Annotated in this window: 97 protein-coding genes (2 of these 97 running past the window's edge); 53 read left to right on the top strand and 44 right to left on the bottom strand. The window is 73.6% G+C overall.

The features are described from left to right. Nucleotides 1-704, bottom strand: partial view of a helix-turn-helix domain-containing protein gene (locus AB0J86_RS04365; protein ID WP_363852356.1) — the 5' portion only. The gene continues 547 nt to the left of window position 1, outside the view; 704 of the gene's 1251 nt are visible here — the first part of the coding sequence; it begins with the start codon at nucleotides 702-704; its stop codon lies off the left edge, out of view. A gap of 198 nt (nucleotides 705-902) precedes the next feature. Between AB0J86_RS04365 and AB0J86_RS04360 the strand changes: the two genes are divergently transcribed. From AB0J86_RS04360 to AB0J86_RS04325, 8 genes are all read left to right on the top strand, one after another. After that, on the top strand, nucleotides 903-2960 hold the full coding sequence (locus tag AB0J86_RS04360; protein WP_363852353.1) for a peptidase M6: 2058 nt from the start codon (nucleotides 903-905) through the stop codon (nucleotides 2958-2960). A gap of 74 nt (nucleotides 2961-3034) precedes the next feature. Beyond that, nucleotides 3035-4216, top strand: a complete 1182-nt coding sequence (locus AB0J86_RS04355; protein ID WP_363852350.1) for an FAD-dependent oxidoreductase — start codon at nucleotides 3035-3037, stop codon at nucleotides 4214-4216. Continuing rightward, the gene (locus AB0J86_RS04350) at nucleotides 4203-4499 is read left to right on the top strand and encodes a (2Fe-2S)-binding protein (RefSeq protein ID WP_363852347.1); all 297 of its coding nucleotides are present in this window, start codon (nucleotides 4203-4205) and stop codon (nucleotides 4497-4499) included. The genes AB0J86_RS04355 and AB0J86_RS04350 overlap by 14 nt, the downstream gene beginning before the upstream one ends. After that, entirely contained in the window at nucleotides 4496-6004 is a 1509-nt protein-coding gene (locus AB0J86_RS04345; protein ID WP_363852344.1) for an NAD(P)/FAD-dependent oxidoreductase, read from the top strand. Before AB0J86_RS04350 ends, AB0J86_RS04345 begins: the two co-directional genes overlap by 4 nt. After that, nucleotides 6001-6897: a dihydrodipicolinate synthase family protein gene (locus AB0J86_RS04340; RefSeq protein WP_363852341.1), complete on the top strand. Its 897-nt coding sequence runs from the start codon at nucleotides 6001-6003 to the stop codon at nucleotides 6895-6897. Before AB0J86_RS04345 ends, AB0J86_RS04340 begins: the two co-directional genes overlap by 4 nt. After that, the gene (locus AB0J86_RS04335; protein ID WP_363852338.1) at nucleotides 6890-7894 is read left to right on the top strand and encodes a proline racemase family protein; all 1005 of its coding nucleotides are present in this window, start codon (nucleotides 6890-6892) and stop codon (nucleotides 7892-7894) included. The genes AB0J86_RS04340 and AB0J86_RS04335 overlap by 8 nt, the downstream gene beginning before the upstream one ends. A 282-nt stretch (nucleotides 7895-8176) precedes the next feature. Then, nucleotides 8177-10120, top strand: coding sequence for a S8 family serine peptidase (locus AB0J86_RS04330; protein WP_363852335.1), 1944 nt, complete (start codon nucleotides 8177-8179; stop codon nucleotides 10118-10120). Between the two features lie 175 nt (nucleotides 10121-10295). After that, nucleotides 10296-11828 carry an aldehyde dehydrogenase (NADP(+)) gene (locus AB0J86_RS04325; RefSeq protein WP_363852332.1) on the top strand — a complete coding sequence of 511 codons (1533 nt, stop codon included), beginning with the start codon at nucleotides 10296-10298 and terminating at the stop codon, nucleotides 11826-11828. 73 nt (nucleotides 11829-11901) lie between these two features. On the opposite strand, the gene AB0J86_RS04320 is transcribed toward AB0J86_RS04325, so the two are convergent. Next, the gene (locus tag AB0J86_RS04320; protein WP_363852329.1) at nucleotides 11902-14172 is read right to left on the bottom strand and encodes a beta-L-arabinofuranosidase domain-containing protein; all 2271 of its coding nucleotides are present in this window, start codon (nucleotides 14170-14172) and stop codon (nucleotides 11902-11904) included. A 254-nt stretch (nucleotides 14173-14426) separates the two neighbouring features. After that, entirely contained in the window at nucleotides 14427-15431 is a 1005-nt protein-coding gene (locus AB0J86_RS04315; protein WP_363853028.1) for a LacI family DNA-binding transcriptional regulator, read from the bottom strand. A gap of 539 nt (nucleotides 15432-15970) precedes the next feature. Between AB0J86_RS04315 and AB0J86_RS04310 the strand changes: the two genes are divergently transcribed. The 4 genes from AB0J86_RS04310 to yjfF all read left to right on the top strand — a co-directional run bounded on the left by AB0J86_RS04310 (nucleotide 15971) and on the right by yjfF (nucleotide 20754). Beyond that, nucleotides 15971-16948 carry an ABC transporter substrate-binding protein gene (locus AB0J86_RS04310; protein ID WP_363852327.1) on the top strand — a complete coding sequence of 326 codons (978 nt, stop codon included), beginning with the start codon at nucleotides 15971-15973 and terminating at the stop codon, nucleotides 16946-16948. Between the two features lie 136 nt (nucleotides 16949-17084). Beyond that, nucleotides 17085-18611 (top strand): sugar ABC transporter ATP-binding protein, encoded by a 1527-nt coding sequence (locus tag AB0J86_RS04305; RefSeq protein WP_363852325.1) that lies wholly within the window; start codon nucleotides 17085-17087, stop codon nucleotides 18609-18611. Then, entirely contained in the window at nucleotides 18608-19741 is a 1134-nt protein-coding gene (locus AB0J86_RS04300; protein WP_363852322.1) for an ABC transporter permease, read from the top strand. The genes AB0J86_RS04305 and AB0J86_RS04300 overlap by 4 nt, the downstream gene beginning before the upstream one ends. Next, the gene (gene yjfF / locus AB0J86_RS04295) at nucleotides 19738-20754 is read left to right on the top strand and encodes a galactofuranose ABC transporter, permease protein YjfF (protein ID WP_363852319.1); all 1017 of its coding nucleotides are present in this window, start codon (nucleotides 19738-19740) and stop codon (nucleotides 20752-20754) included. Before AB0J86_RS04300 ends, yjfF begins: the two co-directional genes overlap by 4 nt. 91 nt (nucleotides 20755-20845) lie before the next feature. On the opposite strand, the gene AB0J86_RS04290 is transcribed toward yjfF, so the two are convergent. Further along, a complete protein-coding gene (locus AB0J86_RS04290) occupies nucleotides 20846-21919 on the bottom strand; it encodes a LacI family DNA-binding transcriptional regulator (protein ID WP_363852316.1) in 1074 nt (357 codons plus the stop codon). Between the two features lie 226 nt (nucleotides 21920-22145). Between AB0J86_RS04290 and AB0J86_RS04285 the strand changes: the two genes are divergently transcribed. The 7 genes from AB0J86_RS04285 (at nucleotide 22146) to AB0J86_RS04255 (ending at nucleotide 29701) form a co-directional block, all read left to right on the top strand. Further along, on the top strand, nucleotides 22146-23426 hold the full coding sequence (locus tag AB0J86_RS04285) for a sugar ABC transporter substrate-binding protein (RefSeq protein ID WP_363852313.1): 1281 nt from the start codon (nucleotides 22146-22148) through the stop codon (nucleotides 23424-23426). Between the two features lie 7 nt (nucleotides 23427-23433). Further along, nucleotides 23434-24378, top strand: a complete 945-nt coding sequence (locus tag AB0J86_RS04280) for a sugar ABC transporter permease (RefSeq protein WP_363852311.1) — start codon at nucleotides 23434-23436, stop codon at nucleotides 24376-24378. 8 nt (nucleotides 24379-24386) lie between these two features. Next, nucleotides 24387-25184, top strand: coding sequence for a carbohydrate ABC transporter permease (locus AB0J86_RS04275; RefSeq protein ID WP_363852308.1), 798 nt, complete (start codon nucleotides 24387-24389; stop codon nucleotides 25182-25184). Between the two features lie 14 nt (nucleotides 25185-25198). Beyond that, the gene (locus AB0J86_RS04270; RefSeq protein WP_363852306.1) at nucleotides 25199-27064 is read left to right on the top strand and encodes a beta-L-arabinofuranosidase domain-containing protein; all 1866 of its coding nucleotides are present in this window, start codon (nucleotides 25199-25201) and stop codon (nucleotides 27062-27064) included. Between the two features lie 17 nt (nucleotides 27065-27081). Beyond that, entirely contained in the window at nucleotides 27082-27243 is a 162-nt protein-coding gene (locus tag AB0J86_RS04265) for a hypothetical protein (protein ID WP_363852303.1), read from the top strand. A 98-nt stretch (nucleotides 27244-27341) separates the two neighbouring features. Further along, entirely contained in the window at nucleotides 27342-28832 is a 1491-nt protein-coding gene (locus AB0J86_RS04260) for a hypothetical protein (protein ID WP_363852301.1), read from the top strand. A 257-nt stretch (nucleotides 28833-29089) separates the two neighbouring features. Then, nucleotides 29090-29701 carry a hypothetical protein gene (locus AB0J86_RS04255; protein ID WP_363852300.1) on the top strand — a complete coding sequence of 204 codons (612 nt, stop codon included), beginning with the start codon at nucleotides 29090-29092 and terminating at the stop codon, nucleotides 29699-29701. Between the two features lie 60 nt (nucleotides 29702-29761). Here the strand turns inward: AB0J86_RS04255 and AB0J86_RS04250 are convergent, their stop codons facing one another. Continuing rightward, on the bottom strand, nucleotides 29762-33157 hold the full coding sequence (locus AB0J86_RS04250) for a glycoside hydrolase N-terminal domain-containing protein (RefSeq protein WP_363852297.1): 3396 nt from the start codon (nucleotides 33155-33157) through the stop codon (nucleotides 29762-29764). Between the two features lie 206 nt (nucleotides 33158-33363). Here AB0J86_RS04250 and AB0J86_RS04245 point away from each other — a divergent pair, with 206 nt between their 5' ends. The 7 genes from AB0J86_RS04245 (at nucleotide 33364) to AB0J86_RS04215 (ending at nucleotide 44978) form a co-directional block, all read left to right on the top strand. Next, nucleotides 33364-36528 (top strand): DPP IV N-terminal domain-containing protein, encoded by a 3165-nt coding sequence (locus tag AB0J86_RS04245; protein ID WP_363852294.1) that lies wholly within the window; start codon nucleotides 33364-33366, stop codon nucleotides 36526-36528. A gap of 203 nt (nucleotides 36529-36731) precedes the next feature. Next, entirely contained in the window at nucleotides 36732-37778 is a 1047-nt protein-coding gene (locus tag AB0J86_RS04240; protein WP_363852291.1) for a LacI family DNA-binding transcriptional regulator, read from the top strand. 62 nt (nucleotides 37779-37840) lie between these two features. Next, entirely contained in the window at nucleotides 37841-39082 is a 1242-nt protein-coding gene (locus tag AB0J86_RS04235; RefSeq protein ID WP_363852288.1) for an ABC transporter substrate-binding protein, read from the top strand. Nucleotides 39083-39092: 10 nt separating this feature from the next. Further along, complete coding sequence (locus AB0J86_RS04230) at nucleotides 39093-40124, top strand: sugar ABC transporter permease (protein ID WP_363852285.1); 1032 nt, start codon at nucleotides 39093-39095, stop codon at nucleotides 40122-40124. Beyond that, entirely contained in the window at nucleotides 40121-40948 is an 828-nt protein-coding gene (locus AB0J86_RS04225; protein WP_363852282.1) for a carbohydrate ABC transporter permease, read from the top strand. The genes AB0J86_RS04230 and AB0J86_RS04225 overlap by 4 nt, the downstream gene beginning before the upstream one ends. A 26-nt stretch (nucleotides 40949-40974) precedes the next feature. Beyond that, a complete protein-coding gene (locus AB0J86_RS04220) occupies nucleotides 40975-43119 on the top strand; it encodes a TIM-barrel domain-containing protein (protein ID WP_363852279.1) in 2145 nt (714 codons plus the stop codon). A gap of 35 nt (nucleotides 43120-43154) precedes the next feature. Next, nucleotides 43155-44978: a hypothetical protein gene (locus tag AB0J86_RS04215; RefSeq protein ID WP_363852277.1), complete on the top strand. Its 1824-nt coding sequence runs from the start codon at nucleotides 43155-43157 to the stop codon at nucleotides 44976-44978. A gap of 102 nt (nucleotides 44979-45080) precedes the next feature. On the opposite strand, the gene AB0J86_RS04210 is transcribed toward AB0J86_RS04215, so the two are convergent. Both AB0J86_RS04210 and AB0J86_RS04205 read right to left on the bottom strand, forming a co-directional pair. Beyond that, nucleotides 45081-46499 (bottom strand): hypothetical protein, encoded by a 1419-nt coding sequence (locus tag AB0J86_RS04210; RefSeq protein WP_363852274.1) that lies wholly within the window; start codon nucleotides 46497-46499, stop codon nucleotides 45081-45083. After that, nucleotides 46496-46966, bottom strand: coding sequence for a hypothetical protein (locus AB0J86_RS04205; RefSeq protein WP_363852271.1), 471 nt, complete (start codon nucleotides 46964-46966; stop codon nucleotides 46496-46498). Before AB0J86_RS04205 ends, AB0J86_RS04210 begins: the two co-directional genes overlap by 4 nt. A gap of 82 nt (nucleotides 46967-47048) precedes the next feature. On the opposite strand from AB0J86_RS04205, the gene AB0J86_RS04200 reads away from it, so the two are divergent. Then, a complete protein-coding gene (locus AB0J86_RS04200; RefSeq protein ID WP_363852268.1) occupies nucleotides 47049-47963 on the top strand; it encodes a copper resistance protein CopC in 915 nt (304 codons plus the stop codon). 62 nt (nucleotides 47964-48025) lie between these two features. Here the strand turns inward: AB0J86_RS04200 and AB0J86_RS04195 are convergent, their stop codons facing one another. Then, nucleotides 48026-49513, bottom strand: a complete 1488-nt coding sequence (locus tag AB0J86_RS04195; protein ID WP_363852265.1) for a PepSY domain-containing protein — start codon at nucleotides 49511-49513, stop codon at nucleotides 48026-48028. A 182-nt stretch (nucleotides 49514-49695) separates the two neighbouring features. Between AB0J86_RS04195 and AB0J86_RS04190 the strand changes: the two genes are divergently transcribed. The 3 genes from AB0J86_RS04190 to AB0J86_RS04180 all read left to right on the top strand — a co-directional run bounded on the left by AB0J86_RS04190 (nucleotide 49696) and on the right by AB0J86_RS04180 (nucleotide 52876). Next, entirely contained in the window at nucleotides 49696-50661 is a 966-nt protein-coding gene (locus AB0J86_RS04190; protein ID WP_363852262.1) for a GNAT family N-acetyltransferase, read from the top strand. Then, nucleotides 50658-51764: an o-succinylbenzoate synthase gene (gene menC, locus AB0J86_RS04185; protein WP_363852260.1), complete on the top strand. Its 1107-nt coding sequence runs from the start codon at nucleotides 50658-50660 to the stop codon at nucleotides 51762-51764. The genes AB0J86_RS04190 and menC overlap by 4 nt, the downstream gene beginning before the upstream one ends. Before the next feature lie 119 nt (nucleotides 51765-51883). Next, nucleotides 51884-52876: a winged helix-turn-helix domain-containing protein gene (locus tag AB0J86_RS04180; RefSeq protein WP_363852258.1), complete on the top strand. Its 993-nt coding sequence runs from the start codon at nucleotides 51884-51886 to the stop codon at nucleotides 52874-52876. Between the two features lie 43 nt (nucleotides 52877-52919). Here AB0J86_RS04180 and AB0J86_RS04175 read toward each other — a convergent pair whose 3' ends face one another. The 12 genes from AB0J86_RS04175 to AB0J86_RS04120 form a co-directional block, all read right to left on the bottom strand. Next, a complete protein-coding gene (locus AB0J86_RS04175) occupies nucleotides 52920-54146 on the bottom strand; it encodes a DUF455 family protein (protein WP_363852255.1) in 1227 nt (408 codons plus the stop codon). Beyond that, nucleotides 54139-55458, bottom strand: a complete 1320-nt coding sequence (locus AB0J86_RS04170) for an MFS transporter (protein ID WP_363852253.1) — start codon at nucleotides 55456-55458, stop codon at nucleotides 54139-54141. The genes AB0J86_RS04175 and AB0J86_RS04170 overlap by 8 nt, the downstream gene beginning before the upstream one ends. After that, nucleotides 55455-55883, bottom strand: coding sequence for an iron-sulfur cluster assembly scaffold protein (locus AB0J86_RS04165; RefSeq protein WP_363852250.1), 429 nt, complete (start codon nucleotides 55881-55883; stop codon nucleotides 55455-55457). The genes AB0J86_RS04170 and AB0J86_RS04165 overlap by 4 nt, the downstream gene beginning before the upstream one ends. Before the next feature lie 2 nt (nucleotides 55884-55885). After that, a complete protein-coding gene (locus AB0J86_RS04160; RefSeq protein ID WP_363852248.1) occupies nucleotides 55886-56713 on the bottom strand; it encodes a methyltransferase domain-containing protein in 828 nt (275 codons plus the stop codon). Continuing rightward, nucleotides 56710-57948, bottom strand: a complete 1239-nt coding sequence (locus tag AB0J86_RS04155; protein ID WP_363852245.1) for a hypothetical protein — start codon at nucleotides 57946-57948, stop codon at nucleotides 56710-56712. Before AB0J86_RS04155 ends, AB0J86_RS04160 begins: the two co-directional genes overlap by 4 nt. 116 nt (nucleotides 57949-58064) lie before the next feature. Beyond that, nucleotides 58065-58253, bottom strand: a complete 189-nt coding sequence (locus AB0J86_RS04150; protein ID WP_363852243.1) for a hypothetical protein — start codon at nucleotides 58251-58253, stop codon at nucleotides 58065-58067. 173 nt (nucleotides 58254-58426) lie between these two features. Further along, entirely contained in the window at nucleotides 58427-59632 is a 1206-nt protein-coding gene (locus AB0J86_RS04145) for a carbohydrate-binding protein (protein WP_363852240.1), read from the bottom strand. 94 nt (nucleotides 59633-59726) lie between these two features. Beyond that, the gene (locus tag AB0J86_RS04140; protein WP_363852237.1) at nucleotides 59727-60620 is read right to left on the bottom strand and encodes a carbohydrate ABC transporter permease; all 894 of its coding nucleotides are present in this window, start codon (nucleotides 60618-60620) and stop codon (nucleotides 59727-59729) included. Continuing rightward, entirely contained in the window at nucleotides 60617-61543 is a 927-nt protein-coding gene (locus tag AB0J86_RS04135) for a sugar ABC transporter permease (protein ID WP_363852235.1), read from the bottom strand. The genes AB0J86_RS04140 and AB0J86_RS04135 overlap by 4 nt, the downstream gene beginning before the upstream one ends. 6 nt (nucleotides 61544-61549) lie before the next feature. Further along, entirely contained in the window at nucleotides 61550-62968 is a 1419-nt protein-coding gene (gene ngcE, locus AB0J86_RS04130; protein WP_363852232.1) for an N-acetylglucosamine/diacetylchitobiose ABC transporter substrate-binding protein, read from the bottom strand. Nucleotides 62969-62988: 20 nt separating this feature from the next. Then, the gene (locus tag AB0J86_RS04125; protein ID WP_363852229.1) at nucleotides 62989-63747 is read right to left on the bottom strand and encodes an SIS domain-containing protein; all 759 of its coding nucleotides are present in this window, start codon (nucleotides 63745-63747) and stop codon (nucleotides 62989-62991) included. Continuing rightward, a complete protein-coding gene (locus AB0J86_RS04120; protein ID WP_363852226.1) occupies nucleotides 63744-64697 on the bottom strand; it encodes a MurR/RpiR family transcriptional regulator in 954 nt (317 codons plus the stop codon). The genes AB0J86_RS04125 and AB0J86_RS04120 overlap by 4 nt, the downstream gene beginning before the upstream one ends. A gap of 128 nt (nucleotides 64698-64825) precedes the next feature. Here AB0J86_RS04120 and AB0J86_RS04115 point away from each other — a divergent pair, with 128 nt between their 5' ends. Further along, complete coding sequence (locus AB0J86_RS04115) at nucleotides 64826-65827, top strand: BadF/BadG/BcrA/BcrD ATPase family protein (protein ID WP_363852223.1); 1002 nt, start codon at nucleotides 64826-64828, stop codon at nucleotides 65825-65827. A 95-nt stretch (nucleotides 65828-65922) separates the two neighbouring features. On the opposite strand, the gene AB0J86_RS04110 is transcribed toward AB0J86_RS04115, so the two are convergent. The 3 genes from AB0J86_RS04110 to AB0J86_RS04100 all read right to left on the bottom strand — a co-directional run bounded on the left by AB0J86_RS04110 (nucleotide 65923) and on the right by AB0J86_RS04100 (nucleotide 68869). Next, nucleotides 65923-66951, bottom strand: coding sequence for an aldo/keto reductase (locus AB0J86_RS04110; protein WP_363852220.1), 1029 nt, complete (start codon nucleotides 66949-66951; stop codon nucleotides 65923-65925). Between the two features lie 240 nt (nucleotides 66952-67191). Next, the gene (locus tag AB0J86_RS04105) at nucleotides 67192-68094 is read right to left on the bottom strand and encodes an AraC family transcriptional regulator (protein WP_363852217.1); all 903 of its coding nucleotides are present in this window, start codon (nucleotides 68092-68094) and stop codon (nucleotides 67192-67194) included. Between the two features lie 100 nt (nucleotides 68095-68194). Further along, entirely contained in the window at nucleotides 68195-68869 is a 675-nt protein-coding gene (locus tag AB0J86_RS04100) for an AAA family ATPase (RefSeq protein ID WP_363852214.1), read from the bottom strand. An 83-nt stretch (nucleotides 68870-68952) separates the two neighbouring features. On the opposite strand from AB0J86_RS04100, the gene AB0J86_RS04095 reads away from it, so the two are divergent. Further along, the gene (locus tag AB0J86_RS04095; protein WP_363852211.1) at nucleotides 68953-69447 is read left to right on the top strand and encodes a TspO/MBR family protein; all 495 of its coding nucleotides are present in this window, start codon (nucleotides 68953-68955) and stop codon (nucleotides 69445-69447) included. A 55-nt stretch (nucleotides 69448-69502) separates the two neighbouring features. On the opposite strand, the gene AB0J86_RS04090 is transcribed toward AB0J86_RS04095, so the two are convergent. Then, complete coding sequence (locus AB0J86_RS04090; RefSeq protein ID WP_363852208.1) at nucleotides 69503-70261, bottom strand: hypothetical protein; 759 nt, start codon at nucleotides 70259-70261, stop codon at nucleotides 69503-69505. A gap of 115 nt (nucleotides 70262-70376) precedes the next feature. On the opposite strand from AB0J86_RS04090, the gene AB0J86_RS04085 reads away from it, so the two are divergent. Continuing rightward, nucleotides 70377-71786 carry a glycoside hydrolase gene (locus AB0J86_RS04085; protein WP_363852205.1) on the top strand — a complete coding sequence of 470 codons (1410 nt, stop codon included), beginning with the start codon at nucleotides 70377-70379 and terminating at the stop codon, nucleotides 71784-71786. A 996-nt stretch (nucleotides 71787-72782) separates the two neighbouring features. On the opposite strand, the gene AB0J86_RS04080 is transcribed toward AB0J86_RS04085, so the two are convergent. Together AB0J86_RS04080 and AB0J86_RS04075 are read right to left on the bottom strand one after the other, a co-directional pair. Then, entirely contained in the window at nucleotides 72783-72983 is a 201-nt protein-coding gene (locus AB0J86_RS04080; RefSeq protein ID WP_363853025.1) for a DUF397 domain-containing protein, read from the bottom strand. A gap of 15 nt (nucleotides 72984-72998) precedes the next feature. Then, a complete protein-coding gene (locus tag AB0J86_RS04075; protein WP_363852202.1) occupies nucleotides 72999-73898 on the bottom strand; it encodes a helix-turn-helix transcriptional regulator in 900 nt (299 codons plus the stop codon). 177 nt (nucleotides 73899-74075) lie between these two features. Between AB0J86_RS04075 and AB0J86_RS04070 the strand changes: the two genes are divergently transcribed. The 3 genes from AB0J86_RS04070 to AB0J86_RS04060 all read left to right on the top strand — a co-directional run bounded on the left by AB0J86_RS04070 (nucleotide 74076) and on the right by AB0J86_RS04060 (nucleotide 75979). After that, entirely contained in the window at nucleotides 74076-74249 is a 174-nt protein-coding gene (locus AB0J86_RS04070; protein ID WP_363852199.1) for a hypothetical protein, read from the top strand. 459 nt (nucleotides 74250-74708) lie between these two features. Further along, nucleotides 74709-74990, top strand: coding sequence for a DivIVA domain-containing protein (locus tag AB0J86_RS04065; RefSeq protein WP_363852196.1), 282 nt, complete (start codon nucleotides 74709-74711; stop codon nucleotides 74988-74990). A 263-nt stretch (nucleotides 74991-75253) separates the two neighbouring features. Then, a complete protein-coding gene (locus AB0J86_RS04060) occupies nucleotides 75254-75979 on the top strand; it encodes a CPBP family intramembrane glutamic endopeptidase (protein WP_363852193.1) in 726 nt (241 codons plus the stop codon). Here the strand turns inward: AB0J86_RS04060 and AB0J86_RS04055 are convergent. Further along, nucleotides 75976-76392: a MarR family winged helix-turn-helix transcriptional regulator gene (locus tag AB0J86_RS04055; RefSeq protein WP_363852190.1), complete on the bottom strand. Its 417-nt coding sequence runs from the start codon at nucleotides 76390-76392 to the stop codon at nucleotides 75976-75978. The two genes, AB0J86_RS04060 and AB0J86_RS04055, sit on opposite strands and share 4 nt — an antisense overlap. Before the next feature lie 12 nt (nucleotides 76393-76404). Continuing rightward, on the bottom strand, nucleotides 76405-77292 hold the full coding sequence (locus AB0J86_RS04050) for an NmrA/HSCARG family protein (protein WP_363852187.1): 888 nt from the start codon (nucleotides 77290-77292) through the stop codon (nucleotides 76405-76407). A gap of 105 nt (nucleotides 77293-77397) precedes the next feature. On the opposite strand from AB0J86_RS04050, the gene AB0J86_RS04045 reads away from it, so the two are divergent. Continuing rightward, the gene (locus AB0J86_RS04045; RefSeq protein WP_363852184.1) at nucleotides 77398-77877 is read left to right on the top strand and encodes a MarR family transcriptional regulator; all 480 of its coding nucleotides are present in this window, start codon (nucleotides 77398-77400) and stop codon (nucleotides 77875-77877) included. 148 nt (nucleotides 77878-78025) lie between these two features. After that, nucleotides 78026-78646: an RraA family protein gene (locus AB0J86_RS04040; protein WP_363852181.1), complete on the top strand. Its 621-nt coding sequence runs from the start codon at nucleotides 78026-78028 to the stop codon at nucleotides 78644-78646. Between the two features lies 1 nt (nucleotide 78647). Here the strand turns inward: AB0J86_RS04040 and AB0J86_RS04035 are convergent, their stop codons facing one another. The 3 genes from AB0J86_RS04035 to AB0J86_RS04025 form a co-directional block, all read right to left on the bottom strand. Further along, nucleotides 78648-78947, bottom strand: a complete 300-nt coding sequence (locus AB0J86_RS04035) for a YciI family protein (protein WP_363852178.1) — start codon at nucleotides 78945-78947, stop codon at nucleotides 78648-78650. A gap of 149 nt (nucleotides 78948-79096) precedes the next feature. Further along, nucleotides 79097-80272, bottom strand: coding sequence for a macrolide family glycosyltransferase (locus AB0J86_RS04030; protein ID WP_363852175.1), 1176 nt, complete (start codon nucleotides 80270-80272; stop codon nucleotides 79097-79099). A gap of 207 nt (nucleotides 80273-80479) precedes the next feature. Continuing rightward, nucleotides 80480-80632 carry a hypothetical protein gene (locus tag AB0J86_RS04025; protein ID WP_363852172.1) on the bottom strand — a complete coding sequence of 51 codons (153 nt, stop codon included), beginning with the start codon at nucleotides 80630-80632 and terminating at the stop codon, nucleotides 80480-80482. Nucleotides 80633-81334: 702 nt separating this feature from the next. Here AB0J86_RS04025 and AB0J86_RS04020 point away from each other — a divergent pair. Together AB0J86_RS04020 and AB0J86_RS04015 are read left to right on the top strand one after the other, a co-directional pair. Then, nucleotides 81335-84499, top strand: a complete 3165-nt coding sequence (locus AB0J86_RS04020) for an FAD-binding and (Fe-S)-binding domain-containing protein (RefSeq protein WP_363852169.1) — start codon at nucleotides 81335-81337, stop codon at nucleotides 84497-84499. A gap of 6 nt (nucleotides 84500-84505) precedes the next feature. Then, entirely contained in the window at nucleotides 84506-85630 is a 1125-nt protein-coding gene (locus AB0J86_RS04015; RefSeq protein ID WP_363852166.1) for an enolase C-terminal domain-like protein, read from the top strand. Nucleotides 85631-85762: 132 nt separating this feature from the next. Here the strand turns inward: AB0J86_RS04015 and AB0J86_RS04010 are convergent, their stop codons facing one another. Beyond that, nucleotides 85763-87823: a glycogen debranching N-terminal domain-containing protein gene (locus AB0J86_RS04010; protein ID WP_363852163.1), complete on the bottom strand. Its 2061-nt coding sequence runs from the start codon at nucleotides 87821-87823 to the stop codon at nucleotides 85763-85765. A gap of 161 nt (nucleotides 87824-87984) precedes the next feature. Between AB0J86_RS04010 and AB0J86_RS04005 the strand changes: the two genes are divergently transcribed. The 7 genes from AB0J86_RS04005 to AB0J86_RS03975 all read left to right on the top strand — a co-directional run bounded on the left by AB0J86_RS04005 (nucleotide 87985) and on the right by AB0J86_RS03975 (nucleotide 95861). Next, a complete protein-coding gene (locus AB0J86_RS04005) occupies nucleotides 87985-89040 on the top strand; it encodes a LacI family DNA-binding transcriptional regulator (RefSeq protein WP_363852160.1) in 1056 nt (351 codons plus the stop codon). 64 nt (nucleotides 89041-89104) lie between these two features. Continuing rightward, a complete protein-coding gene (locus AB0J86_RS04000) occupies nucleotides 89105-90352 on the top strand; it encodes an extracellular solute-binding protein (RefSeq protein ID WP_363852157.1) in 1248 nt (415 codons plus the stop codon). A 170-nt stretch (nucleotides 90353-90522) separates the two neighbouring features. Continuing rightward, complete coding sequence (locus AB0J86_RS03995) at nucleotides 90523-91668, top strand: sugar ABC transporter permease (protein ID WP_363852154.1); 1146 nt, start codon at nucleotides 90523-90525, stop codon at nucleotides 91666-91668. Between the two features lies 1 nt (nucleotide 91669). Further along, entirely contained in the window at nucleotides 91670-92569 is a 900-nt protein-coding gene (locus tag AB0J86_RS03990) for a carbohydrate ABC transporter permease (RefSeq protein WP_363852151.1), read from the top strand. 191 nt (nucleotides 92570-92760) lie between these two features. Beyond that, the gene (locus tag AB0J86_RS03985; protein WP_363852148.1) at nucleotides 92761-94098 is read left to right on the top strand and encodes an SGNH/GDSL hydrolase family protein; all 1338 of its coding nucleotides are present in this window, start codon (nucleotides 92761-92763) and stop codon (nucleotides 94096-94098) included. Nucleotides 94099-94335: 237 nt separating this feature from the next. Continuing rightward, nucleotides 94336-94629, top strand: a complete 294-nt coding sequence (locus AB0J86_RS03980; RefSeq protein WP_363852145.1) for a phosphopantetheine-binding protein — start codon at nucleotides 94336-94338, stop codon at nucleotides 94627-94629. Then, nucleotides 94626-95861 (top strand): cytochrome P450, encoded by a 1236-nt coding sequence (locus AB0J86_RS03975; RefSeq protein ID WP_363852142.1) that lies wholly within the window; start codon nucleotides 94626-94628, stop codon nucleotides 95859-95861. The genes AB0J86_RS03980 and AB0J86_RS03975 overlap by 4 nt, the downstream gene beginning before the upstream one ends. Here AB0J86_RS03975 and AB0J86_RS03970 read toward each other — a convergent pair. Then, the gene (locus tag AB0J86_RS03970; RefSeq protein ID WP_363852139.1) at nucleotides 95827-97302 is read right to left on the bottom strand and encodes an amino acid adenylation domain-containing protein; all 1476 of its coding nucleotides are present in this window, start codon (nucleotides 97300-97302) and stop codon (nucleotides 95827-95829) included. The two genes, AB0J86_RS03975 and AB0J86_RS03970, sit on opposite strands and share 35 nt — an antisense overlap. Further along, the gene (locus AB0J86_RS03965; protein WP_363852136.1) at nucleotides 97299-98738 is read right to left on the bottom strand and encodes a condensation domain-containing protein; all 1440 of its coding nucleotides are present in this window, start codon (nucleotides 98736-98738) and stop codon (nucleotides 97299-97301) included. The genes AB0J86_RS03970 and AB0J86_RS03965 overlap by 4 nt, the downstream gene beginning before the upstream one ends. 225 nt (nucleotides 98739-98963) lie before the next feature. Here AB0J86_RS03965 and AB0J86_RS03960 point away from each other — a divergent pair, with 225 nt between their 5' ends. The 3 genes from AB0J86_RS03960 (at nucleotide 98964) to AB0J86_RS03950 (ending at nucleotide 103604) form a co-directional block, all read left to right on the top strand. Next, nucleotides 98964-100262, top strand: a complete 1299-nt coding sequence (locus tag AB0J86_RS03960) for an MFS transporter (RefSeq protein WP_363852133.1) — start codon at nucleotides 98964-98966, stop codon at nucleotides 100260-100262. Between the two features lie 52 nt (nucleotides 100263-100314). Beyond that, nucleotides 100315-102096, top strand: a complete 1782-nt coding sequence (locus AB0J86_RS03955) for a helix-turn-helix domain-containing protein (protein WP_363852130.1) — start codon at nucleotides 100315-100317, stop codon at nucleotides 102094-102096. A 92-nt stretch (nucleotides 102097-102188) separates the two neighbouring features. Beyond that, nucleotides 102189-103604, top strand: coding sequence for an N-acetylmuramoyl-L-alanine amidase (locus AB0J86_RS03950; protein WP_363852127.1), 1416 nt, complete (start codon nucleotides 102189-102191; stop codon nucleotides 103602-103604). Between the two features lie 44 nt (nucleotides 103605-103648). On the opposite strand, the gene AB0J86_RS03945 is transcribed toward AB0J86_RS03950, so the two are convergent. Then, on the bottom strand, nucleotides 103649-103885 hold the full coding sequence (locus tag AB0J86_RS03945) for a hypothetical protein (RefSeq protein WP_363852124.1): 237 nt from the start codon (nucleotides 103883-103885) through the stop codon (nucleotides 103649-103651). A 98-nt stretch (nucleotides 103886-103983) separates the two neighbouring features. On the opposite strand from AB0J86_RS03945, the gene AB0J86_RS03940 reads away from it, so the two are divergent. Next, entirely contained in the window at nucleotides 103984-104538 is a 555-nt protein-coding gene (locus AB0J86_RS03940; RefSeq protein ID WP_363852121.1) for an aminoglycoside adenylyltransferase, read from the top strand. A 67-nt stretch (nucleotides 104539-104605) separates the two neighbouring features. Beyond that, the gene (locus AB0J86_RS03935; protein ID WP_363852118.1) at nucleotides 104606-105244 is read left to right on the top strand and encodes a hypothetical protein; all 639 of its coding nucleotides are present in this window, start codon (nucleotides 104606-104608) and stop codon (nucleotides 105242-105244) included. Between the two features lie 116 nt (nucleotides 105245-105360). On the opposite strand, the gene AB0J86_RS03930 is transcribed toward AB0J86_RS03935, so the two are convergent. From AB0J86_RS03930 to tnpA, 8 genes are all read right to left on the bottom strand, one after another. After that, on the bottom strand, nucleotides 105361-106539 hold the full coding sequence (locus tag AB0J86_RS03930; RefSeq protein WP_363852115.1) for a low temperature requirement protein A: 1179 nt from the start codon (nucleotides 106537-106539) through the stop codon (nucleotides 105361-105363). Further along, entirely contained in the window at nucleotides 106539-107699 is a 1161-nt protein-coding gene (locus tag AB0J86_RS03925; RefSeq protein ID WP_363852112.1) for a low temperature requirement protein A, read from the bottom strand. The genes AB0J86_RS03930 and AB0J86_RS03925 overlap by 1 nt, the downstream gene beginning before the upstream one ends. Before the next feature lie 228 nt (nucleotides 107700-107927). Next, on the bottom strand, nucleotides 107928-108983 hold the full coding sequence (locus AB0J86_RS03920) for a cytochrome c-type biogenesis protein CcmH (protein WP_363852109.1): 1056 nt from the start codon (nucleotides 108981-108983) through the stop codon (nucleotides 107928-107930). A 44-nt stretch (nucleotides 108984-109027) separates the two neighbouring features. Next, complete coding sequence (locus AB0J86_RS03915; protein WP_363852106.1) at nucleotides 109028-109561, bottom strand: TlpA disulfide reductase family protein; 534 nt, start codon at nucleotides 109559-109561, stop codon at nucleotides 109028-109030. A 167-nt stretch (nucleotides 109562-109728) separates the two neighbouring features. Continuing rightward, a complete protein-coding gene (locus AB0J86_RS03910) occupies nucleotides 109729-111810 on the bottom strand; it encodes a cytochrome c-type biogenesis CcmF C-terminal domain-containing protein (RefSeq protein WP_363852103.1) in 2082 nt (693 codons plus the stop codon). Beyond that, complete coding sequence (locus AB0J86_RS03905; protein WP_363852100.1) at nucleotides 111807-112244, bottom strand: cytochrome c maturation protein CcmE; 438 nt, start codon at nucleotides 112242-112244, stop codon at nucleotides 111807-111809. Before AB0J86_RS03905 ends, AB0J86_RS03910 begins: the two co-directional genes overlap by 4 nt. Then, nucleotides 112241-113158, bottom strand: a complete 918-nt coding sequence (ccsA, locus tag AB0J86_RS03900; RefSeq protein WP_363852097.1) for a cytochrome c biogenesis protein CcsA — start codon at nucleotides 113156-113158, stop codon at nucleotides 112241-112243. Before ccsA ends, AB0J86_RS03905 begins: the two co-directional genes overlap by 4 nt. 138 nt (nucleotides 113159-113296) lie before the next feature. Then, on the bottom strand, nucleotides 113297-113743 hold the full coding sequence (gene tnpA, locus AB0J86_RS03895; protein ID WP_363853022.1) for an IS200/IS605 family transposase: 447 nt from the start codon (nucleotides 113741-113743) through the stop codon (nucleotides 113297-113299). On the opposite strand from tnpA, the gene AB0J86_RS03890 reads away from it, so the two are divergent. Next, nucleotides 113743-114987: a transposase gene (locus tag AB0J86_RS03890; protein ID WP_363852094.1), complete on the top strand. Its 1245-nt coding sequence runs from the start codon at nucleotides 113743-113745 to the stop codon at nucleotides 114985-114987. The genes tnpA and AB0J86_RS03890 overlap by 1 nt on opposite strands. A 13-nt stretch (nucleotides 114988-115000) precedes the next feature. Here AB0J86_RS03890 and AB0J86_RS03885 read toward each other — a convergent pair whose 3' ends face one another. Next, a protein-coding gene (locus tag AB0J86_RS03885) for a complex I subunit 5 family protein (protein ID WP_363852091.1) crosses the window boundary here: on the bottom strand, nucleotides 115001-115343 show its final stretch. It continues 1484 nt past the right edge of the window; the window shows 343 of its 1827 coding nt (coding positions 1485-1827); its start codon lies beyond the right edge, outside the window; the stop codon is at nucleotides 115001-115003.

Here is a 115343-nt window from a genome sequence, read left to right as displayed (position 1 = left end):
CCGGCGACCTGGCCACCGCAGACCAGCAGCACGCCCTGGTCGTGCCGGAGCAGGTGCAGCGCCTCGCGCACGCCGAGCCAGCGCCGGGTGGCGACCAGGACCTGCTCCAGCGCGATCCGGGCCACCTCGTCCAGCACCTGGCCGCGGGCCGGGACGAGCCGGGCGACGACCGCGGTGACGGGCCCGTCGGCGGCGACCACCCCGTCGGTGAGCAGCGAGCGGGCCACCTCCTCGCGGGTCTCGGGGCTGTCCACCAGCAGGGTCCGGGCCGACTCGGCCTCGCGCTGCGAGGCCAGCTCGCCGAGCAGGTTCTCCCGGTAGAGGGCGAGCGACAGGTCCCCGGTGGCCCGGGTCACCACATCGATGTCGGCCTCCGTCATCCGCCCGTCGGCGTCGATGAACCAGACGAAACCGAGCAGCAGGTCCTGGTGGACGATCGGGACGCAGAGCCGGGGGAGCAGGTCCAGCTCGGGGCAGGGCGGCGTGCGTACCGGCTCCCGGGCCTTCATGATGCCCACGTCCCGGAACCACGCGATGACCTCGGGGGTGGTGTGCCGGCGCAGGATGGAGGTGCGCCGGACGTCGTCCATCACCCCGGTGTGCTCGCTGTAGACGACCACCCGCTGCCGGCGGTCCTCGATCAGCGCCGGCCGGCCGACCCGGGCCGCCACCGTGTCGACGATGCGCTGCAGCTCCAGGTTCACGCCGCCTCCTCGCCATCGATGCACACCTACCCTCCGACGCGGCCGCCCGCGCGCGCAAGGGTTGCCGGGGCGGGCCGGGCAAGTCGCGACAGGAGTCCTGATCCCGGGCGCCCGCTTCCGGCACTTGTCCGAAGACCGCCGCCCCCGCCCGCCCCTACCGTGCTTGCGGTACCACCGTGGCAGGTAGGAGGAGGTACGGTGCGCCCGCTCATCCATCGAAGTCGACTCCGCCGGCTGTCCGCCGCCGGCGTGGTGGCGGGCGTCGCGGCGGCCCTGCTCACCGGGCCCGGAACCGGGCCGGCGCAGGCCGGACCGGACGCGGCGGGACGGCCCGCCCGAGCCGCCGCCCCGTTGGACCCGCTCGACCCGCAGCGCTGGCAGGACCAGGAGACCATGACCTGGAACGACTACCGGCCGGTGCCGGGGGCGAACTGGGCCGACCCCGGCCGCGCACCCAGCCAGCGGAAGCTGCGCATCGCGCTGGTCGCCGCCGACTACCCGGACCAGCCGTTCGTCATCACCCAGCCGCGCGGCTCGGACGTGTTCGGCAACCCGCAGGCCGCCCCGGTGGCCCGCGCGGAGGTGCCCCGCTTCTACGCGAACTTCTGGGGCACGCCCAGCCAGCTCAACCACGGCCACACCGTGCACGAGTACTGGATGGAGCAGACCAACGGGCGGATCGGGGTGGAGTTCACCCCGTTCGGCCCGTACCGGCTGGCGCGCCCGCAGTACGAGTACGGCCTCAACGACATCGGGCAGAACGGGGCCGGCTGCCCGTCCGGGCACACCTGCGACGGCAACCTCGACGCGGACGTGGACGCGCTGTGGCGGGCCGACCAGGGAACCGACGTGCGCAACCGGTTCGACCTGGTGCTGCGGGTCTACGCCGGCTACGACGAGACGTCGGTCTGGCAGGAGTTCGGCGAGATGATGTTCCAGGACCGCGAGGACGTGCCCGACGCGTGGGGCCCGCCCGACCCGAACCTGCCGAACTGGGTGCGGTCCCGCTACGTCGAGTGGACCTCCTGGAAGGCCGGCGCCCAGCTCTGGGGCTCGTCCAGCATGCGGCAGGGGGAGAGCTCCGGCACCATCACCCACGAGATCGCGCACACCTTCGGCATCGCCGACAACAACAACAATCCGTACGTCTCGCCGTACCGGCGGGTCGGCTCGGGCCCCTGGGACGTGATGGACCGGGGTTCGTTCAACGGACCGGGCGGCCCGCACCAGCGCTGGGTGGTACCGGCCAGTCAGGGCGCCGCCATGCCGGCCGGGCAGACGCTGCGCAGCAAGCTCAAGCTCGGCCACGTCGACGAGGCGCAGGTGGTGCGCCTCTCCCGGGAGGCGCTGCGGACCAGCGGGGTGGCGGTGATCCGGGTCAGGGCGCGCTCGGCCGTGCCCGGCGCCGCCGACGTGCAGGGCGTACGGATCGGGATGGACCGCGACCTCACCCCGAACTGCGACATCGACGCCGACCCGCGCTGCCCCGGCAGCCCGGTCTACGACTTCTACAGCCTCGAAACCGTGCAGCGGATCGGGGCGGACTCGTTCACCCCGGACAACGGGGTGCTGATCGCCAAGAACAAGACCGCCGAGACCAACACCTGCGGCTACACCTGCTTCACCTGGGTGGTCGACGCCAACCCGCAGGACATCGACCTGGTCGACTACTACCGGCCCGACGGCACCCCGGTGAAGCGTACGGTGGCCGACTACCGGCAGCTCAACGACGCGCTGTTCCACGCCGGCACCCGCTCGGGCAGCGAGTACGAGTACGTCGACCAGGCGAACCGGCTGCACTTCTACGTGATCGACCGGCAGGTCGGCGCGGACGGCGTGCTGTCGTACACGGTGGCGGTCCGGCACCTCGACGGGGCGGGCCCGTCGCCGCGCGGCGTCGCCCTCGCGAGCCGGGGCGCCCCCGGCGGCGGCGACCCCACCGGCACCGGCGCGACCTGCCGCTTCGCCCTCACCAACACCGGCCGGTACGCCGGCGGCGGGCAGGGCCACCCGGAGGACGTCTCGGCGTACCTGACCTCGGACGTCTACCGGCTGTCGGCCCGGGTCAGCGGCGCCGGCTGGAGCGTCGTGCTGCCCAACGAGCTGACCACCGCCCAGTTCGGCCGCTCCGTGGACGTCACGGCGGTCGCGACGGCCGGCGCCTCGGCGGCGAGCAGCGGCGTGGTCACCCTGACCGCCCGGTCGGAGAGCGACCCGAGCAGGACGGCGACCGCCACCTGCCGGATCTCGAAGTAGCGAACGGCCGGACCGCCGCCGCGCCGGGTCGGCGGCGCGGGCGGTCCGGCCCCGGTCGACGGGGGGAGGCGGAGATGGCACGGGTTTTCGACGTGGCGATAGTCGGCGCCGGCATCGTCGGGGCGGCCTGCGCATACGCCTGCGCGCGGCGCGGGCTGTCCGTGGTGGTGTTGGAACGGGCCGGCCTGCTGGCCGGCGCCACCGGCTCCGGCGAGGGGAACCTGCTGGTGTCGGACAAGCTGCCCGGCCCGGAGCTGGAGCTGGCGCTGCTGAGCAACGCGCTCTGGCGGCGCTGGGCCGCCGAACTGGCCGGCCGGTACGGCGACCTCGAACTGGAGCCGAAGGGCGGGCTGGTGGTCACCGCCACGGCCGCCGGCCTCGCCCGACTGCGGGCCACGGCCGACGACCAGGCCGCGGCCGGGGTACGCGTCGAGCCGGTCGACGCGGACGGCCTGCGCGAGCACGAGCCGGCCATCGCGCCCGGGCTGGCCGGCGGCGTCCGCTACCCGCAGGACATGCAGCTCATGCCGGCGCGGGCGGCCGTCGCGCTGCTGGCCGCGGCCCGGGACCGGGGCGCCGACGTCCGGCTGCGCACCGAGGTCACCGCGCTGCGCCGGGACGCCACCGGCGCGGTGACCGGGGTGGAGACCGGCGCCGGCCCGGTGACCGCCCGGCGCGTGGTGAACGCGGCCGGAGCCTGGGCGGGTGAGCTGGCCGGCCCGCTCGGCGCCGCCGTGCCGGTCACCCCGCGCCGCGGGTTCATCCTGGTCACCGAGCCGATACCGCCGCTGGTCCGGCACAAGGTCTACTCCGCCGACTACCTGGAGAACGTGGCCAGCGACGACGCCGGGCTGCAGAACTCCACGGTGGTCGAGGGCACCCCGGCCGGAACCATCCTGATCGGCGCCACCCGGGAGCTGGTCGGCTTCGACCGGCGACCCAACCCCGAGGCGGTACGCCGGCTCGCCCGGGGCGCGGTACGGCTCTTCCCGGCCCTGGCCCGGGTCCGCCTGCTCCGCGTCTACCACGGCTTCCGGCCGTTCTCGCCGGACCACCTGCCGGTGCTCGGGCCCGATCCGCGCGCGCCGGGTCTGGTGCACGCGCACGGGCACGAGGGCGCGGGCATCGGGCTGGCGCCGGTCACCGGCCACCTGGTCGCCCAGGTCGTCACCGGCGAGGCGCCCGACGTGGACCTGCGCCCCTTCGACCCGTCCCGGTTCGCCGTCGCGGAGGGGAGTTCCCGTGCCGCCGCCTGACGCCGGTACCGCCCCGGCCGGGTTCACCATCACCGTCGACGGCGAGCCGGTGCCCGTACGCGCCGGCCAGACCGTGGCGGGGGCGCTGCTGGCGGCCGGCCGGCGGACGACCCGGTTCACCCGCTTCGGCGAGCGGCCCCGCGGCGTCTTCTGCGGCATCGGCGTCTGCTTCGACTGCCTCGTCACGCACAACGGGGTACCGGGCGTGCGCGCCTGCCTGGAACCGGCCGCCCCCGGCGACACCGTACGCACCCAGCACGGCGCCGGGGAGGTACGGACATGACGGGCCGCGCGGCGGGGCGGCTGGTCGTCGTCGGCGCCGGGCCGGCCGGGCTCGCCGCGGCGGTCGCGGCGGCGGACGCGGGGGCCACGGTCACCGTGGTGGACCTGGGGCAGCGCCCCGGCGGCCAGTACCTCCGCCAGCCGCTCGTGGCCGGGGTGCCGCCGGCGCGGCACTCCCGCCGGGCCGAGACGCTGCTGGGCCGGGCCCTGGCGCACCGGCGGATCACCTTCCTCGCCCGGCACCAGGTCTGGTGGGCCGGCACCGACGCCACCCCGGCCGACGGCGCCGCGCCACCGGCGCCCGGCGCCGGACCTGCCGGCGGCGCCCCGGCGCCCGGCGCCGGACCGCACGGCGGCACCTCGGCGCCCGGCGGGGTCACGCTGCGGCTGCTCGGACCGGCCGGGCCGGTGACGCTCACGGCACCCGCGGTGGTGCTGGCCCCCGGCGGGTACGACCGGGTGGTGCCCTTCCCCGGCTGGGACCTGCCGGGCGTGGTCACCGCCGGCGCCGCCCAGGCGCTGGCCAAGGGGCAGGGCGTGCTGGTGGGCCGGCGGGTGCTGGTGGCCGGCACCGGTCCGTTCCTGCTCACCGTGGCGGCCGGCCTCGCGCGGGCCGGCGCGCGGGTGGCGGCGGTGGTCGAGGCCGCACCGCTGCGCCGCTGGGCCCGCCAGCCCCGGGCCGTCGTGGGCGCGCCCGGCAAGCTCGTCGAGGCGGCCCGCTACCTGGCGACGCTGCGCCGGTACGGCGTGCCGGTCCGGCGCGGCCGGGCGGTCACCGAGGTTACCCCCGACGGCGACGGGCTGCGCGCCACGATCCGGCGGGTGGACGCCGGCTGGCGGCCGGCCGGCGGCGGGACCCGGACCGCCCGGGTGGACGCCGTCTGCGTGGGACACGGCTTCACTCCCTCGATCGAGCTGGCCGTCGCGCTCGGCTGCGCCACCCGGGTCGACCCGGCCGACGGCAGCCCCGTGGTGGCCGTGGACGGGCTGGGCCGCAGCAGCGTGCCCGGGGTCCTGGTGGCCGGGGAGGCGACCGGGGTGGGCGGCGCCGAGCTGGCCATCAGCACCGGGGAGCTGGCCGGGCTGGCCGCCGCGCACCGGCTCGGGCTGCTGGACGACGCCGCGCTGGCCCGTACCGCCGCCCCGGCGCTGCGCCGGGCCGCCGGGCAGCGGCGCTTCGCCGCCGCGCTGCACCGGGCGTACCCGGTGCCGGACGGCTGGACCGGCTGGCTGCGGCCGGAGACCGTGCTCTGCCGCTGCGAGGAGGTCACCGCCGGCGAACTGCGCGGTGCGGTGCGGCGGTACGGGGTGGACGACGTCCGCGCGCTGAAGCTGGTCACCCGGATCGGCATGGGGCCGTGCCAGGGGCGCGTCTGCGGGCGGGCGGCCACCTGCCTGCTCGCCGCCGCCTCCGGCCGCGACCAGCCGCCCGAAGCCTTCGCCAACCGTCAGATCGTCATGCCGGTACCGCTGGGTGCCGTCGCCGAGGAGGGAACACCCCAGTGACAGTTCACAAGCCCTGGCAGGGTGTCGTCGTCGCGATCCCCACGCCGTTCCGCGACGACCTCTCGGTCGACTTCGACCGGCTCCAGGAACACGTCCGCTGGCTCGCCGAGGAGGGCTGTCACGGCGTGACGCCCTGCGGCTCGCTGGGCGAGTACCAGAGCCTCACCGACGCCGAGCGCGCCGACGTGGTACGGGCCGCCGTGGAGGCCGCGCCGGAGGGCTGCGCGGTCGTGCCCGGCGTCGGCGGGTACGGCAGCCGCCAGTCCCGCCGCTGGGCGGAGCAGGCCCGGGACGCGGGCGCGGACGCGGTGCTGGCCCTGCCGCCGAACGCGTACGTGGCCCGGGAGTCCGACGTCGTCGCGCACTACCGCGAGGTGGCCGCGGTCGGGCTGCCCGTGGTCGCGTACAACAACCCGTTCGACACCCGGGTGGACCTGACCCCGGAGCTGCTCGCCACCATCGCCGAGACGGACGGCGTGGTCGCGGTCAAGGAGTTCAGCCAGGACGTCCGGCGGGTGCACCGCATCCGCGACCTCGCCCCGCACCTGGACGTGCTCGCGGGCGCCGACGACGTCCTGCTGGAACTGGTCGTCTGCGGGGCGACGGGGTGGATCGCGGGCCTGCCGAACGCGCTGCCCCGGGTCTCCGTACGCCTCTTCGAGCTGTGCCGGGCGCGTGACCTGGACGGGGCCCTGCCGCTCTACGCCGAGCTGCACCCCATCTTCGGCTGGGACTCGAAGCCGGAGTTCGTCCAGGCGATCAAGGTGGCGATGGAGTCCGCCGGCCGGTACGGCGGCCCGTGCCGCCCGCCGCGCGGCGCGCTCACCCCGGCGGCCCGGGAGCAGGTGCGCCGGGACATGGAGCGGGCGATGAAGGCCGACGCCGATGCGTAGCCGGCTCGTGCTGCACGCGGTCGACTCGCACACCGAGGGGATGCCGACCCGGGTCGTCACCGGCGGGGTCGGCGTCCTGCCGGGGGAGACCATGCTGGAGCGCAAGCTGCTCTTCGAGCGGGACCGCGACGGCCTACGCCGGCTGCTGATGTGCGAACCGCGCGGGCACTCCGCGATGTCCGGGGCGATCCTGCAGCCGCCGACCCGGCCGGACGCCGACGTCGGCGTGCTCTTCATCGAGGTCTCCGGCTGCCTGCCGATGTGCGGGCACGGCACCATCGGGGTGGCCACGGTGCTGGTCGAGACCGGGATGGTGCCCGTGGTCGAGCCGGTCACCACCATCCGGCTGGACACCCCGGCCGGGCTGGTCTCGGTCGACGTGGCGGTACGCGACGGCCGGGCGACCGCCGTGACGCTGCGCAACGTGCCCGCGTTCCTGCTCGCGGCCGACCGGAAGGTGCAGGTGGGCGGGGAGATCGGCACGATCCGGTACGACATGGCGTTCGGCGGCAACTTCTACGCCATCGTGGAGGCCGCCGACCTGGGCCTGCCGGTGGAGCCGGAGACCGTACCGGAGCTGATCCGCCGTGGCCTGCTGATCATGGACGCGATCAACGAGCAGGCGCCGCCCCGGCACCCGACCATGCCCGCCATCGACGACTGCCGCCACGTGCAGATCGTCCAGCCCGGTACCGACGGCGCGGACGCGCGCAACGCCGTGGTCATCCATCCCGGCTGGGTGGACCGCTCGCCGTGCGGCACCGGTACCTCGGCCCGGATGGCGCAGCGGCACGCCCGTGGCCTGCTGCCACTGGACACCCCGTTCGTCAACGAGTCGCCGATCGGGACCCGCTTCACCGGCCGGCTGGTGGCCACCACGACCGTCGGCGACCTGCCGGCGGTGGTGCCCACGGTGACCGGCCGGGCCTGGATCACCGGCACCGCCCAGTACCTGCTCGACCCGGAGGACCCGTTCCCGGAGGGCTTCCGGGTCTGACCGTCGCCGCGCGTCCCGGCCGACCACAACCGGCCGGGAGGGACGGTCCGCCGCCGACACCGCCGCACCAGCCTTTCGCCCGTTCCACCGGCACCACGGCACCACACCGTTTCGCCCGCCTCACCGTTCCGCCCGGTTCGCCCCGCCGGTCCGCCGCCCGCACCACACCGTTCCGCCCGCACCGCCGTCCCGTCCGGTTCGCCCCACCGGCCGGCGACGCGACGCGGCCGGAGCGGTACCTGGAACAGCATCGGCACATCCCCGCGGTAAGGAGGAACGTCCATGGCCAACCGACTCATGCTCGCCGCAGCGCTGGGCGCGCTCGCCGTCTCGGGCGCCGCCGTCACCGGCCAACCCGGTCCCGCCGAGGCCGCCGCCTCGGCGGTACGGCTGCCGGTGGTGCTGCCCGAGCGGATCAACCTCGCCGGCTCCGGACACGTACCGGTCGCGGTGCTCGGCAGCGCCGCGCTCGACGTCGGGCAGCTGGATCCGGCGCGGCTCCGGCTCGGCGGCCCGAGCGGCGGCGGCGCCCCCGTCGCCCGTACCGCCGCCGGGCCGCTCGGCTCGATCGGCGACACCAACGGCGACGGCCGCGACGACCTGGTGCTCTTCTTCGACAAGGCGGAGCTGCGGGCGGCCGGCTCGCTCAGCGCCGGCACCGCCGAACTGGCGCTCGCCGGTCCGCTGCGCGACGGCCGCCCGGCGCGCGGCGCGGACCGGGTCGCGTTCGAGGTCGTCCTGGAGGTCAAGTTCGCCGAGCCGCTGCGGGTTCGGGGCGAGAACTCCGGGCTGCGCAGCGCGACCGGGCGGGACCTGGCACCGGTCCGGGCGCTGCTCGACCGGTACCGCGCCCGGCAGGTCACGCCGCTGGTGCCCGGCGAGACCGTCGACCGGCTCGCCGCGCTGGCCACCCGGGCCCGGGAGCGTACCGGCCGGCCCGCGCCCGACCTGGCCTCCTGGTACCACCTCACCCTGCCGTCCGAGGTGGACGCCGCCACGGTCCTCGCGCAGCTGCGCGCCCGGCCGGAGGTGGCCGACGCGTACCCGGCGCCCGAGCCCGCCCCGCCGCCCGGCGCGGTGTCCGGCCGCGCCACGCCCACCGGCCCGGCGGGCGGCGCCGCACCGGACGGCGCCGCACCGGACGGCGCCGCACCGGACAGTGCCGCACCGGACAGTGCCGCACCGTCCGACGTGCGGCCGGCGGCCACCCCGGACTTCCGGTCCATGCAGGGGTACCTGCGCCCGGCCCCGCAGGGCATCGACGCGGACTTCGCCAGCCGGGACCCGCGGGCCCGGGGCGCGGGAATCCGGGTGGTCGACCTGGAGTACGACTGGAACCCGTTCCACGAGGACCTGCAGCTCGACTGGAGCAGCGACCTCGGCGGCACCCGGTACCCGCGCTACACCGGCTTCGCCGACGAACACGGCACGGCGGTCTTCGGCGAGATCGTCGCCCGGGACAACGCGTACGGGGTCACCGGCGGCGCCCCAGCGGCCACGATGTACGGCATCTCGCCGGTCCAGCAGGTCAACCCGAACCAGACCAGCTACCGTCCGGCCGCGGCCATGGCGTACGCCGCCCAGTTCCTCTCGCCCGGTGACGTGTTCCTGATCGAACAGCAGACGGTGGGGCCGAACGGCGGGACGCGGTACGTGCCGATCGAGTGGAACCAGGCCAACTTCGACGCCACCCAGCTGCTCACCCAGCTCGGTATCGTGGTCGTGGCGACCGGTGGCAACGGCGGCGACAACCTCGACGGGCCCGAGTTCCTCGGCCGGTTCGACCGTACCGTCCGGGACTCGGGGGCGATCGTCGTCGGCGCGGGCAGCAGCACCGCCCGGGAGCGGCTGAACTTCTCGGTCTACGGCTCCCGGCTGGACCTACAGGGCTGGGGGCAGAACATCACCACGACCGGCAGCAACGGCAACCTCCAGGGCGGGACGGATCCGGCCTCGCGGAACATCCGCTACACCCGATCCTTCGGCGGTACCTCCGGCGCCGGGCCGATCGTGACGGCCGCCGTCGCCGCGATCCAGTCCTACCTGAAGGCCACCGGCCGGGGCGTCTGGACCGGTGACCAGCTGGTCGAGCTGCTTCGGGCGACCGGTACGCCGCAGGGCTCCGGCACCGCCGGGCAGCGGATCGGTCCGCTGCCGAACCTGCGGGCGGCGCTGGCGCGGATCGAGGCCGGTACCCCGGCCACCGCGGCGCCCGCCGGCCGATGAACCACGGTAGCTAGAGCTCGCCCCGACCAGGGGCGGGCACGTTCCGGCCGGGCCCGGCGGCGGGCCCGGCCGGAACGTGCGACGAGAACGGGTACGCGACGGGACGTCACGCGGCAGAGACGCCGCGCGACGGCGACGGGTACCCGACGACGAGCCACGAGACGAGAGGTACGCGGTGCGGGCAGAGGACCACGACCAGGGAATGGATCCGTCGACCGGGCAGCCGGTGGGCGCGCCGGTGGGGCACACCCCGATCGAGGAGGTGGACCGGCTGTGCCGGGCGGCGGCGACGGCCGCGCCGGCCCTCGCCGCGTTCTCCCCACCGGACCGGGCCGCGCTGCTGCGGGCGCTCGGCGCCGCGTTGGAGGCGCACCGGGACGAGGTCGTCGCGCTGGCCGACCGGGAGACCGGGCTCGGCGCCGCGCGGCTGGCCGGCGAGCTGACCCGCTGCGTGGTGCAGTTCGAGCTCTTCGCCGCCGCGCTGGAGGAGGGGTCGATCCTGGAGGCGGTGCTCGATCCGGCGGATCCGTCCGCCCGACCCGCGCCCCGCCCCGACCTGCGCCGGATGCTGCTGCCGCTCGGCCCGGTCGCGGTCTTCGCGGCGAGCAACTTCCCGCTGGCGTTCTCGGTACCGGGTGGCGACACGGCGAGCGCCCTCGCCGCCGGCTGCCCGGTGATCGTGAAGGCGCACCCCGGGCACCCGGCCCTCTCGGTCCTGTGCGCGCGGATCGTCGCCGACGCCCTCGCCGCGGCCGGCGCGCCGGCCGGCTCGTTCGCGCTGGTGCACGGCGTCGAGGCGGGGCGGGCGTTGGTCGTCCACCCGGCGGTCACCGCCGTCGGGTTCACCGGCTCGGTGGCCGGTGGACGGGCCCTGTTCGACCTGGCCGCCGGCCGGCCGGATCCGATCCCGTTCTACGGGGAGCTGGGCTCGCTGAACCCGGTGGTGGTCACGGCGGGCGCGCTGGCCCGGCGGGCCGAGGCCGTCGTGGCCGGCTTCGTCGGATCGTTCACGTTGGGCGCGGGGCAGTTCTGCACGAAACCGGGGCTGCTCCTCCTGCCGGCCGGCCACGGTCTGACCGGCGCGCTGGCCGACGCGGCCGGGGCCGTGGCGGTGGGTCCGCTGCTCAACGCGCGGATCCGGGACGCCTACCTCGCCGAGACGGAGGCGTTGGCGGCGCTGCCGGGGGTACGGACGATCTCTCCGGGTCCGGCGCCGGACGGCGCGGGATACCGGGTGGCCCCCCGGCTGTTCGCGGTCGGCGCGGCCGACCTGGTGGCCCGGGCGGACCGGCTGCTGGAGGAGTGCTTCGGCCCGGCCGCCCTGGTGGTGGAGTACGCCGACCGGGCCGAGCTGGACAAGGTCTTCGCCGCGCTGCCCGGCGGGTTGACCGCGACCGTCCACGCCGAGCTGCCCGCCGAGGCCGAGCTGGCCCGGCACCTGGTCGCGCACTGCGTCGCCCGTTCCGGCCGGGTCATCTGGGACGGCTGGCCGACCGGCGTGGCGGTGACCTGGGCGATGCAGCACGGCGGCCCCTGGCCGGCGACCACGGGCTCGGTGCACACCTCCGTCGGCGTGACCGCCGTGCGCCGCTTCCAACGACCGGTCGCCTACCAGAACCTGCCACAGGAGCTGCTGCCGCCGGAGCTGCGGGACGGCAACCCGCTCGGCATCGTCCGCCGGGTCGACGGCGTCCTCGGCCTCGCCTGAGCCGCCCGACCGCCCGACCGCCCGACCGCCGGCACCGCGTACGGTGCCGGCGGTGCGGTTCCGGGCGGACCGGTCAGACCCGCAGGTCCGGTTCGGCGGCCTCGGCGCTGTCGAGGATGGCCGAGCGCTCGTCCTGGCTGTATCGGCCGTCGCGGACCCAGTCGGCCGCTGCCCGGCGTACCGCGGCGAGGAAGGCGCGGTGGTTCGGGAAGGGCGCGTGGGACCAGACCTCGTCGAGGAAGGCGGTGCCGTCGCGCTCCTGGTTGGCCACCCCGGAGTCGTGCGAGCCGAAGACGACCGTCGGTTCGGCGCGCCGGAAGTAGATGTGCTGTGGCTCGGCGTCGCCGACGTAGAGCGGGCGGAGGGTGTGCCCGTTCGTGGTGAACGCACCGGCCGCCGCCGGCTGGAACGCGGGGCCGAGGTCGCCGTCGAGCCGGACGTGCCGGTAGAAGGAGAATTCCCGGTACGTCCGCTCGGCGCTCAGCGTGGCCAGCACCACGGGGCCGTGAAAGACGGTCTGTGTCGCCGGGCTGTCCAGGGCCTGCTCCACCCGCAGCCCGAACGGCAGCTCGATCCGGACCGTGTCGCCGGTCCGCCAGTGCCGGCGCAGCCGCAGGTAGCGACCGGGGGTCTTCGGCTCGCGCACCTCCCGGCCGTTGACCCGGACTCGGGCGCCGTCCGCCCAGGCGGGTACGCGCAGCATGAGGTCGAACCGGGCGCTGCCGGTGATGGTCAGGGTGCTGCCCTGCTCGCGCGGGAAGTCGGTGGTCTGGGTGACCCGGATGCCGCGCTCGCGCCAGTCGAGCGTCGAGCCGACGAAGAGGTTGACGTAGAGCCGGGCGTCGTCCGCGGACCGGAAGTAGACGGACTCCTGGTACTTGGTGTGGTTCTCCAGGCCGGTACCGCCGCAGCAGGTGCCCGTGTTGCCGTAGCCGCGGGTGCTGCCGGGGCTCAGCGGCAGGAAGTAGACGACGTTGGGGCTGCTCGTGCTGTCGGCGTCGCGCCGCGAGCCGAGGATGTGGTTGACCAGGGCCCGCTCGTAGTAGTCGACGTACGCCGGGTCCGGGTCGTGGAAGAAGAGGTTCCGGGCCATCTTGAGCAGGTTGTACGACGTGCAGGTCTCCGCCCCGTTGCCGGCGATCGAGCCGGCGATGTTGCCCCGGGGCTGGAAGAGTTCGGCGTTCGTGTTGGCCGGCAGCCCGGGCGCCTCGGGCCAGGTGCCGCTCGTGCCGCCGTGGGCGTACATCCGGTGCGGCACGACCATGTGCCAGAAGTTGCGCGCGGCGGCGTAGTAGTCGCGCTCCCCGGAGCGGTCGAAGACGCGCAGGTAGCCGAGAAACTGCGGGACGTGGGTGTTGGCGTGCAGGCGGGTGAGGACGTCCCGGTCCTCGACGCACGCGTCGAAGAGCGACTGCCGGTTGTCGAAGCACCGGGCGGCGACGAGGTACCGCTCCTCGCCCGTGATCGCGTGCAGGTCGGCCAGGACCTCGTTCATCGCACCGTACTCGCCGGCGATGTAGCTGGCCCACATCCGGTTCAGCGTCTCCCGGGGCAGCACCGACAGGCGGCTGTGCACCCAGTCCGCCATCCCGGTCGCCACCTCCAGTGCCTGCTCGTTGCCGGTGAGCAGGTACGCGTCGAGCAGCCCGCGCATGATCTTGTGGCAGGTGTAGTACGGCGCCCAGATCGTCGGGTAGGTGGCGAACGATTCCAGCAGCACGAACTGCGTCTCCGGGTACGCCGCCAGGAAGCCCGGGTGGCTGTAGCGCCCGCTGGCGGCCATGGCCTGCTGGCACTTCGCCAACTCGGCCACGATGTGGTCGAGCTTGTCGCGGAAGGCGGTGTCGCGGGTGGCGGCGTACGCCTGGGCGAAGAGCGTCATCAGGTGACCGCTGTAGTGCCCGCGCAGGTTGCCGGTCGCGTCGTCCCAGCCGCCGGGCGGCGACGAGCCCTCGGGCAGCGGCAGTTCGGCGGTGACCCGGAAGTTGTGCAGCACCCGGTCGGCGGGGTAGGCCGCGGCGAACCGCAGCACCCGGTCGCGTTTTTCGGCGAAGACCGTACCGTCGGCGAGCGTCACCCGGTCGAGCGCGAACGGCTTGACGGTCCAGCGCGGGTTGGCGTCGAGGAACTCCGCCTGCCGGGGCGCCCGCGGTGCCGGCGTGCCGGCGGCCCGGGTCGCCGTGCCGGTGGCCGCCCCGGACCGGGCCGGGCCGTCCGCCGGTCCGCCGTCGCCGCCGGCCAGGGCGGGCGCGGCGGCGCTCGTGGTGAGCAGCGCGCCGACCGCGGCGGCGCCGCCGATCCGCAGCGCCGAGCGCCGGTTGATCGCTGGTTGCTCCGAAGTCACGGGTACCTCCTGGCGGTGGTGGGATTGTGAGCGCTAACAAACACCTCGTGAGGATTGCTGTCCGGCCGGACCGGCTCCTGTGGAATCTAGTGACCCGCGCGCCGCGACCCATCGAGCAGTTGTCGAAAAGACCGGCGGCGCCGATAGGACGTCTGCCGCGAGCTGCGCGCGGCCGGTTCGGCACGGGGCCGGGCCGGCCGCGCGGGCGGACGCGGCACGGCGCCGGGCGGCCGGGTCCGGTGCGCGCGTCCGGATCAGGCGCGGCGGCCGGCGGGCGGCGCGGTGCTGGCCCGGAGGGTGAGTTCGGGGGCGAGCACCACGTGCTGGGGCGGTCGCGGATCACGCTGCCGGCCGATCCCGCTGAGCAGCAGGGCGAGGCTGCGGCGGCCGAGTTCGGCGAAGTCCTGCCGGACGGTGGTCAGCGGCGGCAGGTAGTACGCGGAGTCCGGGGTGTCGTCGAAGCCGACGACGCTGACCTGCTCGGGCACCCGGCGGCCGGCCTCGTGCAGGGCGCGGAGCGCGCCGAGGGCGAGCTGGTCGTTGGCGCAGAAGATGGCGGTGACCGCGGGATCCCGGGCGAGGCGGCTGCCCTGCTCGTAGCCCGATCGCGCGGTCCAGGTGGCGGGCGCGACCGGCGGGACGGCGGCGCCGGCCGCGTAGAGGGTCTGCCGCCACCCCTCGACGCGTTCGCGCGCCTCCGGCCAGTCGGCGGGTCCGGCGATGTGGTGCACGGTCGGGTGCCCGAGGTCGAGCAGGTGCTGGGTGGCGAGCCGGGCCCCGGCGGTGTTGTCGATGCGTACCGTCGCGCTCGCGTCGGTCTCGGTGCCGCCGCCGACCGCCACCGTGGGCAGCCCGGCGGGGGTGTGGTGCAGGCCGTTGGTGACGGTGGGCTTGGGCGCGATCGCGACGATGCCCTCGACGGACTGCTGGCATAGCCGGTCCACGGCGTCGAGCACCGAGGCGCGTTCGAGGTCGGGAATGGTGGCGACGGTGACGAAGTAGCCGGCCTGCCGGGCCGCGTCCTCGATCCCGTAGAGCATCGAGGCGGGACCGAAGAGGGTGGTCTCGAAGCCGATGATGCCGAGCGTGCGGGACCGGCGGGTGACCAGCGTGCGGGCGGCGAGGTTGCGGCGGTAGTTGAGGGCCCGCATCGCGTCGAGGACGCGTAGCCGGGTCTCCTGGCGGACGTTCGGGTGGTTGTTGAGCACCCGGGAGACCGTCTGGTGCGACACGCCGGCGAGTCGCGCGACGTCGCGCATGACGGAGCCGCGGGGCCGGACGGGCGCGGCGTCGCCCGTTTCGATGCCGCCGGTCGGCGGAGGGTCTGCTGTCACCTGTGCTCCCTGCTCTCGCTGTTAGCGATCACACCCGTGCCGCCCCGACCGTCGGCGTGCCGGACCCGCCGCGACGGGCCACCCCACGCATGCGCCCGCCGAGCGCAAAAGCCCACCTCGTACGGCATGCCGGCGGGAGCGGGCGGGAAACGAGCCGGAAACGTTGGCAAACATCTCTTGACGGGTGGGTGGAGAACGATAACATTTTCGCACCCGGGTGTTACAGGGTCGTCGATGAATCCATCCGCGGCTCTCGATCGGACTTCGACCAGGACGGTTGGTCGGGTCCCGTGCGCTGCCGCAATGATCCTTGCTCCACATCGAAGCGACGCAAGATCGTAAATGTGATCGTTCACCTATGACGAGTCCGCCGCCGGGAGCGCGTGATGCCGGGCGGTGGGGACCGCGATCCGCCGCGTGGAGGAGATCCCTGCGGGGGACCGGAACTACCCCAGGAGGATGCAGTGTCCAAGACATGGTCGGCCGCGCTGGTCGGTGCCGTGCTGGTCGCGGCGACGCTGACCGGGTGCGGCGGCGGTGACGGTGCCGGCGGTACCGACGACGGAAAGATCACGATGGGCTTCTCGCAGGTGGGGGCCGAGAGCGGTTGGCGCACCGCCAACACGACCTCGGTGCGTACCGCCGCGCAGGAGGCCGGCATCGAGCTGAAGTTCTCCGACGCCCAGCAGAAGCAGGAAAACCAGATCAAGGCCATCCGTACCTTCGTCCAGCAGAAGGTCGACGTGATCGCCTTCTCGCCCGTGGTGGAGTCCGGCTGGGACACCGTGCTCAAGGAGGCGAAGAACGCCAAGATCCCGGTGATCCTCACCGACCGCGCCATCGACTCCCCGGACACCTCGCTCTACCAGACCTTCCTCGGCTCGGACTTCGTGCTCGAGGGCAAGAAGGCCGGCGAGTGGCTGGTCAAGGAGTACGAGGGCAAGTCCGACCCGGTCAACATCGTGGAGCTGCAGGGCACCACGGGTTCGGCCCCGGCCAACGACCGCCGGGACGGCTTCGCCGAGGTCATCAAGGCCGACCCGAAGTTCAAGGTCGTCGCCTCGCAGACCGGCGAGTTCACCCGGGCCAAGGGCAAGGAGGTGATGGAGGCGTTCCTCAAGGCGCACGCCGACATCGACGTGCTCTACGCGCACAACGACGACATGGGGCTCGGCGCGATCGAGGCGATCGAGGCGGCCGGCAAGAAGCCCGGCGTCGACATCAAAATCATCACCGTCGACGCCGTGCGGGACGGGATGCAGGCCCTCGCCGACGGGAAGATCAACTTTATCGTCGAGTGCAGCCCGCTGCTCGGGCCGCAGCTGATGGACCTGGCCAAGAAGGTCGTGGCGGGGGAGAGCGTGCCGAAGCGGGTGCTCACCGAGGAGACCGTGTTCACCTCCGAGCAGGCCAAGGCGGCGCTGCCCGAACGCAAGTACTGACGCGGCGTTCGCACGCCGACCGGTGCGCGCGCGACCGGCGGCCGGGGACGTAGCCTCCCGGCCGCCGGTCGCGCCGCCGAGAGGGAGATCGCGCCGCCGGCCGGCGGTCGCGCGGTCGACAGGAGAGGGGGAGGGGATGGGCGAGGCGACGCCGGTCCTCACGATGACCGGGATCGGCAAGCGCTTCCCGGGTGTCGTCGCGCTGGCCGACGTGGATTTCCGTCTGCTGCCCGGTGAGGTGCACGCGCTGCTGGGCGAGAACGGCGCCGGGAAGTCGACGCTGATCAAGGTGCTGACCGGGGTCTACGACATCGACCAGGGCGAGATCCGGCTCGACGGCGCGCCGGTACGCTTCTCCGGCCCGCCGCAGGCGCAGCAGGCCGGCATCAGCACGGTGTACCAGGAGGTCAATCTCTGCCCGAACCTGTCCGTGGCGGAGAACATCCACATCGGCCGGGAGCCCCGGCGCCTCGGCGCGATCCGTTGGGGCGCGCTGCGGCGGCGCTCGGCCGAGCTGGTCGGGCGGTTCGGGCTCGACCTCGACGTGACCGCCCCGCTGGGCGCGTACTCCCTGGCGGTGCAGCAGATGGTGGCGATCGCGCGGGCGGTCGACGTCTCGGCCAAGGTGCTCATCCTGGACGAGCCGACGTCGAGCCTGGACGCCGACGAGGTGGACCGGCTGTTCCGGGTGATGCGTCAGCTCAAGGACGAGGGCGTCGCGATCCTCTTCGTCTCGCACTTCCTCGACCAGGTCTACGAGATCGCCGACCGGATGACGGTGCTGCGCAACGGGCGCCTCATCGGGGAGTACCGGACCGCCGAAATTCCCCCGTTCGACCTCGTCGGCAAGATGATCGGCAAGGACCTGGCCACCCTGGACCGGCTCGCCGAGCACACCCGGCAGCCGGCTCCCGCGGCCGAGAACGCCGAGCCGGTCGTCGCCGCCCGGGAGCTGGGCCGCTCCGGTGCGATCGCGCCGTTCAACCTCGCCATCCACCGGGGCGAGGTGGTGGGGCTCGCCGGACTGCTCGGGTCGGGGCGTACCGAGGTGGCCCGGCTGCTCTTCGGCGCCGACCGGGCCGACCACGGCACGCTGCGCGTCGACGGGGAGCCCGTCCACCTGCGCAGCCCGCGCGCCGCGCTGGCGCACCGGATCGCGTTCTGCTCGGAGAACCGTCGCAGTGAGGGGCTGGTCGAGGAACTGTCGGTCCGGGAGAACATCGTCCTGGCCATGCAGGCCGCCCGCGGCTGGTCCCGGCCGATCCCGCGCCGCCGCCAGGACGAGCTGGTCGAGCGGTACGTCCGGGCGCTCGACATCCGGCCCGCCGATCCGGAGATCCGGGTCGGCAACCTCAGCGGCGGCAACCAGCAGAAGGTCCTGCTCGCCCGCTGGCTGATCACCGAACCGCGGCTGCTCATCCTCGACGAGCCGACCCGCGGCATCGACATCGGGGCCAAGGCGGAGATCCAGCGCCTGGTCGTCGAACTCTCCGACGGGGGGATGGCGGTGCTGTTCATCAGCGCGGAGTTGGAGGAGGTGCTCCGGCTGAGCCACCGGATCGCGGTCCTGCGCGACCGGCGGCTGGTCGAGGAGCTGGTCAACGGCGACGACGTCGACGCCGACCGGATCATGCAGTCGATCGCCAGCGGAGGTGCGGCATGACGACGGCGGGTACCTTCCACGGCCTGCTCCGGCACCGCCTGCTCTGGCCGGTCGTCGTGCTGCTGCTGCTCGTCGCCGGGAACCTGGTCTTCACGCCGAGCTTCCTCTCGATCGAGGTACGCGACGGGCACCTCTACGGCTCGGTGATCGACATCCTGCGCGCCGCCACGCCGCTGGCCCTCGTGGCGCTCGGCATGACGCTCGTCATCGCCACGGGCGGCATCGACCTGTCGGTCGGCTCGGTCGTCGCGATCGCCGGCGCGGTCGCCTGCTCGTGGATCAGCGGGCTCGGCGACCAGAACGCGGCCGGCGGGGTGCTCGCCGCCATGGGCCTCGCGCTCGGCGTCGCCCTGCTGCTCGGGGCCGGGAACGGCCTGCTCGTGGCGGTCGTCGGCATCCAGCCGATCGTCGCCACGCTCATCCTCATGGTGGCCGGTCGCGGGGTGGCGCAGCTCATCACGAACGGGCAGATCATCACGGTCAACTCCGCCCCGTACAAGACCGTCGGGGCGGGCTACTGGCTGGCCGTACCGGTCTCGGTGCTGCTGACCGCGGCCGTGGTCGTCGGTACGCTGCTGCTCACCCGTCGTACCGCGCTCGCCCTGCTGATCGAGTCGGTCGGCGGTAATCCGGCCGCGAGCCGACTGGCCGGGGTCAACGCCCGGCGGCTCACCATCCTGGTCTACGTCTTCGCCGGCCTCTGCGCGGGGCTCGCCGGTCTGATCTTCAGCTCGAACGTCTCCAGCGCGGACGGCAACAACGCCGGCAACCTCATCGAACTCGACGCGATCCTCGCCGTGGTCATCGGCGGCACGTCGCTGGCCGGCGGCCGGTTCTCCATCGTCGGCAGCGTCGTCGGCGCACTGGTGATCAAAACGCTGGACATCACCATCTACACGATCGGCGTACCGACCAACACCACCCTGCTGTTCAAGGCGGTCGTGGTGGTGGTGCTCTGCCTGGCCCAGTCGCCCGCGTTCCGGGCGCGGCTGCTCGGCCGGCGCGGGCGCGGTCGCGCCCCCTCGGGGACGGACCCGGGCGCGCCGGGCACCGAACCGCCCGAGCCCGGTCCGACCGGGCCGGGCGCGGGCCCCGGCGCCGGCACGAGAAGGACGGAGGTGACGGCATGACCGAGCGGAGCATCCCGGGGCCGGGCGGCGTCGGGACGGTGATCGCCCGCGTCCGCGGCTACCGGCCGGACCGCCGGCACGTCCCGGTCCTCGCCACGCTGGGGCTGCTGGTCCTGATGTACGCCGTGGGCGTGGTCAACTACGAGGGCTTCTCCGACACCCAGGTCGTGCTCAACATCTTCATCGACAACGCGTTCCTGCTGGTGGTCGCGGTCGGGATGACCTTCGTGATCCTCACCGGCGGGATCGACCTGTCGGTGGGCGCGGTCGTCGCGCTGACCACGCTGATCGCGGCGAAGCTGCTCGGCGCGGGCTGGCCGGCCGGGGTGGTGCTGCCCCTCGTCCTGCTGCTCGGGGCGGCGCTCGGCCTCGGCATGGGCTGCATCATCCACTTCTTCGAGGTCCAGCCGTTCATCGCCACCCTCGCCGGGATGTTCCTGGCCCGAGGGCTCTGCTTCCTGATCAGCGACGCGTCGGTGCCGATCACCGACCCGTTCTGGACCGGCGCCGCCCAGCACCGGCTGGCCCTCGGCGGCTTCTCCGTCTCGGTGAGCGCGGTCGTCGCCGTCCTGGTGGCCCTGGCGGCCGCGTACGTGCTCGCGTACACCCGGTTCGGTCGCAACGTGTACGCCGTCGGCGGCAACCCGCAGTCCGCCGCGCTGATGGGTCTGCCGGTCGGCCGGACCCGGATCCTCGTCTACACCGTCAGCGGGCTCTGCTCCGCGCTCGGCGGCGTGCTGCTCAGCTTCTACATGCTCTCCGGCTACAGCCTGCACGCCCAGGGCACCGAACTCGACGCGATCGCCGCCGTGGTGATCGGCGGTACGCTGCTCACCGGCGGTTCCGGCTACCTCTTCGGCACGGTCCTGGGCGTGCTGGTATACGGCCTGATCCAGACCATCATCACGTTCCAGGGCGACCTCAGCTCGTGGTGGACCCGCATCGTCATCGGCGTGCTGCTGCTCGCCTTCATCCTCCTGCAACGACTGGTCACCGGCCGGGCCCGCCGCTGACGCACGGGCGGCCCGCCGTTGCCGCTCCGTGCCGCCGCCCCGGCGCAGGCCGGCCGGGGCGGCCGGGCGCACGCCGGGGCGGGCCGGCCGGTCAGGCCGCGGCCCCCGCCGCGGTCTCCGGGCCGGTGGCGGTGCCCGGGCCGGTGGCGGACGCCGGTCCGGTGGACTCGCGGACCACGAGCCGGCAGGGCTGGCGGATGACGCCCGAGCCGGGCTGCCCGTCGAGCGCCGCGAAGAGGTGCCGGACCGCCGTCTCGCCCAGCTGCTGGAGATTGAGGTCCACGGTGGTCAGCGGGGGCTGGCAGTCGGCCGCGAACTCGTGCCAGTTGTCGTACCCGACGATCGAGACGTCCTCGGGTACGCGCCGGCCGAGGTCGCGCAGGGTGCTGGCGACGCCGGTGGCGATCTGGTCGTTGCCGCAGAAGATCGCGTCGATCTCGGGACAGGTGGTCAGCAGGCTGCGCGCGGCGTGCCGCCCCCAGCGCTGGGACCACTCGCCGTACCGTGGCTCGCCGCCGGCCAGCGGCAGCCCGGCCGCGTCGAGAACCGCCCGCAGGCTGCTCACCCGCTCCCGCGCGGCCCGGTAGTGCTCCGGGCCGGTGATGTGCGCGATCCGCCGCCGGCCCAGCGAGACGAGGTGCTCGGCGGCGAGCCGGGCGCCCCCGGCGTCGTCGGCGAGGACCGAGAGGTCGGCCGGGTCGTCGGACTCGCCGTACACGTAGACCACCGGTACCGGGATGTCCCGGGTGAGCGACGGGCGCAGGTCGTTGGAGTCGCCCAGAATGACGAAGCCGTCGACCTGGCGCGCGAGCAGCGTGCCGATGTAGTGCCGGCGCCGGATCGCGTCGCCGCGGGCGTCACAGAGCAACACCGACATCTGCTCGCTGCCCAGCGCGTTCTCCACGCCGAGCAGGATCGGGATGGAGAACCGCCCGCCCAGCTCGTCGGTGAGCAGCCCGACGGTCCGGGTCCGGCCCGAGATCAGCCCGCGGGCCAGCACGTTCGGTTGGAAGGAGAGCTCCTCGGCCGCCTGGAGCACCCGGCGTCGGGTGTCGGGCGCCACCTCGTCGCGGGCGTTGAGCGCCTTCGAGGCCGTGGCCACCGAGACCCCGGCGCGCCGGGCGACGTCGGTCAGGGTGACGGACTGGGATCGTTGCCTGCCCACCGAAATCCTTTCGAAAACGAAACCGCTAGCGAGCACCGTACCGCATATTCCGACGTGGACATCGACCCTTGACAGCGTCGAAATTCACTGGCTACATTCCCGAAAAGGTTTTCGGACCGTTCGTCCGCCCTCCCGGTGCCGCAGGTCGTCGACCGTCCCGACCCGCACCGGTACCCGATCCACCCGCACCAGACCGGCACCTGACCCATCCGAGAGGGGAGAGAACGTGCGACCACAGTTTCGTACGGCGGGCGGGATCGTCGCCGCGACCGTACTCGCGCTGGGCCTGTCGGCCTGCGGTGGCGGGGAGGGTACGGACTCCGGGGCGCCGCGCGCCGACGACGGGGCCACGCTGACCCTCTGGACCCGCGCCGCCACCGAGTCGGTCTCCAGGGCGTACGCCGAGGCGTACAACGCCACGCACCGCAACAAGGTCCAGGTGACCGCGTACCCGAACGAGGAGTACCCGGCGAAGCTCGCCTCCGCCGCGGGCGCGAGGTCGCTGCCCGACCTCTTCGCCGCCGACGTGGTCTTCGCCCCGCAGTACGCCTCGCAGGGGCTCTGGCGGGACATCACCGACCGGTTCGGGGCGCTGGACGTGAAGGACCGGGTCGCGCCGGCGCACGTCCGGGCCGGCACCTGGGAGGGGCGCAACTACGCCGTCCCGCACACCATCGACATGTCGGTGCTGCTCTACAACAAGGACCTCTACGCCCGCGCCGGGCTCGACCCGGAGAAGCCGCCGACCACCCTGCGTGAGTTCGCCGAGCACGCCCGGCGAATCGACCGGCTGGGCGGCGACGTCAACGGCACCTACTTCGGCGCCAACTGCGGCGGCTGCGTCGAGTTCACCTTCTGGCCCTCGGTCTGGGCCGCCGGCGGCGACGTGCTCGACCCGGAGGGTACGAAGAGCACGGTCGACGGCCGGGAGATGGCCGACGTCTTCGCCCTCTACCGGCAGCTGTACGAGGAGGGCGTCGCCGCCCCGGCGTCCCGGGACGAGGCCGGCCCGACCTGGCTCGGCGCGTTGCAGGGCGGGAAGATCGGCATCGCGCCCGGTCCCTCGGTCTGGCTCGGCCTGATCGAGCAGTCCGGCATCAGGATGGGCGTCGCCCCGATCAGCGGCCTCGACGGCGGGGAGTCCACCTTCGTCGGCGGCGACGCGATCGGCGTCGGCGCCACCTCGGAGAAGGCCGCCCAGGCCTGGGACTTCCTCGCCTGGACCATGTCCGACGAGGCGCAGGTCGAGGTGATCGCCAAGAACAAGGGCGTGCCCACCCGCACCGACCTCGCGTCGAACAGGTACTCCGCGGCCGACCCCCGCATCGTCACCATCAACAGCCTGATGGCGAAGGGGAAGACCCCGTACGCGCGGAACTTCAACGCCTCCTTCAACGACCCGCAGAGCCCGTGGCTGCAGACGGTGCGCGGCGCGCTCTTCGGCGACGCGGCCAAGGCGCTGGCCGAGGGGAACGCCGCGATCACCCGCTCGCTGCGGGAGAGCTGATCCCGCCGTGGTCGCCCTGCTGACGCCGCGCCGGGACGCGCGCCCGCGAGCCGTCCCGCCCGCGCCGGCCCGGCGCCGCCGCCACCGGCGCCGGGCGCTGGTCGGCGCCGCGTACGCGAGCCCGACCGCGCTCATGGTGGGCCTCTTCTTCGTGCTGCCGCTGCTGCTCGTCGGGTGGATGTCGCTGCACCGGTGGCCGCTGCTCGGGGTGCCGGAGCTGAACGCCCCGGAAAACTACGCCGACCTCGGCGACAACTCGCTGCTCCGCACCGCCACCTGGTTCACGCTCAAGTACACGGTGGTCGTCACCGTGCTGCTCTTCGCGGTCTCGTTCGGGCTGGCCCTGCTCGTGCAGCGGCGCCGGCCCGGCGTGGCCCTGTTCCGTACCGCGTTCTTCCTGCCCATGGCGGTCGGCTTCGCCAGCGCCTCGCTGCTCTTCCTGGGCCTGCTCAGCGACGAGATCGGCCCGGTCACCCGGGCGCTGGACGCGCTCGGCCTGGTCGACGGCTACGTCTCCTGGACCAGCGGCAGCCCGAACACCGCGCTCGCCTCCAGCGTCGCGCTGGTGCTCTGGCGCTTCGCCGGTTTCAACATGCTGATCCTGCTGACCGGGTTGCAGGCGATCCCGCTGGAGGTCTACGAGGCCGCCCGGATCGACGGCGCCGGCCGGTGGCAGACCTTCCGCCGGATCACCCTGCCGCTGCTGCGTCCCACCATCGCGTTGGTGCTCACGCTGATGGTCACCGGGTCGCTGCTCGCCTTCGACCAGTTCTGGATCCTGACCCGGGGCGGCCCGGACAACAGCACCACCTCGCTGGTGATGGTGATCTACCGGGACGCGTTCATCCGCCTCGACCTCGGCTCGGCCGCCGCGATCTCGGTGCTGCTGCTCGCCGTACTGATCGTCTTCAACGTCGTCCAGCTCGGCGTGCTGCGCCGCCGCTCGCAGTAGGGGGTCGCATGTCCAGCAGGGACCGGGGCTACCGCACCACCGGCGCGGCGCTGTCGATCCTCTTCCTCTCCCCGCTGCTCTGGAGCGGCTGGGCCTCGGTACGCACCGCGGACGGCTTCGGTCTGGAGAACTACCAGCGGCTCTTCACCTCGGACAACGGCATCCGCCCGCACCACGTGCTGAACAGCCTGACCGTCTGCCTGCTCACCGTCGGCGGCACGCTGGTCGTCGCCACGCTCGGCGGGTACGCCTTCGGCCGGTTCCGATTCCCCGGCCGCGACCTGCTCTTCCTGCTGACGCTGGCGATCCTGATGGTGCCGTACGCGACCATCCTGATCGCGCTCTACGTGCTGCTCGGCTGGATCGGGCTGGAGGACTCGCTGCTCGGGCTCAGCCTCGTACTGATCATGTTCCAGCTGCCGTTCTCGGTCTTCATGATGCGCAACTCCTTCGAGGCCGTCCCCAGGGAGCTGGAGGAGTCCGCGCTCGTCGACGGCTGCACCAGCCTCACCGCGCTGCTGCGGGTCCTGCTGCACGCGGTCCGACCGGGCCTGGTCACCGTGGCGCTCTTCGCGTTCCTCACCTCGTGGAGCGAGTTCTTCGCGCCGCTGATCCTGCTCAACTCCACCGACCGCTTCACGCTCCCGCTCGCGGTGGTGAACATGCGTACGGCCAGCCACGGCTCGATCGACTACGCCGCGCTGGAGGCCGGCGTCGTCTTCATGGCCGTGCCCTGCCTGCTGCTCTTCCTCTTCCTGCAGCGCAGCTACGTGCGCGGCTTCATGTCGGGTGCTCTCAAGGGGTGACGATGATCGGACCGGTGCAACCATCGACGGGGACCCTCCGCCCGCTCGGCCTGGACGAGGTGCGGCTCACCGGCGGCTTCTGGGGCGACCGGCAGGCGCGCAACGCGGCGGCGACCATCCCGCACGCGTACGAGTGGCAGCGGCGGGCCGGCTGGCTGGACAACTTCCGGCAGGCCGCGGCGGGCGGGGTGACGGCGCGCCGGGGCCGGGAGTTCTCCGACTCCGAGGCGTACAAGCTGGCCGAGGCGATGGTGTGGGAGATCGCGCGGGGCGCCGACGCCCCGTACCGGGAACTGGTCGAGGTGCTGGTCGCGGCCCAGGAGCCGGACGGCTACCTCAACACCATGTTCGGCCGCCCCGGGCAGGCGCCCCGCTACTCCGCCCTCGACTGGGGGCACGAGCTGTACTGCGCCGGCTTCCTCATCCAGGCCGGCGTCGCCCGGCTGCGTACCGGGGTCGCCGACGCGCTCGTCGCCGCCGCGATCCGCGCGGCGGACCACGTCTGCGCCGAGTTCGGGGCCGCCGGCCGGCAGGCCGTCTGCGGCCACCCCGAGATCGAGATGGCGCTGGTCGAGCTGTACCGGGCCACCGGCACGGGCCGCTACCTCGACCAGGCGCAGCTCTTCGTCGACCGGCGCGGCCAGGCCACGCTCCCCGACCTCGAGCTGGGCCGGAGCTACTACCAGGACGACGTGCCGGTCCGGGACCGCGCGGCCTTCGCCGGGCACGCGGTACGCGCGCTCTACCTCGCCTGCGGCGCGGTCGACGTGGCCGTGGAGACCGGCGACGACAAGCTGCTCGCCGCGATCGTGCGGCAGTGGGAGCGGACCGTGGCGGCCCGCACCTACCTGACCGGCGGGATGGGCTCCCGGCACGAGGGCGAGTCGTTCGGGGAGGACTTCGAGTTGCCGCCCGACCGGGCGTACGCCGAGACCTGCGCGGGCGTCGCCTCGGTGATGCTCTCCTGGCGCCTGCTGCTCGCCACCGGCGAGCCCCGCTTCGCCGACCTGGCCGAGCGGACGCTGTTCAACGTGGTGGCCGCCGGGCCGTCGCTGGACGGTCGGGCGTTCTTCTACACCAACCCGCTCCAGCAGCGCGCGCCCGGCAGCCCGCCCGACCCCCGGGTGCCGAACCCGCGCGCGACCGCCGGCGAGCGGGTGCCCTGGTTCGACGTCTCGTGCTGCCCGAACAACATCGCGCGCCTGCTCGCCTCGCTCGGCGGCTACCTCGCCACCCGCGACGACCGGGGCCTGCAACTGCACCAGTACGCCGCCGGCCGGATCCGGGCCGGCGGGATCGAACTGGGCGTCGTCACCGAGTACCCCTGGCGCGGTGCCGTCACCGTCCGGGTCCACGCCGCGCCGCAGCGGCCGTGGCGGCTCTCGCTGCGGGTGCCCGCCTGGGCGGGCGAGGCGACGCTGGTGACCCCCGAGCAGACCCGCCCGGTCTCCCCGGGCTACGCCGTGGTGGACCGCTTCTGGCGCCCGGGCGACGAGGTCCGGCTCGAACTGCCGGTGGCGCCGCGCTGGACCGAGCCGGACCCGCGCATCGACGCGGTACGCGGCACCGTCGCGGTGGAACGCGGCCCGCTCGTCTACTGCGCCGAGTCGGTCGACCAGCGCACCGCGCAGGCGCTCGACGCGCCGGCCGTGGACCCGTCGGTGCCGGTGGTGGAGCGTCGGATGCCGGCGCTCGGCCCCGAGGTGGTGGCGCTCGGCGTCGCCGCGAGCACGCTCGCCCCGGCCCACGCCGGCTGGCCGTACGGTTCGACCGGTCCGGCGGTGGCGGAGGCGACCGAGCTGGTCCTGGTCCCGTACCACCTCTGGGCCAACCGCGGTCCCGCCACGATGCGCGTCTGGCTCCCCGAGCGGCGGCGCTGAGCGGTCACCCCGCGGTCGTGGTCGTGCTGCTCTGCCTGGACATCTTCGTCGACAACGCGTTCCTGCCGGTGGTCACGGTCGGGATGACCTCCGTGACCCTCACCGGCGGGATCGACCTCGCGGGGCGCCGTCCGGTCTTGGCATCGATGTTGATCAACTTTCGGCTTACACTCCGTTAATGGCCCGATCGCACGTCGTGTCCTCACATCTGGCGCGCCGAACAGGTGTCCCACGCACGGTCGGCTGGCTCCTGCGGGTCAACCGAACCCTGTCGCCGATGACGGAGTTGCACCGAGCGGCCCGCTTCGCACCCGCCTTCGGCGGCGGTTCGTGGCGGGGCGGTCCAATTAGCGAGAGCCGGGTCTCGCGCTGGGAATCGGGTTTCACGCCGGTGCCCTACGCCGCTGTCCGGCGGTACGAAGAGCTTCTCTTGCTCCCCCGCAACGCGATCGTGGCTCCGCTCGACGTCCTGTACCGGTACATTTCTCCGCCCGAGCCGTTGCGGCTGTCGCTGGCCCGCGGACCCGCCCTCGCTGCCGGTCCGGATCGCCTGGACCAGCTGCTGGATCTGGCCGTTACCGGCGCGCGGATGCGGGGTGCCGACTGGGACGAGCTCACCTCCAGGCTCCTCGCCGAGCCGGGCGTCCGGCTCGTGCCATCGAGCAGTTGGTCGACGCTCACGGACCGACTGGTCGCCGAGATGGTGATGTCCGATGGCGTCGCCTGGCAGCAGCGGTACGAGGCGCTCAACCGCCTGCTGGTACATCCGCGCGCCTGTGCCCCCGCGATCGACAGCTGTGCGAGCCTCGCTCGTGACCGGGACAACCAGATCTTCATCGAACCGATGTCGGCGCTCGAAGGCACCGGGCATCCGGACGCCGCGCGCCATGTACTCGCCCAGCTGCGCGACCCGACGCATCAACGTGCCAGGATCGGCGCTCTGCTCGCCTCGCTGCGCAAGGTCCCGATGGGGCACTTCAGCGACGAGCAGCATGCGGCGTTGGTCCAGATGGCGATCGAGATGCTCTCCGACCGAGAAACCTCGAGCTTGGCGGCTCAGCTCGCCGTCGAGCTGAGGATCGAACGGGAAACCTGGCTTCGGCTGAACGCCCCCGTCCGGCGTGGCGCGTCCGACTCCCGGGGTGACAACGCGGTCCAGCGGCGAACGGTCTCGAACAGAATCGCGCATGCGGCGGCTGTCGAGACCGCCGGTGAACACATCCCGAAGGCGGATGACATCTTTTCCGTGCTGGTCGAGGACGCGTTGTTCCATCCGTCGCCCGACGTGCGTCTTTACACGGGTTTCCTGCTCGACGCCACCCCGTACCGCGCCGGGTTGGCCAACGCTCTCGCGGCTGAACTCACGGGTGATCGCATACGGAGTAACCCGGGCCTCGCGGAGGCGATCCTGGACTCGATTCGGGTCCTCGGCGGCGCCGGCCAGGAGCAACTGGTGCAACGCCTGATCGTGGCGAGCGGCGTACCGTCCACGGTACGGATTGCCGCCGCGTTCGCCCTCGGGCATTTCGGTGCGGAAGTGCCCAAGTCGTTGGTTCTGCAGGTCGCCCGCCAGATGGACGGACCGCCCACCGATGCGAGCCCGCAGACCGGGGTGATGGAAGGGACTGTTTATGCCGCAGGGCTGAAGGGCGACGACGAGCTGCTCCGTCATCTGATCTCCGATCGGCGGGTTCCCACCGCCCTTCGCCGCTCGGCCAACTGGTGGCTGAACCGGCCCGGACACGTTCGCCAGAGCGCATCTCGTTGACCTTTCGGTCGCGACTATCTTGCAGGTCGGGTCGGTCGCTGCAAGACCATCTCCCCGGTGCTCCCCAACTTCTACCGTGCCTGTAGCGCACGCCACGCCTACGGGTGGCGCCGCACGGCGCGCCCGTGGGCGCTGAAATTCCGGTCAAGCTATCGCCCTGCCCTTGACCGGGAGAATCCAGCCGGCGTCGGGCAGTGGCGCCCGGCCAGGCCGGTCCGGTGCTCCGGCGTGCAAAATTCACCCGAAGTGGAGGATTGGTGGGCGGCATCAATTGGCCCGAAGTCATCGCTGGTTTCTGCCTCGGCCTGGCCCCGCTCTTCGTGCGCCAAATAATCGTGGTGGTCAGGTATTTGCGCCTGCCGGGACGGACGAAGTACATGGGGGTCTGGTGGCAGTATCACCGAAGCACCACCGGCTCCGGTGAGGTGATCGAGAGGCGGACGGAGATCAAACATTCTCTGCTCTTCGACCGGTTCACCATAGACACGCCGGTGCAGCAGGCGCCGGAGCCGGTTTCGGCGCAGCTGAAGTACAGCGGTCATATCTCGTCTCGTCAAGGAATGGTCAGGTACGTGTCGCTCCGTGGCGACTCCTCGCACGAGCGCCTTTCGTGGTACTTGTTCGATCCCTTCTTCAGTCCCGTCAACTCGACGTACGGGCTATACATCTGCCTAGATCTGTGGGGGATGCCGACCTCGGGCCCCATGATGCTGAGTAGGGAGAGAATCGGCGTCGACGAGGCGTCCCGGCAGTTGGAGGATCACGTCCTGCGGTTCACCTCCCTGATCGAGAGGGACTCGACGGTGCGGATCGGGTTGGATCTTCTGCTGTCGGATGCCACGGCATTCGCGGCCACTGTCAATAGATGATCGCTCCCCGGGGGAACGCCGGTGGTCGCCGGTGCTCCCCCAGGGAGGTACGGCTGCCGATCAGCCGAAGGCCCTCGCCTGCCAGGTGCCGACCTGGTCGGCGCGGAGCGCCTCGGGCAGGATCGCCATCCGGTCCACCTCGCCGGTGAGTCGCTGACCGCCGTCCTGGTCGGCGGCGAAGCGCAGCTCGCGGGTGGCGCAGCCGACGATGCCGCCGTCGGGCACCTTCGCGGTGCCGGCCTGCTGGCCGTCGAGGTAGACGACCACGTTGCCGTTGTCGTCCATGGTCACCACGAGGTCCACGTACCGGCCGGTCGGCACGACCGCGCTGGTGGTGACGCCCGTGCCGGAGCCGATGAACCGCACCTGGTTGCTCGGGGTGAGGTCGATCAGGATGCCGTCGGTGCCGGGGTTGCCGCCGGGCTGGAAGTCGAACAGCCGCCGGTAGCTGCCCGAGGTGGTCACCTTGACCTCGGCCGCGAACGTGGCCGCCGCCAGGAAGCCGAGCGTGGTGGGGGTCGTCCGCAGGTACCGGTTGCCGTCCAGGACCAGCGCCGTACCGGTCGGGCCGGCGGCGGCGTACGCGGCGCCGGACTGCACGGTGGCGGTACGGGCGTGGGGCGAGTGGTCCGCGACCGTGTCGCCGGAGACCGGATCCCAGGCGACGAGCGGGTGGGCCGGATCCGGCGGGTCGCAGGGCGGCGGTACGGGCAGCTCGACCGAGGTGCCGGCCGTCGCCCGCCAGTCGGCCCCGGCCAGCCGCACCTCGATCCGGTTCCTGCCGGGTGCGGCCTCCCGGCTCGGGGTGACCGTGAAGCTGTAGACCTGGCTGTCGCCGGGCCGCAGCCGCGGCGTGGCGAACGTCGCCGGCCGGCCGGACCAGCCGGTGGGCAGGCCGAGCCGCAGCGTGGCGGGCGGCACGGTGGTGCTGCCGGCGGCCCGGACCGTCACCTTGACGGTGGCGGACTGGCCGGCGACCAGGTTGTCCGGCGCCTCGATCTCGAACGCGACCTGTGCGGTCGCCACGTACCGGTGTCCGGCGCGGGCCGTGAAGGTGACGTTCTCGCCGTTGCCGCCCGGGTTGACCCGCTTGCCGGTGGTGGCGTCCACGAGCCGGTACGGGCCGGCGAAGAGCGGGCTGCGCAGCTTGACCTCGCCGGAGCGGCCGGCGGTGACGGCGATCTCGGTGGCCGCGCCGGCCGACCATCGGGTGTCGACGGTGAGGTCACCCTCGGCCCGCAGGCCCGTGACCGAGCCGTTCCGCCAGGCGCTGGGGAGCGCCGGCAGGACCTGCACCCGGCCGGTCTGGCTCTGCAGCAGCATCTCGGCGATGCCGGAGGTGGCGCCGAAGTTGCCGTCGATCTGGAACGGCGGGTGGGTGTCCCACAGGTTCGCCAGCGTGCTCGACTTCAGCTGCTCGGCGAGCATCTTGTGGGCGTGGTCGCCGTCGAGCAGCCGGGCCCAGAAATTGATCTTCCACGCCTTGCTCCAGCCCGTACCGCCGTCGCCGCGCGCGTTCAGCGACACCTCGGCGGCCTGGGCCAGCTCGGGCGTGGTCAGCGGGCTGATCTGCGCGCCCGGGTGCAGGGCGAACAGGTGCGAGACGTGCCGGTGGTCGTCGGTCGGACTGTCCAGGTCGGTCTTCCACTCCTGCAACTGCCCCCACGAGCCGACCCGGGTGCCCGGGTCGAGCCGGTCCAGCGCGGCCCGCACCTCCCGGCGGAAGGCCGCGTCGCCGCCGAGGATGCCGGCCGCCTCGACCACGTTGGTGAAGAGGTCCCAGACGATCTGCTGCGACATCGACGCGCCGGCGGTGAAGTCGCCGTGCTCGGGCGAGTAGCTGGGGGAGACCACCAGCTTGCCGTCGCGCGGGTCGACGACCAGCTCGTCCAGCCAGAAGAGGGCGAGCTGCTTCATCACCGGGTACGCCCGGTCGCGCAGGAACGTCACGTCCCGGGTGAACCGGTAGTGCGCGTAGTACTGCTGCGCCAGCCAGGCGCCGGCCTCCGGGAACCAGAACGACTGCGGGTAGTTGTGCAGGCCGGTGAAGCCGTACGGGTTGGTCTCGTTGTTGACCACCCAGCCGCGCGCGCCGTAGATCTGCTCGGCGGTGACCTTGCCGGGCGGCACCATCGCGTCGACGTAGTCGAAGAGCGGCGCGGTCGTCTCGGCCAGGTTGGTGATCTCGGCCGGCCAGTAGTTCATCTGCAGGTTGATGTTGACGTGGTAGTCGGCGTCCCACGGCGGGTTGGTGACGTTGTTCCAGACGCCCTGGAGGTTCGCCGGCAGCGAGCCGGGCCGCGAGGAGGCGACCAGCAGGTAGCGGCCGTACTGGAAGAAGAGTGCCTCCAGCGCGCGGTCCGCCGCCGAGGCGCCGCCCCGGTAGCCGCGCAGCAGCTCGTCGGTGGGCAGGTCCGGCATGACCTGGCCGATGTCCAGCCGGACCCGGTCGAAGAGCGCGCGGTAGTCGGCGGTGTGGGCGGCGAGCAACCGGGCGTACGGCTTCGCCGCCGCCGCGTCGACCGCCGCCGTGACCGCGGCGTGCGGGTCCGGGCCGCGGTACGTCGGGTACGCGTCGGCGTAGTTCGTGCCGGCGCCGAGGATGACCGTGGCCGAGTCGGCGCCGGCCACCGAGACCGTGCCGTCGGCGCCGTCGGCCCGGGTACCGCCCTCGGCGAGCACCTGGATCTGCGACTCGTACCGCAGCTGGTTGTCGTTGAGCGCCCCGGCGAAGGTGATCCGGCCGTCCCGGACGGTGGTCGTCCGGGAGCGGTTGGCCGGCGCGGTCACGCCCGTGGTGAAGCCGATCCGGCCCGGCTGGTCGGCCGTGAGCCGGACGACCAGCACGTGGTCGGGGTAGCTGGCGAAGTACTCGCGGGTGTAGCGGACGCCGTCGTCGGTGTAGGAGACCCGGGCGACGGCCGTGCCGATGTTCAGCTCGCGGCGGTACTGCTGGACCGGGCCGGGGTCCTCGGCGAGCCGCAGCGAGAGGTCGCCGAAGGTGTTGTACGACCCGAAGCCGCTCTTCGGCTGGCCGAGCCGGGCGGCCACCTCCTCGGGCGTGAGCCGGCCGCGCTCCTCGATCAGGCGCCGCACCTCGTCGATCGCGCCGGGGCGCGGCGAGGTCCAGTTGCCGAAGTTGTAGCCGGCGGCCGAGCCGGGGCCGCCGGTCCAGAGGGTCTTCTCGTTGAACTGCACCGTCTCGGCGGCGACCCGACCGAAGATCATGCCGCCGAGCGCGCCGTTGCCGATCGGCAGGGCCTGGGTCTCCCAGTCGGCGGCCGGCTCGTCGTACCAGAGGGTCAGCGGGTCGGCGCCGGTCGCGCCGGCGCCACCGCCGGTCGGCGGCGCGGCGACCTCCCGGGCGCTGGCGGGCGCCGGTACGGCCACCGCGGCGACGAGCCCCACGGCGAGCAGGGTACGGGCTAGCGGTCTTTTTCGCTGGCGGCGTGTCATGCGATCCTCCACATTCATCGGACGTACGAGCGGATAGCGGCCCTGCGTGAGCGAGAAAGGGGGAGATGGTCGGGGTGAGCGTCCATCAGGCATCCGATGTTTTATCGGCAGGTTACGGATCGAACATCACCGAAACAAGACCGCGCCACCTCCCGCCGGCCGCCATTGATCGGTATTGTTCGATCAACGCTGCGACGGGAGGCACGATGACGGGCATCCGGAGGCGGGAACTTCTGGCGGGTACGGCCGGCGCGGTGACCCTGGCCGGCACCGGGGCCGCGACCGACGCGACCGACGCGGCCGGGGCGGCGCGGGCCGACAGCGCGGCGGACGCCTCCGGCGGCGGCCGGCCGGTACGACTGCGCGAGGGGACCGACGTCGCCGCCCAGCTCTCCCCGGACGGCAGGCTGATCGCCATCGACCTGGTCAGCGTCCTGTGGGTGCTGCCCGCGGCCGGCGGCCCGGCCCGGCGGCTCACCAGCGACCTCTTCGACATCGCCCAGCCGGACTGGGCCCCGGACGGATCGACGATCGTCTTCCAGTCCTACCGGGACGGCGTGTTCCACCTCTGGCTGATCCGGCCGGACGGGTCCGGGCTGCGCCAGCTCACCTCCGGCCCGTACGACCACCGCGAGCCGCGCTTCTCCCCGGACGGCCGGCGCGTCGCCTTCTCCTCGGACCTGTCCGGCAGCTACGGCATTCACCTGCTCGACCTGGCCAGCGGCGAGCGGACCACGGTCGCCGACGGCAGCGCGGAGGAGTACGAGCCGGCCTGGTCGCCCGACGGCGGGCGGATCGCCTTCGTCGTCGCCAACACCCGCCTCGACGTGGTCGACCTCGCCACCGGTGCCCGTACCACCGCCGTGTCCGCGCCGGCCGGGGCCGTCCTGCACAGCCCGGCCTGGACCCCGGACGGCCGCGAGCTGGTCTACCACCGGCTCCTCGACGGCCGCAGCGAGCTGTGGCGCGCCGACCGTCCCCTGGTGACCGGCGAGGACGCCTTCCCGTTCCGGGTCTCGTGGCGCGCCGACGGCGAGTTCCTCTACACCGCCGACGGCCGGATCCGCCGGCGCCGCCTCGACGGCGGTCGCCCGCACGACATCGGCTTCAGCGCGACCGTGACCGTGCTGACCCCGAGCTACCGCAAGCGGCGGCGGGACTTCGACTCGACGACGCCGCGGCCGGTCGTCGGCATCGGCAGCCCGGTGCTCGCGCCCGACGGTCGCCGGGTCGCCTTCCGCGCGCTCAACGACATCTACACCATGACGATCGGGGAGTCGCCCCGACCGCTCACCCGGGACCAGTGGTGGAAGTGCGACCCGGCCTGGTCGCCGGACGGGCGGCTGCTGGCGTACTCGACGGACCGGGGCGGCAAGCTGGACATCTGGCTGCGCGACCTGGACACCGGGGCGGACCGGCAGCTCACCAACCTGCCGGGCGCCGCCGCCGTCTCCGCGAGCTGGTCGCCCGACGGCGCCCGCCTGGCCTTCCTCGACCAGGACGGCGCCCTCCACACGGTCGAGGTCGGGACCGGGGAGGTGCGGCGGATCCTCGCGGCCACGTTCGAACCGGGCCGCCCCACCTGGTCGCCCGACGGCAACGTGATCGCGCTGGCCGCCATCCGGCCCTACTCGGCCCGCTACCGCGAGGGGCTGAGCACGATCCTGCTGGTCGACCGGCACACCGGCGCCGCCCGCTACGTCGAGCCGATGCCGCACCGCTCGATCCAGACCCGGGGCGACGACGGGCCGGTCTGGTCGCCGGACGGTCGGCGGATGGCGTTCGTGGTGGCCAGCGTGCTCTGGGTGGTCGACGTCCACCCCGACGGCACGTTCGCCGGTACGCCCCGGCAGCTGACCTCCGAGGTCACCGACGCGCCGAGCTGGAGCGGCGACTCCGCGCGGCTGCTGTACCTCAACAACGGGCGGCTGCGGTTGGTGCCCGTCACTGGCGGCGCGCCGCGGACCGTGCCGGTCGGTCTGAGCTGGACCAACAGCCGCCCCCGGGGCCGTACGGTGATCCGGGCCGGACGGTTCTGGGACGGCCGGGCCCGCACCCTGCGCGCGGACGTCGACGTGCTGGTCGACGGCCACCGGGTGGTCGCCGTCGAGGACTCCCGACCGGGTCGGGACGGCCGGATCGTCGACGCCCGCGACGGTGTGGTCATTCCCGGGCTGATCGACGCGCACCACCACCGGGAGATGCAGGGCTACGCGTACGGCGCCCGGCAGAACCGGCTCTGGCTGTCGCTCGGCGTCACCACCACCCGCTCGCCGGGCAGTCCCGCGTACCACATGGTCGAGGAGCGGGAGTCGGTGCAGTCCGGCGCCCGGATCGGGCCCCGGTACCTCGCCACCGGCGAGGCCGTGGACGGGGCCCGGATCTTCTACAACTTCATGCGCCCCACCTTCGACGAGGAGCAGTTGGCGCGGGAGTTGGAGCGCGCGGGCGCGCTCGACTACGACCTGATGAAGGCGTACGTGCGGCTGCCGGTCGCCTGGCAGCGCCGGGTGGTCGACTGGTCGCACCGGCACGGGGTGCACGCCAGCTCGCACTACCACTACCCGGCGTTCGCCCTCGGCAGCGACGGGATGGAGCACATCGGCGCGACCAACCGCTTCGGCTACTCCCGTACGGTCACCGCCCTCGGGGCCGGCTACCGCGACGTGATCGACATCTTCACGGCCTCCCGGGCCGCCCGCACGCCGACCCTCTTCGGCGCGAACACGCTGCTGCGGGAGGACACCTCGCTCGTCACCGACCGGCGGGTCCGGATCCTCTACCCCTCCTGGCAGTACGCCGCCCTCCAGGCCGCCGTGACCACCGCGCAGACCACCGACCAGACGGCGAACCGGCAGAACCTGGCCCGGCAGGTCGCCCAGGTCGCGGCGATGATCCGCGGTGGCGGCCGGGTGCTCACCGGCACCGACTCCCCGATCGCCTTCAACGCGGTCAGCCTGCACCTGAACCTGCGCGCGATGGTCGCGTACGGGCTGACCCCGTACGAGGCGCTGACCACCGCGACCCGGACGCCGGGGGAGTTCCTCGACGAGCCGATCGGGCAGCTCGCCCCGGGCCGGTACGCCGACCTCGTGGTCCTCGGCGGCGACCCGCTCGCCGACATCACCCAGGCCGCCAACGTCCGTCAGGTCATGGCCAACGGCATGCTGCACGGCGTCGACGAACTGCTCGCCCCGTTCGCGCCGGCGGAGCCGCCGGCCGGGGAGGGCGCCGCCGGGCGGGCGGTGAGCGCGGCGCCGGTCAGCCGGATGCTGCCGCCGTTGCCGGTCCACCCGGACAACGCGGGGTACTGGTGGCACGACCCGCACTACGTGCACGAGAGCCGGCACGCCTGCTGCGCGGAGGCCTGAGCGGGCGTTCGAGCGGGCCGCGCCCCTCGGCTCGCCGCGGGCGAGCCCGCTCGAACACCCCCTGCGCGCGACGTCGACACCGGCCCGGCCGGTCCGGTCACGGCGGGTGGCGGTCGGGCCGCCGGCCGTGGCCGGGCTCTTGTTGTGGCCGGGGTCTCATGTTACGTTCCCGCAGTCGAATCAGTTCGAAAGTGGGTGCGGCCGTGGCGGTGACGATCGCGGACGTGGCGCGGCACGCGGGCGTCTCCCGCAGCACCGTGTCGTACGTGCTCAGCGGCAACCGCTCGATCTCGGCCGAGACCATCGCCAAGGTCGAGCGGAGCATCGCCGCGCTCCAGTTCCGCCCGCACGCCGGGGCCCGCTCGATCCGTACCGGCCGGACCGGCGTGATCGCCATGGCCCTGCCGATGCTGCACGGCCCGCACAACCAGGTGCAGATGCCCTACGTCTGGGCCGCGCTCACCGCCTCCCAGGAGGCCGGGCTCAAGCTGCTGATGCTCACCGACGACGACGGCGAGACGGCGATCCGGGACGCGGTCGGCAGCGCGCTGGTCGACGGCGTGATGCTGATGGAGGTGCAGCGGCGGGACCCGCGGGTCGGGCTGCTGCGCTCGCTGAAGTGCCCGGCGGTGCTGGTCGGCACGCCCGACGACCCGGGCGGCCTGCCGTACGTGGACTTCGACTTCGCGCTCGGCGGCCGGCTCTGCGCCGAACACCTGCTGGAGCTCGGGCACACCGACGTCGGGTTCCTCGGACAGCCGGCGGAGACCTACCGGCGCGGGGTCGCGTACGCGGCGCACGCCCGGGACGGCGCGCTGGAGGCGCTGCGCCAGCGGGGCGCGCGGGCCGACTGGGAGGCGTGCGAACCCTCGCCCGACGGGGTCTCGGGCGCGCTGCGGGCGCTGCTGGAGCGCAACCCCGCGACCAGCGGCCTGATCGTCTACAACGAGTGGGCCCTGCCGCTGGTGCTCGACCGGCTGACCGCGCTGGGCCACCGGGTGCCACGGGACATCTCGGTCGTCGCGATCTGCCCGGACGACGCGGTCGACCAACTGCCCCGGCCGGTGACGTCGGTTTCGCTGCCGGTCGAGGCGCTCGCCCGTACGGCGGTGGAGCACCTGGCCGGCGCGATCAACGGCGACCGGCAGGCGCCCGTCACCATGCTCGCCCCGCGGCTGCGGCCCCGCGACACCACGGCCGCCTACCCCCGGCGCCGGGCACGGGGCGCGCGGGGAAACGTCCCTCGATAACCACCACCACTCGACGGTCGGTCGTGCCGGGCGACTGTCGAATCAATTCGAAAGGTCTGGCCATGAGGTTTCGCTCGACCCCGCCCGGCGGACACGGCCGCCGGGGCGCCCGCCTCGCCGCCGCGGCGCTGCTCCTGCTCCCGCTCGCCGGCTGCGGCGACAGCGGCGGCCCGGCGGGAGACGCCAACACGCTCACCGAGATCGACTACTACGACGCGGCGCCGCAGAACAGCGAGCTGCCCGCCCTGCTCGACCAGTGCGGCGCCCAGGCCGGCGTGCGGGTCCAGCACCAGCAGGTGCCCCGGGTCCAGTTCATGCCCAAGCTGCTGCAACAGGCGTCGGCGCGGACCCTGCCGGACCTCGCCCTCGTGGACAACCCCGACCTGGCGCAGCTCGCCGCCACCGGAGGGCTGGTCTCGCTCTCCGAGGCCGGGCTGAGTACCGAGGGGCTCTACCCGTCGATCGTCGCCGCCGGCCGGTACGAGGGGCAGACGTACGGCATCGCCCCCGGCGTCAACGGCCTCGCCCTCTACTACAACCAGGACCTGTTCCGCGACGCCGGGCTGACCCCGCCGAAGACCTGGACGGAGCTGACCAGCACGGCCAAGGCGCTGACCAAGGGGAACCGGTACGGCATCGCCTTCTCCGCCGTCGGTACCGAGGAGGGCAGCTTCCAGTTCGAGCCCTTTTTCTGGACCGCGGGCGCCAGCCTCAAGCGGCTCGACTCGCCGGAGGCGGTACGGGCGCTGACGCTCTGGAAGGACCTGGTCGCCTCCGGGTCGGCCTCCCGGTCGGTGGTGACCTGGACCCAGGCCGACATCAACGACCAGTTCCTGGCCGGCAACGCGGCCATGATGGTGAACGGGCCCTGGCAGCTGCCGACCCTCAACGCCACGAAGGACCTGCACTTCGGCATCGTCCCGATCCCGGTACCGACGCCGGACGCCAAGCCGGTGACCCCGCTCGGCGGTGAGGTCTGGACCGTCGGCCGGAGCACCCCCGAGCGGGAACGCAAGGCCGTGGCCGTGCTCAAGTGCCTGCTCGGCCAGGAGAAGAGCGCCGAATGGTCGGCCAAGGCCGGCTACATCCCGAGCAACACGGCGGCGGCCCGGCAACTGGCGGCGAGCAACCCGCAGCTGGCCCCCTTCGTCGAGGAGGTCGCCACCGCGCAGGCCCGTACCGCCGAACTCGGCACCGCCTACCCGAAGGTCAGCGAGGCCCTCTACAACGCCATCCAGGCCAGCCTGGCCGGTGGCAAGTCGCCGCAGCAGGCGCTGAGCGCCGCGCAGGGCTCGCTCGGCTAGGCGCGTACCGATGCCCGACACCACCACCTCCGCGCCCCTGGCCGTACCGGCGGCGCCGGTCGTCGGTACGGCGGCGGCCAGGCCGGAGCCGGCCGGGCGGCGCCGGAGCGCCCGCGCCCGCTGGGCCGGCCTCGCCTTCGTCCTCCCGGCCTGGCTCTACGTCGTGGCGTTCTACCTGTACCCGCTGCTCGGCAACGTCCGGATGAGCCTGCGGGACTACACGGTCCGTTCCTTCTACACCGGGGTGGCGCCCTTCGTGGGCTGGCAGAACCACCGGCTGGTCTGGGCGGACGACGCCTTCGCCGGGACCGTGCGCAACACCGTGCTCTTCACGGTCGGGTCGCTGTTCTTCCAGTTCTCGATCGGGCTGGCGCTGGCGGTCTTCTTCCGGCGGCGCTTCCCGCTCGGCGGCCTGCTGCGCTCCCTGCTGCTGGTGCCGTGGCTGCTGCCGCTGGTGGTGTCGGGCACCGCCTGGCGGTGGATCCTGGAGACGGACTCCGGCGTGCTCAACCAGACGCTGCTGGGGCTGCACCTGGTCGATCAGCCGGTGCCCTGGCTCGCCAGCACGGACCACGCGCTGCTCTCGGTCACGCTGGTCAACATCTGGGTCGGCATCCCGTTCAACATGGTCATCCTCTACGGCGGCCTCCAGGCCGTACCGGAGCACCTCTACGAGGCGGCCAGTCTCGACGGCGCGGGCCCCTGGCAGCGGTTCTGGCGGATCACGTTTCCGCTGCTGCGCCCGGTGACCGCGGTGGTGCTCACCCTCGGTCTCATCTACACCCTGAAGGTCTTCGACGTGATCATGGTGCTCACCCAGGGCGGCCCGGCCGACTCCTCGCAGACGCTCACGACGTACGCGTACGACCTGTCGTTCCAGCAGTTGGCGTTCGGGCGCGGCGCGGCCGTGGGGAACCTGCTGATCCTGGTGGCGGTGGTCTTCGCGTTCGTCTACCTGCGGGCCACCCGGGACGGCGGCTCACGGGACGGCGGCTCCCGGGACGGCGGCTCCCGGGCCCGCGCGGCCGGGCGGGCGCGATGAGGACGGCCCGGTCCCCGCGCCGCGCGCTGACCACGCTGGTCGGGGTGCTGATCCTCGCGGTGATGCTCTTCCCGCTGTACTGGATGGTCAACGCGTCGCTGCTCTCCTCGACCGAACTGGTCCGCAGCACCCCCACCTGGCTACCGCTGCACGGCACCCTGGCCGGCTACCGCAACGCGCTGGCCACCCAGGGCGGTCACCTGCTGGTCAGCCTCGGCGTCTCCCTCGGTACGGTCGCGCTGACCCTGCTGGTCTCGGTACCGGCGGCCTACGGCCTGGCCCAGCTCGCGGTGCCGGGCGGCCGGGCGCTGCTCTTCGCGCTGCTGGTCGCGCAGATGATCCCCGGGATCGTGATGGCCAACGCGTTCTACCTCGCGGGCAGCCAACTCCATCTGATCAACTCGCCGGTCGCGCTGGTGCTGGCCGACTCCACGCTCTGCGTACCGTTCGCGGTGCTGATCCTGCACGCCTTCATGCGCGGCCTCCCGCCGGAGCTGCGCGAGGCGGCCTCGATCGACGGCGCGTCGCGACTGCGCACGCTGCTCGCGGTGATCCTGCCGGCGAGCCGCAACGCGGTCATCACGGCGAGCCTCTTCTCGTTCCTCTTCGCGTGGGCGGACTTCCTCTACGCCGTGACGCTGACCAGCCGCGACGAGGCCGCCCCCGTCACGGTCGGCATCTACCGCTTCATCGGCGCCCACCTCAGCGACTGGAACAGCGTGATGGCCACCGGGGTCGTCGCGTCGCTGCCGGTCGCCGCCCTGCTCGTGCTCGCGCAACGCTACGTCGCCGCCGGCATCGCGGCCGGCGGCGTCAAGGACTGAACCCACCTGCCCCCGGGAGACACCCCTTGCCCCGTCCGTTCAGCCACTCCGCCACCCAGTTGACCTGGCGGAGTGGGCACCACCTGCTCACCGTCCAACCGTGGGGGCGCGACAGCGTACGGGTCCGCGCCGGTCTGCACCGCATCCTCGACGGCCTGCCCGGCGCGCTGGAGGACCCGCCCGCCCGCCCGGGCGACGCCGGGCCCGGCGGCGTCCCCGACGACGGCGTGCGCGTCGAGGTCGGCGACGAGAGCGCCACGCTTACCAACGGACTGCTGCGGATCACCGTCACGGCCGCCGACGGGCGCGTCACGGCGACCCGTACCGACACCGGGGCCGAGCTGCTCCGGGAGGAGCCGGCCCACGCGTGGTGGCCCGGCGCCCGGCACTTCGAGGCGGTCGGCGGCGGCCGGCACCGCATCGAGCAGCGGTTCGCCGCGTACGACGGCGAGCGCATCCACGGTCTCGGGCAGCACGGACACGGCCGGTTCGACCAGAAGGGGATGGTGCTCGACCTGCTGCAACGCAACGGCGAGGTGAGCATCCCGTTCGTCGTCTCCAGCCGCGGCTACGGGCTGCTGTGGAACAGCCCGGCGGTGGGGCGGGTCGAGTTCGCGGCCAACGGTACGCGCTGGGTCGCCGACCGGGCCCGGCAGCTCGACTACTGGCTGACCACCGGCGAGACGCCGGCCGCGATCCTGTCGCACTACGCCGACGCCACCGGGCACGCGCCCCGGCTGCCGGACTGGGCCTCCGGTTTCTGGCAGAGCAAGCTGCGCTACACCGACCAGGCGGAGCTGCTCGCCGTGGCGCGCGAGTACGCCGAGCGCGGCCTGCCCCTGGCCGTCATCGTCGTCGACTACCTGCACTGGCGGCACCTCGGCGACTGGAGCTTCGACGAACGGTCCTGGCCGGACCCGGCGGAGCTGGTGCGGCGGCTGCGGGAGACCGGGGTGGAGCTGGCCGTCTCGGTCTGGCCCTCGGTGAGCCCGCTCTCGGCCAACTACGCCCCGATGCGCGACGCCGGTCTGCTGGTCGCCACCGACGCCGGCGCCCCGGTGCACGGCGACTGGCCGGACGGCGACGCGGCCGGCGACATCGGGGTGGCCTTCTACGACGCGACCGACGGGCGCGCCCGCGACTACCTCTGGGAGCAGCTGCGGCGCAACTACCACCGGTACGGCATCCGGGCCTTCTGGCTCGACGCCTGCGAACCGGAGATGCGCCCCGGCCACCCGCACAACCTCGGCTACGCGGCGGGCCCCGGCGCGGAGGTGGCCAACCTCTACCCGCGCGAGCACGCCCGCGGCCTCTACGAGCACCTGCGCGCGGCCGGCGAGACCGAGGTGCTGTCGCTGGTGCGGTCGGCCTGGGCCGGCTCCCAGCGGTACGGGGTCGCCCTCTGGTCGGGCGACATCCCCGCCACCTTCGAGGCGCTGGCCGCGTCGGTGCGCGCCGGCCTCAACGTCGCCATGAGCGGCATCCCCTGGTGGACCACGGACATCGGCGGGTTCCACGGCGGCGACCCCGACGACCCGGCGTACCGGGAACTGGTCGTCCGCTGGTTCCAGTTCGGCGCCTTCTGCCCGCTGTTCCGCCTGCACGGCCACCGCGAGCCGCGCGGCAGCCGCAGCTGGGTCGGTGACACCGGCGGCCCGAACGAGGTCTGGTCCTTCGGCGACGAGGCGTACCGGGCGATGACCCGGATGCTCCGGCTGCGCGAGCGGTTGCGGCCGTACCTGCACCGGCACCTGCGGGACGGAGAGCGGACCGGGCTGCCGCTGCTGCGACCGCTGCTGCTGGAGTTCCCCGACGACGAGACCGCGAGCCGGATCGAGGACCAGTTCCTCTTCGGCCCCGACCTGTTGGTGGCACCCGTGCTGGCCCTGGGCGCCCGGCGGCGACGGGTGTACCTGCCGGCCGGCGCGGCCTGGACGCACACCGACAGCGGCACCCGCTACGACGGCGGCGCCTGGGTCACGATCGACGCGCCGCTGGACCGGATCCCGCTCTTCGTCCGCGACGACGCGCGCCTGCCCGTCGACCCGGACGACGACCCGGCGCACCCGACCGAGCCGGCCGACCCGCGGGCCGGCACGGGCACGGCGGCCGGCGTCGCGGACCCCCGGCCCACCGACCCGGAGACGGCACCACCGCACCACCACCGATAGCGCACCAACTCCCGTCCCCCGAAGGAGAAGGTCAGATGTCCCAGCCCGTACCCCCGCCGGACCGCCCCGCCCAGCCCCCCACGCAGCCCCGGCCGAGCGGCCGGCGGTGGCTCGCCGCCGTCGCCGCGCTCGGCGTCGCCGCGCTGGCCGTACCGCTGCTGCTGCCGGCCGCGCCGGCGGACGCGGCGGACAGCACCGTCACCGTCGACGTCTCCCGGCCCGGCAAGGTGCCGACCCGGGCCGGCGCCGGCTTCCTCTACGGTCTCAACCAGGACGGCTCCGGGCCCGCCGACAGCCTGCTCGAACCGTTGCGGCCGACCCTGTTCCGCGGCGGCGGCGCCCGGCTGGCCGGCCACGGCTGGCTCGGCGACGGCTACCGGGCCGGTACCGGCTACCGGACCCGCATCACCTCGGCGCTGGCCCAGGCCCGCCGGGTCACCGGCGCGCCCTACCAGGCGACGTACCACCTGCTCGTCTCCGACCTCTGGGGCGCCGACACCGAACAGCCCGCGAACACGGTCTACCCCTGCGAGAACGGCGACTGCGCCAACTGGCGTACCTTCGTCGGGCAGGTGGTCAGCGACGTGCGCGCCTCCGGCCTGCGGGTCCGCTACGACATCTGGAACGAGCCGGACGGCATCGGCTTCTGGCCCCGGGGCGTCAACAGCGCCCAGTACTACCAGATGTGGAACACCGCCGTGTCGGAGATCCGCCGCCTCGACCCGGGCGCGACCATCGTGGGGCCCTCCTACAGCGGCTACAACCACGCCTGGCTGAACGACTGGCTGGGCCGCACCAGGGCCGACGGCACCCTGCCGAACGTACTGAACTGGCACTTCGGCACCGACCCGGCGGCGGACGCGGCCGACGCCGCCGCGCTGCTGGCCGCGCACGGGATCGCCCCGATGCCGCTGACCATCGACGAGTACCTCTTCGCGCCGCAGCAGAACCCCGGCTACCTGGCCTGGTTCCTGGACCGGCTCGCGGTCTCGGACGTCTCCGCGGCGGCGCACGCCATCTGGTCGGACTGCTGCGTGGCCGGCACGCTCGCCGGGGTCCTCACCGCCGACCAGCGGCCGACCGGGCAGTGGTGGGTGTACCGCGCCTACGCCCGGATGACCGGCAACCTGGTCGCGACCACGAACGGCAACGGCGTGGCGGTCGCCGCCGCGCTCGACCAGGGCCAGCGCCAGCTGGTCGCGCTGCTCGGCAACGCCTCCGGACAGACCGGCACCACCACCGTACGGGTGAACGGGCTGGCCGCGACGCCGTGGCTGCTCAACAACGGCGCGGTACGCGTCACCGTCGAGCGCATCCCCGACCAGAGCCCGCTGACCGGGCCGGTGACCGTCTTCGCCGGCAACCTCACGGTCGTCGACGGGGCGGTCAGCGTACCGGTCAACCACGTCTCGGGCACCGACGCGTACTCGATCACCGTCACCCCGGCCGGCGCCGGCACGGTGACGGTGGACGCCAACACCACCGGCACCGGCCTCAACCAGTTCCAGTACGGCGCGAACTGGGGGCTGACCACGGGGGTGCCGGACATGTACAACGGCACCGCCAACTGGAGCTACGTCGGCGGCGCCACGGCCACCTTCCGGTTCTCCGGCAACCAGGTGGTGCTCTACGCGGTACGCGACGTCGACCAGGGCCGGATGACCGTCTCGGTGGACGGCGGGGCGGCCCAGACGGTCGACAACTACGCCCCGAGCCGCAACGCCTCCGGCGCGGTCTGGACCAGCCCGGTCCTGCCGTCGGGCCCGCACACCGTCACGATCGTCAACACCGGTCAGCACAACCCGGCGAGCCGGGGCGACAACATCGCGCTCGACCGCGCCGACGTACGGCAGAACTGAGCGGTACCCCCGGTGCCGGGTCCGTACCGCGGACCCGGCACCGTCGCCGCGCCGGACCTACCCGCCGCCTGAGCTGTCCGCCGCCGCTGCCGCGCCGGGGAACTAGCCGCTGAAGAGCAGCAGCAGGCCCGCCACCGTGTAGGTCACCATCAGGACCAGCAGCGGCACCTGTCCGCGTACGGCCCGGTCGCGCGGGAAGAGCCGCAGGGCGCGGTCGTGCGCGAGGACGGTACCGATCAGGTGCCCGAGGACGATCACGGTGATCTGTAGCGCGGCGACCCCGTCCGGGGTGATCAGTCCGGTCCGGACCGTCCAGTTCGCCGTGCCGAGCCAGTTCGCCCCGGTGTCGAGCGGGTCGGAGAGCAGGGCGACGGTCCGCTGCCCCTCCAGCACCAGCAGCGAGTAGTAGTGCGCGACGAGATAGCCGGTGGCGATCGGCACGATCGAGTGGGCCAGCTCGCCGGGTGTGTGCGGGGCCGGGGCGTCCGCGCGTCGCCCGGCGGCCCGGGTAGCCGCCAGGTACGCCGCCGCGACCAGGCCGATGACGGCGACCAGCCCGCCGGTGCCGGTGAGCACCGGCGGGAGCCCGTTCTCCTGGGTGAACCGCAGCCAGAACGGCGCGTTGGACATGCTGTCGTACATGGTCGAGCCGAGCAGGATCACGACGGCGGCGACCAGTCCGGGCGCGGCGGCCAGGGCGGCGATGCCGTCGAGCGGGTTGCGCCAGACCAGTACGCCGTCGGCGCGCCGGCCGACCACCGCGAGCCGGCCGACGAGGCCGCTGAGGACCTCGAACGCGTCACCCCGGTCGAACCAGGCCGCGCCGTACGCGACGGCGCCGGCGAGCATCGCGGTCGCGTAGCCGGCGAGCCAGGCACCGATGACCGGCAGCGTGGCCCGCTCGGGCGCGACCAGTTCCAGCCAGACGAACGCGAACAGCCCGACGGCCGCCGGCCAGTAGCCGAGCCGGACGGGCAGCGGCCGGAGCCCGGCGGCGGGGTCGCGGCGCAGCGCGCGTACGGCGAGCAGGTGCACGGTACGCAGCGGGTTCAGTGCCCGCCAGACCGGTCCGAACAGCAGCGACGCCGGTACGAGCCCGACCCAGAAGAGCACGTAGAACGCGCCGGCCGTCGGGTTGTCGGCGGTGTCCGGACCGGCGACGAGCCCGACGCAGAACCAGCCGGCCAGCGCGAGGCCGAGCGCGCGCAGCGCCCAGGCCCAGCCGGGCGAGCCGACGAGGCGGGCCAGGGCGTCCGGCACCGGGCGGCCGGCCGCGCCGTCGGCGTCGAGGCGCGCCTGCCGCCAGTGCGCCCCGAGCGCGAGGAACGAGATGACCAGCGCGAGAGCGGCGCCGACGACCAGTTCGGTCAGGGAGATGGGCAGGTCCTGCCGGCCGCCCACCCCGTGCGCCAGCGCGGGGATCTCCCCGCCGGGCGGGGCCGCCACGGGGGTCGCGGTCGTCGCGTGCGCCACGGTCGCGGCGTGCGGCGCCGCCGCCGTCGCGTACGTTCCGGTCGTCATCGGACGACGAGCTGGAAGAGCACGAGGTGGGTCTCGTGCGTCTCGACCTCGAACAGGCCGGTCCTGTCGGTCCGGAACTCGATCGAGGCCGGCTTCCCGGCCGGCAGCTTCGCGCTCAGGTCGTAGCCGTGCACGTGCAGTTCGTCGGCGACGTCGGAGGTGACGGTGACGCGTACCAGGTTGCCCTTGGCGACCTGGACCCGGCCGGTCGGCGGGGTGACCTTCTTCCTGGCGACCGTGACGGTGATCTCCTTGTCGACGGCCGGGGTGGCGGCCGGCGGCGGGCTCGCCGGGGCGGCCGTCGGGGTGGGCGCGTCACCGGCCGGGGTCGCGGTGGCGGCGGCCGAGGTCGGGCCGGCGCTCGGTGCCGCGGGACCGGCCGGTTCGTCGCCGCACGCGGCGAGCGTGGCGATCAGCGTGGCGGCGGCGAGGGCGAGGCGCCCGCGCCGGAGGGCGTCGATCGTCATGTGCATCCTTCGGTACGCGGTGGGGACGGGTACGCGATTGTCGCGTCTTGTGGCGGCGTCGGGAAGTGGAGATCATGGATCGATGCGATCGACCCTCGCCTCTGTCGGCCGGCGGGCCGCGCGTACGCTCGTGGTCTGCCTGCTGGCCGGCGTCGCCCTCGCGGTCACCGGTTCGTCCGCGTCGGCCCACGGGCAGCTCGCGATGTCGAAGCCGGTCAAGGACAGCACGGTGACCGCGCCGCTGAAGCAGCTGGAGCTGTACTTCACCGAGCAGCCCGCGTCCAACGCCCACTTCACGGTCACCGCCCCCTCCGGCGCGCGGGTCGACGCGGGCTGGACCTCCGGACAGCCGCAGCGGCTGGACCAGCCGGTGCAGGAGTACTTCCTGGTCAACGGCAAGTTCGAGCCGAGGGTCTACAACATGGGCTTCCCGGCGATGCTGACCGTCTCGCACTGGCCGGAGAAGGGCACCTACTCCGCCACGTACCTCTCGGTCGCCTCGGACGGCGAACCGGTGCGGGGCACGGTGAGCTTCCGGTACGACGGGCCGGTCGGCGCGGCGCCGGCCGGCTGGGTACCGCCGAACAACGGTCCGTCCGAGACGCTGCTGCGCGCGGTCGAGGGCGGCCACGACACCGGCCCGGACCCGACGACCGGGCCGACCGCGAGCCCCGCCGCGACCGGCGGCAACGCGTCGAAACCGGCCGCCGACTCCGGTGGCAGCCCGCTGCCCTGGCTGCTGCCCGCGCTGCTCGTGGTGGCGGCGGCCCTCGTCGTCCTCGCCGCCGCGCGGAAAAAGCCGGCGGCGGCACCGGTACGCGGCCCGAAGACCACCGGCCGGGCGGCACAGGGCAAAGACCGGGCGGCACAGGGCAAAGACCGGGCGGCACAGGGCAGCGACCGGGCGGCGCCGTCGGCGCGGGCGGGCACGGCCAAGCGGCGCGGCGGCGGCAAGGCCGCCGGACCGCGGAAGGGCACCTCGACCCGGCGGCGCTGACCCCGGCCGGTCGGGGCGGCTCGGAACCCCTTCGTCCATCCGTGGCGCTGCCGGGTACGGGCTCAGCGGCCGGCGGGGGCCGGGGAGGTGGGCACGGCCCGACCGGTGCGCCTGCGGCGCAGCCCGCCGACGACGAGGTCGACGGCGAGGAAGGCCAGCAGGGGCAGGCCGAACAGCGGCAGCGCCCAGCCGAGGGCGACGACCAGCGGCACGCCGCCGAGGACCGCCCAGGTGGGCAGGCGTTCCCACGCGCCGGGGCCGACCGGCGGCGCACCGACGAGCGCCCCGCGCCCGGTGCGGGTGGGGCGCCGCTGCCACCACATCCGGTAGCCCCAGACGACCACGCAGAGCAGCCCGAGGGCCAGCGCGGCGAGCAGGACCTGGTTGACCGGCCCGAAGAGCCGGGCCATGTGGGCGCTGACGCCGAGACTGCTCAGCTTCGCCAGCAGCGGCCAGTCGGCGAAGTCGCTGCGGGCGAGCAGCGTACCGGCGGCCGGATCGATGACGGCGCGGTCCTTGCGTACCGGCCAGGCGTCGTCGACCTGCTCCACCGTCCAGGCCGAGGACGCGTCCGCCGGCGGGGCGATCTCCACGGGGCCGGTGAGCCCGTGCTCGCGGGCGATCCGCAGCACCCGCTCGACGGCGGCCGGGTCCGCGACGACGGCCGGGGCGGCGCCCGCGCCGTCGTGGTGCCCGCCCCCGGCGGCCGGCGCCGGGGCGCCGGTCAGGGCGGTGGAGAGCGTCGGGGTGCGCGCGTCGAGCGCGTCCAGGGCGCTGCCGAAGTTCGCCCCGGCGTACCGCGACCAGGTCAGGCCGGTCGCGGAGAGGAAGAGCAGCCCGACCACGAGCCACGCGCCCGTGCTGGCGTGCCAGCCCCGGGTGCGCCGTACGCCCCGGCGCGCGGACAGCTCGGGCAGCAGCAGGCGGCGCAGCCTCGCCCGGCCGTCGCGCTGGCGGCGCCACCACAGCGCCAGCCCGCCCAGGGCGAGGAGCCAGAGCCAGCTCGCCGCGATCTCCGAGTAGTGCCGGCCGACCGCGCCGAGGTGCAGGTTGCGGTGCAGGTCGTCGAACCAGGTCCGGACCGGCGTGTACCCGAACCAGGTCGTCAGCGTGCCCCGGACCTCGGCCGTGTACGGGTCGACGTAGACGCTGTGCTGCCGCTCGCCCAGCTCCGGCAGGGAGAAGACGACCTGGGTGGTGGCGCCGGCCTCGCCGGGAGCGACGTAGGCGAGGGTGCCCTCGGGGTGGGCGGCCCGGGCCGCGGCGACCTGCTCGGCGAGCGGGCGCGCCGGCCGCCCGTCCGCCGCCGCGCGCAACTCCCGGTCGTAGAGCAGGCCGTCGAGCTGCGGGGTGAGCGTGTAGGCCAGCCCGGTCAGCGCCGCGACCACCAGGAACGGCGCGACCAGGACACCGGCGTAGAAGTGCAGCCGCAGCAGCAGCGGCGCCAGCCCCGACGGCCGGCGCGGCGCCGGGGGCGGTGCCGGCTGCCCGGCGGGCTTTTCCGCCGGTACGGGACTCGGCCGGGCGGCCTCGTCGGAGGTGACGGACATGGGTTTCCCCGATCGGGCTCGCGGCCAGCGCGCCGGGGGCGGGCGCGCACTGGACCGGTGGACGTGGGCAGAAGGAGACGCACGGGTCTGCACACCACTAGTCGGGCGGGACGGCGCCCTGGTTCCCGTGCCAGGATGTCGTCCGCGAGATCGACGACGAGCCGGCGGCGGGAATGCGGACCATGGACGGAAACGATCTGGACCGGGCGAGGACCGCCCGCGCGGCCGCGACCCGGGCCGCCGCACGCTCCGGCGTACGGGTACGCGCGCTGGCGTCGCTGGCGGAGACGCTCGCCTGTGAGCGGCTCCTCGCCGAGGTGTGGCGTACCGGCGCGGACCATCCGCCGCTCGCGGCCGACGTGATCCAGGCGCTGGCCGACGCGGAGAACTACGTGGCCGGCGCGTTCGAGGCGGTGGCGCCCGGCGACCGCCTGCTCGGCGCCTGCGTCGGCTTCTGGGGCCCGCCCGGGCGACCCCGGATGCACAGCCACATCGCGGGGGTCCACGACGCGGTGCGCGGGCGCGACGTCGGCTTCGCGCTCAAGCTGGACCAGCGGGCCGCCGGGCTCGAACACGGCATCACCGAGATCACCTGGACCTTCGACCCGCTCGTGGCCCGCAACGCCCACTTCAACCTGCGCAAGCTCGGCGGCTCGGCGGACACCTACCTGGTCGACCACTACGGACAGATGGTGGACGGGCTGAACGGGACCGACCCGACCGACCGGCTCGTCCTCCGCTGGGACCTGGCGGGGGAGCGGACCCACCGGGCCTGCGACGAGGCCCTGCCGCCCGAACCCGGAGCGCCCGACATCGGGGCGCCCGAGCGCCGGCTGCCCCGATCCGGATCGTTCGAGCCCGGAGCGCCCGAGCGCCGGCTGCCCCGATCCGGATCGCCGGTGCCGCCGCCGGCCCTGCTCGCCGCCGACGGTGACCGGCCGCGCCACCGGCCGGTCGACGCCGAGCGGGTCCTGGTGGCCGTACCCCGGGACATCGAGACGCTCCGGCGGCGGAACCCGACCGCGGCCCGGGAGTGGCGGCTGGCCGTGCGCGAGGTGCTCGTTCCGCTGCTGGCCGGCGGGGCCCGGCTCGTCGACTTCGACCGGGCGGCCAGCGGCTACGTCGTCGCCCTCGGGGAGCCCCGATGAGGATCGAGCGGGTCGCCCTGTACCGCGTCGCCATGCCGCTGGTGAGCCCGTTCCGGACCTCGCTCGGCACCGAGTACGAGCGCTCGGCGCTGCTGGTGCGGCTGACCACGCCCGAGGCCGAGGGCTGGGGGGAGTGCGTGGCGGGCGCCGATGCCAGCTACTCCTCCGAGTACGTCGAGGGGGCCGAGGACGTGCTGCGCCGACACCTGGTGCCCGCCCTGCTCGCCGCCGGCACGGTCACCGCGCCCGCGGTGGCGCCGCTGCTGGCCGGGGTCAAGGGGCACCGGATGGCGAAGGCGGCGCTCGAGATGGCCGTGCTCGACGCGGAGCTGCGTACCCACGGCATGTCCTTCGCCGCCGGCCTCGGCGCGGTCGCGGACCACGTGCCCAGCGGTGTCTCCGTCGGGATCATGGATTCGGTCCCGGAGCTGCTCGACGCGGTCGCCGGCTACCTGGACCAGGGCTACGTCCGGATCAAGCTCAAGATCGAGCCCGGCTGGGACGTCGAACCCGTGCGGGCGGTACGCGAGCGCTTCGGCGACGACGTGCTGTTGCAGGTCGACGCGAACACCGCGTACGCGCTGCGCGACGCCCGCCACCTCGCCCGCCTCGACCCGTTCGACCTGCTCCTGATCGAGCAGCCGCTCGACGAGGAGGACGTACGCGGACACGCCGAGCTGGCGCGGCGCATCCGTACCCCGGTCTGCCTCGACGAGTCCGTGGTGTCGGCGCGCTCCGCCGCCGACGCCATCGCGCTGGGCGCCTGCCAGATCGTCAACATCAAGCCGGGGCGGGTCGGGGGCTACCTGGAGGCCCGCCGCATCCACGACGTCTGCGCCGCCAACGGGGTCCCGGTCTGGTGCGGCGGAATGCTGGAGACCGGCCTCGGCCGGGCCGCCAACGTGGCGCTGGCCGCCCTGCCCAACTTCACGCTGCCCGGCGACGTCTCGGCCTCCGACCGTTTCTACACCACCGACCTCACCGAGCCGTTCGTGCTGCGCGACGGCGGCCTCGACGTCCCCGCCGGCCCGGGACTCGGCGTCGCGCCGCTGCCGGACGTCCTGGCCGAGGTCACCCGCTCGGTGGCGGAGCTGCGCGGGTAGTCCCCGTCCGGACCGGCGGACCGCGTCCCCGCCTTCCCCGTCGAGGCGTTTGGCAAGTGGCGCGGCTAGTCCGGTATCGCAGATTTCCTTCCGAGCGGGTACGCGAAGGGGAGTAGCAGGTGTTGAGAATCCACTTCACCGTGGACGACGTCGCCCGGACGAGGCTCGCGCCCGGCCCCGCACCGCTGTGGGAGGCGATGCTGAGCCTGAACCGGCTGCGTCGGCGGGGTGGAGCGGCGGTGTTCGACGCCTGGCGGGGGCGGGCACGCCGGGTCCTGCCCGCCACCACCCGCATGCTGACCGACCTGGCGCCGGCCACCGGCTACTCGGTCGACTTCCTCACGCCATACCCGGCGTCGACGAGTCTCACGGTCATGCTGGAGCAGCTGCGCAACACCCCGCTGCCGCGGATCCGCCGGGACCTGTTCGAGCTGTGCCGCCAACACCGGATGCAGACCCTGCCCCGCTGGACCCGGTCGCTGCTGACCGGGACCACCGAGTCCGTCACCCAGCTCGCCCTGGCCGCCCAGCGGTACTTCGACGCCTGCCTGGCCCCCTACTGGACCCGGGTCCAGGCACAGGTCGAGCGGGATCGCGCGCGGCGGTGCCGGACCCTGCTCGCCCGGGGATGGCAGGAGGTGCTGGCCACGCTGCACCCCTCGGCCCGCTGGCACGGCGGCACGCTGGAGGTGGCGTGTCCCTTCGACCACGAGATCCGGCTCGACGGTCGGGGGCTCCTGCTACAGCCCTCCTTCTTCTGCTGGGGCGCCCCGACCACGTTGCTGGACCCGGAGCTGCCCCCGCAGCTGGTCTATCCCATCGAGCACAGCTTCGACTGGCTGACCTGCGAGACCGGCGGCTCGCACGACGCGCTGGTCACGCTGCTGGGACGGACCAGGGCGAACGTGCTGGAGGCCATCGCGGAATGCGACTGCTCCACCACCGAGCTGGCCCGGCGGCTGGAGCTGCCGGCACCGACGGTGAGCCGGCAGGCGACGATCCTGCGGGAGGCGAACCTCATCAGCAGCCAGCGGCACGGCCAGGTGGTGCTGCACGCGGTGACCCCGGTCGGCAGCTTTCTGCTCGACGGTCAGGACGCGCCGGCCACGTAGCCGGGTACCGGCCCGGGCCGGTACCCGGCCGCGCGGCCGGGCCTCAAGCCGCCGCCCGCTGGACGTCCTGGTACGCCAGCCGGATCAACTCGATCTCCTCGTCGGTGAAGCCGGCGCGCCGGTACGCCTCCGGCTCGAACCCCCGTGGCACGCTGGCGATCGAGAACTCGGCCCGCCGCTCCCGCGCCCGCTCGTCGAGCCGCGGCACGTCCTCGCTCGCGCTGCGGTGGCGTACCCACCTGTTGCCGATGGCCACGTGGCCGATCTCGTCCTGCGCCACGACCGCGAACAGCTCGGCGGTCCGGTCGTCGCCGAGACCGCGCCACAGGCGTACGTGCGAGAAGGCCGACTCGATGCCGATCCGCTCGCCCAGCCGCTGGTGGATGGCGAGCGCCAGTTCGGGCTGGTCGACGTCGGTGGCCAGCCAGAGTTGCAGCGTCGCGGGCGCCTCGCCCAGCGGGACGTCCATCGCCAACGAGTGCTGGAGGAACGCCTGTCCGTGCCGGACCTCGTCCCACAGTTGCCGGTTCATGTCCCGCACGAAGGCGAACGGGAAGTCGTACGTCTGGATCGCCCGGCAGCAGAACTCGATGGTGGGGATCTCCAGCGAGATCAGCAGCCACTGCGCCACGTAACCGGCCTGTGCGGCCGGCGCCAGCTCCGCCAGCGGGTGCTTGATCGGCGTACCAGGGTCCAGCAGGGTGAAGCGGGCGTCCCGGGCCGGCAGCGGCGGTTGGGACATCGGCCGCGCCGGGTCGGCGGGCGCGGCGACGACGTCCAACTCCTCCGGCGCGGGCGTGGTCCGCGCCGCCGCCGCTACTGACTGGTCGAGCAGCAGGCGCACGCGGGCCAGTACGTCGCGGGTGGGCTCGTCGAGGACGGCCGGGAGGTCGCCCGCCGCGTCCACCGCGCGCCGCAGCTCGCCGGCGCCGTCCGCGAGCCGGCGCAGGACCTCGGTGCCGGTGGTCGCGCGGGCCAGGTCGAGCGCCGCCCCGGCCGGCCGCTCCGGCGGGGTCCAGGCCGGCTCCCAACCGTCTCCCAGCTCGTGGATCCGGGTCCGCAGCAGGTCGATCGCCTCGATGTCCCGGCGCAGCACGTCCGCCAGGACCAGCTTCGTCTCCACGGCCGCCGCCCGCGGTACGACGGAGAGCAGCGGCACGGCGCGCGCGAGAAGACGTTCGGCCAGCGACCGCAACCGTTCGACGCGCCAACCCAGGTAGTGCTCGCTGTCGCCGTCGATGGTGGTCCAGGCGTCCAGGGTCTCAGTCATCAGTCTCTCCTCCTCGTCCGCCCGACACGGCGACCGCCCGTCGCCCCGGCTCCTCGGGGGTGCGCCGGGCGGCCGGGTCGAGCGGGCGCACCACGGTCGCGGCCAGCGCCGCGCCCAGAATGATCAGTCCGTACGCACCGAGCGGCGCGTGCGTCACGAGCACCACGCCCAGCGACGGACCGACGAACATGCCGATCGAGTGGGCCATCGCCAGCGCGGAACCGGCCCGGCGGCGTAGCCCCTCGTCGGCGGTCCGGAGCAGCCCGGGAATCGACGGGCTGAACATGCACTCGCCGACGGCCAGCGCGACCACGCCCAGCAGCAGGATTCCCGCCCGCCACGCGAGCGCCAGGTCGTACCGGGCCGCCGCCAGCACCACCGCGCCGACCGCCCACGCGGCGCAGAGGGTGCGGATCGAGTTGACGCCACCGAGCCGGGTGGCGAGCCGGGACACCGGCAGCTGGACGACCGACGTGCAGAGCGTGAGGGCCGAGAAGAGGTATCCGGCCATCGACGGCGCCAGCCCGTCGCGGGTGGTCCACTGCAACGGCAGGACGGTCTCGAACTGCGCCAGCCCGGTCGTGACGAGGCAGAAGTACGCGAGGACCAGGCCGGGCAACGCCAGGTCGAAGCGTACGGGCCGGCCGGCCCCGGGCGCCGGCGGCTTCGGATCCGTCCGCCTCGCCGGGTCCGGGGCGTCGGCGGGCACGGCCATGGCCAGGACGAGCGCGAACGCGACGAAGGTGGCGCTGTTCGCCGCCATGAGCCCGCGGGACGCCCCGGTGCCGAACCAGGCGACGAGCGTCCCGCCGAGGAGCCCGCCGAGCGTCATCCCGAGGTTGCCGAGCAGGTAGCGCAGCGCGAACGAGTACTCGTGCGCCCGGTCGGGCACGATCTGTAGTTGCAGGTTGATCCGGACGGAGAAGAAGAGCGCGTTGCCCAGGCCCAGCAGCACCGCCGCCGCCAGCACCTGCCAGTACGCGCCGGCGCCGGCGATCAGGGCCCAGGCCACCGCCTGCACCCAGCAGCCGGCGATGGCCGACGCCCGGCTGCCCCGGCGGCGCTCGACCCGGCGGGCCAGCGCCCACTGGGCGACGATGTCGACGACCGCGATGGTCGCGAGCACCCCGGCGGCGGTGGCGGCGGCGCCGTCGAAGCCGACCAGGTAGCCGGCGAAGTAGGGCATGGCCAGGCCCGCGCCGCAGGCGCTCAGCGCGTTCGCGAGCACGAAGAGCCGGGCCGGCGGCGGCAGCGGCGGTACGTCGCGCGGGCGTTGCCATGGGCGGAGCAGGCCGGCCAGCGCCCCGGTCATCCCCGCCGCCGCTCGGCCGGTTCGCCGCGCCGCTCCTCGGCCGGATCCCCGTGTCGTTGCTGTGCCAGTTCGCGGAGCAGGCCGAGGCCGAGCAACGCGCACTTCGGCCGGCTGTGCACCACCTCGGGCCCGAGCAGGTCGAGCAGCACCGACTCGTCGAGCACCGATATCTCGGCCCAGGAGAGCCCCTCCACGTACTCCAGCAGGATCGAGGTGCTCGCCCTCGACAGGGCGCAGCCCTTGGCCCGGAAGCTGAGGACGACCTCGCCGCCGGGCCGGGCGGTCGCGTAGATCACCTGCTCGTCGCCGCAGCCGGGGGACCGTCCGTAACGGCTGGCGCCGCCCGCGGCGACCCCCCAGTGGCGGGGATTGCGGTAGTGGTCCGCCAGGAGGGTCTGGACCTCCAGGTACGAGTCGGCGGACATGGTCACACCGCGTGGGCGACGTACTGGAGCCGGCGGCTGGTCAGGTCGCCCCGGGTCAGGGGGTCGGAGAAGTCCCCCAGCACCAGGTCGAGGGCGAAGCCCGCCTCCCGCAGGACCTGCCGCAGTTCCGCCGTGGTGTAGAGCCGCAGCCGGTGGAAGTAGTCGCGCAGGCCCGCCTCCGGGTGGAAGACGGTCAACCAGCTGTCCCGGGCGCCCGCGTGCAGGTCCAAGCCGTAGTGCATGAGGTAGTAGTGCCCGCCCACCTCCGCCCACGACCGGGTGAGGAAGCCGGCGACCAGCTGTTCGCGGTTCGGCTGGTCGAGCATGAGCCGGCCACCGATGCGCAGGTGCCGCCGCACGTTCCGCAGCAACCGGACATTGTCGGCGTCCGAGTGGTAGCCGAACGACGAGAGCATGAACAGCGCGAGGTCGTACGGCCCGTCCAGCGCGACGTCCCGCAGGTCGGCCACGACGGCCTCGGCCTTGACGTCGTGCCGGTTGACGGCCGCGCGGGCGAGTTCGACGTTGCGGGCGGAGATGTCCACGCCGGTCACCTCGTACCCGGCCGCGGCGAGCGGTACCAGGTGCCGGCCCCGGCCGCACCCCGCGTCGAGAATCCGGCGTACGCCCCACTCGTCCAGGTATGCGGAGAGGAACGACAGCTCGGTCTCGATCACGCCAGCCGCCGAGCATGAGTAGTCCGACAGCCGCCAGAAGTCGTCCTCGAAGTAGGTCCGGTAGCCCTCCGGGTCGGCCTCGAAGGCGGCGGTCGGCCGGGCCACCTCGCCGGCCGGCGCCGGGACCAGTGCCCGCCGTCCCGCGCCCGTCATGCCAGCACGCCCAGCTTCTCGAAGACCCGGCACAGTTCGCAGACGCCCGCGTCGAGATCGGCGGCACCGACCCCGACGGAGAACGACATCCCGCAGTTCTGGCACTCCTTGTGCCGGGGCAGTCCCAGGAAGTTGTCGACCATGCGCTGATGGCCCTCGAAGAGCTGGAACCCGGCGCCCGGCAGGATGGTCTCCAGGGTGTCGACGATCATGTAGTGGATGTCGCGGGCCAGCTCGCCGCGTTCGAAGACGACCGGGCTGCCCTGCTTGTTGTTGCTCGGGAACAGCGCCTCCAGGTAGAGGGTCAGCTCCTTCTTCCCGATCGGCCAGAGCGGGTAGACCATCTCGAACTGCCCCTGCCGCTTGCGGTAGCTGCCGCCGAACGGGAAGCCGACGAACATGCTCTTGATGATCGACGTGCAGATGTCCTCGCGCATGAGGCCGAACGCGATCTTCGTGATCCCCATGTTCCGGGCGGCGCGCTCGATGGAACAGCGCATCATCGAGTGCACGGAGGCGATCGAGAACGAGGCGTCGTGTTTGTACTTGACCTCGGCCAGCGCCTCCTGCGGCGACACCCGTAGGTGGTAGAAGTCCCGTACCTCGTCGTCGGTGACCAGGGTGAGCGGGTGCCCGAACTGCTCGGCCATGGACTGCGCGAACGACGTGTCCAGCGGCTTCGAGAACGTCGTGACGTGCACGGTCTGCAACTCGAAGGCGGGCAGGCGGTCGGCGGTGCGGCTCAGGAAGTAGCCGAGGGCGAGGCTGTCCTTGCCGCCCGACACCGCCAGCAGGATCCGCTCGCCCGGGCTGATCAGCCCCTTGCTGTGCACCCCGTCGACGAAGAGCTGTTCGGCGTACTGGACGTACTCGTCCCGGTTGAAGGCGACCTGGGTGGCGTCGTAGTCGCCCTGGCCGCTGTGCATGAAGTGCCGCTTGGTGTAGAAGGAGTCCGGGCGGGTCTGCCACTCGCCGGAGGACAGTTCGGTGTCCCACAGCCGGGTGAGGGAGAGGAAGTCCGGCAGGTGGTAGGCGCGGACCATCTCGATCCGGTACTCCGCCGACTCGTCGATCCGTTCCTGCCAGTCGTCGACCACCACGCCGTCGCGGCGTACGACGACCGCGTCCACCGGGATGTGGTTGCGGGCCAGGGTCGAGTGGAGGTATTCGCCCACCTTCGCGCGCAGCTCGAACTTCCGGTCGAGGCGGTCGGCGAAGACAATCGACTTGATCATTTATTGTGCCGTCCCGTTTTCGTCAGTCGTGGCCGAGGAAAGGGGCCGGCCCCGCCGGCGCCCTCACGAGCGCGCGGGCAGGGCCGGTCATCGGTGTAGCCGTGGTCGACGTACGGTCAGCAGTGCGGCACCAGGTCGCAGGTGTTCGAGCAGAAGAACTGCTCGCGTACGAGGTTCTCCGCGTTGTTGGCCAGGATGTCCAGGAGCGAGCTGGCGCTGCGCTCGACGCCGGTCAGCAGCGTCGGGTGGAGCACATCCTCGGCGTTGGAGAGGTCACTGATCCGGAGCTGGGTGGCAAGACCCACGACGTCCTCCTTAGGGACAAGATCTACTTGGTTCCCTAGCCTCGCCTGACGCCGCGGTCCTCGGAAGAACGTTTCCACCAGGACGAAAGTGTCGGCTCCGGACACGCCTGGGCCGGGCCCGATCCGTCGACCGGGCCCGGCCCGGCGGCCGTGCCGCCGCCGTCCGGCGCGGCTCAGCAGCGGCCAAGGTCACGCCACTGGGCGGTCAGTCCCGGCTCGGAGCCCTGGGTCCACCAGTTGGCCTGCCACAGCCGGCCGTTGTGGGTGACCCGGGCCCCCTCCAGGTAGACGGTGCCCCAGTTCCAGGCCGGCACGCCGGCGCAGTTCGGGGTCCCCGTCGGCGGGGGAGTGGTCGGCGGCCGGGTGGTCGGCGGGGTCGTCGGGGGAGTGGTCGGGGGCCGGGTCGTCGGCGTGCCGGTGGGGCAGGCGCCGCCGGTACCGACGGTGTCGACGTGGGTGGTGCCGGCCGAGCGGTACGCGTCGACCCGGGCGCGCGCCTGGGCCGTGGTGAGCACCTCCTGGTCGGCGTAGTAGAGGTAGTCGACCTGCTGCACGTACGTCGCCAGCCCCGTGCCGGTACGTCCGGTCAGGTCGATGAACCACAGGTTAAAGTTGATCGACATGGGGGTCTCCGGGTAGTAGCGGTCCCCGTGGTCGGCGACCTGCTGCCCGTCGACGTAGTACCTGACCCGGCCGTCCTTCACCGTGAAGACCAGGTCGTGCCAGCCGTTGAAGCTCGACCGCTGCTCACTGTGGACGTTGTCGGCCTGCCACGGCTCGTTCTGGTACGTCTCCCAGGTGGTCTGGTAGAAGATCGGTCCCTGCTCGCCCCAGCCGCCGTTGGGCAGGTACTCGAAGTCGATCTCGCCGTAGTTCGGGTCCAGCGGGCGGTCCAGCGGGGTGATCGTGAAGAACGTCTCGACCAGGTGGTCCCCGTCGGGGCCGGACTGCGGGGCGTCGGTGAACCGTACCCGGGCCGCGTAGGTGCCCTCGAAGAACTTGCGCTGGTGGAACAGCTCGGCGTGGCTGGTGCCGCCGGCCGTACCGTCGGTCTTCGCGGTCAGCTGCAGCACCTTCTGCCCGCCGTCGGTGGGGAAGCTGATGTTCGACGCCGGCCAGGCCGCGCCCGGTACGCCCGGGCCGCCGCTGTTCGTGCGCACCGTCCAGTTGCGCGCCGCGATGGCCGGGTCGGACGACGACGCGTAGTTGAAGTCGTCGAAGAGCACGCCGCATCCCGCGGCGGCGGTGGACGCGCCGCCGGTACCGGCGGAGGCGGTGGCGGTGAGACCGGCGAGCGTACCGGCGACCAGTACGGCCGCCGCGCCGGCCGCGAGACTTCTCGCGCTGACCTTCTGCGCTCTGGGCTGCTGCTGTGACACGGGGGTCTCCTCACGATGCAGCGGGGTAAGGGGGACCGGCGGCCGGTCGGCGCTGGCCGGCCGCGCGGGGTGGTGCCGGGGGATGGGGGAAGGGTTACCGTCCGGCGCCGGCGGTGAGCCCGGTGCGGATCTGGCGCTGGAACAGCACGTACGCGGCGAGGACCGGCAGCATCGCGATGGTGAGCCCGGCGAAGAGCCCGCTCCAGTCGCTGCGGTAGCCCTGGCTCACCGACAGGGCCGCCAGCCCCTGGGCGAGTACGTAGCGGTCGGGATCGGGATTGAGCACCAGCGGCAGCAGGTACTGGTTCCACAACCCCAGGAAGTTGAAGATGGCGATGCTGACCAGGCCCGGCCGGGCCAGGGGGAGCATCACGCGGAGGAAGACGCCCCAGTGCGAGCAGCCGTCGAGGAAGGCGGCCTCGGCGATCTCCGTGGGGAGCGCGCGGAAGAACGAGTGCAGGAAGAAGACGGTGAACGGCAGCGCGTAGGCGGCGTACACCAGGATCAGCCCCGGGTACGTGCCGAGCAGCCCGAGCTGCTTGACCACGAAGAAGAGCGGCACCAGCGCGAGGAAGACGGGGAAGAGCATGCCGGCCACGAAGACGTGGTAGAGCAGCCGGTTGCCCCGGAACGGGTACCGGGCCAGCGCGTACGCGACGGTGGCGCCGAGCGCCATGGTCAGCAGGAGCGCCCCGCCCACGACCACCGCGCTGTTGAGGAAGTAGCTGCCGATCGAGGCCTGCTCCCAGGCGCGGGACCAGTTGTCGAACCGGGGCGTGGCCGGCGGGGTCCAGGGGCTGGTGAGGATCTCCCGGTCGGTCTTCAGCGAGCTGACCACCGCCCAGAGCAGCGGCAGCGTGACCAGGGCGGCCCAGCCGAGCAGGAACGCCTGGGCGATCGGGTCGCCGACGCCCCGCCCGGCGCCGCCAAGCCGCCGCCGGGGCACGGCCGGAGCCCCCGGTACGGTCCGCTCCCGCAGGGCGGTCATGACAGCTCCACCCGTTCCCGCCGGCCGGCCCGCAGCGCGACGGCGGCGAGGGCCAGCGTCAGGAAGAAGAGCGCCACCCCCATCGCGGCGGCGTAGCCGAACCGGCCGTAGGTGAAGGCGTTGCGGTAGAGACCGAGGCCGATGACCTCGGTGGCGCCGTCCGGCCCGCCGGGACCGACGGTCATGACCTGCACGACGGCGAAGCCGTCGAGGGCCAGCACGCCGAGGTAGACGAAGGCGACCCGCACGTTCTCCCGCAGCAGCGGCAGGACGACCCGGCGCAGCACGGCGAGGCGCCCGGCGCCGTCGAGCACCGCCGCCTCCAGCACCTCGCGCGGGATCGACTCCATGGCCGCGGAGAAGAGCACCAGGTAGAAGCCGACCGAGGACCAGACCAGGACGGCCATCACCGCCCAGAGGGCGAAGTGCGGGTCGCCCAGCCAGGACCGGGCCGCCGCCCCGAGCCCGACGGCGCGCAGCGAGCCGTTGAGCAGCCCCTCGTTCGGGTGGTACACGAACTGCCAGAGCACCGCGATGATCGGCAGCGAGAGCAGCTGCGGGAAGAAGTACGCGATCTTGTAGAGGTTGCCGCCGCGTACCGGGCCGACCATCGTGCTGCCGGCGCGCCCGCCGAAGTTGACCAGCATCGCGAGCAACAGCCCGAGCGCGATGGTGACCAGCGGTACGACCAGCAGCATCAGCCCGTTGTTGCGCAGCGCGGCCAGGAACAGCGGATCCTCCAGCAGCCGCCGGTAGTTGTCCAGCCCGACGAGCTCCACCTCGCCCGAGATGCCGGTCCAGTCGGTCAGCGAGAGGTAGAACGCCTGCGCGTACGGGGAGAGCACGAAGACCGCGTACAGCAGCAGCGCGGGCAGGATCGCGCCGGCGAGGAAGCGGTACTTGCCGTGCCGCAGGGACGCCATCGCCGGCTACCGGGTGAACTTGGTGACGGTCGAGTCGCGGGCGAGCGCGTCGGCGGCCCGCTGGATCCGGTCGGCCCACTGCGCGGGGGTGACCCGGCGGGTGGCCAGCTCGCCGGTGGCGTCGTCGACCGCCTTGGCGAGCGGGGCGTACCAGGTGCGGAAGCGGTACGTGAAGGTGTTCTCGCCGGCCGCCCGCACGGCGTCGCGTACCGAGCCGAGGCCGCTGCTGAGGGTCAGCCCGTCGGTGGCGCCCGCGACGCTGGGCAGCGTGCTGTTGAGTTCGGCGAACCGGCGGGCCGAACCCTTCGAGAAGAGGATGCGCAGGAACTCCAGCCCGCCGCGCGGGTTGCGCGCCTTCGCCGGTACCAGGAACGACTCGCTGCTGGCCGCCTGCACGGCGCCGAACGGCAGCCGGTCGGCGGCGCCCAGCGCCGGTACGGCACCCATGACCATGTCGAACCCGGCCGGCGCGATGCCCTTCTGCTCGGCCTCCAGCCAGGAGCCGCAGGGAATGAAGGCCGCCCGCCCCTGACACCAGGCCGCTTGGGCCTCGGTGTGCGACAGCGCCTCCGAGCCGGGCAGCAGGTGCCCGCGGGCGGCCAGTTCGTGGATCGCGGTCGCGGCGTCGAGCAGCGGCTGCTGCTTCCAGGCCCCCGGTTGCAGGTTGTCGACGGCGCGGACCAGGTCCGGGCCGCCGGCCTTGGCGGCCATGGCAAGCAGGGGATCGTTGAGGTACTCCGGGTACTTGCCCTGGTACGTCCAGGGGGCGACGCCCGTCTTCTTGATCTCGTCGCAGAGCGCGAGCATCGACTCCCAGGTGCTCGGGTAGCGCCAGCCGTGCCGGTCGAAGAGCGGCTTGGAATACCACAGCCCCCACACGGTGTAGGTGAAGTTGAGCGTGTAGACCTTGCCGTCGAGGGTGCCGTCGGCCACCACCCCGGGCAGCAGGGTGTCGCGTACCCGGCGGGCCGGGTCGTCCAGCGAGGGCGCGTCGAGCAGGTCGGTGAGGTCGGTGAGCTTCCGGCCGTTCGCCAGGGTGACGAGGTCGAGCCGGCCCGCGCCGGTGTTGTCGACCACGTCGGGCGGGGTGTCGGCGACGAACCGGGGCTGCAACGCCTCGCCCACCTTCTGGATCGCCTTGTGGTCGACCGTCGCGCCGGCGATCCGCTGCCGGTACGTCGCCTCGGCTGCGGTGGCGTACCCGTCGCCGTAGCCACCGGAGAAGATGACCACCTCCAGCGGCGTCGAGGCGGGCGCGCCGAGGGGATTGTCGCCGCTCGTCTCGCCGCGGGCGGCGGTCGACCGGTCGTCGCCGCCGCTGGTCACGCAGCCGCCGAGCGCGGGTACGGCCAGGCCGGCCGCCGCGACCCGCAGGAGCGTGCGGCGGTCGGGGTGGCGTCTGGCGGGGGGAGGGGGAGATGTCATCGCCGCGGCCTCGCCTTCTGTCAGGCGGCGCGCCGGATACGCCCGGCGTACCGCGCCTCTGTCTCGGTGTTGTGGATGTCCCCGCCCGGCACGTTGGCCGACAGGTAGATCGGCGGCGTCTGGCCGGCGGCGAGCAGGCGGGCGACCACCTCGGCGACGACCTGCTGGGCGAGCAGGGCGCCGGTGATCGAGGAGATGGCCCCGACCGCGCCGCCGCCGGGCAGCGGCAGGGCCGCGTCGCCGTACGGGGCGCAGTTGTCGAGCACCACGTCGGCGAGGTCGGCCAGCCGGTGCCCGGACGGGTGGCGCGGGGCGACCCGGGAGGTGTGCTCCCGCGAGGTGATCGCGATCAGCCGGTGCCCCCGGTCCCGCAGCAGCAGGGCGAACTCGACGATCACCCCGTTGACGCCGGAGTTGGAGGTCAGCACGAACACGTCGTCGGGCTTGACCGGTGCGAGGGCGTAGAGCCGGTGTGCCACCGCCGGATCGCGTTCCAGCAGCGGATCCTCCAGCACGCCGCGGTCGGCGCTGCCGTAGAGGACCAGGTCGCGCAGCGCGATCCGGTTGCTCGGTACGAGGCCGCCGGCGCGGCCGGCCAGCTCCATCGAGAGCGCGTCGGAGTGCCCGCAGCCGAACGCCTGGAGCACGCCGCCCCGGTCGAGCGCGGCGGTGATCAGGTCGGCCGCGGCGGCGACCGCGTCGGACTGGCTCGCCGCGACCCGCTCGATGGCCGCGGTCACGGCGGCGAGGTAGGCCGGGGCGCCGATGGTGGTGGTCATCGCTCCTCCGTGGTGATCGGTTCCTCCGTGGTCATCGGTTCCTCCGTCGTCTTGACGCGCCGGCGGGCGGCGCGGTGCGGCTCGTCCGGCATCCGGTGGGCGTCGACCGCCCGCGCGGTGACCTCGAACGCCTCGGTGGTGCGCTGGTAGGTCCGCTGCGCGACGGCCACGTAGATCAGGTCGAGCACCAGGAGCTGGGAGTGGAGGGCGGAGAGCGCGGCCAGCCGGAACGTCGTCTCCTGTACGGCGGTGGTCAGCACCACGTCGGCGACCTCGGTCAGCGGGGAGCGCGGGAACGAGGTGACGGCGACGGTCAGCGCGCCGTGGTCGGCGGCCTCGGCGAGCACCTCGATCACCTCTCGGGTACGCCCGCTGTGCGACAGCCCGATCGCCACGTCGCCCGGCCCGAGCAGCGCCGCGTTGGTCAGCGCGGTGTGCGGGTCGGCCCGGTGCCAGACCGGTACGCGGATGCGCTCCAGCCGGAACGCCATCTCCCGGGCGGCGTTGCCGGAGCTGCCGAGGCCGAACAGGTCGACCCGCTGCGCCCCCGCGACGGCGGCGGCGACCCGGTCGACCGCGCCGAGGTCGACCTGCCCGGCGGTGTCCTGGATGGCCCGGGTGTCCGCGCTCGCCACCACCCCGAGGAGGTGGTCGAGCGGGTCGTCGGGGCCGATCTCGCGGTCGATGTCGGTGTCCCAGCGGGCCTGCGCGGCGCGCCCGGTCTCGGTCGCCACGGCGACGCGGAGCTGGGCGTAGCCCCGGTAGCCGAAGAGCCGGCAGAGGCGGGTGACCGTGGCGGTCGAGGTGCCGGCCCGCTCGGCCAGGTCGATGATCGTCGACCGGGCGGTCTCCTCGGGCGCGATCAGGATCTGCTCGGCGACGCGTTGCAGGGCGACCGGCAGGGTGCTCAGCTCGGTCCGCATCCGGCCCAGCAGGCCACTCTCCGGCATCAACATTCCTTTCACGACGGTGCGTTGGTGAAAAAAACTATGACCACATCAGTCCAGGCGTCAATAGGTTTGACATTTTCGATGTCCGGGTCTTGTGGACGGCGTACCGCGCCCACACCATCGGAGGGGTGAGCCCACCACTGCTGCTCGGCGCCGACGGCGGCGGCACCGCGACGCGCGCCGTACTGGCCACCGCCGACGGGCGGATCGTCGGCCGGGGCGAGGCCCGGGCGGGCAACCCCGTCGCCACCGACCCGGCCGAGGCGGCGGCCGCGCTCGGCGCGGCGGTCGAGGGCGCGCTCCGCGGCCACGACCCGGTACGCGTCGCCGGCGGCGTCTTCGGGCTGGCCGGCGGGTCCCGGCTGGCCGAGCCGGCGGTCGCCGCGCGGTACGCCGCCGAGTGGGCCCGCCTCGGGCTGAGCTGCCCGATGCGCTCGGTCGGCGACGCGGAGGTCGCCTTCGCCGCCGGTACGCCGGAGTCCACCGGCACCGTCCTGATCGCCGGTACCGGCGCGGTCGCCGCCGAACTGCGCGACGGGACGGTGGCGCGGGTCGCCGACGGGCTCGGCTGGCTGCTCGGCGACGAGGGATCCGGCTTCTGGATCGGGCTGAACGCGGTGCGGGCGGTGGCGCGGGCGCTCTACGCCGGCACGGCGACCGGACGGCTGGGCGCGGCGCTCTGCCAACTGGTCGCTACCACCGACCCGGACACCTTCGCCACCCGGATCTACCAGCTCGACCGTGCCGAGCTGGCGGCGCTCGCCCCGCTGGTGACCGGGGAGGCCCGGGCCGGCGACCCGGTGGCGCGGGACATCGTGGCGCACGCCGCCGAGCGGCTGGCGGAGACGCTGCTCTCGCTGCACCCCGCGCCGGGTCCGGTGGTGCTGGCCGGTGGCGTGCTCGCGGGCGTACCGGAGATCCGCGCGGCGGTACGGGACCGGATCGCGGCCCGGCTGGGGCGGGACGCCGTGCTGGCCGGTGCCGGTGCGGCCGGAGCCGCCTGGCTGGCGATCGACCACCTCACCCGCCGCGCCGATTCCGCCAGCGCCGCCGACCGGGCCGATTCCGCCGCCGACCTGGCCGGTCGCGCCGGGAAGGAGGTGCACGCCCGGCTGCTCGCCGCCGCCTGAACCCGGCGGCGGCGCGGGAACCACCGGTACGCGGTGCGCCGGTCATGCCGGGCCGGTCATCGCGTGACCGGAGCGGACCGGCGCATCGCCGTCGCTCAGCTCGCCGAGCGCTCGGGGACCGGCCGGCGGCGCAGGCCCGCGGTCGACACCGCCGGCGGCGTGTAGGCCACGTCGTTGGGGCCGGCGTCGGTGCCGGGCGGTGCGATCTCGTCGATCCGATCGAGGATCGCGTCGTCCAGGGTGACCTCGGCGCCGGCGAGCAGGTCGTCGAGGTGTCCCATGGTCCGGGGCCCGATGATCGCGCAGGTGACGCCCGGATGGGCGATCGCGAACGCCATCGCGAGGTGGGTCATCGACAGGCCGGCCTCGTCGGCGAGCGGGACGAGCCGCTCGACGACGTCGAGCTTGCGCTCGTCGCCGAAGTGCCGCGGCATGCCGCCGGAGCGGTGCGTGTCGACGCGCTGGCCCCGGCGGTACCGGCCGGTGAGCAGGCCCTGGCCGAGCGGGCTCCAGACCAGCGTCCCCATCCCGTACCGCTGGGTGACCGGCAGGACCTCGCGCTCGATGCCCCGGTTGAGGATCGAGTACGGCGGCTGCTCGGTGCGGAAGCGTTCGAGGCCGCGCCGCTCGGCGACCCACTGCGCCTCGACGATCTCCGACGCCGGGAAGGTCGACGTGCCGATGGCCCGTACCTTGCCGCTGCGGACCAGGTCCGACAGCGCCGACAGCGTCTCCTCCACGTCGACGGCCGGGTCGGGGCGGTGAACCTGGTAGAGGTCGAGGTGATCGGTCCCGAGACGGCGCAGCGAGTGCTCGACCGCGGTGGTGATCCACCGGCGCGAGTTGCCCCGGCGGTTCGGGTCGTCGCCCATCGGGTAGTGCACCTTGCTGGCGAGCACGACGTCGTCGCGGCGGCCCCTGAGCGCCTTGCCGACGATCTCCTCGGACTCGCCGTACGAGTAGACGTCGGCGGTGTCGATGACGTTGATCCCGGCGTCCAGGGCCCGGTGGATGATCCGGATCGACTCGTCGTGGTCGGGGTTGCCCATGGCGCCGAACATCATGGTGCCCAGGGCGTAGGGGCTGACCTGGATTCCGGTCCGGCCCAGTGTGCGGTACTTCATCATTCTCCCCGGGGGCCGTCCGGCGCGTGGTCCGCGACCCGCGCCGCCGGCCCCCTGCTTCGTGGTCGGCTGTGCCGGAACCCAGGTGACGCGTTCCGGCGACCTCCAGCGAAGCAGCGTCGCAACCCCCGGGCTATCAGGATCGTCTCGCCTGCTTGCACGATCCTCTCCAGCGGCCGCCCGGCCAGCCATGGCCGCCCGGCCCGACGCGATCGCGGGATCTCACGGCAGGGCGGCGGCTCACGGCAGGGCGGCGGCGGGGCCGGGGCCGGCGCGCAGGCGTACCGCGTCCTCGCGCGGTGGGATGCCGAAGAGGCGACGGTACTCCCGGCTGAACTGGGACGGGTTGGTGTACCCGACGCGGTAGCCGACGCCCGTGACGTCGTGCGGGCTGTTCGCCAGCAGCAGCCGCGCCGCCTGCAACCGGATGTGCTTCTGGAACTGGATCGGGCTCATGGCCGTCACCGCCTGGAAGTTCCGGTGGAAGGCGGAGACGCTCATCCCGGAGAGCCGGGCCACCTCCTCGACCCGGAACGGCCGGGCGTAGTTGTCCCGGATCCACCGTACGGCCCGGGCGATGTGGCTCAGGCCGCTGTCCGCGAGGCCGAGCTGGCGTACGGCGTCACCCTGCTCACCCGTCATCAGCCGCCACAGGATCTCCCGCGTGACCAGCGGGGCCAGCGTCCTGCGGTCCCGGGGGCGGTCGAGCAGGCGCAACAGCCGCACGACCGCGTCGAGCAGCTCGTCCGGGGCGTCGCTGACCGCGATTCCCGGCCGGGTGGTGCCGGCCGAGCGGGGCAGGTCCCCGGGACCGGCCTCCAGCAGCAGCTCCGCGATGGTGACCGGGTCCAGCGTCATCCCGAAGCCGAGCACGGGCTGTCCCGGGGCGGTGTCGACGACGTGCCCGGTCACCGGCAGGTCCACCGAGGCGACGAGGTACTGACCCGGGCCGTAGTCGTACAGCCGGTCTCCGAGCGCGAGGCGCTTGCCGCCCCGGGCGATGATCGCGAGGACGGTGCCGGACATCGAGGTCACCGGGGGAGCGCTACGGTCGATCCGGCAGATCCGCACCCCGTCGATGGCGGTGCTCAGGTCGGGGCGTACGTGCCGTTCCAACAGGTCGCGAAGCTCGTCCAGGGACATGCGGCCAGTGCAGCACACGACCGGCGCCGACCGCTCGGCGGCGAGAGGATCGTGCAAGAACTCGGCACTATCGTGCCGGTGCCCGCCGGTCGGGCCGGACCTACCGGTCGGGTCCCAGCCCCAGCGCCGTGGCGACCCGCCCGGTCAGCGCCGCCTCGGTCGTCGCGGTGTCGACCTCGATGCCGGGCAGGCCGAGCCGCCGCACCTCGCCGGCCAGGCGTTCGGTGAACATCCGGTCGCGGACCAGCAGGTTGTCCAGCGCGCGCCCCGGGTCGCTGGTCCTGGCGGCGATGTCCCACAGGGTGCCCCGGCTGACGAACGCGGCCCGGCGGAACTCTGGCGTCGGCAACAGCCACACCGCCCGCCGGGGCGCGGCGAGCAGCGGCGCCACCAGGTGGGGCAGCAGCCGGAAGCCCTCGACGACGACGCCCGGGCCGGGCGGCAGGCGGAGCAGGTCCTCGACGATCAGGTCGAACGCCTCGCCCCGGTACCAGTGGAACGTGTCGAGCATGACCTCGGGGGAGCGGTTCAGCCAGCGCTCGTCCATGTCCATGGCCTTGAACGCGGTCAGTGACGGGCACCGCTCGGGGCTGCTCCGCGCGGCGTGCTCGGCCATCACGTCGTCGGTGCGGTACAGCCGCAGGCCGTACCGCTCGGCGATCCGGCGCGCGACCGTCGACTTGCCCGCGCCGGAGCCGCCGCCGATCCAGTGCACGTGCCGCAGCCGCGCCCGCAGGTCCGCGACGTCGTCGCCGACCGCTCCACCAGTTCGCATCACCCGACCCTAAACCGGGGTACGGGCGTGACCACGCCGGCCGCCGGGGGTTTCCCACCCGGCCCGGCGGGAAGGCTGTGCGGATGAGCACGGCGTCCCTCCCGCTGCCGCGCCGCCGCGGCCGTCGTTCGCTCCGGGCGCTGCTGGGGTTCGGGGCGGCGACCTTCGCGGCGGCGGCGATCGGCGCGTTCGCCGTCCGCGGCACCGCCACCGAGTACGACACCCTCGTGCGGCCGAGTTGGGCGCCCCCGAGCTGGCTGTTCGGCCCCGTCTGGACGGTTCTCTACGTGTCGATCGCGGTGGCCGGCTGGCTCGCCTGGCAGCGGGCCGGCTGGGGCCCGGCGCTCTGGAGCTACGCGGCCCAGCTCGTGCTGAACGCGGCGTGGACACCGATCTTCTTCGGGCTCGGCCGGTACGGTCTGGCCCTCGTCGACATCGTCGCCCTCTGGCTGCTCGTCGCCGCGACGATCGTGCTCTTCCACCGGGTCAGCCGGCCGGCCGCCGGGCTGCTCGCGCCGTACCTGGCCTGGGTCTCCTTCGCCACGGCCCTCAACGCCGCCATCGTCACCCTGAACTGACTCCGCCGCCTGGCCGCCCGGACCGGTCGAACCGGGGTCGCGACCGCACGGCGCACTACCGTCCGCCGACGGTCCGCCAGGCCGAGGCGAGCCGGTCCGCGTCGGCGGCGTCGACCAGCTCGGGCGCCCCGAGGGCCAGGGCCGCGTCCAGCAGCGCCGCGGCGGCCGTCGACCACGGATCCAGCAGCACCTCGTCGCCGTCCTCGTCCACCTCGAACGCCGCCGGGCCGGCCACGCGCCGGGCGGTCTCGGCCACCCGGCGCCACAGCACGGTGAGCCCGTGCCCGATCGGCGAGCCGACGGAGCCCGCCCCGGGCACCGCCAGCACCCCGGCTTGGTCGCCGTCGCGGTACGCCGCGCCGTTCGGCTGCCCCGCCAGCCAGCGCCGCCACGCGCGGTCGTACGCCCGGTCGGCCTCCGGATGGCGCGCGGCGGCCAGGTCGCGGGCGGCGGGTTCGGCGAGCTGATCGGCGTACGCCAGCAGCTCGACCACGGCCGCGCCGTGCGGCCCGAAGAGCGTCGCGGCCGGCAGCTCGGCCAGAATGTCGACGGCGATGGCACGGGTGTAGCCCGCGTCGGCGCGCAGATTCGCGGCAGCGCGGGCCAGGGCGGCCCGTTCCTCGTCGTCGGCGGGCGGCACGCTCGCGACCCGGAAGAGCCGGCCCGGCCAGCGGACCACGAGCACCCGGTGCACGCTGTGGTCGACGACGATCCACGGTGGCTCGGCGGAGGGGAGTCGGACCCGCTCGCCGACGCGGGCGTACCGCATCGGGCCGGGCGAGTCGTCGGCGACGTACACGAATCCCTCGACCACGACCGGCACCCTAGCCGGCGGCCGGGCGGCCGGCGGCCCGGACCTACCGCGGACCGCGACCACGGCGCTAAGGTATCGAGATCAAGCTATGTGCTGACGTCCGGAGGGGTGCGACGTGTTCCGATCTCCCGTCCTCGCGACCGTCGTCGCGGCCGTGACCGTGCTGGCCGGCGCGCCCGCCCAGGCCGCCCCGCGCCCCGGCATCGACCTCGACCGGACCGAACGGCACCAGCGCATCGACGGCTTCGGCTACTCGATCGCCTTCCAGCGCTCCTCGCTGGTCCACAACCTCTCCGAGGAGAAGCGAAAAGAGGTCCTCGACCTGCTCCTGGACCGGGAGAACGGGGCCGCGCCGAGCATCCTGCGGCTCGGCATCGGCTCGTCGGCGACCACCGAGTACGACAAAATGCTGTCGATCCAGCCGACCGACCCCGGCGGACCGACCGCCACCCCGAACTACCGCTGGGACGGCTGGGACGGCGCCCAGGTCTGGTACGCCAAGGAGGCGCAGCGGCGGGGAATCAAGCGGTTCTACGCCGACGCCTGGAGCGCCCCCGGCTACATGAAGGACAACGGCACCGACACCAACGGCGGCACCCTCTGCGGCCTGCAGGGCGTGACCTGCGCGAGCGGCGACTGGCGCGAGGCGTACGCGCGCTACCTCGTCCAGTACGCCAAGTTCTACCGCCAGGAGGGCATCAAAATCGACGAGATCGGGTTCGTCAACGAGCCCGACTGGACCACCTCGTACGCCTCGATGCGCTTCACCCCGGCCCAGGCCGCCGAGTTCGTGAAGGTCCTCGGCCCGATCGCCGAGCGGGCCGGCGTGGACGTGGCCTGCTGCGACTCGTTCGGTTGGCAGCAGTCCGAGGCGTACGCCCAGGCGATCGAGGCCGACCCGGTCGCCCGCCGCCACCTCGACCTCTTCACCGGCCACGGCTACGCCAGCCCCGCCGACCACCCGCTGCCGACCACGGCCCGCACCTGGATGTCCGAGTGGGCGCCGTCGAGCACCGTGGACGGCTGGAACGAGGCCTGGGACAGCGGCAAGGGCACCGACGGCATCGCCATCGCCGAACGCATCCACGACACGCTCGCGCTGGCCGACGCGAGCGCCTTCCTCTTCTGGCTCGGCTCGTCCCGAGGCGGCACGGCCGCGCTGGTCCAGGTCGACGACGCCAACGACGCGTACCGGGTATCGTCCCGCCTCTACGCCTTCGCCGCGTACAGCCGCTTCATCCGTCCGGGTGCCGTGCGGATCGGCGTCGGCGGCGCGCCGGAGGGGCTGAAGGTCTCGGCCTACCGCAACGCCGACGGTACGGAGGTCGTGCAGATCCTCAACACCACGACCGAGACGGTACGCACCGGAGTGGACCTCAAGCGCCCGACCGCGTACGTCACCGACGCCACCCGCAAACTGGAGAAGGTACCGAACCTCGTCTCCGGGTACGGCCGAAACGCCACCGTCGAACTGGCCCCCCGCTCGCTGACCACGCTCGTCACCAAGCACCCCGGCCGACACTGAACCCGTCTGTCCTCGCCCGGCTGGACCTCGCGCCGCTGGGGTAAGGGCGCCGCAATCCGGTTGCCTGCTGACCGGTCTGCCCGTTGTGTCTGGTCGTCGGCGGTGTCGTGGTGACCGCTCGTGCCCAGCTGGCGACCGTCTACGACACCGGCCACCGGGCCGTGAATGGCCCGGCTCGGCGGGCGAGGTCGAGCGCGGACCGGAGGGGATTAGAACCCGGACGGAGGGCAGCACCCCTTGCGATCGTCACGGCCGTGCCTGTGGACCCAGACAACCGACGCGGCTCCCCGGCGTCAGGTGGTTGAGCCAGACCGTCCACGGGATCCTGGGATCATTGCCATGTGGGCGCCGTAGACGAGCAGGTCGAGGCAGTAGCGCGGTTGTGGGACGCCCACTTGCGGGCTGAGTTCCCGGCACAGCTACGGGGCGCGGAACTGGCCGGCGCGGACATGGTCCTGCTTGACGCCGACGTCGCGGGCTGTGTCAGCACCTGGTTGCAGACGCGGGGACATCTGGACGATTGGCGCACGGGCCTACTCATGCAGTGTGTAAACGATCTCGACCGTGTCCTACCGCTGTTAGCCGGCGCGGGCGCCTTTGCCTACTACGAGCGACTACGCGTCATGGCTGTTGCTGCACTGGGCGGGCCCCTACCACATATGCAGCGTCCTTCGACTGCTGGTCCGCAGCCCGCTGCGCCAGCTATTGCCGGTCGGGACCGCCAGCAGGCCGAGCATGGGCCGGAGTTCGCCCAGAGTGACGACGTGGCCGGCGATGACGATCGGGTACTGCGATGACGGTGCGTTATCGAGGAGGGTGCTGGCGCCTCTGGATGAAGTGCTCGATGCTGTCGACCAGGTCGCGCACCTCGTTGGCGGGTCCGGCACGGGTGATGTCCTGATGCCCCCGGCGAGCCGAGTGGACGATCCGCTGATCGCCGAGCAGGTTGAGCACGGTGGCGAGGGCGCCGGCGCGAAGTACAGCGTGCGTGGGCGCCTACGACACCGAGCGATTGTGCTTCAGCCCGCCGAGGAACGCCACCCAACTGGGAGCTGGGAAGATCAGCACGGGACCAGAGGCGTCCTTGCTGTCGCGTACGCCGACGGCGGCCGGGAGCTGCGCGACCTCGACGCAGTCACCGTTGCCCCCGCCGCTGGAACGGGTGCTCTTGCGCCAGTTGGCGCCGGTCAGCTCCACTGCTGCCACCCCTGTCTAGATCTCGTCTCGCGCTCGGGCAATCAGTTCGCGTGACTCCTCGACGCTGGCTGCGGCGGCGCGAAGGTACTCGAAGGCAAGCGTAAACCGCTCTACGTCTGCCTCGTCTTCCACGTCCAGGTCGCCGGTGGGCGACTCTACGAAGGCGATCGGTGGATGGGCGGGAAAGCGCATGATCGAGAACGCGCCGTTCAGGCCGGCGTGCCAGACGGTCTGCTGGCGGAGTACCTGGATCGCCACGTTCTTGCGGGGTTCCAGGAGTCGGTCGAGCTGGGCCTTCAGGATCTCGCCACCGCCGAGTGGGCGGTGCAGCAGCGACTCGTCCAGGACCGCCCACAGCTTCAGCGACCCGTTCGTCACCCGCTCCTGCCGAGCCATCCGCGCCGCGACCAGCTTGTCGATCTCGTCCGAGCTGCGGCCATGCCCGTCCGGTTCGCCCATGAAGGTGGCGCGGGCGTACTCGGGTGTCTGGAGTAGCCCGTTGACGGTGCCCCACGACCAGGTCTGGAGCTGGGACGCCTCGGCCTCGAAGGCGATGTAGGTGCTGAGTCCGCGGGTGATGACCTGGCGGTAGTCCTCCCACCAGCCGCGACCGCGTGCCTCCCGGGCAAGGCGCCAGTACTGCTCCCTCGTCGTGGTGTCGGTGACGCCGTATAGGGAGAGCATCAGGAACAGGTCGCCCTTGCTGACGCTGCTCTGGGCAAGCTCGATGCGGGTCACCTTCGCCTGCGAGCAGCCGAGGTGCTCGGCCACGGTGTCGGCCGAGAGCTGTGCTTCGAGGCGTAGGCGCTTCAGTTCGATCCCGAGCTGACGGCCGCGGATGGTCGGTGTACGTCGGTCTCGCTTGGCCGCTGGCATGGCGAAAGTTTCGACTACGTCGGTGTTGGGATCAAGCATGCCGATGATCGATTCCTCAAATAGGCGGTTTGCTATTGCCCAACGATTGTCGGCATGAGACGGTATGAATGATACACATCTCGATCAAGTGAGCATTCCTCGGCACAAACTGACGGCGTCGCCCGAGCTGGGGCGGGGTCCCGTCGGTATGCCCTGATCCACCGGAGCGAGGTAGACATGCCGCCGTATCAAGTCCTGCTGTCCGTCGTCGGAGCCCTGCTGGTCGGCTTCGCCGTGGGCCTGATCTCGTACCGCCAGTCGCGCCGCTGGTGCACCACGTGCGGCTCCTCGCTGAGCTGCCTCGCGTGCCTCCGGCTTGAGCACATGAACGACCGGCGAGGGCGTGCGTGAACGGCAGGGCATGCCAGCCTGGCGGCGGCGCCGTTCGGCGATCGGAGCCAAGTACGGACGAGTCGGGCCGGACGAGTACGGGATCTTCTCGCCTGCCGCCGCTGCCCAAGCCCGGCGACGTGTTACTTGTCGACGGGCGCGCCTCCGTGCAGTTCGCCGGCGACCGAGCCGTGGTCCTGAGGGTTGTATCGGTGCCGGGCTGGCCGACCTACTACGGCTGGTGCTGGCTTGTCGGGTACGTGCTCGGCCCGAACGGTCTCGCCGTTGAGCGCCGGGAACTGTTCGTCCAACTGTCCGGTCTGCGACCAGCCCTCGTCCCCAGCCAGCCGAGACGTCGAGTCCAGACGCCTACGGCAGCGCGACCGGCGAGTGGCCGCGCGCGGGGCGCGACCCCGTCGTAGGCATGTGAGACAGATCGTCGTTCTAGCCTTACGGCCCCATTCCTAGGAGCAATTGCCGATGGGCATTTACCTCTCCCGCATGCCGCCGCAGCGGATACGAGCCGCCAACATTCGCCGGGTTCGCTTCCGGCGGGCCGCGCTGGGTCGGCGCGGTCTGGCCGAGGAGCAGGTGTACGCGTTCGTGCGCTGGATGGTCGACGAGCTGACCGCCCGCGAGGCCACCGAGACCGCACTTCGCGACCAGAACGCCAGACTGAGGCGAGCCCTACGCGAGCGGCAGGACTGGCAGGCGGCGAGGCGACACCGGAACGCGGGGCGTTGGAAGAACCCGCACTACTAGCGTCGGCCTTCCGCTACGGGGACCCGGCAGTGTGGTCTCCGCTCCACGCCATCAGCGGGACGCTGGAGACGACGTTGCCGCAGGTCTTCGCCCCGGACTCTTCGGTACGGCTGGAGGCGGCCCGAGGACGCCCTTGGGGTTACTCGGGGATGGGTCTGTAAGCACTGACTGCGCGGCGGCTGAGCGCGGCCGGCGGGCGGACGCCGGCGGAATTCGTGAAATTGTTTCGTTAGGACCGCACGTGGCTTCGGTAGGGTCACCCGGTGCGTCGACGTATTGATCGGTGGGCTCACCGGTCGCCGATCTGGACCGCCGTCGGGTTGACGGTCGCGTGGCACGTGCTCCTGTTCGCGCTGGCCGAGTTGGTCGGCGGCCTCTCCGCATCCTGGTTTCCCGATCTGGGTCCCGCGCTGGTCAACGCCGGTACCGCGGTCGGGACGCTCGCCTTCGTGGCGTGGATGGGTTGGTGGCGGGGCTCGGCTCTCGCCTGGCGTCGCCCCGACCGCTCCTGGTGGTGGTGCCTGCCGATTCTGGTACTCGTCACGTCGTACGCGGTGCCCGGTCTCGCCGGCTCGGTGACGGTGTTCACGAGCACCGCGCTGACCATGCTGGCCGTGGGCGTGGCCGAGGAGTCCGTCAGTCGCGGCGCCATTCAGTACGTGCTGCGTCAGCTCGGCCCGATGCGCGCCGCCGTCTGGGTCGGCGTGCTCTTCGGGCTCGGGCACGCGCTCAGCGCCTTCTGGTTCGGCCGCGCCTGGGACGACACGGTCGTCCAGGTGGTCAGCACGAGCGCGTTCGGCTTCGGCTTCGCGGCGTTGCGCTGGCAGCTCCGTACGATTTGGCCGCTGGTCGTGCTCCACGCCCTCGACGACCTCTTGCAGCTCCGCAGCCCCGACGCCGCTCCACTGTGGTGGCAGGCGGCGATTGCCGTGATCTTCGTCGGGTACGGGTGGTGGCTGATCCGGCGCCTGCCCGGTCGGCCGGATTAGCCCGGTTCCGCCGCTGTTTCGAGGTTGCGGCTCATGCGTTCGAGTACGTGGACGGTGGTCCGGTACTCGTCCGGGGTGATGCCGCTCATGGACAGGTCGCGGAACGTGTCGACGCGCTTGGCCACGACGGCCAGGTGCGCGACCCCCTCGGAGCTGAGGGCGAGCCGGCCCGGTGCGGGTCGGGTCGCCCAGCCATCGGCGAGGACGGCGTCGATGGCGGCCGTCAGCGTGGGTACGTCCGCGTTGGCGGCGAGGGTTGCCAGGACCTCAGCGTCGGGGACGTCACCGACGTCCTCGATGACGTTGAGGACCTGCCAGGCGATCCGGGTGAGGCCGAACTGCGCCAGCATCGAGTTCATGTAGCGGGTGAGCGCCTGGTCGGTGCGGTTGAGCCAGTAGCCGATCGGTTTCATCGCGGTGCTCCTTCAGTGGCGGGTGTGCGCGGCGGCGGAGGCCAGCAGCGCGGGCCAGTCCTGGGCCGTGGCCCAGTCGGCGAAGCTGTGCCAGGCGACCTCGGGGTAGGCCTGGCGCAGGCCGGCGACGTCGACGTCGAGGCCGACGGTGGTGAAGTACTCGAACATCGCGGCCAGGTCCTCGGATCGGGTCCGCACATAGGTCAGCGGCACCTCGCGACAGGCGATGGGCCGGCCGATCGCGGCGGCGAGGATCTCGGCCATCTCGGCGGGGGTCCGCTCGTCGGAGGCGATGTCGATGCGCCGGCCGGCGAACTCGTCGCGGCGTTGGAGGGCGAGCGCGGCGAACGCGCCGATGTCGGCGGCCGGAATGAGGGTGAGAGGCCGATCGGCGGGCATGGGCCAGGCGAAGGTGCCGTCGCGGAGCCCGTCGAGGGTCCAGCCGCTGGCGTAGTTGTCCATGAACGCCGCCGGTGCGATGACGGTCCACGGTACGCCGCAACCGCGTAGGTACTGCTCGACCAGGTACTTGCTCTCGTAGTGCGGTACGCCGGTGCCACGGTCGGCATGGGCGGCGGTGGTGAGCACGACGTGCCCGAGCCGGGCGGTGACCGCGGCGTCGACGAGGGCCCGACCCTGGCGGGTCTCCGTGGCGAGGTCGGTGCCGAACGGGGTGGTGACGGCGAACAGGGCGTCGGCGCCCGCGAGCGCCGCGTCGAGCGAGGCGTTGTCGTCGAAGTCGGCGCGGCGCACGTCGGCCCCGAGATCCCGCAGCGCCACTGCGGCGGGCGAGTCGGGGCGGCGGGTGAGCGCACGCACCCGATGGCCGGCCGCGAGCAACGTACGGGCGGCGGCGCCGCCCTGGGCACCGGTCGCGCCGGTGACGGCGACGGTGAACATGTGACCTCCGGAGTAGTATCGTTGCGTGACACATTTGTTGTGTCGCGCAGTGAACCGTAGCGGCGCATAGCTGCGTCGCGCAACTATTTTGGGAGTGTGGTCCACATGACCGGCGCCCGTCGGGTCAGGCTGTACGACGAACTGTCGATGGCGTCCCGTCGGTACCTGGCGGCGTACGTCCTGTTCAACCAGGCCATCGCCGACCACCTCGGGCTGCATCCCACCGACGTGCAGGCCCTCAGCCTGCTGACCGCCGAGCCCGGGCCGCGCACGGTCAAGCAGATCGCCGAGATGACCGGCCTGACCGCCGGTTCGGCCACCCGTCTGGTCGACCGGCTCGAACGCGGCGGTTACGTGGTGCGTACGCCCGACCAGCACGACCGCCGTCGGGTCCTGGTGGCCCTGGTGCCCGAACGCGTGGCCCGAGTCACCGCCGTCTGGGACGACCTTGGCCAGGCCTGGCAGGAGGTCCTCGACGGCCACAGCGAAGAGGAGCTGGAGATCATCACCCGGCACCTGCGCCGGGCCCACGACCTCAGCCACGCGCAAATGGACCGCCTGCGATCCCGACCGCAACCGGACTGAACTCGGCGCCGGTCCGGGGCGCGTTGCAAACCGTACGTACGTATTATTAGGCTGGCCGGGTGCCCGGCCCCTGGCGACGCCCGATCCTGACCGACGCGACCGTCGCAGGCCCGACCCTTCCGTAGCCACCCTCGATTGGAGGCGGACCATGAGCGACGCCAGCGGATTCACGAACATCTCCCCGACCAGCCTCGCCGACGTTCTCGGCCGCGAGCAGGTCATGGACATCGGCATTCGCCCGCTCTGGTCCCCGATCCCGCGAGTCGCCGGCGCGGCGTTCACCGTGCGGTGCCCTCCCGGCGACAACCTCATGCTGCACGCCGCGATCTACCGCGCGGAACCTGGCTCGATCATCGTGGTGGAAGCGGGTGACCTGGACTACGCGGTCAGTGGGGGAAACGTCTGTGCCGTCGCTCAACGTCGAGGGATCGCCGCCTTCGTGGTGGACGGGGTGATCCGCGACCTCGCCGAGGTACGCGAGATGGGCTTTCCCGTCTTCGCCAGGGGAGTCATCCCCATCCCCGGGGCCAAGGCAGCCGTCGAGCCGCTGAATCGTCAGGTGCGGTGCGGCGGCGTGAACGTGACCCCCGGCGACATCGTGGTGGCCGACGAAGAGGGCATCGTGGTTGTTCCCGCCGCCCGTCAGGAGCAGGTGCTCCTGGACGCTCAGACGAAGGTGGCCAAGGAGGCCGACGAATCCCTCGATGCATGGGAGCAGGCGCATCGCGCCCGCATCGACCGGATCCTGAGCGAGAAGGGCTTCGACTGAATCAGCGGTCGGCCGCGAGCCGGCGTCCGTCGAGGCGGATTGTCCATGGTTCCACCGCGGTGATCCGCAGGTGGCTGCCGCTCCACGGGTCGCGGCCCAGCAGTTCCCGTACGGCCTGCTCGGACTCGGCCTCGAAGACGAGGACCACGCGCATGTCGTCGAGCGGGCCGCCGAGCACGATGCTGCCCTGGTCGACAAGCGAGTCCATGTAGGCCGCGTGCGCGAGCCACTCGGTCTGCTCTTCCATCGGCCGGGCGATGTCCCATTCCGGCCCGGAGTGGGACAGGTGGACGAGATACATGCCCATCTCCTACCACCCGGGTACGACACCCACCGGGAACGGAGCAACGGCTCGCCCCTTCCAGTCGCCCGAGCGCCTTGCCGACGGTCGGGGCGCCGGGTAGTTCCAGGGCGACGTGCGCCCTGGAACTACCCGACCAACAGTCGGGGTCAGGTCAGCATCTTCTCGATCAGGTCGGCGGCGCGCGGGGTGCCGCCCTCGGCCACCGCCTCGGCGCGCAGCAGCTCCGAGCGGCGGGCCACCCCGGCGTCGCCGACCAGCTCCGTCAGCGCCGTCCGCAGGGCCTCGGCGGTGGCTTCCGCGGTGTCGACGCGGCGGGCCACGCCCAACTCCACGAGCCGGTCGGCGTTCATGAACTGCTCGGCGGCCTGCGGTACGGCGATCATCGGTACCCCGGCCCGCAGCCCCTCGCCGCAGCCGCCCATACCGGCGTGGGTCACGAAGGCGTCCGCCTGCTCCAGGATCGCCCGCTGCGGGATCCAGGAGTGCACCTCGACGTTGGTCGGGATGTCGCCGAGTTCGCGCGGGTCGGTGTACTTGCCGATCTGCAGTACGACGTGCCAGCCGGGCAGGTTGCCGTAGGCCGCCAGGCACCGGCGGTAGAACTCCGGTTGCCGGGTGTACGCCGAACCCAGGGAGATGACGAGCACGTTCTCCGCATTCGCCGGACGGGTCCAGGCGCCCGCGTCCGCGCGTGCGTCGAAACAGGGCCCGACGAAGGTCACCCGGTCGCCGTCGACCCGGTCGGCGTGCGGCTGCATCGCCCGGCTGATCAGCGCGAGCGCCCGCGCGGGACGACCGGAGAAGTCGTCCACGTCGGTGGTGGAGGCCCCGCAGCCGGCGAGCCACCGGGAGAACCTTTCCCGGTACGCGTCGGCGCCCGGCAGCTGCCGCAGCTGCGCCGCGACCTCCTCGTCGTAGCCGTCCCAGGCCACGAACGTCGGGGACAGCTGCACGATGGGCCGGCCCTGCGATTCGGCCAGGGCGCGCGCGGCGTAGGCGCCGATGTCGTACAGGTACAGGTCCGCCGGGTCGTCGTCGTAGGCGGCGCGCAGCTGGGGGAGCGCCTGGACGGCGTCGTCGAGGAAGAGGCCCATCGCGGCGATCGGATCATCGGGCCAGTTGTTGTCGGCCACCGGCAGCCCGGAGGCGCAGGGGACGAGTTCGGCGCCGGTGGCCGCGATCAGCTCGCTCACGGCCGGGTCGTTGGCGTACGTCACGCGGTGGCCACGGGCCACCAGCTCGCGGATGACCTCAAGGCTCGGCAGGACGTGGCTGACGGCGGGGATGCCGACCATGGCGATGTGGGTACGGCGACGAGACATGGATACACGCTCATTTCTGGTCTACGGCGGAGAGGACACGGCAGGCCGGCGCGGTGACCTGTGCCAGGCCCGCGCATCGGCGTGCGGGAGAAGAGCCGGGGCGCTGCCCCGACCGTGTCAGCCGTAGATCAGAGGGAGATGCATGCCCGCGACTCTAGTGTCGTTTCCACGGATGTCCAGCCGGTTTGTCCTTGGCAGCCGCAGCTCCTACTCGTCCGGCTCCCAGGCGATGAGCCGGTCGAAGTGGCGTCGGTCGCCGTCGAGCTTCAGGGAGTCCAGCGCAATCCGGCCGTAGAAGAGCAGGACCAGCTCGTGGGGCCGTGCCCCGGGCGGAGGCGTCGGCCACGTCCGGGTCCGCACCGGCACCGCTGCCGGGCGTGGGGAGGCGGTCGGCCCGTGCACCGTCGGCGGAGAGCCGCAGGCGCCAGGAGCGGCCCTCGACGGCGTGGTAGTCGACGGCGGCGGGCTCGTGCGGCCAGGCGCTCGTCGTCGCGCAGCAGGTGGAGAGGAACTCCTCCACACCGTCGAGGGCCACCTCGTCCGGCAGCGGCTGCGAGGCGCCGAGCGTGACCTGGGCGTCATAGGTGTGCACCGCGTCAACGGGATCCGCTTCACGAAGACCGGCGCGCCGGCGATGTCCAGCAACGCCGACGTGCCTCCGACGCCGGACCCGATGGCCGGCGCCGTGTCCACGAGCTGAGCAAGCTGGTGATCACTGAGTAGGGCCAACGCCGTGGACACGGCGCCGTACCTGTCCACGCGTGTCTCGCGCGACCTGTCCGTGCCGTCGTGCGGCAGTCCGCTCACCGGCTACCCGTTCTCGATGATCTTCAACGCCTCACGGAGAGCGTACCCGTGGGTGAGAGGCCGAGATGGCGGGCGGGCCTCGACCACGACCCATCCGAAAGGTAGGTCCCGACCCCGCAAGATCATCTGAAGAGTTGCCGCCAGGCGTACCGACGTTTGAGCTGGTCGCGAGCGGGTAGGCCCGGGCGGTTCCGCGACCGGCGGACCGATCGTGTCGGCCCGTCTGGCGGCGGCCCGGGGTTGAAGGAGCGCGGGGTGGAGGAGCTTCGGAACGCGGGGGTCGCGACCCGGCACCGGGACGCGGGGCCGGTACCGCTGCCGGACCCGGTCGTCCGGGCGCCGGCGCCCGCCTCCGACGTCGACCTGCGCGCCCTCGCGGCCGAGCTGCGCGCCGCCGTCGACGGGGAGGTACGGTTCGACGCCGGCTCGCGGGCGACGTACTCGACCGACGCCTCCAACTACCGGCAGGTGCCGCTCGGGGTGGTGCTGCCGCGCACGGTCGAGGCGGCGGTGGCGGCGATCGAGGTGTGCCGGCGGTACGGCGCCCCGCTGGTCTCCCGGGGCGGCGGCACCAGCTTGGCGGGGGAGTGCACCAACACGGCCGTGGTGCTGGACTGGTCGAAGTACTGCAACCGGCTGCTGGAGGTCGACACGGCGGGGCGTACCTGCCTGGTGGAGCCGGGAATCGTCCGCGACACCCTCAACGAGCTGCTGAAACCGACCGGGCTGGAGTTCGGGCCGGAGCCCGCCACCCACGACCACTGCACGGTCGGCGGGATGATCGGCAACAACTCGTGCGGCGCCAGCGCGCAGCGCACCGGCAAGGTGGTCGACAACGTCGTGGAGCTGGAGGTGCTGCTCTACGACGGTACGCGGATGTGGGTCGGCGAGACGAGCGACGAGCGGTACGCGCAGATCCAGCGCCAGGGCGGCCGGCCCGCGGAGATCCACCGCCAGCTGCGGGCGCTGCGCGACGCGTACGCCGCCGAGATCCGCGCCCGCTACCCCGACGTCCCCCGCCGGGTCTCCGGCTACAACCTCGACAGCCTCCTGCCCGAGAAGGGCTTCCACGTCGCGCAGGCACTGGTCGGGTCGGAGTCGACGCTGGTGACGATCCTGCGGGCCCGGCTGCGGCTGGTGCCGGTCGTCAAGTTCCGCTCGCTGGTGCTGCTCGGCTACCCGGACATCGCCGCGGCCGGCGACGCCGTACCGGGGGTACTGCCGTACGGACCGATCGCGCTGGAGGGGCTGGACGACACCCTGATCGACTTCGAACAGCGCAAACACCTGCACCCGGCGGCCCTGCACAAGCTGCCGCGGGGCGGCGCGTGGCTGATGGTGCAGTTCGGCGGGGAGACCGCGCGGGAGGCCGACGAGGCGGCCGACCGCCTGATCAACGCGGTCCGCCCCGACGGCCCGGACGGCAGCGTGAGCCGCGACGGCTGGCCGAGCGTGCTCCAGTTCGACGACGAGGCCGACGAGAAGCAGCTCTGGGAGGTCCGCGAGGCCAGCCTCGGCGCCACGGCGCACGGCCCCGGGCAGCACGACGACGACCACCCGGGCTGGGAGGACTCGGCGGTGCCGCCCGACCGGCTCGGCGACTACCTGCGCGACCTGGACCGGCTCTTCGAGGAGTTCGACCTCGTACGGACGTCGCTGTACGGGCACTTCGGGCAGGGCTGCGTGCACACCCGGATCCCGTTCGACCTGCGCAGCGCCGACGGGGTGCGGCGGTTCCGCGGCTTCGTGGAGAGCGCCGCCGACCTGGTCGTCTCCTACGGCGGCTCCTTCTCCGGCGAGCACGGCGACGGGCAGGGACGCGGCGAGCTGCTGCCGAGGATGTTCGGCGAGCGGCTGGCGTACGCCTTCGGGCAGCTCAAGGCCGTCTTCGACCCGGACGACCGGATGAACCCGGGCAAGGTGGTGGCGCCGTACCCGCTCGACGCGTACCTGCGGCTCGGGGCCGACTACCAGCACGGTCCGGTGGAGACCATATTCCGGTACCCGGAGGACGGCGGCAGCTTCCCGCACGCGGTGCTGCGCTGCGTCGGGGTCGGCAAGTGCCGGCGGGAGCACGGCGGGGTGATGTGCCCGTCGTACATGGTGACCCGCGAGGAGGAGCACTCCACCCGGGGGCGCGCCCGGCTGCTCTTCGAGATGCTCGACGGTACCGACCGCGGCGGGCTCATCGCCGACGGCTGGCGCTCGGACGCCGTACGCGACGCGCTCGACCTCTGCCTGGCCTGCAAGGGGTGCAAGGCCGACTGCCCGGTCAACGTGGACATGGCCACCTACAAGGCCGAGTTCCTCGCCCACCACTACGCCGGCCGGTTGCGCCCCCGCGCGCACTACTCGATGGGCTGGCTGCCCGCGGCCGCCCTGCTCGCCGCGACGGCGCCCCGGCTGGTCAACGCACTCGCGCACGCCCCCGGGCTGGACCGGCTGGCGAAGCTGGCCGCCGGCGTCGACCAGCGCCGGGACCTGCCGCTCTTCGCCGAGCAGACGTTCACGCGCTGGTTCGCCCGGCGGGTACCGCGCGGCGACGGCGCGCGCGGCGAGGTGATGATCTGGCCGGACACCTTCACCAACCACTTCCACCCCGACGTCGGCCGGGCCGCCGTGGAGGTGCTGGAGTCCGCCGGCTGGCGGGTACGGGTGCCGGACCGGCCGGTCTGCTGCGGGCTGACCTGGATCTCCACCGGTCAGCTCCGCACCGCCAAGCGGGTGCTGCGCCGCACCGTGGCGACGCTCGCCCCGCACCTGCGCTCGGGCGGCCTGGTCCTCGGCCTGGAGCCGAGCTGCACCGCCGTGTTCCGCTCCGACGCGCCCGAACTCTTCCCGGACGACGAGGACGTCCGCAAGCTGCGCCGGCAGACGGTCACCCTCGCCGAGCTGCTGCAGGAGCACACCCCCGACTGGCAGCCGCCGGTGCTCTCCCGGGCCGCGCTGGTCCAGACGCACTGCCACCAGCACGCCATCCTCGGTGCCGAGGCCGACCGCGCCCTGCTGCGCCGGGCCGGGGTCGACGGCGAGTTCCTCGACTCCGGCTGCTGCGGGCTGGCGGGGAACTTCGGCTTCGAGCAGGGGCACTACGAGGTCTCGGAGGCGTGCGCCGAACGGGTGCTGCTCCCCGCGCTGCGCGCCGCCGAACCGGGCACGGTGATCCTGGCCGACGGCTTCAGCTGTCGTACCCAGATCGAACAGGGCGCGGCCGGCGGCCGGCGCGCCATCCACCTGGCCGAGCTGCTCCGCGCCGGGCTGCGCGGTGGTCGCGACGGCCCGCTGCCGGAGAGCCAGTGGGCGCGGCGCCCGGCCGCGCCGACCCGGCTGGTCCGGTCCGCCACCACCGTGGCGGCCGGCGCCGCCGTGCTCGGCGCGGCGACCGCCCTGGCCCGCGCCGTGGCCCGGTCCCGGGGCTGATCGGGCGTGCGGCTCGCGGCCAGCGCCTACCGGGTACCGACCGACGCGCCCGAGGCCGACGGCACCCTTGCCTGGTCGAGCACCACGCTGGTGCTGGTGCACGCCTTCGACGGACCGCCCGGACCGGCCCCCGCGATGCCCCGCCCGGGCGACGCCGGGCCACCGGTCGGCCTCGGCTGGACCTACGGGCCGGCGGCGGCCGCCGGGGTGGTGGCCGAGCTGCTGGCCCCGGCGGTCGCCGCCCTCGACCCCGACGACACCCCGGCGGCCTGGCAGGCGATGCGCGTCGCGCTGCGCAACGCCGGCCGCCCCGGCGTCGCCGGGCTGTCGCTCTCGGCCGCGGACTGCGCGATCTGGGATTTGAAGGCCCGCCGGCTCGGCGTGCCGCTGGCCCGGCTGCTCGGTACCGCCCGCCGGCAGGTGCCGGTCTACGGCAGCGGCGGCTTCACCACGTACGACGCGCAGCGGCAGCACCGGCAGCTGGCCGAGTGGACCCGGGAGCAGGGCATTCCCCGGGTGAAGATCAAAATCGGCGAGTCCGACGGTGCGGCCGAGGGACGGGACCTGGCGCGGATGGCCGCGGCCCGGGCCACGATCGGGGACGGGGCGGAACTCTACGTCGACGCCAACGGCGGCTACCGGCGCAAGCAGGCGGTACGGGTCATGCGGGCCGCCGCCGACCTCGACGTGCGCTGGTACGAGGAGCCGGTCAGCTCCGACGACCTGGCGGGGCTGGGCGTGGTCCGCGACCAGGTGAGCGCCGACGTCGCGGCCGGCGAGTACGCCTTCGACCTGGCGTACGTGCGGCGCATGGTCCCGTACGTCGACTGCCAGCAGCTCGACGTGACCCGGTGCGGCGGGATCAGCGAGTTCCTGCGCGCGGCGGCGGTGGCCGAGGCGGCCGGGCTGGACGTCTCGGCGCACTGCGCCCCGCACCAGCACCTCGCGGTCGGGGCGGCGGTGCCGAACCTGCGGCACCTGGAGTGGTTCCACGACCACGTGCGGATCGAGTCGATGCTCTTCGACGGCACGGTGCCGGCGACCGGGGGAGCGGCGCCGGTGCGCCTCGACGCCCCCGGCAACGGACTGGCGTTCCGCTACGCCGACGCCGAGCGGTTCCGCGTCGGGTAGGCCGGGTCGCGCGGGCGGCGAGCGGACCTCCCGGCGGGCAGACATGGCGCGGCCTGCCGTCCCCGCTGCCGCCGGCGTCGCCGCCGGGCTGCTCGACGGCCGGACCCGCCCCCGGGTTCGCCCGGTTGCGGGCTACCCGAGGGTGGCGACGCCGTCGCGGTCGACCGCCACGTCCACCGGGTCGCCCCCGACGCGGAACCGCCGGACGCGTACCGCGCCGAGCGGGGCGCCGCGCAGCGGCCGCAGGTCCAGCCGGCCGTTCGGTACGTCCGGGTAGAGGCCCACGGCCGCGCGCAGCAGCACCACGGCGGAGGCCGCCGACCACGCCTGCGGCCGGCAGGCCGCCGGGTACGGCACGGGCCGGCCCAGCGTCTCGCGGTCGTCCCCGCCGAACAGCTCGGGCAGCCGGTAGTCGAAGGCCTCGGCCGCGCCGAGCAGCCCGTCGGCGAGCCGGGCGGCCTGCTCGGCGTGGCCGCCCTCGGCGAGCCCGGCGAGGGCGATGGCGGTGTCGTGGGTCCAGATGGAGCCGCAGTGGTACGACAGCGGGCTGAATCCGGCGTCCTTGGTGGACATCGTGCGCAGCCCGAACCCGCCGGCCAGGGTGGGGTCGGCGAGCAGGTCGGCGACGCGGGTCGACTCGTCGGGGGAGAGCAGGCCACTGCCGAGCAGGTGCCCGATGTTGCTGGTGAGCGCGTCGACCGGCCGCTTGTCCCGGTCCAGCGCCAGGGCCGGGTGGGGGCCGAGCGGGCCGTCCACCCAGAACCGGGCGCGGAAGCGCTCGGCGAGCGCGCCCGCGTACTCCCGCCAGCGCTCGCCGCCGGGCCGGTCGAAGGCGTCGAGCAGCGCGGCGCCGTCCAGCGCGGCCCGGTGGGCGTACCCCTGCACCTCGACCAGGGCGATCGGCGGCCGGGCCAGGCCGCCGTCGCGGAACCGGACGGAGTCGTGCGAGTCCTTCCAGCCCTGGTTGGCCAGGCCCTGCCCGCTGGTGTCGAGGTACTCGACGAAGCCGTCGCCGTCGGGGTCGGCGTACCCGTCGAGCCAGCCGAGGGCGGCCTCGAGGTGCGGCAGGAGCGGGACGATCTCCTCCTCGGGCAGGCCCCAGCGCCAGGCGTCGTGCAGCAGGCTCACCCAGAGCATGGTCGCGTCGATGGTGCCGTAGTAGGCGGCGGGCAGGCGTAGCCCGTAGCCGACGCTGACGAACTCGTGGCGGCGCAGCTCGTGCATGATCTTCCCGGGCGCCTCGCCGGAGCCCGGGTCGAGCCGGGTCCCCTGGTGCCGCGCGAGCACCCGCAGCGTGCCGGCGGCGAGGTCGGTGCCGAGCGGCAGCAGCATCCGGGCCGCCCACAGGCTGTCGCGGCCGAAGAGGGTGAGGAACCACGGCACGCCGGCGCCGAGGAAGACCTCGTGCGGGGTGTCGGCCTCGGCGAGCCGCAGCGCGCGCAGGTCGTCGAGGGAACGGTCGAGCAGCCGGACGAGGCGCCGGTCGTCGGCCTCGACCTGCGGGCGGGACCAGGCCGGTTCGCCCGGCGGGGTCACCACGATCGCCCGCGGGTCGTCGACCGCGAGCCGCCAGCGCAGCACGGTACGGCCGCGCGGCGGCAGCTCGACCGACCAGGTCAGCAGGCTCACGGCCGGGTCGGCGCCGGTGTCCGTGCCGTCGGCCGTCGCGCCGGCGTCGGCGGTGGCCCCCTCGCCGGTGACCGTGACCGTGATGCCCTCGGCGCTCCACACCAGCTGGTCCGCCTGGCCGATCTTCGCGTTTAGCTCGTCGACGGGGATGCCCGACTTCACCGTCTCGATCGGGGCGAGGTCGCAGCCGAGCCGGAGCGTCACGGTGGCGCGTACCGGTGCGGCGGCGGTGGAGACGACCTCGATCTCCTCGGTGAGGCCGCGGGGGACGACCCGGCGGATCCGGTCGACCCGTACGGTCGGGTCGGCGCCGGGGTCGCCGAGCCAGCGGGCGAGGGAGACGAACCGGGCCCCGTGCGGGCCGTCGGTGCCGTGGGCGATCGCCTCGGGTTCCCGGCCGTCGATCCGGAGTTCGGCCTGGCGCAGTACGCGCGCGTCGGCGTGGAAGACCCCCTGCACCCCGAGCGGTCTGAGCTGCCCGTCGGGGCCCGTCAGCGCGCTGGTGGGCGCGAGGACGACCCCGACGAGGTCGTGCAGCAGCGGCTGGAGACGCTGGTCGGCCACGAGGGACTCCTGAGGGTGGTACGGGCGGAACGCGGTGCCTCTTGACAAGCCGGCGCGCGACGTGCAAAGTGCGAGCATTCCATGGACTTGAACGATCCAATGATGCCCTACTGAAATTGGATCGTTCAAGCGGGGCGATGAGGGATTTTATGGCGGAAAAAGTGACGATCGCGACAGTCGCCAAGGCGGCCCGGGTCTCCCGGCAGACCGTCTCGAACGTGCTGAACGCGCCGCACATGGTCCGGGAGGAGACCCGGGCCCGGGTCCGGGAGGCGATCACCGCCCTCGGCTACCGGGCGAACCAGGCCGCCCGGCAGATGCGCACCGGCCGGTCCCGGCTGATCGCGGTACGCATCGAGCCGACCCGCGACGGCGTCAACGGCTCCGTCCTCGACCGCTTCCTGCACGGGCTCACCGAGAGCGCCGAGGGCGCCGGCTACCGGGTGATGCTCTACACCGCCGCCGACGCGCCCGCCGAGATCGAGGCGTACGACCAGCTGCTCGGCGCGTACGAGCTGGACGCGTTCGTGCTCACCGGCACCGACCACGGCGACCCCCGGACCGCCTGGCTGGCCGAGCGCGACGTGCCGTTCGTGACGTTCGGACGCCCGTGGAGCGACCCGGCCGAGGCCGGGCGGGACGGCCGGGGAGCGCTGCCCGCCGGCCATCCGTGGGTCGACGTCGACAACGGCGCCGGGGTGGCCCAGGCGACCCAGCGGCTGCTCGACAACGGGCACCGGCGCATCGGGTTCATCGGCTGGCCGGTCGGCTCCGGCGTCGGCGACGACCGGCGGTCCGGCTGGGCGCGCACGCTGCGCTCGGCCGGGCTGGACCCGACCGGCCTCGACCGGCAGGCCCCCGACGGGTTCGACCAGGGCGAGGCGGCGGCGCGGGACCTGCTCGCCCACGGCGAGCCCCCGACGGCGATCGTCTGCGCCAGCGACTCGCTCGCGCTCGGCGCGCTGCGGGCGGTACGCGTCCCCGGCCCCGGCTGGTCACCCGGCGCCGGCCCGGAGATCGCGGTCACCGGGTTCGACGACACGCCGGTGGCCCAGGCCATCGGGCTGACCAGCGTGAGCCAGCCGCTGGCGCGGGCCGCGGCCTGCTGCGTGGAGCTGCTCACCGACGTACTCGACCGGGACACCGCGCGGACCGGCTCCGGCGCGCCCCGGCACGTGCTGTTGCGACCGTCGCTGGTGGTCCGGCAGAGCGGGTGAGCACCGCCAGCCCGTTCCAGGACCACCGCGACACACCACACCCCACCATCCAGGAGAACACGAGATGACACGACGAGTGATCCGCCGGGCCGCCCTGGCCGGCGTCGCGGCGGCGGCGCTGCTGGCCTCCGGGGCCTGCGGCAGCGGCTTCGACGACAGCTCCGGCGGCGGCGAACAGAGCAGCGGACCCGCCTCGCTCCAGATCCTCATCGGCTCGTCCGGCGCGGCGGAGACCAAGGCCGTGCAGGACGCCGCCGCGGCCTGGGCCAGCTCGTCCGGGAACACGGCGACCGTGACCCCGGCCCAGGACCTCGTCCAGCAGCTCGGCCAGGCACTGGCCGGCGGCACGCCGCCGGACGTCTTCTACGTCGACGCCGGCCGCTTCGCCGACTACGCCAGCGTCGGCGCGCTGGAGCCGTACGGGGACAGGCTGGCCGACGCGGACGACTTCTACCCGACCCTGCGTACCGCGTTCACCCGCGACGGCAAGCTCTACTGCGCCCCCAAGGACTTCTCCACCCTCGCCCTGGAGATCAACACCGATCTCTGGAACAAGGCCGGCCTCACCGACGCCGACGTCCCGACCACCTGGGAGCAGCTGACGGCGGTGTCGCAGAAGCTCAAGGCGAAGGGCGTCACCCCGCTGGCCATCGGCGACACCCGGGACCGTGTCGGCGCCTTCCTCAAGCAGGCCGGCGGCTGGATCACCAGCCCGGACGGCAAGCAGGCGACCGCCGACAGCCCGGAGAACCTCCAGGCGCTGCAGTACGTCAAGGGCCTGCTCACCGCTGGCCTGGCCCGGTACCCCAAGCAGCTCGACGCCGGCTGGGCCGGTGAGGCGTTCGGCAAGGGCAAGGCGGCGATGACGATCGAGGGCAACTGGATCAAGGGCGCCCTCCAGAACGACTTCCCGAACGTCAAGTACACCGTCCACCCGCTGCCGGCCGGCCCGAAGGGCCAGGCCACGCTCTCCTTCACCAACTGCTGGGGCATCGCCGCGAAGAGCAAGTACAAGGAGCAGGCGATCAAGTTCGTCGAGGCGATGACCTCCGCCGACCAGCAGCTCGCCTTCGCGAAGGCGTTCGGCGTGATGCCGTCGCGGCAGTCCGCCAAGGACCGGTACGTGCAGCAGTTCCCGGCCGACAAGGCGTTCATCGACGGTGCCGAGTACGCCCAGGGTCCGGTGAACGCGCCGAAGATGGACAGCGTCCTCTCCGACTTCGACACCGGCCTGCAGGGGCTCGACCAGGGCGACCCGAAGGCGCTGCTGGCCCGCGTACAGAAGAACACCCAGGCGGCCCTCGCCGGCTGAGCTTGCGGGACCCGGCCGCGCCACGAGCCCGGCCGGGGCCCGCGACATCCCGTCCGACCGGCCCGACCACGGGCGTGCGACCCGTGGCCGGGACCGGTCGGCGGATCGGTGACACGGCGACAGGCCACCAGTTCCGGCAAGCCGGCGACTGGCGGACCGGAGGAAGGGACATGGCTACCGACGTACTGACCGGGCCGGGCGACACGCGGCGGACTCCGCCCGCCCCGGCGCCCCGGCGCACCCGCCGCCGGGCCGGCATCCGCAGCCGGGAGACGACCGCCGGCTGGCTCTTCGTGACGCCCGTCGTGGTGCTCCTCGGGCTGTTCATGCTCCTGCCGATCCTGATGGCCCTCTGGGTGAGCCTCACCGACTGGAACGGCCAGGGCAGCCCGTTCACCGGCCGGGTACCACTGGCCGGGCTGGACAACTACACGGATCTGTTCACCCGGGACGGGCTCGCCCGGCAGAACTTCATGACCTCGATCCGGAACAACCTCTACTACGTCGGCATCGTGGTGCCGGCGCAGACGGTGCTGGCCCTGCTGCTCGCCCTCGTGGTCAACAACCGGATGCTGCGCGGCCGGTCGTTCTTCCGCAGCGCCTTCTACTTCCCGTCGATCACCAGCTCGGTCGCGATCAGCGTGGTCTTCCTCTTCCTCTTCGCCAACTCCGGCGCGGTCAACGGCATCCTGGCGCTCTTCGGCATCGACGGGCCGCAGTGGTTCGCCGACTCGCGCGGCCTCGGGCACCTGCTGCTCGGCGCGGTCGGCGTGGACCATCCGCCGGCGGCGCTGGCCAGCGGCGGCCCCTTCGGCATGAGCTGGTGGGACTGGCTCTCCGGGCCGAGCGTGGCGATGTGCTCGATCATCATCCTGGTGGTCTGGACCACCTCCGGCACCTTCATGCTGATGTTCCTGGCGGCCCTGCAGAACGTGCCGGTCGCGCTCGACGAGGCGAGCCTGCTGGACGGGGCGAACCGCTGGCAGCGGCTGCGCCACGTCACCCTGCCGATGATCCGGCCGACCCTCTTCCTGGTGCTGGCGCTGGGCACGATCGGCAGCTGGCAGGTCTTCGACCAGATCTACGTGATGAGCCAGGGCGATCCGGCCAAGACCACGCTCACCCCGGCGTACCTCTCCTACCGCACCGCGTTCCGGGACTTCGACTACGGCTCGGGCGCGGCCATCTCGTTCGTGCTCTTCCTGATCATCATCCTGCTCACCATCGCCCAGCGCTGGCTGCTGCGCGAGCGGGACGCCGGGTCCCGGGCGAGGCGCGCCGGGCGCGGCCCACGGCGTACCGGACGGAGGTCCTGAGATGGCCGTACTGACCGAGCCCCGGCGGGGTACCGACGGCCCGGCGCGGGCGGGCTCCGGGCGGCGCGAGCCGCGCGGTCTGCTGACCACCTTCCTCGGGTACGCCGTGCTGGTCTTCTTCGGACTGGTGTACCTCTACCCGTTCGTCATCCAGCTGGGCAACGCCTTCAAGACCGAGCCGGACGCGGCGGCCAACCCGTTGTCGCCGATACCGAGCCCGCTGGACGTCACCAGCTTCCTGCGCATCTTCGACGGCACCGACTTCCCGCTCTGGTTCGGCAACTCGGTACTGATGACCGTCTGCGTCACCGCCGGGCGGGTCGGTACCGCCGCACTGGCCGGGTACGCGCTGGCCCGGCTGAGGTTCCGCGGGCGCAGGGTGGTCTTCGGCATGGTCGTCGCGATGATGGCGGTGCCGCCCGTGGTGCTGCTGATCCCGAAGTTCCTGGTCCTCAACCAGCTCGGCATCTACAACAGCTACCTGGGGTTGATCGTGCCGCTGCTTGCCGACGCGACCGCCGTCTTCATCATGAAGCAGTTCTTCGAGTCGATCCCGGTCAGCGTCGAGGAGGCGGCCCGGATCGACGGCGCGGGCGCGGTGCGCACCTTCTGGTCGGTGGTGCTGCCGATGGCCCGGCCGGCGCTGCTGGCCGTGACCATCCTGATGTTCCAGGGCGCCTGGAACGAGTTCCCGCACACCCTGGTCGCGGTGCAGGACCCGCGCCTGTTCACCCTGCCGCGCGGCCTCGCCGACCTGGTCAGCGGCTCGCTGGGCAAGGGTACGCAGTATCCGCTGAAGCTCGGGGCGGCGCTGCTGGCGACGATCCCGGTCGCGGTCATCTTCGTGGTCTTCCAGCGGTACTTCGTCCGGGGCGCGAACGAGGGGGCCGACAAGGGCTGACGGGCCCCGCCCGCGCTTGACAACACTTTGGAGTCGATCTATGTTACGGAAAATCTCGGCCGGTTTTCCGGAACTTCGGCTGGCCGGTACCCACGCGGTAGAGCACCGTGGACCGCCGGCGGTGTCGCGGCGGCGACGGTACCGGCTCGCCGCCGTCCACGCCCGGGTGCGCGGGCGCGAAGGAGCTGGGCATGGACCCGCACGACAGCACCGCGAAGACCGGCCCCTCCCGGCGGGAACTGCTGGCGCTCGCCGCCGGGGCCGCCGCCGGGGCGACGGTCGCCGCGCCGGCCACGGCCACGGCCGCCGCCGGGGCCGGCCGGGACGGACACCCGGCGGGCCGCTGGGTCGGCACCTGGGCCGCCGTGCCGACCACGGTGCCGCCCACGCAGGTGACGACCGTGGCCGACCAGACCGTCCGGCACGTCGTGCACACCAGCATCGGCGGCGAGGCGCTGCGGGTCCGGCTCACCAACGAGTTCGGCACGCTGCCGCTGGTCGTCGGCGAGGTACGCGTCGCCCGCCGCGCCGGCACCGGCGCGAGCACCGACACCCGGCCGGGCAGCGACCGCCCGGTGACCTTCGGCGGCCGGTCCGCCGCCACCGTCCCCGTGGGCGCGCCGCTGGTCAGCGACCCGGTCGATTTGCGCGTACCGGCCGGCGAGGAGCTGGTGATCAGCGTCTACCTGCCGGAACGCACCCCGGTCACGACGCTGGCCGCCTTCTCGTACCAGGAGAACGTGGTCGCGGCCGGCAACGTCACCGCCGCCCGCACCGTGACCCCGACGGCCACGGTCACCCAGGACTGGTTTCTCTCCGGCGTCAGCGTGCTGACCCGGGCGCGCGACGCCGCCGCGATCGTCACGCTCGGCGACTCCATCACCAACGGCGCCAACACCGAGGCCAACGCGAACCACCGCTGGCCGGACCTGCTCGCCCGGCGGCTGCGGGCCGCGCCCGGCCTGGCCGACCGGGGCGTGGTCAACCTCGGCGTCTCCGGCAACCGGCTGCTGCACGACCCGAACCCGCCGGCCGGCAGCGACGCCGAGGCGTACGCGGCGTACTTCGGCCACAGCGCGCTGCGCCGCTTCGACCGGGACGTGCTCGCCCAGCCGGGCGCCCGCCACCTGGTCGTCCTGCTCGGCGTCAACGATCTCGGCCACCCCGGCACCACGGCACCCGCGTCCGAGGTGGTCACGGCGGAGGAGATCATCGCCGGCCACCGCCAGCTCATCGCGCGGGCGCACCAGGCCGGGCTGCGCGTACACGGCGCCACGATCCTGCCGTTCAAGGGCGACACGCTCGGCTTCTACACGCCCGAGAACGAGCGCAAGCGCGCGACCGTGAACCGCTGGATCCGCACCGGCGGCGAGTACGACGGCGTCGTGGACTTCGACGCCGCCGTGCGCGACCCCGCCGACCCGCAGCGGCTGCTGGCCCGCTACGACAGCGGCGACCACCTGCACCCCAACGACGCGGGCATGGCCGCGATGGCCGACGCCGTACCGCTGCGCCTGTTCCGGGACTGACCGACCCGGGGCGCGGCCTCCCCGCCCGGCACGTGCCCGGGTCGCGGTTGCCGTCGGCCCGGGGTGCGCGACCACCGGACGGCCGAACAAGCCCGAACGCATGCGAACAGCGGGCCGCTTGCCGGCCCCGTACCCCGGGATCGACGCTGGAGCTGCGCCCGGGCCGCCGGCGAGGGGAGCTGGACCCTCCCGGCGGCCGTCCGGGCCCGGATCGAGTCGACGGGGGGTACCCGCGGGATGAGCAGCGTTTCCCGGGACGAGCTGGGCGTGGTCTCGCCCTACGTGGCACCCAGCCCGGGCGTGGAGTCCGAGCTGGCGGTGCTCTGGAGCAGCAAGCTGGGCGTCGCGCCGGTCGGGGTGCACGACGACTTCTTCGAACTCGGCGGCGACTCCCTGCTCGCGGCCGACCTGCTGATGGAGATGTACGACGCGCTCGGCGTCGAGGTGGACGCCGCCGTGCTGTTCCTGACGCCGACGATCGCCGACCTCGTGGCGGCATTGGGCGCCGGTTCCCGGGCGGACCTGCCGTGAGCCCGCTGCCCGCCGGGGACCTGGCCGGTACCGACCTCGACGGCGTGGACCTGGCCGACCCGCGGCTCTACGGCCGGGGCGAGCCGCACGCCGTGTGGCAGGCGCTGCGCGACCACCGGCCGGTCCACTGGCAGCCGGTCGCCGGTCGGGGCGGCTTCTGGGCTGTCACCCGCTACGCGGACGCCGAACAGGTGCTCACCGACCACGCCACCTTCACCTCCACCCGGGGCGTCTTCCTCAACATGCTGGGGCGGGACGAGCCCGCCAGCGACCAGCAGTTCGCCGCCAGCGACCCGCCGCGCCACGGCCGGATCCGCCGGCCGGTGCAGCGCGAGCTGACGGTACGGGCGGTGGCCCGGCACACGGAATCGCTGCGCGCCGACATCGTCCGGCTCCTCGCCCCGGCCCTCGACGGCGGTACCTTCGACCTCACCGAGGTCACCGGCGCGCTGCCGATGGCGGTGCTCGGCCCGCTGCTCGGCATCCCGGCGGCCGACTGGCCGCGGCTGGCCCGGCTGGTGGGGATGTCGGTGGCCGAGGCCGACCCGGGGTTCGTCCTGCCGGAGGGGGTCGAGGCGACGCTGCGGCGGGCGCACCGGGAACTCTTCGGCTACCTGCTGAACCTGGTCCAGGCGCACCGCCGTGAGCACCGGGGCGACCTGGTGGACGTGCTGGCGGGGACCACCGTGGACGGTTCGCCGCTGAGCGCCGGCGCGGTGGTGGCGAACTGCTACAGCCTGCTGCTGGGCGCCAGCGCCGCCATTCCGCACGTGCCGAACGGCGCGCTGCTCGAACTGATCCGCACCGGCCGGTACGCCGCCTGGGCCGACCGGCCGGAGCTGCTCGAATCCGGCATCGAGGAGGCGCTGCGCTGGACCGCGCCGGCGCGGCACTTCCTCCGCTGCGCCACCCGGGACACCCGGATCGGCGGGGTACCGGTGGCGGCGGGGGACGCCGTGGTCGTCTGGATCGGCGCGGCCAACCGCGACGAGCGGATCTTCCCGGACCCGCACGTCTTCGACCTGAGCCGCAGCCCCAACCGGCACCTCAGTTTCGGCGACGGGCAGCACTACTGCGTCGGGGCGCCCATCGCCCGGCTGGCGCTGCGGATCTTCTTCACCGAGCTGTTCGCCCGCTTCGCCTCGTTCGAGCTGACCGGCGAGGTCGAGTACGTCGAGTCGAACTGGCTCGGCGGGATCAAGCGGATGCCGGTGCGGGCGACTCTCCGCTGACCGCCCACCGGTTCAGCGCCCGCCGGTCCAGCTTGCCGTTCGGCTGGGTGGGCAGCGCGTCCAGCACGACGCAGCGGGACGGTACGGCCACCGCCGGCAGGCGGGTCCGCAGGAACGCCCGTACCGACCGGGGGTCCACCCGCCGCTCCGCCGGCACCACGAAGGCGACGAGCACCGTCGCGCCGCCGTCGCGCCCGGCCCGGCCGACCGCGCCCGCGCCCACCCCCGGACAGTCCGCCAGCGCCTGCTCGATCTCGGCCAGTTCGATCCGCACGCCGCCGAGCTTGAGCTGGTCGTCCCGGCGGCCGTGGAAGCGCAGCAGGCCGTCCGGGCCGACCCGGGCCAGGTCCCCGGTCGCGTACGCCCCGGCGCCGGTGGCCACCCCCGGACCCTCGATCCAGATCTCCCCGATCTCGCCGGCCGGCACCCGCGCGCCGTCCGCCGCCCGCAGCGTGACGCTGGTACCGGGGATCGGCGCGCCGATCGGCACGGTGGGCCCGGCGGCGTCGGCCGGTACGCACCGGTGCACCGTGCTCCAGACCGTGCACTCGGTCGGCCCGTACTCGTTGTGCAGGGCCACGTCCGGCAGGACCTCGAAGTGCCGCGCCACCAGCGCGGGCGGGCAGCTCTCACCCGCCACCACGACGGTGCTCAGGTTCGCCAGGCCGCTGGGATCGCCGGAGCGCAGCAGCAGCGCGTACAGGGACGGAACCATGAGCAGGTGGGTCGGGCGGTGCCGGAGGGCCGCCCGCCGTACCGCGACCACGTCCGCCGGGCGGTCGGTCGGGATCACCAGACAACCGCCGCTGGCCAGGGTCCAGAAGATGCCCGCCACCGAGCTGTCGAAGGCGATCGACGAGCAGAGCAGGAAACCGCTCACCGGTTCCGGGTAGTAGGCCAGGCGGGCCGCCGTGGAGTACGCCAGCGCGGCCGACGGTACGGTCACCGGCCGGGGTTGCCCGGTGGTGCCGCTGGTGAAGTAGGTGTACGCGTCGGGTCCCCGGTGGACGGGGCCGGATGGCCGGTCGCCACCGGCCGGGAAGCCGAGGTCGACCGTCCGCCACGGCCCGGGCACCGCGGCGACGCCCGGCTCGACCAGCGCCAGCGCCGCGCCGCTGAGCCGGTACGTCCGCTCCCGTCGCTGTTCCGGGAAGGCCGCGTCCACCGGCACGTACCGGCCGCCGGCGCGCAGGACGGCGAGCATGGCGACCACGGCCCAGCCGGAGAGGCGGGCGTGCACGACCACCGGGGCGCCGTCGGTGAGCCCCGCGCCGCGCAGCACGGCCGCCGCGTGCCGGGTGAGCCGGTCGAGTTCCCCGTAGCTCAGCGCGATCGACCGGTCGAGCAGGGCCGGGGCCGCCGAGTCGGGCCGCAGCCGCGGTTCCAGCAGGTCGAGAATGTGCGGCGGGGCCGTGAGGGGCGGCCCGGTCAGCGCGGTCACGGCCGGACCAGGCGATCGAGCCGATCGGCGTAGCGGAGCGCGAGCCGGTCGACCGTCTCGGGGCGGAACAGGTCGGCGCGGTAGCGGATCGTGACGTCGTAGCCGCCGTCGGCGTCCTGTTCGAGCCAGACCGCGAGGCCGTTGACCGGCAGCACCGGCCCGCCCAGCGGCAGTCCGGCGGGCAGTCGCACCGGCCGGTAGGCCAGTGGCCCGGACGACCGCAGCGGTGGCAGCTGGATGACCTCGAACTGGGCGCTGACCGGACCGCCGGGGGCGAAGAAGCGCGCCGTCTCGGGCACCCGCGCCAGCAGCTCCGCCAGCGGCAGCTCCCGGGCGTACGCGGTCGCGAAGGCGGCGTGCACCCGGGCGAGCGCCTGCCTCGGGTCCGGGTCACCGGCGAGGTCGACCCGGACCGGTAGCACGTTCATGAACAACCCCACCCGGTCCCAGTCGGCCCGGCCCCGCCCGTACGTGAGCACCGGCACCGCCAGCTCGGTGGCGCCGGTGAGCTCGGCCAGCGCGCCCGCGAAGGCGCCGAACAGCAGCACGAACGGGGTGGTGCGCAGCCCTCGCGCGGCCGAGCGCAGGCGGGGCTCGGTCACCGGCACCGGGAAGCGCTCCTCCTCGGTGCGCGCGGGTCCACCCGGAGCGGCCTCCGGCAGCGGCAGCGCGGGCAGCCGCGCCAGTTCCCGCCGCCAGAACTCCAGCACCTCCTCCCTCGGCGCGGCGCGCGAGGCCGGGGGCGCCGTCGGGCTGCCCGACTGTTTCGTCGCTGGCGTGGCCGGGACGGGCGGCGTCCCCGGTGGCGTAGCCGGCACCGACTGCGTCCCCGAAGGCGTGGCCGGGACCGGCGGCGCGTCCGGGGCACGTTCGGCGAGCCGTTGCCCGTACGCCTCCATCAGGTCGGCGACGAGGATCCGCATGGACCACGGGTCGGCGACGGTGTGTTGGGCCAGCAGCACCAGGGTCGCCGTGGCCGCGTCGGCGTGCGAACCGTGGGCGTGCGCACCGTGGGCGTCCGCACCGTCGGCGTGCGCACCGTCGGCATCCGCACCGTGGGTGCCGCCCGGCGCCGCCGCCGGCCGGGCCAGGAACGCCCAGAGCAGTGGGACGCTGTCGGCGGGGTAGCGGCCGGCGACGATCGTGTCGATCAACCGGTCCGGCGGGCACTCCACCAGCGGTACCGGTGCGGCTTCCCCGGTCCGCCGGCGCACCGGCGCGCCACCGTCGCGTACGGTCGCGGTACGCAGCGCCTCGTGCCGTACGACCAGTGCGTCCAGCGCCTCGCGCAGCGCCGGCACGTCGATCGGGCCCCGCAGCTCGTACGCGCCGACGGCGACGAACCGGGGGCCGCGGACCAGCTTCGGGTCGACCTGCTCCACCCACTCCAGCAGCGCCTGCGCCGGGGACGGCGGAACGGTGGGCAGCGGGTGCATGATCTCCTCCAGCGGGGCGGTCCGGCAGGGATCGGCGGGCCGTACCCGCCCTCGTCACCAGTCTGCGGACGAGGCCGGCCGAGGCACAGCGGACCGAGCAGGCCCGAACGGATCCGAACGACCTCGAACGCCCGGCCGGCGCCCGTGCCGCCCGATCGTGGATACGGTCTGCACCGGGCGTCGTCGTGGAACCGGCGGCGGGCAGTTCCGGACGGGGAGACGGTGGTGACCGAGCGGGCCGCGACGTACCGGCAGGTCTTCGCGGTGCGCGAGTACCGGCACCTGTTCGCGGCGTACCTGCTCTCCCTGGTCGGTGACCAGCTCACCGCCGTCACCGTCGCCTACGTCGTCTTCACCGGCACCGGCTCGGCCACGCTCGCCGCGGCGGCGTACGCCAGCTCCTACCTGGCCTGGCTGACCGGCGGGCCGCTGCTCACCGGCCTGGCCGACCGGTTCCCCCGGCGGCGGATCCTGATCGTCTGCGACGTGGCCCGCGCGCTGCTCATCCCGCTGGCGGCGCTGCCGGGCCTCGCCGCGCCCGCGCTGGTGCTGCTCCTCTTCGTGGTGAACCTGCTGCGACCGCCGTTCGTGGCCGCGCGGGCGGCGTTGCTGCCGGAGGTGCTCGACGGCGACCGCTACCCGGTGGCCAACGGCCTGGACAACACCTGCGCCCAGGTGGTCCAGGTGGTCGGCTTCGCCGCCGGGGGAGGGCTCGTGGCGGTGCTGTCGCTGCGCGGTGCGCTGCTGGTGGACGCGGCCACCTTCCTGGTCTCCGCGCTGCTGATCGCGCGGGGCGTCCGGCCCCGGCCGGCGCCCGCGCCGCCGCCAGCGGCCGCCGCCGACCCGGCGACCGACGGCGGCGGAGCGGCCGGTTCCGGCCGCAGCGACGGACTGCGGGCGGTCGCCGCCGACCCGCGGCTGCGCGCCTACGTCCTCGTCCTCTGGACCGCCGCCACCTTCACCTACGCCGCCGAGGGGCTGATGGCGCCGCTGGCCCGCCAGTACGGCGCCGGCGCCGGCACGGTGGGGCTGCTGCTGGCCGCGGCGCCGTGCGGGATGGCGCTCGGCGCGGTGGCGCTCACCCGGTTCTGCCCGCCGGCGGCCCGGCCGCGCCTGATCCTGCCGCTGGCGGTCGGCTCGGCCGGGGTGCTGACCGTCGTCTGGCTGGTTCCACCGCTCTGGCTGGTGCTGGTGCTGCTCGTGCTCGCGGGCGCCGCGAGCGCCTTCGCGGTCCCGCTCAACGCCCTGTTCGGCCGCGCGGTACCGGCGCGGTTCCGGGGCCGGGCCTTCGGGGTGGCCATCACTGGACTCAGTGGACTCCAGGGCGCCGGGATGGTCGCGGCCGGCCTGGCCGCCGACCACTGGCCGGCCACCACCGTGATCGGGTTCAGCGGTCTCTGCGGGGCCGGGCTGGTCCTCGCACTGACCCCGCTCTGGCCGCGCGGGGAGGCGCCGCACATGGGTGAGCACGCGGGGACGGCGGTGCCCGCGGCGGCCTCGCTATCGTCGGACGCGTCCCGATAGACCCGCTTCCGCCCAGCCCGGGCGTGGCGGATGACATCTGACGTGGAGGACCATGACGGCCTCCGACTTCGGCGTCGATCCGACCGCCGCGACCGGCCCGGAACAGTACGTCGCGCTGCTGCGCCGGGTTCGCGTCCAGTCCGGCCTCACCTACCGGGCCATCGCCCGGCGGGCGCAGCGCGACGGGAAGGTGCTGCCGCCCAGCACGCTCGCGACCATGCTGGGCCGGCCGACCCTGCCGCGGCGCGACCTGGTCTCGGCGATGCTGCGCGCCTGCGAGGTGCCACACGACCGCGCGGTGGTGTGGCTGGCCGTCTGGTCCCGGCTCGCCGCCGCCCGGTCGGCCGCCTACCCGCGGCGGCGGCCGGCGGCCGGAGGTACCCCGGTCGAAGCGCCCCGCGCGCCGCAGCGGCACGAACGCGCCCCGCTGCCGCGCGCCACCGCCGGTGGCGGTCCGTCGGCCGGCGCGGTCACCGCCGCCGCGCCGACGGCGTACGGCGAGCGCGCCGCGGTGCTGCGGCTCGTGCCCGGCGAACGAACGGTCGGTCCGTCGGGGGCCGGAGAGCGAACGGTCGGCCCGGCCGGTGCCGGCCGTGGCCGGGTCCCGGGGGCGCGCCCGCCGCACCCGCGCCGATCGTCCGGGGCCGACCCGCACCGGGCCGGCGCGGACCCGCACCGGCTCCGGGTCGGGGTGCGCCGGGGCGAGGACGGGTGGGCGCCGCCCGTGCCGTACCAGCTGCCGCCCGCGCCTCCGTTGCTGGTCGGCCGGGAAGCGGAGATCGAACGGCTGGCCGGGGCGGTGGCCACCGACGGTGCGGTCTGCGTGGTCGAGGGCGCCGGCGGGGTCGGCAAATCGGCGCTCGCCCTGCACGTCGCCCACCGGATCGCCGGCCGGTACCGGGGCGGCTGCCTCTACGTGGACCTGCGGGCGGCGTACGGGGTACCGCCCGTGCCCGGTGCCGGTCTCCTCGCGGCCGGTGCCGGCCTCCCGATGGCGGGGCCGACGGAGGTGCTGCACCGCCTCCTGCGGGCGCTGGGCGTTCCGGCCGGGGCCGCGTCGCCGGACGAGGCGTCCGCCCTGCTGCGGACGTGCACGGCCGGGCGCGGGGTGCTGGTGCTGCTGGACAACGCCACGTCGGCGGCGCAGGTCCGTCCGCTGCTGCTCAGCGGGCCCGGCTGCGCCACGATCGTGACGAGCCGGCCGGCCCTCGCCGACCTCGACGCGACGGCGCGCGTCCACCTGGCCCCGCTGCCGCACGACGCCGCGCTCGACCTGTTCGCCGAACTTGCCGGAGCCGACCGGGTGGCGGCCGAGCCGGCCGCCGCCGCGACGGTGGTCCGGGCCTGCGGCGGGCTGCCGCTGGCGCTGCGGATCGTCGGGGCGCGGGCGGCGGTCCGGCTGGACGCGCCGCTCGTCGCGCTCGCCGAGCGGATCGCCGACGAGGCGCGGCGGCTGGACGTCCTCCAGCTCGGTGACCTGTCCGTACGGGCCAGCCTGGACCTCGCGTACCGGGCGTTCGCGGAGGCGGCGGAGGAGGAGCCCCGGCGCGCCGCCCGGCTCTTCCGGCTCGCCGCGCTGCCGGACTGGACACACCTGACGCCGTACGGCTGCGCGGCGCTGGTCGGGCTGCCGCCGTGCGTCGCCGAGCGGGCGCTGGACGCGCTGGCCGACGCGCACCTGGTGGAGCCGGCCGGCGGCGGCCGGTACCGGTTCCCCGACCTCGTGCGGCTCTACGCGCGCGAGCGGGCGGAGCTGGTGGACGCCCCGTCCGAGCGGGAGGAGGCGCTGGCCCGGCTGCGGCGGATGAAGGAAACCTTTACGCCGAGGCGGTAGGTCGCAATCTCTCGACATCGATGAACTTCAGCGGGTACGGTACGCCCACATCCCGGGTCCGGGACCTTTCGCGCACTCTCGGAGGAGTGATCGTGACCACTCGGTTCCCCCGGCGCCGCACCGTCCGCCCGCTCGGCGCCGCCGCCCTGATCATGACCGTCGCCCTGTCCGGCCAGCCCGCGTTCGCCGCGCCGGCGGGTAGCGCCGACCACCCCGGCCCGCTCGCGGTCGCGGATCCCGCCGGCCCGCTCGCGGTCGCGTTCGCCGGTGCGGCGGCCCGGTACGACGTGCCCCGCGACCTGCTCGTCGCCCTCGGCTACGCGGAGACCCGCCTGGACGGGCACGGCGGCGCGCCCAGCGCGTCGGGCGGCTACGGGCCCATGCACCTGACCAGCAACCCGAAGGTGCGCACCCTGGACGAGGCGGCCGCCCGTACCGGCCTGAACCGGGCCGCGCTGCGCACCGACCCGGCCGCCAACATCACCGGCGCCGCCGCCGTGCTGCGGTCGTACGCCGACGCGGCCGGCCTGACCGCCGCCCAGCGCGCCGACCTCGCCCACTGGTACGGCCCGGTGACCCGCTACGGCGGCGCCACGGACCCCGCGGTCGCCCGGCTCTACGGCGACACCGTCTACGACCTGCTCGCCGCCGGCCTCCGCACGCCGGACGGCGCCGTCACCGTCACCGGGCGACCGGTCGCCCCGAGGCGGGGAGCGTTGACCGGGGTGGCGGCGCTCGGCTCGGGCGGCGTCGGCACCATGAGCACCGACTACGGGCCGGCCGCGTGGGCGCCCGCCTACTCGGGCAACTACACGGTGGCCAACCGGACCAGCGACTACCGGATCAACTACGTGGTCATCCACGTCACCCAGGGTTCGTACGCGGGCTCGATCAGCTGGTTCCAGAACCCGTCCTCGCAGGTGAGCGCCCACTACACCGTGCGCTCCTCCGACGGCGCGATCACCCAGTCGGTACGGGAGAAGGACATCGCCTGGCACGCCGGGAACTGGACCTACAACACCCAGTCGATCGGCATCGAGCACGAGGGATACGTCGACAACCCCAGCTGGTTCACCGACGCGATGTACCGCGCCTCCGCCGCGCTGACCCGCAACCTGACCAGCAAGTACGGCATTCCGAGGGACCGGGCGCACATCATCGGGCACGTCGAGGTCCCCGGCGCCACCCACACCGACCCGGGTCCGAACTGGAACTGGACGTACTACCTGCAACTGGTCAACGGCGTCACCGGGATCGGCGCGGGCACGGTGACCACCGGCGGCGGTTCGCTCAACATCCGTTCCGGTCCGGGCACCGGCTACGCCGTGGTCGGCAGCGCCACGAACGGTACGGGCGTCAGCGTCTACTGCCAGGCCAACGGCACGACGGTGACCGGCTACTACGGTACGAGCAGCGTCTGGGACAGGATCGGTACGGACCGCTGGGTCTCCGACACGTACGTCAACACGGGCGGCGGGGGCTTCCTCCCGGGCGTACCCCGCTGCTGATTCCCGTCACCCGGCGGCGCCCGAGGTCACCCGGCGGCGCGGGGTCAGGCGCGCCGCTCCCGCCGGCCGACGCCCTGACCGTGATACAGACCGGCGTCCGTTTCCGGGTCGTTCGGGTCGGACAGTTTCGTGTCGACCGGTTCGCCCGTCGGTTGGTCGGCTCCGACCCAGCGGAGCGCGCCGACCAGTTCGTCGTGTGACATCCGGTCGGCTCCGGGCACGTTCGCCCCGCGCGCGATGGCGCGCAGCGTCGCGAGGTCCAGATCCGCGTACGACTCCATGCCGCGAGGTTCCCGCCCCTGACCGGCGGAAACCTCGCCGCACCGGCGCGGCCCATATCGCTCGACCCGGGCAGCCGGCGGCTCGTACCGTTCCCCCCGTGGATACGGAACGCGCCGAGCGGCAGCTGCGGCTGATCGCCGAGGTGGTGCGGCTGGCCGGGGAGCTCAACGTCCGGGTGTGGCTGCGCGGCGGCTGGGCGATGGACTTCTTCCTCGGCGAGGTCACCCGCGACCACGTCGACGTCGACTGGTTCGCCTGGGCGCACGACGCGGCGGTGCTGCGCGCCGCGCTGCTCCGGCACGGCTACCGTCCGCTGGACGGGCCGCCGCCGGAGCAGCAGCTCGACCTCGTCAAGGAGGGCGAGGAGCTGAGCTTCGCCTGGCTGGCCGAGGACGGTCCGGGCCGGGTGGTGGTCGGCGGCGGGCCCTGGGCCGGGCAGCCCTGGCCGGCGGGGATGCTCGACGGTACGACCGGCCGGATCGGGCGGCAGGTCTGCCCCGTCGTCAGCCCGGCGGCGCAGATCGAGATCAAGAGGATGATGCCGGTCTGGGTTCCGGGCCGCCCCCGCCGGGAGAAGGACGCGGCGGACATCGCGCGGCTGGAGCGGGCGCTCGGCCCCTCCCGTACGGCGTCCGGGCGCGTACCCGGGTAAACCCCGGCCCCGGATCCGGGTTTTCTCCGATGGCTTCTCGGCGGCCGGTGCGGCGAGCATCTGACGCATGGCGAAGCGGTGGCGTCAGCTCACGGTGTGGCTGCACATCCTGACCTCGGTCGGCTGGATGGCGCAGGCCATGACGCTCTGCGTGCTCCTCTCCGTCGGCCTCGCCACGGACGACGCCGTCGTGCGCGACGCCGCGACCGCCATGGCGCTGCGGGTCGACGGTCGCCTGGTCGGCCCGATGGCCGACGCGTCGGCGTTCACCGGAATCATGCTGGCGGCCGCCACCCCGTGGGGCTTCTTCCGGCACTGGTGGGTACTGGTCAAGTTCGGCATCACCGTCGTGCAGCTCTACCTCGGCATCTTCGTGCTCTCGCGAGTGCTCGAGGACTCGGTCACGGCGGGGCCCTCGGCCGCGCAGGTCGTCGGTACGGGGCTGATGGCGAGCGCGATCGCGTTCCAGGGATGGCTCTCCGTGGCGAAGCCCTGGGGTACCGTCCGCGGCCGGCCGCGCGTCGCCGGGGGTACCGGTCCGAAGTGGGTGTTCGTCGCGACGGTCCTGGGCGGCCTCGCCGATCTGGTGCTCGCCTTCGTCGTCGGCCACCCGTTGCCGCTGCTCTCCCTGGTCCTGCTCGTCGTCGGCCTGTCGCGCCGGCCGCGCTGGGCGGGCGCCCGCGCGACGCGACCGGTCCGGGCGTGAGTGCCCGGGCGCGTGCCGGCGAGTGGTTCCGCGCGTACCGGCCCGACCTGCTGGGGAAGTAGGCGCCTGACGGCCTGGGCGCGTTTCACAAGGCGGCCGGTCCTCGTGAAACGGGCCTAGCCCGGGGCCGGCGTGGAAGCCGGCGTCCGGACCCGCGCGAGACTGAGGACCAGGCAGAAGTGCACCGCGACGACGAGGCCGGCCACGACCAGCAGGGGCATGTCGAACAGCGCCGGCGTCAGGCCGACGACCACGACCAGGGCGACGGGACCGCGCCACGGCCGGCGCGCCTCGAACATCAGTATGCCGAAGAGCGTCCGGCCTATCGCGTGCAGGGCGAACCCGCCGACGACGACCAGCGTCCAGGAGTGCGGCGGGTCGCCGACCGGCTGACGGACGAGCATCTCGTTGCCGACCGCCGTGACGGCCACTCCGGCGATCATGAGTCCGTGGCAGTACGCGGCGGTGACGGCGGTCCGGGGATGCGTCTTGTTGACGATCGTGCCGAGGCTGTTCCCGTACGGCAGGAAGTAGCTCCAGAGCAGCAGCAGCGTACTGGCGAAGGTGAGGGCGAAGGCGACGGTGCGGAAGTAGTCGAAGCCGGCGCCGCTGTAGACGAGCCCGCTGACCAGCAGCGGTGCGCCCAGGGAGATGATGTAGATCTCGCGGTACCGCTCCGCGATGTGCTCGCCGACGACGCGCAGGTACTCCACCGGCAGGCGGCCCAGCCCCGGTACCGGCCAGCCGAACCAGGCGCTCGCCCCGTCGATGACGATCGCCACCGCCCAGAGCGCCAGCCGTGGCGACGCGGGCAGCAGGGCTCCGATCAGCCACGGGACGGCGGAGACGCCGAACCAGATCATCACCCGTGCCGAGCGGGCCTGCAGCGGGTGTCCCCGCAGGGCGGGCAGGATCACCAGGCCCCGGCCGAGGTGGATCGCCGTGTACGCGCCGGCGAAGAGGAGACCGTGGGACCCGTAGGCGTTGGGTACGGCGGCGGCCATCAGCAGGCCGGCGAACATGATGCCGATGATGAGGCGTTGCAGGTACGGCTCGTCCGGGTTGAACCAGTCCGTGGACCAGGCCGTCGCGATCCACACCCACCAGACCGCCGCGAACAGCACCAGCGTCTCGGTGATGTTGAGCAGGGTGAGCTCGTCCAGTACCCGTTGCGCGACGCGGGTCAGCGCGAAGATCATGGCCAGGTCGAAGAAGAGTTCGTGGAACGAGATCTCGCGCGGATTCCGGCGCTTTCGCAACAGCCGTTCCAGCCGCCGCTGCCGGGGATCGGCCATCACGACACGCGGAGCCGGGCCCGGCGCCGGATCCTGCGGTAGGCGAGGACCACGGCGAACAGCACGAGGTTCACCACGACCGCGACGGCCAGCGTCGGCAGCGCCAGCAGGCCGGGCGCGGCGGCGGCGAGGACCAGCATCCCGCCCGGCGCCCGCCAGGCCGGCTGCCGGAACACGATGAGCGCGTAGACGGTGCGTCCGGCGAGGTAGACGAACGCGCCGGCGATGACGGCGGCCGGCCAGGCCGCGCGGGGCTCGCCGAGGGGGTGGCCGATCAGGACCTCGTCGCCCATCGCGGTCACCACGATTCCGGCGATCATGAGGCCGTGCGCGTAGGAGGCGAAGATCGCCACGTGGGGTGGTCGGCTGTTGAGGGTGCGCGCGAGGTCGACGTCGCGCGGGAGGAAGTAGATCCACAGCATCAGCACGGCGTTGGCGAACGTGATGGCGAAGGCCAGCGTCCGGCCCCAGTCGAGCCGGCTCTGGCTGTAGGCGATTCCGCTGGCGAGGATCAGTTCCCCGAGGCCGACGATGAAGACCTGGCGATGCCGCTCGGCGATGTGGTCGCCGGTCACCCGCAGGTGCTCGCGTACGTTGCCCAGCCCGGGTACCGGCCAGCCGAGGCCCGCCCCCACGTAGTCGACCACGATCGCCACCGACCAGCAGACCAACCGCCACGGCGCGGGCAGGAACGCCCCCACGAGCCACGGAACCCCACCGCCGGCGAACCAGATCGCGGCGCGCGCCGAGCGGGTCTGCAACGGGTGCCCCCGCAGCACGTACATGATCGCCAAATGCCGCCCGACGTGGGAGAGGACGTACGCGCTGGCGAAGACGAGGCCGTGTCCGTCGAAGGCCCTGGGTACGGCGGCGGCCGCGAGCAGCCCTACGAACATCAACACGCTGATGATCCATTGCAGCGCCGGCTCGTGCGGGTTCAACCAGTCCGCGGTGCGGGACGCGGCCACCCAGATCCACCAGACCGCCGCCAGGAGAATCAGCGTCTGCACGCTGTTATCCGCGCTGAAATCCTCCAGCAGTCGCCGCGTCAGTTGGGTGAGCGAGAAGATGATGGCCAGGTCGAAGAAGAGTTCGAGAAAGGAGATCTCACGCGGGCGTTCCGGCTTTCTGAGCAGCCGTTCTACCCTTTTCTCCGTCACCGGTCATCCGCCTCGCTGATCCTGTCGCCGGGTATTCGTATTCGTACCATGGCGGAAGGACGCGCGGATCGTTACCGGTGGACGGCCGGTATCGCAGAACGGGCTCGACGCGCCGAGAGAATGGCGACGCGTGGGCGGACTGTCGGTGCGCCGAGCGATTGTCGACGGATCCGGGAATGGCGTGAGACCTTCTCGGTTCTGCCCGGGATGCGCGAGGCGCCGGGGGTCCTACCCGAGCAGGCGGCGTACCTCGGGCGCGGCGGGATGCTCCGGGGCGAGCACCAGGAACCGGCGCAGCGGCTCCTCCGCGTCGCGCCGGCCGCCCGCCCGCCGGGCTAGGCCCAGCATCAGCAGCGCGTCGGGCGCGTCGGGGCGGCCGGCCAGCACCTCGGCGGCGAGCCGTTCGGCCCGGTCGACCTCGCCAGAGCGGATAAGCGTGAACGCCAGCCGGAGGCGGACCTCGTCGGCCGGCCGCTGCTCCAGCACATCGCGGTAGATCTCGGCCGCCGCGTCGTACCGGCCCTGTTCCTCCATGGACCGGGCGAGGACGAGCCGGTCCGCGACCGGGTCGCCCGTCCGTCCCGCGACCGGTTCCGTGGCCGCCCCGGTCCCGGCCCGGCCGGGCAGGTACGGCCGGGCCACGGCTACGCCGCCGACGAGGACGAGCAGGCACGCCGCGGCGGCGTACCAGACCCGGCCGCTCGCACCGCTCCGTCCCGCGCGGACGGAGGATCCCGCTCCGGTACCGGGTCGCTCCGGCGCGGGCCGCGCGCCTGCCGATGTGGTGCCGTCCGCCGTGGCGCATGCCGCTGTGGTGCCTGCCGCCGTGGCACCGTCCGCCGTGGTGCCGCCCGCGACCGGGCGGGCGCGGCGGGCGGCGCGTACCGCCGGCGGCACCGCGCCGGCGAGCAGCGCCAGCGCCGGCGCCGCCCAGAGCAGCAGCCCGGGTCCGCGCGCCGGCGGCGCCGCGAGCACCTCGGGGCCGTAACGCTCCACCAGGTACGCCCGCACCTGCTCGGGGCTGCGTCCCTGGGCGAACTGGCCGCCGATGGCGTCGCGCATCGCGGCGGCGATCGGGGAGCGCGAGTCGGCGACGGACTCGCCCTGGCAGGCCGGGCAGCGCAGCTCGGCGGCGAGCCGCCGGGCCGGGTCGGTGTGGCTCTCCGTACGGGCCGACCGCCAGAGCCCGGCCGCCGCCGCGAGCAGCAGCACGGCCAGCGCGAGACCGGCCGCGAACCGGCGGGCCGTCGCGGCGCCGGTGAGAGCGCGGGGGCGACTCGTCACGGCCCCGATGCTCGTCACGGCACCGACGAGCGCGCGGCGGGGCGTCACGGCGCCAGCAGCGGGGCGAGCCGCTGGTCGAGCCAGCCGGCGGTCACCGGTCCGGCCACCCGCTGCGTGACGCGCCCATCGCGGTCCACCAGGAACGTCTCCGGTACGCCCCGGGCGCCCCAGTCGACGGCCGTCGCTCCGGCCGGGTCGGGCAGCACGGTCAGCTCGGTGCTGCCGGTCTCGGCGAGCAGGACCCGTACCGCCTCGGGGCTGTCGCGCACGTCCACCCCGACCACCCGCAGGCCCCGGTCGGACCAGCGCCGTTGCGCGGCGGCGAGCAGCGGCAACTCGTCCCGGCACGGGCCGCACCAGGAGGCGAAGAGGTTGACCAGCACCACCCGGCCGTGCTGGGCCGCGAGATCGAACGGCTCGCCGGCGAGGGTGTGTCCGGCGAGCGGTGGCGCGGGCCGGCCGACCGTGCTCGTGCCCGCGCTGCCGCCGTCGTGGCCGGTTCCCTCCCGGACGGTCGCGGTGAGGGCGAGCCCGAGGGCGACCACCCCGAGCAGCGCCAGCAGCGCGATCCCCGGCACCCGGCGCCGGTAGAACGAGAGCGGGACCAGGGGGCGGCCGGGCGGTCGCGGGACCAGGAGAGGGCCGGGCGGTCGCGGGACCCGGCGGCGGTCGGGTGGTCGCGGGACTTGGCGGCGGGCGCGGAGCGGGGCGCGGAGCCCGCGTGCCGGCCACCGGCGGAGGCCGCTCACCGCGGTCCCGTCCGGAGCGTCGCGCCCTCCGCCCGGTCCGGTGGGCCCGGTTCGGGCACCCCCGTCCGCCGGAGCGGTGGACGACCCAGCGCCGGCCGGGGCGGTCGCGGTGCGCCCCGGCGGCGCCCGGCCGCGAGCAGCCCGCCGAGCGCGGTGAGCGCCGCACCGGCCCAGATCAGCCGGACCATCGGGTTGACGGCCAGCCGGATCGTGGCCGACCCGCCGTCGGCCGAGACCGCGACCACGGTGGCGTACGTGTCGCGCAGCGGGCCGCCGCGGATCGCGGGAACGCTGACGGCCAGGTCCCGCCGCGGGTAGTAGAGCAGCGCCGGTACGGCCGGGCGCTCCGGCCGGCCGGCGACCGAGACCGCCAGCCGGGCGCGTACCCGCATGGCGTTGCCGTCCGTGCTCCGGTCGACCGCGACCAGGCGGGCGCTCGCGTCGCCGACCCGGACCGACTGCCCCACGGCCAGCTCGCGTTCCGCCGAGGCGGGGTACGCCGACGAGGCGGTCACGCCGATCGCGACGAGTGCGATCCCGGCGTGGGCGAGCGGCCCGCCGAACGCGCGCCGCCGGCCCCACAGCCCAGCGAGGCGGCGCCGGGGGTCCTGCCGGCCGCGCCGTTCGCCGGGCAGGGCGGCGCGGGCCGTCTCGGTCAGGGCGGCGGTCAGGCTGCCGGCCGTGGCGGTCAGGGCGAAGGCCGCGCAACCGAAGGCGGCCAGGGCCATCGGTCCGGGACGGCTGGCCAGCCCGACGACGGCGACGGTCGCCAGCGCCGCGCCGGCCGGTACCGCGACGCGCCGGACCGGCCCGGGACGGTCGTGCCCCGGTCGGGGTGCCAGACCCATCAGCGCGAGCAGCGCGATCACCAGCGGCACCACCGTCCGGTCGAAGTAGGCGGGGCCCACCGCCGCGCGGGTGCCGGTCACCGCCTCGACCACGGCCGGGAAGAGCGTGCCGACCAGCAGCACGGTCGCGCTGCTCGTGAGCAGCAGCCGGTTACCCAGCAGCGCCGCGCCCCGGGACGCCAGCGCCGGGGCGGGCGGCTGGGCCTCCGGCGGCGGGTACGGCCGTTCGGCCCGCCAGCCGATCAGCACCACGGTGCCGGTCGCGGCGACCAGCGTGAAGCCGAGCAGCATCGGCCCGAGCGCGGACTCGGTGAAGGCGTGCACGCTCTCCACCACCCCGGAGCGGGTCAGGAACGTGCCGACCAGCACGAGCAGGAAGCTGGCGGAGGCGAGCGCCGCCGGCCAGGCGCCGCCCCGGCCGGCCCGCCCGGAGCGGATCACGTGCAGGAATGCGGTGCTGGTGAGCCAGGGCAGCAACGAGGCGTTCTCCACCGGGTCCCACGCCCAGTAGCCGCCCCAGCCGAGCACCGCGTACGACCACCAGGCCCCGAGGGCGATGCCGGCGGTGAGCAGGGCCCAGGCGCGCAGCGTCCAGGAGCGGGCGGCGGGGATCCACGCCGTGCCGCTCCCGCCGGTGACCAGCCCGGCCAGGGCGTACCCGAAGGGCACCACCAGCCCGAGGTAGCCGGCGTAGAGCAGCGGCGGGTGCAGCCCCATGGCCGGGTGCTGTCGCAGCAGCGGGTTCGGGCCGGGTCCGTCGGCGGGCACCGGGTGCACCGCCTGGAACGGGTTGGCCGCGAAGTAGCTGAGGGCGAAGAAGAAGACCGCCACGGTACCGACGACCGTCATGGCGTACCGGTGCGGGCGGGGATCGCCGGCCGGGGCGGTACGGCCGAGCAGCGCGGCGTACCCGCAGAGGATCAGCAGCCAGAGCAGCAGGGACCCGTCCAGGGCGGACCAGAGACTGGTCACCGTGTAGAAGGTCGGCACCTGCCGGCCGCCGTTCTCGGCGACGAACCGGATGCCGAGGTCGTGCCGCAGCAGCGCCCACTCCAGCGCACCGCAGGCGAGCGCCGCGGCGAGCAGGCAGGCGCCGGTGGCGAGCCGCGCCGCGCGCACCGCGCTCCGGGGCGCGTCGGGGGCGAGCGCCAGGCGGAGCCAGAGCAGCGTGGCGGCGACCGACGCGGCGACGCCGGCGCCGAGCGAGACCGCGCCGAGCTGTCCGGTCATCCGGCGGCCCGTGGGCCGGCGATCGCGCCGGACCGGTCGGCCGGCGGGGTCGGGCCGGCGGGGCGGTACTCGTTGCCGTGCCGGACGAGCAGCCGCTCGGAGCGGAAGACGCCGTCCGCCCCGAGGACCCCCTCGACGACGGCGTCCTGTCCCTCGCGGAACGTCTCCGGGGGCGCGCCGTGCTGCCGTACCGTGATCTGCTCCCCACCCGCGGCGAGCCGGAACACCGTCTGCGCCCCCTCGTGCCGGACCGAACCGGGCACGACGGCGCCGGCCAGCCGGGTCGTGGCGTGCCGGGCCTCGGGGTCGGCGCGTACCTCGGCGGGCGTGCGGTAGTAGGTGAGGGTGCCGCGCAGCCCGCCGTACGCGAGCAGCCCGGTACCGGCGAGCACCGCCGTGGCCAGGGTCAGCCGGGCCCGGGTCGGCCGGATCACCGGCCGCCCGCCACGACCGTCGACGCGGCGCCGGCCGTCCGGGGGAGATTGGCCGCCGCCGGGGTGCCGACCACCGGCGGGATGCCGGTCCCCGGTGCGACGTCGACCACCGGCGGACCGTCGGTGGCCGACCCCGGGCGGCCGGGCGCCGCCGCGTCCGCGCTCTCCTCGATCGCGGCGAGGCGGCGGAGGAAGACCCAGAACGCGGTGCTGGTGACGGCGGCCAGGCTGAGCAGCAGCGCCGCCGCCATCAGCGCGTCGATGGGCGGCCGGTGCGGGGCGAGGACCGTGGCGGGCTGGTGCAGCGAGCGCCACCAGACGACCGAGAAGTGCACCACCGGCACCAGCGCGAAACCGGCGATGCCGGCGAGGGCGGCCCAGCGGGCGGCGCGGTGCGCGTCCGGCCCGGCCGGGTCACGGTGGCGCCCGGCCTCGGCCACGGCGTCGCGCAGGGCGAGCTGTCCGATGTAGACGATCAGCAGCAGGGCGGTGCTGACCAGCCGTGGGTCCCAGGCCCACCAGGTGCCCCAGACGGCCCGTCCCCAGAGGGCACCGACGGCGATGGTGATCGCGGTCAGGGCGACGCCGATCTCCGCGGCGACCCGTGCGCACCGGTCCCAGCGCAGGTCACCGGTGCGCAGGTAGCCGGCGCCGCCGACCAGCACCGCGCCGAAGGCCAGGTAGGCGGTCCAGGCCGCCGGGACGTGCAGGTACATCAACCGTTGCGCCCCGCCCTGCACCGCGTCGGCCGGGGCGAGCAGCAGGCCCGCCGGGACCGCGCCGCCCGTGAGTCCGGCGGCCAGCCAGCCCACGGTACGGCGGTCCGCCGCGGCGCGCGCCGGACCGGTGAGCGGGGTACGCGGTACCGGGCCGGGCCGGGCGGAGGAGCGCTGGGTCCCTCGACGATTCACCACTCGCCCATGATGCCGGAAATCATGGCTTATGTTCCTGAAGTGGCGGAAAATGCGTCGGACTAGTCCCCGCGCTACCAGAATGCGGGCCGGTGCTCTGGCCTTCAGGCCGGGGGGTGAAGGCCCGTGTTGGGAGGGCGGCTAGGCCCGGGCGGTGCCTTGGCCTGGGCGGTTCTGCTGCTCGATGTACTGCTTCACGACGCTGCGCGGTGCCCCGCCGACGGAGCCGGCGAGGTACGAGCCGGACCAGAGTTTGTTGGCCTGGTAGTAGTGGCGTGCGAGGTCGGGGAATTCTTGTCGCAGCCGTCGCGAGGACACGCCCTTGAGGCTGTTGACCAGCCTGGCTACCGCCACCTTGGGTGGGAAGTTCACCAGCGGGTGGACGTGGTTGTTCTCGCCGTTGAACTCGACCAGCTTCGCCTCGAAGTCGCGGCACACGTCCCGCATGATTGCCTCCATGCGCGTCAGGTGCCGGTCGGTGAACACCTTGTGTCGGACCTTCGTGACGAAAACCAAGTGGACGTGCATCGCGAAAACACAGTGTCTACCAGTGTGTATGTCTTCAAGCTCTGAACCAACATGGCACAGTGACTGTCGTGCAGCTGCGGTACCAGTTTCGCGTGTACCCGACGCCCCGCCAGCAGATCGAGCTGGCCAGGGCGTTCGGGTGCGCGCGGGTAGTGTTCAACGACGGACTCAGGCTACGCCGGCAGGCCCGGGAGGCGGGTGAAAAGTACATCTCCGACGGCGAGTTGTCCCGCCAGATCATCACCGAGGCGAAGCTGACGCCGCAGCGTGCGTGGCTGGGCGAGGTGTCGGCGGTGGTGTTGCAGCAGGCCCTTGCGGACCTGAACACCGCCTACCGCAACTTCTTCGCCTCTGTCACCGGCAACCGCAAGGGCCGCAAGATCGCACCGCCACGGTTGCGGTCCCGCAAGGACAACCGGCAGGCCATCCGGTTCACCAGGAACTCACGGTTCAAGGTCCTCGACAACGGTCGTCTGCGGCTGCCGAAGATCGGCGACCTTGCGGTGCGTTGGTCGCGCACGTTGCCGTCGGACCCATCCAGCGTGGCGATCATCAAGGACGCGGCCGGTCGGTACTTCGCCTCGTTCGTCGTGCAGGCCAGCCAGGACGAGACGCTGCCGCCGGTCGACTCCGAGATCGGCATCGACCTGGGCTTGACTCACTTCGCGGTCATGTCCGACGGCACGAAGATAACGGCGCCGAAGTTCCTGCGCCGCGCGGCCCGCAAGCTCAAGCGGTTGCAGCAGGACCTGTCCCGCAAGCAACGCGGGAGTCAGAACCGCAAGAAGGCCGTCGTCAAGGTCGCTCGCGCCCACGCGCGGGTGGCCGACACCCGGCGGGACTGGCAGCACAAGCTGTCCACGGCGATCATCCGCGAGAACCAAGCGATCTACGTCGAGGACCTGTGCGTTGTCGGTCTCGGCCGGACCCGGCTCGCCACGTCGGTGCACGACGCGTGCTGGGCCAGCTTCACCGCCATGCTGGAGTACAAGGCGGCCCGGTACAGGCGCACCTTCGGCAGGGTGGACAGGTTCTTCCCGTCCACCCGCATGTGCTCGCAGTGTGGCCGGATCAACGAGAAGATGGCACTCAACGTCCGAGCGTGGGACTGTCCCTGCGGAGCAGCCCACGACCGGGACGTGAACGCGGCACTGAATGTGTTGGCCGCCGGGCAGGCGGACAACGGAAACGACCGTGGAGCGCAGGTAAGACCGGGACTCGTCCCGGCACCGCGCGGCGAAGCGGTAACCCACCCGGACGCCGCGTGTTCCACACGCAGCGTGGAGGGAATCTCCGCCCTTTAGGGCAGAGAGGATGTCAAAGCAGGGGCACTCCGACGAGGGCGGCCAGCAGCGCGGCACCGAGGAACAGCCACGCGACGTAGTCCCCGACGTGGCCCGAGTGCAGCCGCCGCAGCAGCAGCATGGGCCCGTCGAGCCGGGCCAGCGCGGCCCGGGCGGGCCCCGGACGCAGGAAGAGCGCGGCGATGGCGAGGGCCAGGGCGGCCGAGAGCAGCCCCAGCAGCACCCCGGCCGGGCTCCAGCCGACGGCGGGCGCGGCGGAGGTGCCGGCCGGGCGCGCCCCGGACAGCACCTGGCCCAGGTACCCGTCGCGGTCCGTGAAGAGCTCGGCGCCGCGGCTCGCCCCGGCGGCCAGCGCC

It is taken from the genome of Micromonospora sp. NPDC049559 (genome assembly GCF_040676675.1).
In the GTDB taxonomy this organism is placed as follows: Bacteria; Actinomycetota; Actinomycetes; order Mycobacteriales; family Micromonosporaceae; genus JBFAPK01.
The sequence above is the reverse complement of the archived record's forward strand: the minus strand, read 5'-3'. Positions and strand labels throughout refer to the sequence as shown.

Excerpts from the sequence above, each read along its gene's own strand:
- AB0J86_RS04355 (WP_363852350.1), top strand. The coding sequence starts at position 3,035 with ATGGCACGGGTTTTCGACGTGGCGATAGTCGGCGCCGGCATCGTCGGG.
- AB0J86_RS03980 (WP_363852145.1), top strand. The coding sequence starts at position 94,336 with ATGAGCAGCGTTTCCCGGGACGAGCTGGGCGTGGTCTCGCCCTACGTG.
- AB0J86_RS04040 (WP_363852181.1), top strand. The coding sequence starts at position 78,026 with ATGAGCGACGCCAGCGGATTCACGAACATCTCCCCGACCAGCCTCGCC.
- AB0J86_RS04210 (WP_363852274.1), bottom strand. The coding sequence starts at position 46,499 with ATGACGACCGGAACGTACGCGACGGCGGCGGCGCCGCACGCCGCGACC.
- AB0J86_RS03990 (WP_363852151.1), top strand. The coding sequence starts at position 91,670 with ATGGCCGTACTGACCGAGCCCCGGCGGGGTACCGACGGCCCGGCGCGG.
- AB0J86_RS04195 (WP_363852265.1), bottom strand. The coding sequence starts at position 49,513 with ATGTCCGTCACCTCCGACGAGGCCGCCCGGCCGAGTCCCGTACCGGCG.
- AB0J86_RS04035 (WP_363852178.1), bottom strand. The coding sequence starts at position 78,947 with ATGTATCTCGTCCACCTGTCCCACTCCGGGCCGGAATGGGACATCGCC.
- AB0J86_RS04205 (WP_363852271.1), bottom strand. The coding sequence starts at position 46,966 with ATGACGATCGACGCCCTCCGGCGCGGGCGCCTCGCCCTCGCCGCCGCC.
- AB0J86_RS04075 (WP_363852202.1), bottom strand. The coding sequence starts at position 73,898 with ATGCTTGATCCCAACACCGACGTAGTCGAAACTTTCGCCATGCCAGCG.
- AB0J86_RS04050 (WP_363852187.1), bottom strand. The coding sequence starts at position 77,292 with ATGTTCACCGTCGCCGTCACCGGCGCGACCGGTGCCCAGGGCGGCGCC.
- AB0J86_RS04250 (WP_363852297.1), bottom strand. The coding sequence starts at position 33,157 with ATGACACGCCGCCAGCGAAAAAGACCGCTAGCCCGTACCCTGCTCGCC.
- ngcE (WP_363852232.1), bottom strand. The coding sequence starts at position 62,968 with ATGACATCTCCCCCTCCCCCCGCCAGACGCCACCCCGACCGCCGCACG.
- AB0J86_RS04175 (WP_363852255.1), bottom strand. The coding sequence starts at position 54,146 with ATGACTGAGACCCTGGACGCCTGGACCACCATCGACGGCGACAGCGAG.
- AB0J86_RS04300 (WP_363852322.1), top strand. The coding sequence starts at position 18,608 with ATGACGACGGCGGGTACCTTCCACGGCCTGCTCCGGCACCGCCTGCTC.
- AB0J86_RS03995 (WP_363852154.1), top strand. The coding sequence starts at position 90,523 with ATGGCTACCGACGTACTGACCGGGCCGGGCGACACGCGGCGGACTCCG.
- AB0J86_RS04165 (WP_363852250.1), bottom strand. The coding sequence starts at position 55,883 with ATGTCCGCCGACTCGTACCTGGAGGTCCAGACCCTCCTGGCGGACCAC.
- AB0J86_RS03985 (WP_363852148.1), top strand. The coding sequence starts at position 92,761 with ATGGACCCGCACGACAGCACCGCGAAGACCGGCCCCTCCCGGCGGGAA.
- AB0J86_RS04045 (WP_363852184.1), top strand. The coding sequence starts at position 77,398 with ATGACCGGCGCCCGTCGGGTCAGGCTGTACGACGAACTGTCGATGGCG.
- AB0J86_RS04230 (WP_363852285.1), top strand. The coding sequence starts at position 39,093 with ATGCCCGACACCACCACCTCCGCGCCCCTGGCCGTACCGGCGGCGCCG.
- AB0J86_RS04135 (WP_363852235.1), bottom strand. The coding sequence starts at position 61,543 with ATGGCGTCCCTGCGGCACGGCAAGTACCGCTTCCTCGCCGGCGCGATC.
- AB0J86_RS04260 (WP_363852301.1), top strand. The coding sequence starts at position 27,342 with ATGACGGAGTTGCACCGAGCGGCCCGCTTCGCACCCGCCTTCGGCGGC.
- AB0J86_RS04065 (WP_363852196.1), top strand. The coding sequence starts at position 74,709 with ATGGGCATTTACCTCTCCCGCATGCCGCCGCAGCGGATACGAGCCGCC.
- yjfF (WP_363852319.1), top strand. The coding sequence starts at position 19,738 with ATGACCGAGCGGAGCATCCCGGGGCCGGGCGGCGTCGGGACGGTGATC.
- AB0J86_RS04030 (WP_363852175.1), bottom strand. The coding sequence starts at position 80,272 with ATGTCTCGTCGCCGTACCCACATCGCCATGGTCGGCATCCCCGCCGTC.
- AB0J86_RS04110 (WP_363852220.1), bottom strand. The coding sequence starts at position 66,951 with ATGAAGTACCGCACACTGGGCCGGACCGGAATCCAGGTCAGCCCCTAC.
- AB0J86_RS04170 (WP_363852253.1), bottom strand. The coding sequence starts at position 55,458 with ATGACCGGGGCGCTGGCCGGCCTGCTCCGCCCATGGCAACGCCCGCGC.
- AB0J86_RS04235 (WP_363852288.1), top strand. The coding sequence starts at position 37,841 with ATGAGGTTTCGCTCGACCCCGCCCGGCGGACACGGCCGCCGGGGCGCC.
- AB0J86_RS04200 (WP_363852268.1), top strand. The coding sequence starts at position 47,049 with ATGCGATCGACCCTCGCCTCTGTCGGCCGGCGGGCCGCGCGTACGCTC.
- AB0J86_RS04125 (WP_363852229.1), bottom strand. The coding sequence starts at position 63,747 with ATGACCACCACCATCGGCGCCCCGGCCTACCTCGCCGCCGTGACCGCG.
- AB0J86_RS03965 (WP_363852136.1), bottom strand. The coding sequence starts at position 98,738 with ATGCACCCGCTGCCCACCGTTCCGCCGTCCCCGGCGCAGGCGCTGCTG.
- AB0J86_RS03910 (WP_363852103.1), bottom strand. The coding sequence starts at position 111,810 with ATGACCGGACAGCTCGGCGCGGTCTCGCTCGGCGCCGGCGTCGCCGCG.
- AB0J86_RS04000 (WP_363852157.1), top strand. The coding sequence starts at position 89,105 with ATGACACGACGAGTGATCCGCCGGGCCGCCCTGGCCGGCGTCGCGGCG.
- AB0J86_RS04305 (WP_363852325.1), top strand. The coding sequence starts at position 17,085 with ATGGGCGAGGCGACGCCGGTCCTCACGATGACCGGGATCGGCAAGCGC.
- AB0J86_RS04100 (WP_363852214.1), bottom strand. The coding sequence starts at position 68,869 with ATGCGAACTGGTGGAGCGGTCGGCGACGACGTCGCGGACCTGCGGGCG.
- AB0J86_RS04095 (WP_363852211.1), top strand. The coding sequence starts at position 68,953 with ATGAGCACGGCGTCCCTCCCGCTGCCGCGCCGCCGCGGCCGTCGTTCG.
- AB0J86_RS04140 (WP_363852237.1), bottom strand. The coding sequence starts at position 60,620 with ATGACCGCCCTGCGGGAGCGGACCGTACCGGGGGCTCCGGCCGTGCCC.
- AB0J86_RS03930 (WP_363852115.1), bottom strand. The coding sequence starts at position 106,539 with ATGGCCGATCCCCGGCAGCGGCGGCTGGAACGGCTGTTGCGAAAGCGC.
- AB0J86_RS04120 (WP_363852226.1), bottom strand. The coding sequence starts at position 64,697 with ATGCCGGAGAGTGGCCTGCTGGGCCGGATGCGGACCGAGCTGAGCACC.
- AB0J86_RS03945 (WP_363852124.1), bottom strand. The coding sequence starts at position 103,885 with ATGGAGTCGTACGCGGATCTGGACCTCGCGACGCTGCGCGCCATCGCG.
- AB0J86_RS04315 (WP_363853028.1), bottom strand. The coding sequence starts at position 15,431 with ATGCGCGACGTCGCGCGACTCGCCGGCGTGTCGCACCAGACGGTCTCC.
- AB0J86_RS04275 (WP_363852308.1), top strand. The coding sequence starts at position 24,387 with ATGTCCAGCAGGGACCGGGGCTACCGCACCACCGGCGCGGCGCTGTCG.
- AB0J86_RS03955 (WP_363852130.1), top strand. The coding sequence starts at position 100,315 with ATGACGGCCTCCGACTTCGGCGTCGATCCGACCGCCGCGACCGGCCCG.
- AB0J86_RS04215 (WP_363852277.1), top strand. The coding sequence starts at position 43,155 with ATGTCCCAGCCCGTACCCCCGCCGGACCGCCCCGCCCAGCCCCCCACG.
- AB0J86_RS04335 (WP_363852338.1), top strand. The coding sequence starts at position 6,890 with ATGCGTAGCCGGCTCGTGCTGCACGCGGTCGACTCGCACACCGAGGGG.
- AB0J86_RS04225 (WP_363852282.1), top strand. The coding sequence starts at position 40,121 with ATGAGGACGGCCCGGTCCCCGCGCCGCGCGCTGACCACGCTGGTCGGG.
- AB0J86_RS04070 (WP_363852199.1), top strand. The coding sequence starts at position 74,076 with ATGCCGCCGTATCAAGTCCTGCTGTCCGTCGTCGGAGCCCTGCTGGTC.
- menC (WP_363852260.1), top strand. The coding sequence starts at position 50,658 with ATGAGGATCGAGCGGGTCGCCCTGTACCGCGTCGCCATGCCGCTGGTG.
- AB0J86_RS04345 (WP_363852344.1), top strand. The coding sequence starts at position 4,496 with ATGACGGGCCGCGCGGCGGGGCGGCTGGTCGTCGTCGGCGCCGGGCCG.
- AB0J86_RS04330 (WP_363852335.1), top strand. The coding sequence starts at position 8,177 with ATGGCCAACCGACTCATGCTCGCCGCAGCGCTGGGCGCGCTCGCCGTC.
- AB0J86_RS04245 (WP_363852294.1), top strand. The coding sequence starts at position 33,364 with ATGACGGGCATCCGGAGGCGGGAACTTCTGGCGGGTACGGCCGGCGCG.
- AB0J86_RS04105 (WP_363852217.1), bottom strand. The coding sequence starts at position 68,094 with ATGTCCCTGGACGAGCTTCGCGACCTGTTGGAACGGCACGTACGCCCC.
- AB0J86_RS04055 (WP_363852190.1), bottom strand. The coding sequence starts at position 76,392 with ATGAAACCGATCGGCTACTGGCTCAACCGCACCGACCAGGCGCTCACC.
- AB0J86_RS04160 (WP_363852248.1), bottom strand. The coding sequence starts at position 56,713 with ATGACGGGCGCGGGACGGCGGGCACTGGTCCCGGCGCCGGCCGGCGAG.
- AB0J86_RS04190 (WP_363852262.1), top strand. The coding sequence starts at position 49,696 with ATGGACGGAAACGATCTGGACCGGGCGAGGACCGCCCGCGCGGCCGCG.
- AB0J86_RS04155 (WP_363852245.1), bottom strand. The coding sequence starts at position 57,948 with ATGATCAAGTCGATTGTCTTCGCCGACCGCCTCGACCGGAAGTTCGAG.
- AB0J86_RS03935 (WP_363852118.1), top strand. The coding sequence starts at position 104,606 with ATGGCGAAGCGGTGGCGTCAGCTCACGGTGTGGCTGCACATCCTGACC.